This is a genomic window from Chitinophaga eiseniae, assembly GCF_012641265.1.
Taxonomy (GTDB): Bacteria; Bacteroidota; Bacteroidia; order Chitinophagales; family Chitinophagaceae; genus Chitinophaga; species Chitinophaga eiseniae_A.
In genome coordinates this window covers 115,344-230,686 of sequence record NZ_JABAHZ010000006.1, presented here as the reverse complement: position 1 = coordinate 230,686, position 115,343 = coordinate 115,344, and the positions used below count along the sequence as shown (strand labels likewise).

At 47.5% G+C, this 115,343-nt stretch carries 85 protein-coding genes (2 of these 85 cut by a window edge); 46 read left to right on the top strand and 39 right to left on the bottom strand.

Features of this window, described 5'->3' with window-relative positions; genetic code table 11:
• Window positions 1-1,454: the 3' portion of an aconitate hydratase AcnA gene (acnA, locus tag HGH91_RS23080; RefSeq protein ID WP_168741158.1), read on the top strand. Its footprint begins 1,273 nt before the window's first position; the window shows 1,454 of its 2,727 coding nt (coding positions 1,274-2,727); its start codon lies beyond the left edge, outside the window; the stop codon is at window positions 1,452-1,454.
• A gap of 43 nt (window positions 1,455-1,497) precedes the next feature.
• Here acnA and HGH91_RS23075 read toward each other — a convergent pair whose 3' ends face one another.
• The 4 genes from HGH91_RS23075 to HGH91_RS23060 all read right to left on the bottom strand — a co-directional run bounded on the left by HGH91_RS23075 (window position 1,498) and on the right by HGH91_RS23060 (window position 8,922).
• Window positions 1,498-3,744 carry a cation:proton antiporter gene (locus HGH91_RS23075; protein ID WP_168741157.1) on the bottom strand — a complete coding sequence of 749 codons (2,247 nt, stop codon included), beginning with the start codon at window positions 3,742-3,744 and terminating at the stop codon, window positions 1,498-1,500.
• A gap of 210 nt (window positions 3,745-3,954) precedes the next feature.
• The gene (locus HGH91_RS23070) at window positions 3,955-4,317 is read right to left on the bottom strand and encodes a hypothetical protein (RefSeq protein WP_168741156.1); all 363 of its coding nucleotides are present in this window, start codon (window positions 4,315-4,317) and stop codon (window positions 3,955-3,957) included.
• 676 nt (window positions 4,318-4,993) lie between these two features.
• Window positions 4,994-5,773, bottom strand: a complete 780-nt coding sequence (locus HGH91_RS23065; protein ID WP_168741155.1) for a response regulator — start codon at window positions 5,771-5,773, stop codon at window positions 4,994-4,996.
• Window positions 5,755-8,922, bottom strand: a complete 3,168-nt coding sequence (locus HGH91_RS23060) for a two-component regulator propeller domain-containing protein (RefSeq protein ID WP_168741154.1) — start codon at window positions 8,920-8,922, stop codon at window positions 5,755-5,757. The genes HGH91_RS23065 and HGH91_RS23060 overlap by 19 nt, the downstream gene beginning before the upstream one ends.
• Before the next feature lie 183 nt (window positions 8,923-9,105).
• Here HGH91_RS23060 and HGH91_RS23055 point away from each other — a divergent pair, with 183 nt between their 5' ends.
• The 6 genes from HGH91_RS23055 (at window position 9,106) to HGH91_RS23030 (ending at window position 19,966) form a co-directional block, all read left to right on the top strand.
• The gene (locus HGH91_RS23055) at window positions 9,106-10,128 is read left to right on the top strand and encodes a family 43 glycosylhydrolase (protein ID WP_168741153.1); all 1,023 of its coding nucleotides are present in this window, start codon (window positions 9,106-9,108) and stop codon (window positions 10,126-10,128) included.
• A 19-nt stretch (window positions 10,129-10,147) separates the two neighbouring features.
• Entirely contained in the window at window positions 10,148-11,992 is a 1,845-nt protein-coding gene (locus tag HGH91_RS23050) for a glycoside hydrolase family 2 protein (protein ID WP_168741152.1), read from the top strand.
• Between the two features lie 2 nt (window positions 11,993-11,994).
• A complete protein-coding gene (locus HGH91_RS23045; RefSeq protein WP_247651823.1) occupies window positions 11,995-14,049 on the top strand; it encodes a beta-L-arabinofuranosidase domain-containing protein in 2,055 nt (684 codons plus the stop codon).
• 73 nt (window positions 14,050-14,122) lie between these two features.
• Window positions 14,123-17,281 (top strand): SusC/RagA family TonB-linked outer membrane protein, encoded by a 3,159-nt coding sequence (locus tag HGH91_RS23040; RefSeq protein WP_168741151.1) that lies wholly within the window; start codon window positions 14,123-14,125, stop codon window positions 17,279-17,281.
• Between the two features lie 19 nt (window positions 17,282-17,300).
• Window positions 17,301-19,253, top strand: a complete 1,953-nt coding sequence (locus HGH91_RS23035) for a RagB/SusD family nutrient uptake outer membrane protein (RefSeq protein ID WP_168741150.1) — start codon at window positions 17,301-17,303, stop codon at window positions 19,251-19,253.
• Between the two features lie 11 nt (window positions 19,254-19,264).
• Window positions 19,265-19,966: a DUF3823 domain-containing protein gene (locus HGH91_RS23030; RefSeq protein WP_168741149.1), complete on the top strand. Its 702-nt coding sequence runs from the start codon at window positions 19,265-19,267 to the stop codon at window positions 19,964-19,966.
• Between the two features lie 101 nt (window positions 19,967-20,067).
• Here HGH91_RS23030 and HGH91_RS23025 read toward each other — a convergent pair whose 3' ends face one another.
• Window positions 20,068-20,946 carry a LysR substrate-binding domain-containing protein gene (locus HGH91_RS23025; RefSeq protein ID WP_168741148.1) on the bottom strand — a complete coding sequence of 293 codons (879 nt, stop codon included), beginning with the start codon at window positions 20,944-20,946 and terminating at the stop codon, window positions 20,068-20,070.
• Between the two features lie 87 nt (window positions 20,947-21,033).
• On the opposite strand from HGH91_RS23025, the gene HGH91_RS23020 reads away from it, so the two are divergent.
• Together HGH91_RS23020 and HGH91_RS23015 are read left to right on the top strand one after the other, a co-directional pair.
• Window positions 21,034-21,420: a cupin domain-containing protein gene (locus HGH91_RS23020; protein WP_168741147.1), complete on the top strand. Its 387-nt coding sequence runs from the start codon at window positions 21,034-21,036 to the stop codon at window positions 21,418-21,420.
• Between the two features lie 3 nt (window positions 21,421-21,423).
• Complete coding sequence (locus tag HGH91_RS23015; RefSeq protein ID WP_168741146.1) at window positions 21,424-21,810, top strand: tautomerase family protein; 387 nt, start codon at window positions 21,424-21,426, stop codon at window positions 21,808-21,810.
• 44 nt (window positions 21,811-21,854) lie between these two features.
• On the opposite strand, the gene HGH91_RS23010 is transcribed toward HGH91_RS23015, so the two are convergent.
• Window positions 21,855-22,379 (bottom strand): dihydrofolate reductase family protein, encoded by a 525-nt coding sequence (locus HGH91_RS23010; RefSeq protein WP_168741145.1) that lies wholly within the window; start codon window positions 22,377-22,379, stop codon window positions 21,855-21,857.
• Between the two features lie 186 nt (window positions 22,380-22,565).
• On the opposite strand from HGH91_RS23010, the gene HGH91_RS23005 reads away from it, so the two are divergent.
• Window positions 22,566-22,952 (top strand): hypothetical protein, encoded by a 387-nt coding sequence (locus HGH91_RS23005; RefSeq protein ID WP_168741144.1) that lies wholly within the window; start codon window positions 22,566-22,568, stop codon window positions 22,950-22,952.
• Window positions 22,953-23,015: 63 nt separating this feature from the next.
• Here HGH91_RS23005 and HGH91_RS23000 read toward each other — a convergent pair whose 3' ends face one another.
• The gene (locus tag HGH91_RS23000) at window positions 23,016-23,831 is read right to left on the bottom strand and encodes a helix-turn-helix domain-containing protein (RefSeq protein WP_168741143.1); all 816 of its coding nucleotides are present in this window, start codon (window positions 23,829-23,831) and stop codon (window positions 23,016-23,018) included.
• 77 nt (window positions 23,832-23,908) lie between these two features.
• Between HGH91_RS23000 and HGH91_RS22995 the strand changes: the two genes are divergently transcribed.
• The 3 genes from HGH91_RS22995 to rpiA all read left to right on the top strand — a co-directional run bounded on the left by HGH91_RS22995 (window position 23,909) and on the right by rpiA (window position 28,214).
• A complete protein-coding gene (locus HGH91_RS22995; protein WP_168741142.1) occupies window positions 23,909-24,835 on the top strand; it encodes a YihY/virulence factor BrkB family protein in 927 nt (308 codons plus the stop codon).
• A gap of 99 nt (window positions 24,836-24,934) precedes the next feature.
• Window positions 24,935-27,397 (top strand): glycosyl hydrolase family 95 catalytic domain-containing protein, encoded by a 2,463-nt coding sequence (locus HGH91_RS22990; RefSeq protein WP_168741141.1) that lies wholly within the window; start codon window positions 24,935-24,937, stop codon window positions 27,395-27,397.
• Window positions 27,398-27,512: 115 nt separating this feature from the next.
• The gene (gene rpiA / locus HGH91_RS22985) at window positions 27,513-28,214 is read left to right on the top strand and encodes a ribose 5-phosphate isomerase A (RefSeq protein WP_168741140.1); all 702 of its coding nucleotides are present in this window, start codon (window positions 27,513-27,515) and stop codon (window positions 28,212-28,214) included.
• On the opposite strand, the gene HGH91_RS22980 is transcribed toward rpiA, so the two are convergent.
• Window positions 28,202-30,892, bottom strand: a complete 2,691-nt coding sequence (locus HGH91_RS22980) for an alpha-L-rhamnosidase (protein WP_247651822.1) — start codon at window positions 30,890-30,892, stop codon at window positions 28,202-28,204. The genes rpiA and HGH91_RS22980 overlap by 13 nt on opposite strands.
• A gap of 113 nt (window positions 30,893-31,005) precedes the next feature.
• On the opposite strand from HGH91_RS22980, the gene HGH91_RS22975 reads away from it, so the two are divergent.
• The 4 genes from HGH91_RS22975 (at window position 31,006) to HGH91_RS22960 (ending at window position 33,939) form a co-directional block, all read left to right on the top strand.
• Entirely contained in the window at window positions 31,006-31,548 is a 543-nt protein-coding gene (locus HGH91_RS22975; protein ID WP_211092396.1) for a TetR/AcrR family transcriptional regulator, read from the top strand.
• Between the two features lie 95 nt (window positions 31,549-31,643).
• Entirely contained in the window at window positions 31,644-32,069 is a 426-nt protein-coding gene (locus HGH91_RS22970) for a nuclear transport factor 2 family protein (RefSeq protein ID WP_168741139.1), read from the top strand.
• 43 nt (window positions 32,070-32,112) lie between these two features.
• Complete coding sequence (locus HGH91_RS22965; protein ID WP_168741138.1) at window positions 32,113-33,015, top strand: helix-turn-helix domain-containing protein; 903 nt, start codon at window positions 32,113-32,115, stop codon at window positions 33,013-33,015.
• An 84-nt stretch (window positions 33,016-33,099) separates the two neighbouring features.
• Window positions 33,100-33,939 carry an oxidoreductase gene (locus HGH91_RS22960; protein WP_168741137.1) on the top strand — a complete coding sequence of 280 codons (840 nt, stop codon included), beginning with the start codon at window positions 33,100-33,102 and terminating at the stop codon, window positions 33,937-33,939.
• A gap of 89 nt (window positions 33,940-34,028) precedes the next feature.
• Here the strand turns inward: HGH91_RS22960 and HGH91_RS22955 are convergent, their stop codons facing one another.
• The gene (locus HGH91_RS22955; RefSeq protein ID WP_168741136.1) at window positions 34,029-36,101 is read right to left on the bottom strand and encodes a DNA topoisomerase 3; all 2,073 of its coding nucleotides are present in this window, start codon (window positions 36,099-36,101) and stop codon (window positions 34,029-34,031) included.
• Window positions 36,102-36,244: 143 nt separating this feature from the next.
• Between HGH91_RS22955 and HGH91_RS22950 the strand changes: the two genes are divergently transcribed.
• A complete protein-coding gene (locus HGH91_RS22950) occupies window positions 36,245-38,443 on the top strand; it encodes a S41 family peptidase (protein ID WP_168741135.1) in 2,199 nt (732 codons plus the stop codon).
• A gap of 1 nt (window position 38,444) precedes the next feature.
• Here HGH91_RS22950 and HGH91_RS22945 read toward each other — a convergent pair whose 3' ends face one another.
• Window positions 38,445-42,236 (bottom strand): hypothetical protein, encoded by a 3,792-nt coding sequence (locus HGH91_RS22945; RefSeq protein ID WP_168741134.1) that lies wholly within the window; start codon window positions 42,234-42,236, stop codon window positions 38,445-38,447.
• A gap of 58 nt (window positions 42,237-42,294) precedes the next feature.
• Window positions 42,295-42,978, bottom strand: coding sequence for a VIT1/CCC1 transporter family protein (locus HGH91_RS22940; RefSeq protein WP_168741133.1), 684 nt, complete (start codon window positions 42,976-42,978; stop codon window positions 42,295-42,297).
• A 94-nt stretch (window positions 42,979-43,072) separates the two neighbouring features.
• Here HGH91_RS22940 and HGH91_RS22935 point away from each other — a divergent pair, with 94 nt between their 5' ends.
• The gene (locus HGH91_RS22935) at window positions 43,073-43,948 is read left to right on the top strand and encodes a carbohydrate kinase family protein (protein WP_168741132.1); all 876 of its coding nucleotides are present in this window, start codon (window positions 43,073-43,075) and stop codon (window positions 43,946-43,948) included.
• A 41-nt stretch (window positions 43,949-43,989) separates the two neighbouring features.
• Here HGH91_RS22935 and HGH91_RS22930 read toward each other — a convergent pair whose 3' ends face one another.
• Window positions 43,990-44,559: a DUF1579 domain-containing protein gene (locus tag HGH91_RS22930; RefSeq protein WP_168741131.1), complete on the bottom strand. Its 570-nt coding sequence runs from the start codon at window positions 44,557-44,559 to the stop codon at window positions 43,990-43,992.
• A gap of 151 nt (window positions 44,560-44,710) precedes the next feature.
• Here HGH91_RS22930 and HGH91_RS22925 point away from each other — a divergent pair, with 151 nt between their 5' ends.
• The 4 genes from HGH91_RS22925 (at window position 44,711) to HGH91_RS22910 (ending at window position 51,872) form a co-directional block, all read left to right on the top strand.
• Window positions 44,711-47,056: a GAF domain-containing protein gene (locus HGH91_RS22925; RefSeq protein ID WP_168741130.1), complete on the top strand. Its 2,346-nt coding sequence runs from the start codon at window positions 44,711-44,713 to the stop codon at window positions 47,054-47,056.
• Window positions 47,057-47,061: 5 nt separating this feature from the next.
• Window positions 47,062-48,480 carry a phytoene desaturase family protein gene (locus HGH91_RS22920; RefSeq protein ID WP_168741129.1) on the top strand — a complete coding sequence of 473 codons (1,419 nt, stop codon included), beginning with the start codon at window positions 47,062-47,064 and terminating at the stop codon, window positions 48,478-48,480.
• Between the two features lie 84 nt (window positions 48,481-48,564).
• Window positions 48,565-50,223, top strand: coding sequence for a hypothetical protein (locus HGH91_RS22915; protein ID WP_168741128.1), 1,659 nt, complete (start codon window positions 48,565-48,567; stop codon window positions 50,221-50,223).
• A 29-nt stretch (window positions 50,224-50,252) separates the two neighbouring features.
• Window positions 50,253-51,872 carry a hypothetical protein gene (locus HGH91_RS22910; protein ID WP_168741127.1) on the top strand — a complete coding sequence of 540 codons (1,620 nt, stop codon included), beginning with the start codon at window positions 50,253-50,255 and terminating at the stop codon, window positions 51,870-51,872.
• Window position 51,873: 1 nt separating this feature from the next.
• Here HGH91_RS22910 and HGH91_RS22905 read toward each other — a convergent pair whose 3' ends face one another.
• The 4 genes from HGH91_RS22905 to HGH91_RS22890 all read right to left on the bottom strand — a co-directional run bounded on the left by HGH91_RS22905 (window position 51,874) and on the right by HGH91_RS22890 (window position 56,457).
• Window positions 51,874-54,369, bottom strand: coding sequence for an Hsp70 family protein (locus tag HGH91_RS22905; protein WP_168741126.1), 2,496 nt, complete (start codon window positions 54,367-54,369; stop codon window positions 51,874-51,876).
• Window positions 54,370-54,372: 3 nt separating this feature from the next.
• The gene (locus HGH91_RS22900) at window positions 54,373-54,696 is read right to left on the bottom strand and encodes a hypothetical protein (protein ID WP_168741125.1); all 324 of its coding nucleotides are present in this window, start codon (window positions 54,694-54,696) and stop codon (window positions 54,373-54,375) included.
• A gap of 83 nt (window positions 54,697-54,779) precedes the next feature.
• Window positions 54,780-55,826 (bottom strand): nucleotidyl transferase AbiEii/AbiGii toxin family protein, encoded by a 1,047-nt coding sequence (locus tag HGH91_RS22895; RefSeq protein ID WP_168741124.1) that lies wholly within the window; start codon window positions 55,824-55,826, stop codon window positions 54,780-54,782.
• Complete coding sequence (locus tag HGH91_RS22890; RefSeq protein WP_168741123.1) at window positions 55,735-56,457, bottom strand: DUF6088 family protein; 723 nt, start codon at window positions 56,455-56,457, stop codon at window positions 55,735-55,737. Before HGH91_RS22890 ends, HGH91_RS22895 begins: the two co-directional genes overlap by 92 nt.
• Before the next feature lie 165 nt (window positions 56,458-56,622).
• Here HGH91_RS22890 and HGH91_RS22885 point away from each other — a divergent pair, with 165 nt between their 5' ends.
• The 3 genes from HGH91_RS22885 (at window position 56,623) to HGH91_RS22875 (ending at window position 59,546) form a co-directional block, all read left to right on the top strand.
• Window positions 56,623-57,075, top strand: coding sequence for a DUF1801 domain-containing protein (locus HGH91_RS22885; protein ID WP_168741122.1), 453 nt, complete (start codon window positions 56,623-56,625; stop codon window positions 57,073-57,075).
• Between the two features lie 226 nt (window positions 57,076-57,301).
• Window positions 57,302-58,162 carry a sugar phosphate isomerase/epimerase family protein gene (locus HGH91_RS22880; protein ID WP_168741121.1) on the top strand — a complete coding sequence of 287 codons (861 nt, stop codon included), beginning with the start codon at window positions 57,302-57,304 and terminating at the stop codon, window positions 58,160-58,162.
• Between the two features lie 19 nt (window positions 58,163-58,181).
• A complete protein-coding gene (locus HGH91_RS22875; RefSeq protein WP_168741120.1) occupies window positions 58,182-59,546 on the top strand; it encodes a Gfo/Idh/MocA family protein in 1,365 nt (454 codons plus the stop codon).
• Here the strand turns inward: HGH91_RS22875 and HGH91_RS22870 are convergent.
• Window positions 59,543-60,325 carry an ABC transporter permease gene (locus tag HGH91_RS22870; protein WP_168741119.1) on the bottom strand — a complete coding sequence of 261 codons (783 nt, stop codon included), beginning with the start codon at window positions 60,323-60,325 and terminating at the stop codon, window positions 59,543-59,545. The two genes, HGH91_RS22875 and HGH91_RS22870, sit on opposite strands and share 4 nt — an antisense overlap.
• 158 nt (window positions 60,326-60,483) lie before the next feature.
• Between HGH91_RS22870 and HGH91_RS22865 the strand changes: the two genes are divergently transcribed.
• The 4 genes from HGH91_RS22865 (at window position 60,484) to HGH91_RS22850 (ending at window position 64,565) form a co-directional block, all read left to right on the top strand.
• Window positions 60,484-61,530 carry a sensor histidine kinase gene (locus HGH91_RS22865; RefSeq protein ID WP_168741118.1) on the top strand — a complete coding sequence of 349 codons (1,047 nt, stop codon included), beginning with the start codon at window positions 60,484-60,486 and terminating at the stop codon, window positions 61,528-61,530.
• A gap of 1 nt (window position 61,531) precedes the next feature.
• Complete coding sequence (locus HGH91_RS22860) at window positions 61,532-62,245, top strand: LytR/AlgR family response regulator transcription factor (protein ID WP_168741117.1); 714 nt, start codon at window positions 61,532-61,534, stop codon at window positions 62,243-62,245.
• A 100-nt stretch (window positions 62,246-62,345) separates the two neighbouring features.
• Window positions 62,346-63,059 (top strand): ABC transporter ATP-binding protein, encoded by a 714-nt coding sequence (locus HGH91_RS22855; protein WP_168741116.1) that lies wholly within the window; start codon window positions 62,346-62,348, stop codon window positions 63,057-63,059.
• A gap of 63 nt (window positions 63,060-63,122) precedes the next feature.
• Window positions 63,123-64,565: an arylsulfatase gene (locus HGH91_RS22850; RefSeq protein WP_247651821.1), complete on the top strand. Its 1,443-nt coding sequence runs from the start codon at window positions 63,123-63,125 to the stop codon at window positions 64,563-64,565.
• Here HGH91_RS22850 and HGH91_RS22845 read toward each other — a convergent pair.
• Entirely contained in the window at window positions 64,562-65,548 is a 987-nt protein-coding gene (locus HGH91_RS22845) for an aldo/keto reductase (RefSeq protein ID WP_168741115.1), read from the bottom strand. The two genes, HGH91_RS22850 and HGH91_RS22845, sit on opposite strands and share 4 nt — an antisense overlap.
• Window positions 65,549-65,709: 161 nt before the next feature.
• Here HGH91_RS22845 and HGH91_RS22840 point away from each other — a divergent pair, with 161 nt between their 5' ends.
• The 3 genes from HGH91_RS22840 (at window position 65,710) to HGH91_RS22830 (ending at window position 67,774) form a co-directional block, all read left to right on the top strand.
• On the top strand, window positions 65,710-66,621 hold the full coding sequence (locus HGH91_RS22840; protein ID WP_168741114.1) for a helix-turn-helix domain-containing protein: 912 nt from the start codon (window positions 65,710-65,712) through the stop codon (window positions 66,619-66,621).
• A 57-nt stretch (window positions 66,622-66,678) separates the two neighbouring features.
• Window positions 66,679-67,107, top strand: a complete 429-nt coding sequence (locus HGH91_RS22835; protein ID WP_168741113.1) for an SRPBCC domain-containing protein — start codon at window positions 66,679-66,681, stop codon at window positions 67,105-67,107.
• A 100-nt stretch (window positions 67,108-67,207) separates the two neighbouring features.
• Window positions 67,208-67,774, top strand: coding sequence for a YceI family protein (locus HGH91_RS22830; protein WP_168741112.1), 567 nt, complete (start codon window positions 67,208-67,210; stop codon window positions 67,772-67,774).
• A 42-nt stretch (window positions 67,775-67,816) separates the two neighbouring features.
• Here the strand turns inward: HGH91_RS22830 and HGH91_RS22825 are convergent, their stop codons facing one another.
• Entirely contained in the window at window positions 67,817-68,254 is a 438-nt protein-coding gene (locus tag HGH91_RS22825; protein WP_168741111.1) for a GNAT family N-acetyltransferase, read from the bottom strand.
• A 12-nt stretch (window positions 68,255-68,266) separates the two neighbouring features.
• Complete coding sequence (locus HGH91_RS22820; protein WP_247651820.1) at window positions 68,267-68,710, bottom strand: carboxymuconolactone decarboxylase family protein; 444 nt, start codon at window positions 68,708-68,710, stop codon at window positions 68,267-68,269.
• 76 nt (window positions 68,711-68,786) lie between these two features.
• On the opposite strand from HGH91_RS22820, the gene HGH91_RS22815 reads away from it, so the two are divergent.
• Window positions 68,787-70,262, top strand: coding sequence for a PLP-dependent aminotransferase family protein (locus tag HGH91_RS22815; RefSeq protein ID WP_168741110.1), 1,476 nt, complete (start codon window positions 68,787-68,789; stop codon window positions 70,260-70,262).
• A 6-nt stretch (window positions 70,263-70,268) separates the two neighbouring features.
• On the opposite strand, the gene HGH91_RS22810 is transcribed toward HGH91_RS22815, so the two are convergent.
• On the bottom strand, window positions 70,269-72,884 hold the full coding sequence (locus HGH91_RS22810) for a putative LPS assembly protein LptD (RefSeq protein WP_168741109.1): 2,616 nt from the start codon (window positions 72,882-72,884) through the stop codon (window positions 70,269-70,271).
• A gap of 268 nt (window positions 72,885-73,152) precedes the next feature.
• On the opposite strand from HGH91_RS22810, the gene HGH91_RS22805 reads away from it, so the two are divergent.
• From HGH91_RS22805 to HGH91_RS22760, 10 genes are all read left to right on the top strand, one after another.
• Complete coding sequence (locus HGH91_RS22805; RefSeq protein ID WP_168741108.1) at window positions 73,153-73,734, top strand: RNA polymerase sigma factor; 582 nt, start codon at window positions 73,153-73,155, stop codon at window positions 73,732-73,734.
• A gap of 471 nt (window positions 73,735-74,205) precedes the next feature.
• Window positions 74,206-76,974: a TonB-dependent receptor gene (locus HGH91_RS22800; RefSeq protein WP_168741107.1), complete on the top strand. Its 2,769-nt coding sequence runs from the start codon at window positions 74,206-74,208 to the stop codon at window positions 76,972-76,974.
• 40 nt (window positions 76,975-77,014) lie between these two features.
• Window positions 77,015-78,550 carry a hypothetical protein gene (locus HGH91_RS22795; RefSeq protein WP_168741106.1) on the top strand — a complete coding sequence of 512 codons (1,536 nt, stop codon included), beginning with the start codon at window positions 77,015-77,017 and terminating at the stop codon, window positions 78,548-78,550.
• A 65-nt stretch (window positions 78,551-78,615) separates the two neighbouring features.
• Window positions 78,616-79,599 carry a hypothetical protein gene (locus HGH91_RS22790; protein WP_168741105.1) on the top strand — a complete coding sequence of 328 codons (984 nt, stop codon included), beginning with the start codon at window positions 78,616-78,618 and terminating at the stop codon, window positions 79,597-79,599.
• 93 nt (window positions 79,600-79,692) lie between these two features.
• On the top strand, window positions 79,693-80,505 hold the full coding sequence (locus HGH91_RS22785) for a helix-turn-helix domain-containing protein (RefSeq protein WP_168741104.1): 813 nt from the start codon (window positions 79,693-79,695) through the stop codon (window positions 80,503-80,505).
• 264 nt (window positions 80,506-80,769) lie between these two features.
• A complete protein-coding gene (locus HGH91_RS22780; protein WP_168741103.1) occupies window positions 80,770-81,471 on the top strand; it encodes a hypothetical protein in 702 nt (233 codons plus the stop codon).
• Window positions 81,468-82,469, top strand: coding sequence for a c-type cytochrome (locus HGH91_RS22775; protein ID WP_247651819.1), 1,002 nt, complete (start codon window positions 81,468-81,470; stop codon window positions 82,467-82,469). Before HGH91_RS22780 ends, HGH91_RS22775 begins: the two co-directional genes overlap by 4 nt.
• 35 nt (window positions 82,470-82,504) lie before the next feature.
• Complete coding sequence (locus HGH91_RS22770; RefSeq protein ID WP_168741102.1) at window positions 82,505-82,912, top strand: DsrE family protein; 408 nt, start codon at window positions 82,505-82,507, stop codon at window positions 82,910-82,912.
• Between the two features lie 160 nt (window positions 82,913-83,072).
• Window positions 83,073-85,451 carry an ABC transporter permease gene (locus tag HGH91_RS22765; RefSeq protein ID WP_168741101.1) on the top strand — a complete coding sequence of 793 codons (2,379 nt, stop codon included), beginning with the start codon at window positions 83,073-83,075 and terminating at the stop codon, window positions 85,449-85,451.
• A 227-nt stretch (window positions 85,452-85,678) separates the two neighbouring features.
• Window positions 85,679-88,144 carry a glycosyl hydrolase family 95 catalytic domain-containing protein gene (locus HGH91_RS22760; protein ID WP_168741100.1) on the top strand — a complete coding sequence of 822 codons (2,466 nt, stop codon included), beginning with the start codon at window positions 85,679-85,681 and terminating at the stop codon, window positions 88,142-88,144.
• 67 nt (window positions 88,145-88,211) lie between these two features.
• Here the strand turns inward: HGH91_RS22760 and HGH91_RS22755 are convergent, their stop codons facing one another.
• The 3 genes from HGH91_RS22755 to HGH91_RS22745 are packed head-to-tail and all read right to left on the bottom strand — an operon-like array spanning window position 88,212 to window position 90,471.
• Window positions 88,212-88,598, bottom strand: a complete 387-nt coding sequence (locus HGH91_RS22755; RefSeq protein ID WP_145673050.1) for a DUF3037 domain-containing protein — start codon at window positions 88,596-88,598, stop codon at window positions 88,212-88,214.
• On the bottom strand, window positions 88,576-89,376 hold the full coding sequence (locus tag HGH91_RS22750) for a HipA family kinase (protein WP_168741099.1): 801 nt from the start codon (window positions 89,374-89,376) through the stop codon (window positions 88,576-88,578). Before HGH91_RS22750 ends, HGH91_RS22755 begins: the two co-directional genes overlap by 23 nt.
• A 45-nt stretch (window positions 89,377-89,421) precedes the next feature.
• Window positions 89,422-90,471 carry a winged helix DNA-binding domain-containing protein gene (locus HGH91_RS22745; protein ID WP_168741098.1) on the bottom strand — a complete coding sequence of 350 codons (1,050 nt, stop codon included), beginning with the start codon at window positions 90,469-90,471 and terminating at the stop codon, window positions 89,422-89,424.
• 151 nt (window positions 90,472-90,622) lie between these two features.
• Between HGH91_RS22745 and HGH91_RS22740 the strand changes: the two genes are divergently transcribed.
• Entirely contained in the window at window positions 90,623-91,582 is a 960-nt protein-coding gene (locus HGH91_RS22740; RefSeq protein ID WP_168741097.1) for a hypothetical protein, read from the top strand.
• A 7-nt stretch (window positions 91,583-91,589) separates the two neighbouring features.
• Here the strand turns inward: HGH91_RS22740 and HGH91_RS22735 are convergent, their stop codons facing one another.
• From HGH91_RS22735 to HGH91_RS22700, 8 genes are all read right to left on the bottom strand, one after another.
• Window positions 91,590-91,964, bottom strand: coding sequence for a winged helix-turn-helix transcriptional regulator (locus HGH91_RS22735; RefSeq protein WP_168741096.1), 375 nt, complete (start codon window positions 91,962-91,964; stop codon window positions 91,590-91,592).
• 239 nt (window positions 91,965-92,203) lie between these two features.
• On the bottom strand, window positions 92,204-93,043 hold the full coding sequence (locus HGH91_RS22730) for a hypothetical protein (RefSeq protein WP_168741095.1): 840 nt from the start codon (window positions 93,041-93,043) through the stop codon (window positions 92,204-92,206).
• Between the two features lie 111 nt (window positions 93,044-93,154).
• The gene (locus tag HGH91_RS22725) at window positions 93,155-94,984 is read right to left on the bottom strand and encodes a cytochrome-c peroxidase (protein WP_211092395.1); all 1,830 of its coding nucleotides are present in this window, start codon (window positions 94,982-94,984) and stop codon (window positions 93,155-93,157) included.
• A 1-nt stretch (window position 94,985) separates the two neighbouring features.
• Window positions 94,986-96,560: a purple acid phosphatase family protein gene (locus HGH91_RS22720; RefSeq protein WP_247651818.1), complete on the bottom strand. Its 1,575-nt coding sequence runs from the start codon at window positions 96,558-96,560 to the stop codon at window positions 94,986-94,988.
• Window positions 96,561-96,571: 11 nt separating this feature from the next.
• Window positions 96,572-97,651: a phytase gene (locus HGH91_RS22715; protein WP_168741094.1), complete on the bottom strand. Its 1,080-nt coding sequence runs from the start codon at window positions 97,649-97,651 to the stop codon at window positions 96,572-96,574.
• A 17-nt stretch (window positions 97,652-97,668) separates the two neighbouring features.
• Entirely contained in the window at window positions 97,669-98,934 is a 1,266-nt protein-coding gene (locus tag HGH91_RS22710; RefSeq protein ID WP_168741093.1) for a right-handed parallel beta-helix repeat-containing protein, read from the bottom strand.
• Between the two features lie 22 nt (window positions 98,935-98,956).
• A complete protein-coding gene (locus tag HGH91_RS22705; RefSeq protein WP_168741092.1) occupies window positions 98,957-101,707 on the bottom strand; it encodes a TonB-dependent receptor in 2,751 nt (916 codons plus the stop codon).
• A 237-nt stretch (window positions 101,708-101,944) separates the two neighbouring features.
• Window positions 101,945-103,522 (bottom strand): tetratricopeptide repeat protein, encoded by a 1,578-nt coding sequence (locus tag HGH91_RS22700; RefSeq protein WP_168741091.1) that lies wholly within the window; start codon window positions 103,520-103,522, stop codon window positions 101,945-101,947.
• Between the two features lie 175 nt (window positions 103,523-103,697).
• Between HGH91_RS22700 and HGH91_RS22695 the strand changes: the two genes are divergently transcribed.
• Complete coding sequence (locus HGH91_RS22695) at window positions 103,698-104,468, top strand: DUF1080 domain-containing protein (protein ID WP_168741090.1); 771 nt, start codon at window positions 103,698-103,700, stop codon at window positions 104,466-104,468.
• A gap of 122 nt (window positions 104,469-104,590) precedes the next feature.
• On the opposite strand, the gene HGH91_RS22690 is transcribed toward HGH91_RS22695, so the two are convergent.
• The 7 genes from HGH91_RS22690 to HGH91_RS22660 form a co-directional block, all read right to left on the bottom strand.
• Window positions 104,591-105,886, bottom strand: a complete 1,296-nt coding sequence (locus HGH91_RS22690; protein WP_168741089.1) for an acetylxylan esterase — start codon at window positions 105,884-105,886, stop codon at window positions 104,591-104,593.
• 202 nt (window positions 105,887-106,088) lie between these two features.
• Window positions 106,089-106,991 (bottom strand): polysaccharide pyruvyl transferase family protein, encoded by a 903-nt coding sequence (locus HGH91_RS22685; RefSeq protein WP_168741088.1) that lies wholly within the window; start codon window positions 106,989-106,991, stop codon window positions 106,089-106,091.
• Window positions 106,992-107,089: 98 nt separating this feature from the next.
• The gene (locus tag HGH91_RS22680; RefSeq protein ID WP_168741087.1) at window positions 107,090-108,439 is read right to left on the bottom strand and encodes an HlyD family secretion protein; all 1,350 of its coding nucleotides are present in this window, start codon (window positions 108,437-108,439) and stop codon (window positions 107,090-107,092) included.
• 10 nt (window positions 108,440-108,449) lie between these two features.
• Window positions 108,450-110,633 (bottom strand): peptidase domain-containing ABC transporter, encoded by a 2,184-nt coding sequence (locus HGH91_RS22675; RefSeq protein WP_168741086.1) that lies wholly within the window; start codon window positions 110,631-110,633, stop codon window positions 108,450-108,452.
• Between the two features lie 50 nt (window positions 110,634-110,683).
• Window positions 110,684-112,009 (bottom strand): hypothetical protein, encoded by a 1,326-nt coding sequence (locus tag HGH91_RS31125; protein ID WP_211092394.1) that lies wholly within the window; start codon window positions 112,007-112,009, stop codon window positions 110,684-110,686.
• 54 nt (window positions 112,010-112,063) lie between these two features.
• Window positions 112,064-113,542 (bottom strand): TlpA family protein disulfide reductase, encoded by a 1,479-nt coding sequence (locus HGH91_RS22665; protein WP_168741085.1) that lies wholly within the window; start codon window positions 113,540-113,542, stop codon window positions 112,064-112,066.
• Window positions 113,543-114,014: 472 nt separating this feature from the next.
• On the bottom strand, window positions 114,015-115,343 hold the 3' portion of the coding sequence (locus HGH91_RS22660) for a vitamin K epoxide reductase family protein (RefSeq protein ID WP_211092393.1). 282 nt of this gene lie beyond the right edge of the window; the window shows 1,329 of its 1,611 coding nt (coding positions 283-1,611); its start codon lies off the right edge, out of view — the gene reads right to left on this strand; the stop codon is at window positions 114,015-114,017.

The window sequence follows — 115,343 nt, the reverse complement described above, 5'->3', positions numbered from 1 at the left end:
TACGTATTAAGCTGAAAAACGAGGAATACGTGTTAAGCGATGGCGCCATCACGATTGCCGCTATTACCAGTTGCACCAACACTTCCAACCCCAGCGTAATGATAGGTGCAGGCCTGGTGGCGCGGAAGGCGATCAGCCGGGGATTGTATGTAAAGCCCTGGGTAAAGACCAGCCTGGCGCCGGGATCGAGGGTGGTGACCGAATACCTGAAGCGTTCCGGTTTGCTGGCCGAACTGGAAGCGCTGCGTTTTCATATTGTCGGATATGGCTGTACTTCGTGTATAGGTAACAGTGGTCCGCTGCCGCCGCACGTTGCAGAAGCGGTAGACAAGGGCAACCTCGTGGTAGCCTCCGTATTATCGGGCAACCGGAACTTTGAAGCCCGGGTACATCCGCAGGTAAAGATGAATTTCCTGGCTTCGCCTTTACTGGTAGTGGCTTACGCCATTGCCGGCCGTATAGATGTGGATATGCTGACGGCCCCACTGGGCTACGATCCTAATGGGGAGCCTGTATACCTGCGGGATATCTGGCCTACCCAGGAAGAAATTAATGACGCCGTAGCTGCCGCCGTGAAAAGGGAAGATTTTGAGGACGTATACCGGGTTATTTTTGATGGCGATGAGCAATGGCGTGGGTTGCTGGCGCCTTCGGGAAAGGATTATCACTGGAGCCAGGACTCTACCTATATCCGGGAAGCGCCTTTCTTTAATGGATTGCCGGCACAACCAGCTGCACCGGAAGATATCAATGGCGCCCGCGTTTTACTGAAATTGGGCGATTCGGTGACTACGGATCACATTTCTCCTGCAGGATCATTTAAACCAGATACGCCCGCCGGTAAATACCTGTTGGACCGGGGTATTGATCCCCGTTTGTTTAATTCTTATGGTTCCCGTCGCGGTAACCATGAAGTAATGATTCGTGGCACCTTTGCCAACGTGCGTATAAAAAACGAATTATCGCCTAAAGAAGGTGGCTTTACCACTATCATACCTACCGGGACGGTGTTGCCTGTTTATGAGGCAGCTATGCAATACGCCGCCAACAAAATACCGCTCATCATATTGGCTGGAAAGGAATATGGTAGCGGTTCTTCCCGCGACTGGGCCGCCAAGGGAACTAACCTGCTGGGTGTAAAAGCGGTGATCGCAGAAAGTTATGAACGTATTCACCGCAGTAACCTTGTAGGAATGGGGGTGCTGCCGTTGCAATACCTGGAGAATGAAAACGCTGCTACGTTGAAATTGTCTGGTACAGAGTTGTTCAGTATCCATGGCATTGCCGATGGGCTTACACCGGGAGAAGAGTTAACGGTAACGGCTACCCCGGCATCGGGCGACCCGGTTACATTTAAAGTAAAATGTAAATTGAACTCAGCGATAGAAATCGAATACTATCGCCATGGCGGTATCCTGCAATACGTGTTAAGAGCGTTTTTACAAAAGGCATAAACAAAAAGGTGACGGGTATTCACCCGTCACCTTTTTGTTGTTATCATTTATCCTTACTCGTGGAAAACTCCAGGATTTTTTTCCGGTTACCTACCAGCCACACCACATCTTCCCATTCAAATACGGTTTCAGAGGCAGGGTTCAGGATTTTTTCCCCACCACGGGCAATGCCTACCACCAGGGCTTTTGTTTTTTCCCGGATGCCCGAATTGCGGATGGTCTGGCCTTTGAGGCCATTGTGTTCATCTACCACGAGGCTGGTTAAACCGATATTTTCATCGGCTACATCATCGCTTCTTTCTATGTTAAGGGTATTTACCACCCGGTTAAATTCTTCCAGCTGGGCTTCTGTACCGATGGCGGTAATAACATCATGTGGATAAAGTTTTTCATCGCGGGTAGGGGCGTAAATGGTGACATTCCCTCTTTTGATGGCGCCTACGTTGATACCATATTTTTCCCGCAGCTGCAGGTCTATCAATGGTTTGTCTACCAATTCCGACCAGGGATCAATTTCAATTTCTGATACCTGGGCATCCCAGGGCAGCAGGTCGGCGGCAGCTGTTTTTTTAGCCGCAGCATCTGCATTTTCCCGGGCGTTGAGGTTGGCCAGGAAACGTTTTTCTATGCGGCTATAATATTTCTGTAATTGGGAGCGCAGCACCAGTAGTACGCAGGCCAGTACAATACCAATGCCTAAGAGTGCCTGCCAGAACGGGAAATATTGATTTACCAGGAAACCTACCAGCAATACGGCTACGGTATTACGTACCACTTCCACCACTACCAGCGGGCCATGATTATATTTAGAGTCGAGCCATAGTGCCTTGTACGAGATACTGGATATTTTTTGCACCATCAGCGCCCAGATAAAAGGCGACATCATGGCAATGCCAATGATCACGCATACCAGTCGCGCCCAGAAAGTATTGTGCAGGTACTTCAGCACAAACGGGCCAATATAATAAGTGTTGAGCAGGATAATGGCCAGCATGATAACACTGTTGAGTACGATCACTCTCACATAACTGCGCAATACAATCCGCCAGTCGCTTTCGGCCTGTAAGGTTTGTGAACTGGCACTGTACCGGTTCAGCGCATCCAGCCAGCGGGAGGGGATGATCTTCTCCAGCCAGTTATACAGTGGCAGGGAAAACTTGATCATATAAGGGGTGGTAAAGGTAGTAACCGCAGATACGCCCACGGCTACGGGAAACAGGAACTCGCTGGTTACGCCGAGGCTCAGCCCCAGCGTGGCGATGATAAAGGCAAATTCCCCCACCTGTGCCATACTCATACCTACCTGTACCGCCTGTTTCAGCGGTTGGCCGGATAACAGGGCGCCCAGCGTGGTGCTCAGGAACTTCCCGGTTAATGTTAATAACGTGATCCATAGCACCGGCCACCGGTATTCCACGATCATTTCCGGGTTGATGAGCATCCCTACCGATACAAAAAAGATAGCACCAAATAAATCTTTTACCGGCTGTATCAGGTGTTCAACTTTTTCGGACGACGTAGTTTCGGCAATAATAGAACCCATGATAAATGCGCCCAATTCTGCTGAAAATCCCACTTTGGTGGCCAGGATCACCATGCCGAGGCAAAGGGCAATGCTGAGTATCAGCAATGTTTCGCCATTCATATAGCGTTCCATCTTTTTCAGGAAGGTAGGCAACAGGAAGATGCCAGCCAGGAACCAGATGGCCAGGAAGAACATGAGTTTACCGATGGTGAAAAGCATTTCAGTGCCTTCAAACTGCCGGCTTACCGCCATGGTAGACAGTAACACCATCATGAGGATCACCACAATATCTTCTATTACCAGTACGCCAAATACGATTTTGGTAAAGGATTTTTTCTTGATACCCAGTTCTTCAAAAGCACGTATAATGATGGTAGTAGAAGAACTGGCCAGCAATCCTCCCAGGAAAAGGCTGTCCATAAATCCCCAGCCCATGAGTTGACCGGTAAAGTACCCGGCCACGGTAATACAGGCTATTTCTACAAATGCGGTGATGGTGGCGGTGCCTCCTACCCGCATCAGCTTTTTGAAACTGAATTCCAGTCCCAGGGAAAACAGGAGAAAAATAACGCCTATCTCCGACCAGGTTTTTATTCCCGCGGCATCTCCGATGGTAGGGAATAAATGAAAGTTCGGTCCTACTATGAATCCCGCGATAATATACCCTAGCACCATCGGCTGTTTTAGCCTTCTGAATAATAAAGTAATAACTCCCGCCGCTCCTAAAATTAATGCCAGGTCAATGATCAATGATGGTAGATGCATACAGTAAAAATCGATTTAAGGTTCGTGTATTGTACGTTTATGGCGATGAGAAATCAGCGCACATATGTGTCAGATGCCAGTTTCCGGATCTTTGAATGATTGCTAATATATCGTTTTTCCTGCGGGGAAGCAAGACAAAGTTTTGGTAACAAACGGCAACAGTGGTAGAAAAGCAATGGGGCGTATGGTTTTAGGAGCAGGCATTACAGACTATCGGGAATACTGCAACAGCACTTCGTCGAGGGCTTTGTTGGCAGCGGGAACCTTGACAGTCTTGATAAAGTCGATGCCAAATATTGCTTCCAGGCGCACAATTGTTTGCAAGGTCATGTTTTGATCGCCTCGCAGAATTTTATACATTTCTTCTTCCGGAAGGTCCATCTGCCTTGCCATATCGGCAGGTGTAAGTTTTAGCCTCGACATCACATGTATAACCGTCATGATGATGTCCCCGGATTTTACCAGCCAGTCTTTATTGGCCTCCTCAAATGCCACCCTGGCAAAAAAAATCCTGGATTCTTCGCCATCATCACCGGCCGTCAGTTCATCCAATTTTTTTCTTAGTTCATTCATAACATTGTGTTTAAATCTTCAGGAAATAAAATATTCTTTGATAGGAGGAATGTCCTCGAGCTTTCCAATTTCAATAATTCTTCCCGTAGGTGTGGCGCATTCATGTTGTGTGTCAACTTGATACTGCCACCAGTAATTATAAAACAATTCCGATCTATCCGTAATGCATATAATCTCAACCACCTCCTTCTTAACTTAGCTTTGCTTTTTTGAAGTGAAATTAACCGGTACTCGCTGTCAAACAAAGGCTGAAAGATATGTTGCAAGTCCCGTGTGCTGTCCCGGCAATAGACCGACAGCGTTCGTTCAAACAGCCTGGCATCACTGATGGTTATATTGATCGCATCTTCAATAGTGATGTTTCCCCAAAAGCCGCTTTCAAGATCAGCGATATTGTGCTCGAAAAAGGCAGACAGTGCATATCTGTTTCGCCAAAAATTCATTGTGCAGTTATACTCACTACAGGATGAGTTTAAATAATGCATCGAATACAATCCATCGGAATCACCATTGGTGATGGGAATAAAGATAGGTTTAATCTCCATAAAAATCGAAAAGGTTAACTGTTAATAATGCAGGTAACAATTTGATTTTATGGGAATGGAAATCGCTGCAACAGGTTTATAGATACAGCTTTCAGCAAATGTACTGAAATTTTTCGCGTGAAAAAATTTCGTTACTGTCCTTTTTCAGATTGTATTTGTGCTACATAGCGGGAAGGTAGTATACCGAATTGTTTTTGAAAGTTCTTACCAAAATTTGTCAGCGACGCAAAGCCGCATAGCTCCGCTACTTCGTTGATTTTGTAAGCGCCGGTAGATAATAATGACGCAGCCTTTTTGAGTCTCGCAATATTAATCAGCTCATGCGGGGTGAGATCTGAGATGGCTTTTATTTTTCGGTAAAAGGTAGGGCGACTCATATTCATCAGGTCTGCCAGTTGTTCTACATCGAGGTGGGTATCGGTGAGATGTTGATTAATCTGGTCATTCAGCTTCTCCAGGAATTGTTCGTCGGCGCTGTTATACGCCATGCTTCTCAGGTGTACCAGCGGCGTGCTGGCATAGTAGGCTTTTATTTTATGCCGGTTGCTCAGCAAACTGGCTATCTGTGCCTGTAGAAATTCTGGTGAAAAAGGTTTTTCTATATAGGCATCGGCGCCCAATTCCAACCCTTCTATTTTTGATTGCATGGTGTTGCGGGCGGTGAGCAGTATCACCGGGATATGGCTCGACTCTACCCGCGATTTAATAATACTGCACAATTCAAAACCATCCATTACCGGCATCATTACATCGCTGATCACCAGCTGTACCGGCTGTTCCTGTAATAGTTCCAGGGCAGCGGCGCCATTCAGGGCAGTCGCTATTTTATATTTATCTTCCAGGTCATCGACAATGAAGGACAGTATTTCTTCATTATCATCAACCAGTAATATCAACGGTTTGTTTTCCATGTGCTCAAATTAAATTCTATCTCCTGGTGGATAGGTAAGGTAAGGGAAAAAATGTTGAGCCCCGCTTCTGTAGGCAGCAGTTCCAGGCTGCCTTTATGCAGAAGAGCGAGTGACTTCGATAATGATAATCCAAGCCCGGTGCCGGATTGCGCCTCCGTGGCCTGAGCCCGGAAAAACGGCTCGAATATTTTTTCTCTCATCTCCGGAGGAATAATATACCCATCATTCTTTACCAGGATGGTAAAGGTAGTATCTGTTGGGCTTACTGGCAACAGGTGTATGGATGCGCGGGTAGCGGCATATTTGATGGCGTTGTTCAACAGGTTGCCCAGTATTTTCTGTAATGCCTCTGCATCTACATAAGCAAAGAAATGGAGCGATGATAATTCTATTTTAAAACGGATATTCTTTTGCTCCGCCGCCGGCGTAAAACGCAGATGATTTTCCTTCAGCAGTTCAGAGATATCGGTATGTACGAAATTGAGACTGAAACCATTGATCTCTGTTTTACGGAAATCCAGCAACTGGTTGGTGAGGTCGAGCAATCGGTCGGTATTGCGCTCCATGATCCGCAGGTTTTTCTGGATAGGTGGCACCTCTTCCGACTTACGGATCACCTTTTCCATAGGTCCTTTGATAAGGGTGAGTGGCGTACGTATTTCATGCGCCAGGTGGGTAAAGAATTCTATTTTTGCCTGGTATATTTCCTTCTCTTTTTCATGTTCCAGTAACTCCATTTGCCGCTTTTGCTTTTGCAACGCACGCTGATGGTACCAGGAAATGATGGCGTATATCATAGCGCCCAATAATAACAGGTAGGCGGCATAGGCCCAGTAGCTGGCCCAGAAGGGGGGCAGTATTTTTATAAATAATACCCGCGGCGATACACTCCATTTGCCGCTGCTGTTGGCTGCTTTTACCATGAAATGGTAATTGCCCGGAGCCAATCGTGTAAAATACACTTTGCGGTTGGTCGCCAGCAAGGTCCAGTCTTTATCCAGCCCTTCCATCTTATAGGCATAGGCCGTCATTTCAGGAGAGGTATAGCTGAGCGCCGCAAAGTCGATGCTGAACGATGATTGGTCATGCGACAATACAATAGTATCGGTATAGGCAATCGATTTTTTTAATACATCGCCTACCCGCGCTTCTTTGTTATACACCTGGAAGCCGGTAATATATACGGGTGGCTGGAAATTGTTGCGCAGGAAGTGATCTGGATTAAACCGGATCATACCTTTTACACTGCCAAAGTACATATTGCCGCTACTATCCTGGTAGGCAGAGTTGTAATTAAACTGATCATTCAATAACCCGTTAGCTTGTGTAAATACCACCGCGCTTGCGGTTTTAGGAGAAAAACAAGCCAGTCCTTTTGAAGTGGTTACCCACAGATGCCCGCTTTTATCTTCCAGCATACCAAACATCATGTTACTGAGAAATCCATGACGGGTGGAGTAGGTGGTAAACTGCCCGCTTTCGGGATGGAAGAGATCGAGGCCATCGTCTGTATCCAGCCATAGCCGCTGTTGGCTGTCTTCAAAGATCCGGTTTACGCGGTTATTGCTCAAACTCCGGCTGTTAGCCGGATCATGCAGGTAAAGGCCTTTTTTACCGGTATGCCGGTTGTAATAATACAGTCCATCTCTGACCGTGCCCAGCCAAATGGTGCCGGCATGATCTTCAAAGATGGATACATAAAACAAATAATCGGGTACCTCTGGCACGGCATCTATATCGTCACGCTGACGGTTGTACTGATATAGGCCACGCGTGGTGGCAATGAGTATTTGCCCATCGCGGGTTTGTAACATGGAATGAATGAAGTTGCTGTGCAACTGGTGGGGACCCGGACCGGCGGCATAATGCCGGATGAATTTTCCGCTGCGGATATCCATCATATCCAGTCCATGTTCGAAAGTACCTATCCAGAGGGAGTCGCCCGTAACCAGTAAACCATGAATGTTGGTATGTGACAAGCCCACAGCAGGAGGTGGTACGGGTTTGATATTGACAAAGTCGCCGGTAGCCGGCGTAAATTTATTGAGCCCTCCATCTTCGGTACCTATCCACAAATGGCCGTATTGATCATTGTGAATTTCCCTGACGGCATTGCCTCCGAGCGACGCCTCGCCGGTTTTAGGAAAGAATTTTTCGAAGGAAGTGTATTGATGCGGAAAATAGTTAACCCCGCCAAAGTAAGTCCCCGCCCATATACCGCCTTCTTTATCTTTACACAAACTATACACGGCGTTGTCTGATACGGAGTAAGGATCATTGTATCGCTTTCTCAGGTTCACTACTTTATTACCAGGAAGATGGTAAACATAAATACCAGATTCGGTAGCTACCCAATACTCTCCGGGCTGGCGGCAAATGATGTCCCTCGCATATATTTCAGTTTTTTCGGGAGAAATAATAAAGAAGTCCTGGTAAGTATGCGTGCGGGTGTCAAAGAGTTTAATGCCCTGTGTAGTAGTACATATCCACAAGGAATCTTTCCCGATGGCGGCAATTTTGGAAATCCAGTTGCTGTTCACGGCAGGGGAGTGGGCAAATACATCGAAGGTGTTGAAGCTTTTTTTGCCCGGTTCATATAAGGCTACTTTGCCATCGATACTGCTTACCCATAACTGGTCATCGCTGTTAATGCAGATGGAAGAAATATTAAATGGCGCTGGTATAGGATATAAACTATCGGTGGCTGACCAATAGCGGAACAGGCGCCCGGAGGAAGTAATCCATATGTTTCCCTGTTTGTCTTTTGTGATGGCATGTATATCACCAGTCGTTCTTTTATCCAGTTCCCGGAATTGTTCGGTACGTGGGTTATATACAAATACGCCCCGGTCGGAGCCTACATACAGCAACCCGTTATCGCCTTCAAAAAGGCTGAGGATGAAGTTAGCGCCCAGTCCCCCGGGCTTTTCGGTGCGCTGGAATACGCGGAATGTATAGCCATCGAAGCGGTTGAGCCCGTACATGGTGCCAAACCACATAAAGCCTTGCTTATCTTGTAACGTACAGATCACGGCATTGTGTGACAGGCCGTTTTCTACCTGGTAATGCACAAAGCTTTCGGCCTGTCCGTATGTTTTGGTGACCGCCAGCAATAGTAGAAAAAAGATATAGCGATAGCCTTTAGGCATGTATATTTAAGTAACTGGTGAGGCTTAAAACTATAGTTTTTTCCGTTAAAAGCTAAAATGATACAAAAGAGATAAAAATTGAGATAAACAGACGCCCGGAAAAACCAGGGAAATGCTTTCTTTGAGGAAGTGTTTAAGCGTGATTTTTACACTTAAATAACGCAGTTGCTAAATGTCCATGTTATGAAAGTCTGCCAGCTACTTTCCCTGCTATGTTTATTATTGATCACCGCTGTTTGCAGGGCTGCCGCAGCTGATACCACCGGGGTATTCACCAACCCGCTGTTGGGTAGCGGTCCCGATCCCTGGGTGATACAGCATAAGGGATATTATTATTACCTGCATACCACGGGGCATAACCTGGTGATCCGTAAAACCGCGCGGATGTCTGAACTGGGCAAAGCCCCGGAAGTGGTAGTATGGACGCCACTCCGAAAAGGGCCGAATGTGCGGGATGTATGGGCACCGGAACTGCACCGGCTCGATAATAAATGGTATTTGTATTATACCGCGGGATCTTCAGACAGTATCCATCCCCAGCACACCTTTGTATTGGAGAATGCGGCGGAAGATCCTACCACCGGCACCTGGACTGACCGGGGACAAATAAAAGATACTGCCGCCGACTATTTTGCGATAGACGGGACGGTGTTTACGTATCAGCGCCAGCGTTATTTTATCTGGAGCGGACATAATGGTAAAGACAACGTACAGCGACTCTATATTGCCCGTATGTCCAATCCCTGGACCCTGGTATCGCCCCGGGTGGAAATAGCCGCGCCTCAATATGCCTGGGAGCAGAACGGGGTGAATGAAGGACCGGAAATATTAAAGAATAACAGGGGAGAGGTATTCCTGGTATTTTCTGCCTGTGGGTGTTGGACAGAAAATTATACATTGGGTATCATGACCCTGAAAAAAAATGCAGATCCTTTACAACCCGGCAACTGGACCAAATCGCCTGAACCCGTGCTGAAAAGCAAACCGGAAAATGGTGCTTTCGCACCAGGGCACAACGGCTTTTTTAAATCAGTGGACGGGCGCGAAGACTGGATTATCTATCATGCCAATTCAAAAGCGGGACAAGGCTGCGGAGGCGCGCGTAATCCGCGTATACAACAGATTACCTGGCGACCCGATGGACGCCCGGATTTTGGAGAGCCGGTGAAAATAAATACACCTGTAAAAAGACCTTCCGGAGAATAAAATCACTATAAGTATACATATGAAAAAGACGTACCTATTTTTTGCGCTGGCCTTAGGATGGGGTTGGAACACCGCCAACGCACAGCAGGAATGGAAAATGGTGGCTGGTAAAATTGCCACGCCCTGGAGTGAACAGGTATCACCTGCCGCTACTTTGCCGGAATATCCACGTCCACAGCTGGTAAGAGGCAACTGGAAAAACCTGAATGGCCTGTGGAATTATGCTATTCAACCAAAAGGAAAGGAAAAACCTGCTGCATGGGATGGAAAGATACTGGTGCCTTTCGCCGTGGAATCGGCTTTGTCAGGCGTAGGCCGCAACGTAGGTAAAGACAATGAACTCTGGTACAATACCTCGCTTACCTTACCCGGCGTCATGCAGGGAAAGAAGATATTACTGCATTTTGGAGCCTCCGACTGGCGTACTACCGTATATGTAAACGGACGGGAAGCCGGTCAGCACGAGGGAGGCTTTGATCCGTTTACACTGGATATTACCGCCTTGGTTAAAAAAGGCAAACAAGACATTGTAGTGCGGGTATGGGACCCCACCAATGACGGTCCGCAGCCAAGAGGTAAGCAAGTAGTAAAACCAGAAGGCATCTGGTATACGCCTGTAACCGGTATCTGGCAAACCGTATGGGTAGAAGCCGTAGCAGATACTTATATTGCCGGTACCCGCCAAACACCGGATATTGATCAGCAAACGCTCACGGTAACGCCCAATGTGGCCAATGCAAAAGCCGGTGATATAATAACAGTGGCCGCTTTCGACGGCGCCAATAAAGTTGCCGAGCAAGTGATCAACGGCGACAATGCCGTACTGAAGATTGCGTCGCCCAAACTGTGGTCACCGGAATCGCCTTTCCTGTATGATCTCAAACTAACGGTAACGCGTAAAGGAAAAGTAATAGACGAAGTGAAGAGTTATTTCGCGATGCGCAAATCCTCTATTGGTAAAGATGCCAATGGCATCCAGCGCATGTTACTGAATAACCGCTTTGTATTCCAGTTTGGTCCGCTGGACCAGGGCTGGTGGCCCGACGGCTTATATACCGCGCCTACAGATGGAGCCCTGAAATACGATATCGTGCAAACAAAAGCCATGGGCTTTAACATGATCCGTAAACATATCAAAGTAGAACCGGCCCGCTGGTATTATTACTGCGATCTGTTAGGTATGCTGGTATGGCAGGATATGCCCAGCGGCGACCTGGGTAATGGCTGGGAGCCGCGTCCCGGCATCGTCGACCGCGCCACCGATCAGCATCGCTCACCCGAATCGGAAGGCTACTACCGGAAAGAATGGAATGCTATTATCGACCATTTATACAACTACCCGTCTATCGTAGTATGGACGCCATTCAACGAAGCATGGGGCCAGTTTAAAACGATGGATATTGCCCAGTGGACTATGCAGAAAGATCCTTCCCGCCTGGTGAATACCGCCAGCGGTGGTAACTTTTACCCCGTAGGGCCTATCATCGACCTGCATAACTACCCTGAGCCAGCCATGCCGGATCCGGCTGTTTATGGCGACAAGCGCGCTATTGTGCTGGGAGAATTCGGGGGACTGGGATTGCCGGTAGATGGGCACGTATGGCAACAAAAAGATAACTGGGGTTATCAGAGCTTTAAGAATGCCAACGATCTGTTTAAACGTTACAGCGGATTTACTGATCGCCTGGAAACATTGATCAAACAAGGACTATCGGCCGCTGTATATACACAGACCACCGATGTGGAAGTAGAGATCAACGGTTTAATGACCTACGACCGTAAAGTACAGAAGGTGCCGGTAGAACAACTGAAACAAGTACATCAGAAATTATATAACCCAGCACTGGTAACCTTAAAACCCTGACGATGGAACAACGAAAGAAGTTTGGTTTATTGATTCTTTCTGTTTTTGCTGTGGGAATAAGACCTGCGGATGCGATGCATCCGCAGGTTACCAGTGCAGACACCTCGTCGTTTGTAGTGCCTGTGTACCAGCCATTGCCACTGGGCGCTATCAGGCCCCAGGGATGGTTGCGGCATCAGCTGCAAATCATGCGCGACGGCAGTACTGGCCACCTCGATGAAGTATACAATAAAGTAAAACAGGATAATGGCTGGCTCGGCGGAAAAGGGGATGGATGGGAAGAAACACCTTACTGGCTCGATGGCGCCGTGCCCCTGGCTTACCTGCTGGACGACAAGGCCCTGCAACAGAAAGTAAAAAGATATATCGACTGGACCCTGCAGCACCAGCGGCCTTCCGGGTATTTTGGCCCGGTTACCAATGCAGAGCGGTCTGGCAGTGTAACCATCAACGTGAGTAACGCCGATCAGGGCGAAGACTGGTGGCCGAAGATGGTGATGCTAAAGGTATTGCAACAATATTATACGGCGACAAATGATACCCGCGTTTTATCTTTTATGACGCGGTACTTTAATTACCAGCTACAGGCATTGAAAAAATGCCCGTTGGGTAAATGGACAGAATGGGCTACTTCCCGGGGATCGGAGAATGTGATGATGGCACAATGGCTATACGGGATCACTAAAGACAAGCAACTGCTGGAACTGGCCAACCTGCTGCAATCGCAGGCGTTTGCCTGGAGCGACTGGCTGGGCAACCGCAGCTGGGTAATAGACGCCGCCGCCCAACAGAACGACCAGCACTGGATGCGCCGGCACGGTGTAAATGTGGGAATGGGACTTAAAGTGCCCGCGCTGGATTATCAACGTACCGGCAACAAGAAATACCTGCAGGACCTGCACACCGGTTTCGCCGACCTGATGCACCTGCATGGACTGCCGATGGGCATTTTTTCTGCTGATGAAGATCTGCACGGTAACGCCCCTACGCAGGGAACTGAGCTATGCGCCATCGTAGAATCTATGTTCTCTCTGGAAGAAATTATCGGTATCACCGGCGATCCCGTTTATATGGACGCGCTGGAGCGAATGACCTTTAATGCCCTGCCTACGCAAACCACCGACGACTACAACAATAAGCAGTATTTCCAGATGGCCAACCAGGTGAATATCAAAAGGGGAGTATTTAATTTTTCCCTGCCGTTTGACCGGGAAATGAATAATGTGCTGGGGATGAGAAGCGGTTATACCTGCTGCCTCGCCAACATGCACCAGGGCTGGACGAAATTCGCTTCCCACCTGTGGTATAGCACCGCCGGCAATGGCCTGGCTGCACTCACTTACAGTCCCAATGAAGTAACCGCCAAAGTAGGAAAAACAAATACCGCGGTAACGATTAAAGAAATAACCGCTTACCCGTTTGATGAGCAGGTGCGTTTTGACCTGGCAATGTCACAGGCAGTAGCATTCCCTTTACAACTGCGCATCCCCGCCTGGTGTGAAGAAGCGGTAGTGATGATCAACGGTGAGAAAATACGCAGTGAAAAAGGCGGCCAGGTAATTACCCTGGAGCGCAACTGGCGCAATGGCGACCAGGTAACCCTGCAACTACCTATGCAGCTGCGCACTTCCAATTGGGGTCGTAATTCACGCGCCGTGGAAAGAGGTCCTATCGTATATGCGTTAAAGGTAGGAGAACGCTGGGAAAAAGGACATGATGATGCAGAAGGTGATTATTTCAGTGTCTATCCTACCGGTGACTGGAACTACGGACTTCCGGAAAAAATTATTCAATCACCCGCACAATACCTGAAAATAACGCAGGTGCAACCGGTAACTGACCAGTTTGTCTGGAACCTGGAGCATGCCCCTGTAACGATTACCGCTACCGGGAAAAAGATCCCGGAATGGAAGCTGGTAGATGATGTAGCGCCACAACCCGTAACAGATAGAAATGGTATTTATAAAGGCCGTGTAAACGAGCAGGAAGAAACCATCAGCCTGGTACCGTATGGATGTACCAAGGTAAGAATCGTAGCATTTCCCGTTGTAAAGTAATTATTTGAAAGATCAACCAAAACTGACAGTTATGAAAAACTGATAGTCCAATAAACCACACAAAAATAATGTTATGAAAAAGCGATTACGTATCCGCATCCCAATGCGGAATGTAATACTGGCCGGGCTATGCCCGTTACTGTCGGTATTACTGCTCTTCTGCGCCCTTATGGGCCACGCTGCTCCGGCAGATATCATTGTTTCCGGTAAAGTAACAGATGACAAGGGCATGGCCCTGGTCGGCGTTACAGTAAGCGTGAAAGGCACGTCCAAAGGCACTTCCACCGATGCTAATGGCGCTTTCAGCCTGTCGGTGCCCGACAAAAATGCGATACTGGTATTTTCCTACGTAGGTTACGTCAAACAGGAAATGTCCGCAGGCGACAAAAATGTACAGCATGTAAAACTGGAAACAGATAGTAAAGGATTAGGAGAAGTGATTGTGGTGGGATATGGTACCCAGAAAAAAGAATCGGTGACAGGCGCCATTTCCGGCGTTACCAGCAAAGACCTGGAACGGGTACATGCTTCCACCGTGAGCGCTACACTGGCAGGTAAAATACCCGGCGTGAGTTTTCGTATGCCCGACGGCCGCCCCGGCGCCAGCGCCAATATCCAGGTGCGTAACTTTGGGAATGTATTATATGTGATTGACGGTATCCAGAAGGATGCCGGTCAGTTTAACAACATCTCCCCCAATGACATTGAAAGTATTTCTGTGCTGAAAGACGCTTCTGCGGCTATCTACGGGGTGAGAGCAGCTAATGGGGTGGTAGTGGTCACCACTAAAAGAGGAAAGGCCGGCAGCAACACCATTAACGTAGACGCCTACACGGGATGGCAAAACTGGTCGCGTTTCCCAAAAACAGTAAACGCTTATGAGTGGATGCTGGCCAAGGCCGACGCAGAAATGAATGCAGAAAATCCGCATACCGACATCACCCAGGCTGAACTGGATAAGTGGAAAGCCGGCACAGAAAAAGGTTACCGCAGCTTCGACTGGTATGATTTCATCATCAAGAAAAATGCGCCCCAATATTCTGTAAATGTAAATGCCACCGGGGGAACGGAAAATATTAACTACTATTTGTCCGTTACCCGCCTGGATCAGAAATCGGTGCTGGGAAGAGAGTTCGACTTCAACCGTACCAACATACAAAGTAATGTGGATGCCAAGGTAGCCAAGCGGATCAAAGTTGGCGTGCAGATCAATGGACGCATTGAAGAAAGAGACAATCCCGGCGTACCTGGCGGTGATGACTATTGGGCGCCGCGTTTCGCCTTATTCCGCAACCGCCCTACAGAGCGGCCTTACGCCAACGACAACCCGCTTTACCCGAATGATATAGGTCATAATACAGAGAACTGGGCCGTGCAAACCAAAGCCATCTCCGGCTACTGGACAGAAGACTGGCGGGTGTTGCAAACCAACTTCAACGCGTCTTATGAAACACCTATTAAAGGACTTACGCTGAAAGGTATGTACTCGTACTACTTTGCAGATAAGCTGATGAACGGACACGAATATACGTACGATACCTATACGTATCAGCCGCAAACAGATACCTACCTGCGCACGGGCGGAAGCTCCAACCCGTGGCGGGAGAGAGGAACACACAAAGTATTGGAAAACGTAGTGCAGGGACAAATTAACTATAACAATACTTTCGGCAGGCACGCCATCGGTGCTACCGTTGTGTCTGAACGCATCAAGCGCCGGGAGCTGGATGTATGGGTACATGCAGTACCGAAGAGCAACCTGTTGCCATTGCTGCAGTTTTCCGATATGGACACCTATAACGACAAAGACTGGAGCGAAGCCCGTGTGGGTTATATAGGCCGCTTCAACTACGCATTCAGCGATAAGTATTTCCTGGAACTCGCCGGCCGTTATGACGGTTCCTGGAAGTTTTCGCCGGATAAAAGATGGGGTTTCTTTCCTTCTGTTTCTGCCGGATGGCGGCTAACAGAGGAGCCCTTCTTCAAACGCTGGATGGGTGGCAGTTCCGTACTGACAGAATTGAAACTCCGCGCTTCCTATGGTGAACTGGGTGATGATGATATTGGCATAGGCGCGTATGACTATATGCCGGGTTATACCTACGGTACTTCTACCGTTATACTGGATGGTACCGTGATCAGGGGTTCCCGCGATAAAGGGGTGCCTAATAACCGCCTGTCGTGGTTTGTAAGTAAGATTGCGGATATAGGTATAGACTACCAGCTGTGGAATGGTAAAGTATATGGCTCGATCGACTGGTTTAACCGTAAGCGTTCCGGGCTGCGTGGCCGCAAGTACGATGTGCTGGTGCCCAGCGAAATTGGCTACAACCTGCCGGATGAAAACGTAAACAGCGATGCCCAGAAAGGAGGCGAGTTTTCCATTGCCTACACCTCTAATATCAGGAAAGTAAATTTTGTAGTAGGTGGTAACGTGTCTTATTCCAGGAGCCGTTTCCTGGAGTCTTATAAGCCCGTGTGGGGCAACTCATGGGATCATTACCGGAATTCCCAGGAAAACAGGTGGAGTAATATTTACTGGGGATATGAGGCCATCGGGCAGTTTCAGTCGCCGGAACAGATCAGTAAGTACCCCGTTAACATAGATGGCCAGGGAAATAAAACCCTGTTGCCCGGCGATATTATTTACAAAGACGTGAATGGCGATAATGTGATCGACGACCGGGATATGCGCCCCATTGGTTATCAAACCACTGGCAACCCTACGGTTAACTTTGGCTTTAACCTGGGCGTAAGATGGAACGGTTTCGACTTTGCAGCCGATTTCTCCGGTGGCGCTATGTATTCCTACAACCAGAACTGGGAAATGCGCTGGCCCTTCCAGAATGGTGGTAACCTGCTCCGTCAGTTCTACGACGATCGCTGGCACCGCGAAGATCCTTTTGATGTGAACAGTAAATGGATCCCCGGGAAGAACCCTCCATTGCGTTTTAACCGCGGCGACCACAGCAACTACAACAAGCCGTCTACCTTCTGGTTGCACAATGTGCGTTATGTGAGATTAAGAACACTGGAGCTGGGATACACGCTGCCACAGAACTTACTGGACAGGGTAAAAATCAAGAAGACCAGGGTGTATGTGAATACCTATAACCTGTTTTCAATAGACAACGTGAAATCCCTGGGTATAGAGCCTGAGATTGCAGATGAAAACGGGTTACAGTATCCGCAGAATAAGTTGATCAACGTGGGCCTGAACCTTACTTTCTAAGTAATAAATAAAATGAGTTATGAAAAAGAGTTTGCTATATATAGGACTGGTCGTACTCGTATTAAATGCAGGGTGCAATAAGGATAAAGAATTCCTGAACGTACCGCCCACAGATGTGTTGCAGGACGAGCAGTTGTGGAATGATGAAGGGTTGATATTGTCGGTGCTGGCTGATTTATACGATCGTTACCCCGATCGTCAGACCGATTATAATAATTCTCCTATCCCATCCATGGTAACCCAAACTATTGATAACTGGGCGGAGTTTGCCCGTTTTGATGAAGCCTTCGCCTCTGAAAATGGCCAGTACTGGCGGCATGGAGCCAGTCAGTATGATTATGTGTTTCCAGGTATGATGGTAAAGGACCGTGGTGAGATTACTTACTGGGATTATGCTTACATCCGCGAGCTGAATACTTTTATTGCCAAATGCGCTACTTCCGTAAAGCTGAAGCAGGACGTAAAAGACCGCTTCGTTGCAGAAGCGCGGTACCTGAGAGCGGTGGTGTATTTCGAAGAGGTGAAAAGGCTGGGTGGCGTACCATTGATCCTGGAACCATTACAGTATGATTATAAGGGAGATCCTGCCTACCTGCAGCATGCCAGGGCAAAGGAGTCTGATATTTATGATTTTGTACTTAGTGAGATGGATACCGTGAGGAAATATGTTCCTTCCAGCCCGATCAGCAAAACGAGGGTAACAGTGGGTCTGGCGCTGGCTACCAAAACCAGGGCAGCCCTGTATGCTGCCTCCATTGCAAAGTATGGCGCTACCACACCGGAAGTGTCGCTGCCCGGCGGCGAGGTTGGTATTCCTGCTGCCAAAGCCAATGCCTACTATGCTATTGCACTGAAAACAGCCCAGGAGCTGATCAACAGTGGTAGCTATTCGCTGTACAAGAAAAACAGCGATAACCTGACACAGAACTTTATCAGTCTGTTTATAGACAAAGGTGCTAACCCGGAAGTAATTTTTGCGAAAGACTACAAGCTGCAAAGCGGCAGGGTACAGGGATGGACGTTGTGGAGCCAGCCCCGTTCCAATGCCGAGGAGCAGCAGGGTGGGCGCCTCAATCCTTCGCTCAACCTGGTGCAGTCGTTCGAACTGCTGGATAATACCTTCGCACCATTGCCCATCAATGCTCCCGGCGGTGGCTATAGGTACTACAGCGATCCGCAGGACTTGTTTGCCAATAGGGATCCGCGTTTAGCCGCTACCGTTATACTGCCCGGGTCATCATTTAAAGACAAACCGGTAGATATCTGGGCAGGATACATCCGTAATAACGGCAGCATCGTAACCGGGGATAACTTCGGCGCAAAAGGTAAACTGGAGCCTAACGGACCAGATGTGCAGGTAGTAGGATATGACGGCCCGGTAAACAACCTGGAGTTCAGCGCCCAATCTGGTTTTATTGTCAGGAAGTATATGGATCCTACTGTAGGTTCGGGTCGTATTGGTACCCAGAGCGAGGTATGGTGGATCCGTTACCGGTATGCAGAAGTATTGCTGAATGCCGCAGAAGCCGCATTTGAACTGGGGCAGGCAGACGTTGCCGCCGGTTATATCAACCAGGTGAGGGAACGGGCTGGATTTACTATCCCGCTTACACCCGGCGATATTACCTTTGGCCGCATTGTACATGAAAGGAAAGTAGAGCTGGCCTTTGAAGGGCATGAGTTCTGGGATATGAAACGCTGGCGCCTGGCCCATAAAGTATGGAATGGGGAAAGCGTACCACTTACTACCAACACCGGCGATCCGGAAGCTATAAGTACCCGCGTATTTGCGTTATGGCCATATAAAGTGTATGATCCGGGAGGCCCGAATAATGGGAAGTATATCTTTAAACAAGTACTGCCCGGGGCGGTTACTTCCGCTCATAAATTCCGGATGGGAAATTACTATAGCTCCATTGGGGATGATATTCGTAGTAATAATCCTAAGATAGTAAAGAATCCTAACCAATAAAACAAATGAAGATGAAGATAATAGTTAGAAGCATACTGTTTGTTGCGTTAGTGGCAGGTATCGCTTCCTGTAAGAAAGATAACTACCCGGCGCCCTCCAGCACTTTCAGCGGGAAATTGGTATACCAGGGGGAACCCGTGAATGTAAGTTACAACGACGTGTATTTTGAACTGTGGGAGCCCGGGTGGGGAAAAAGTACGGCAATAAATGTGAATGTAAGCCAGGATGGCAGTTTTTCGACCTTACTGTTTAATGCCAGTTATAAACTGATTATCCCTGCTTCGCAGGGGCCATTCCGCTCCCTACCCGATAAAGGAACAGGCACAGATACCATGCTGCTGAATGTTTCCGGCAGTATAAAGCAGGACATAGAAGTAATGCCTTACTATATGATCCGCACGCCAAAATTCACCAATACCGGGCGCTCGCTGACCGCCACCTTCCGCATCGATAAAATTATTACCGATGCCAACGCGAGGAATGTGGAAAAAGTGGCGCTTTATGTTTGTAAGAACCAGTTTGTGGATGGACGTAACAGTATCAAGACCGTGGAGAAACCAGGATCGGCTATTACAGACCCGGCTAGCGTAAGCTTGCAGCTGGATATACCAGATGTGGTGCCTGCACAGAAGTCTGTATTCGCCCGTATCGGGTTAAAAGTAGCGGGGGTAGAAGATATGATTTTCTCCCGTGTGCAGGAAGTAGTGTTGTAAAGCTAAAAGCAGAAAGCGTAAAGCAAAAAGCTATTGTAGCGAATGACCAATGCGATTTTTTAATTATTCGCAAATATCATTCGCTACAATAGCTTTTTGCTTTACGCTTTTAGCTTTATGCCTGCTGCAATTGTTTCATGCAGGATCTCTATCAGTTTCTTCACCGCTTTTGAAGGCGATTTTTTGTAAGTGAGCATAAATACTTCCACATCCGGTAGGGAAGGCAGGCCGGAAGCGCCGTTGAGTACTGTGCATCCCGCCGGAAGCCCCATGGCCGTGCGGATGGTAATGCCCAGTCCTGCCTGTGCAGCCGCCCACATACCAGCCAGGCTGCCGCTGGTGAGTGCAGGTCGCCAGGAGCGGTTTATTTTTTCGAGGGCATTGAGCCCTATTTTGCGGAAGAGACAGGGCGCTTCAAATAAGAGCAAGGGAAGAGGATCTTGCCGGGTAACAGCGATATGTTGGTGGCTGCCAATCCATCGGACAGGCAGTGAACCAATGGGAATGGCGTTTTCCGGTGTTGTTTTTCCGAAGGAAATAATCACATCCAGCTTTCCACTTTCCAGTTGCTGGGCCAGGGGAGCCTGCCGGTCAATGGTCACTTCAATTTCCATATGAGGATGTACGGCTGCAAAGCGCGCCAGTACAGTAGGTAATCCACTCTCTGCAAAGTCGGCCGGTATGCCTAGCCGTACTTTTCCGGCAATCTGTGTAGCACTGAGGGCGGCCACGGCCTGTTGATTGATATCGAGCAGCTGCCTGGCATAGCCGAGCAGCAGGTCGCCGCTGGCGGTTAATTGCCAGCCCCGGCCCTGTTTAATAAACAGCTGGTGCCCGGTTGTTTCTTCCAGTCGCTGCATTTGCAGACTTACGGCCGATTGGGAGCGGGCTACCTGGTCGGCTGCCCTGGCAAAGCTATTTAGGTCAACTGCCAGCACAAACGTGCGCAACAGATCCAGGTCCAGCAGGTCGGTAATCATAGTTTAATTTTATTAAAGTATCTGGTTAAATGTTTCAATATTGCAAATGTATGAAAGCTGCTTAAGTTTGTAATGAAATCATTTCCCATGAAAAAATTACTATTCGCCATGGCCGTATTATCAGCAGGAGACGCCGCCGCGCAAACTGCCCCGGTACGTAAGCAGCTATTGCAGCAGGACTTGCCCGCTTTCAGCGTAGAAGAAGTAAAGATGGACCAGATCACCCTCGCCCCGGGGCAGGGCGCTCCCGTGCACCATCATCCGGGGGAAGTATACGGCTATATTGTATCGGGCGAAATCATCTACCAGCCTGCTGGAGCGGCAGCCGTCCTGTTACATGCCGGCGATGCCTTCCGCGAAGTAGCCGGACAAGAGATTACACAATTTAAAAATGCACATGCCGATCAACCGGCTTCTTTTGTAGCTGTTTACCTGTTGAAAAAAGGTCAGCCTCCTATCATCATTAAAAAATAAATTATGCCTTTCGTACAGATCTATGTGGGAGCCCATCTCTCCCCGGCTAATAAAAAAGATATTTCCATTGCCATACACCAAAGCCTCATGGCGCATTTCCTCATCCCGGAAAAAGATTATTTCCAGGTGATTCATGTGATGCAACCGGAGGATTTGTTGTATCCCGATAGTTATTTTGATGTGCCCCATTCAAACAACCTCATTTATATACGCATTACAGCCCGTTCAGGCAGAACCGTGGAAATGAAACAGGCACTGTATAAAAGTATCGCCAGCCGTATTGCTGCTACTACGCCGGTGAGCGAAAATGATGTGGTGATTATATTAGTGGAGAACGAATTGCCCGATTGGTCATTTGGACAGGGAGTGGCACAGATGGTGGGAAGATAATGGTATACGCTGTGAGGATGCCCGTATCCTCACAGCGTATACGGCTATTTTTTGTAATGTAGTTCCAACACGCCGCTGCTGTATGGTTTGGCTTCCGTGAACTGGAAAACCTTTTCCATCGGAATACCTCCGAAAGCAGGAATGCCATCGCCCAATACAATAGGAATAACATGCAGGATCATTTCATCAATAAGATTTTCCGCCAGCAGTGCCCCATTCAACTGTCCGCCGCCTGCCAGCCATATGTCCTTACCCGTTCCCTCTTTTAACTCCCGTACAAAGTCGATGATATTTTCGCTGACAAATGTTACATAAGGTGCCGTAGTCAGGCTACGATCTCTCGTAAAAACATAGTTGGTTTTTTCTGTGTAAGGAAAATCTCCCATGGCCAAAATATCTTTATAGGTAGTATGACCAAGCAGCGTGGTGTCGATCGTCGCAAAGAAATCTGCATAACCATAATCAGTACCTTCCGGATTAGGGAACCCTAACAACCAGTCAATTTTTCCTGCTTTATCGGCCACAAATCCATCCAGGCTCATCGCCGTGTAAACTTTTACTTGTTTCATCTTTTTTATACAAAGGTGGGGATAAGCGATGGCTTAAAATTGTACAAAATTTCCCATTGTCGAAGCCGAAAAATCACATTGATAAATGATCATATAAAATAATAGTGTAATAAAAAATATCTGTTGAAATTCAAGCGGGGCGTTTGTTTAGATGGTAATTTCGACCCACTAAATTTTCTGAAATATATGGAAACACAAGCTTTACTGGAGATTTTGGGAAAATTTGATGTAGTTAATGAAAGTTTACTATTTATAGGTAAATCTCTCGAGGGAGTTAACAAGCGACTTGACACTATTGAGGTACGCCTGGATGTGATTGAAGAAAGGTTGGATGTGATTGACAAACGGTTGGACGTTATTGATGCACGCCTGGATGCCGTCGATGTTCGCCTAGATGCCATGGATAAGCGTTTCGACGCTATAGATATCCGGATCGATACGATGGAAGAAAAGTTTGAACGCCGGTTTGATCTGGTGGATGCCCGCCTGGAATCAATAGCCTACGACATCGAAAAAATTGCGGAGTGGGTGCCATTCAGAACACCGCCGTTAAACTTTATCGGCAAAAGCTGATGATGATTGTTTGTCTGATCCCGGTCGAATGGTAAATAACCCTGCTGTTTACAGCGGGGTTTTTTATGAGAGGAAAATGGTATTGGGCATCTTATCGTGTACTTGTTGCTGCTTCACCGCCTTCCGGAACGCAGAAGGTGTAATGCCTGCAAATGTTTTAAACACCCGGATAAAATGTGCCTGGTCATAAAATCCATTGTCGTAGGCAATATCCGTCAGCGGCCTGTTGGGATGTGCGGCTATCTGTGCTACCGCGGTATTTACCAGCCCGAGGTGCGTATACTTTTTGGGAGCCATTCCCAATATGGTGTTACAGGTGTGGATATATTTTTTGGAAGAAATCAGTTTATCTGAAATGTTGGATTTAATATGCCCTTTTTGCAACGTGAATGGCGTTTGCAGGGCCATCACTTCTTCGGGAATTAATTGAGGTCGCGCCATTTTAAGCAGGAATTTTTCCATGATCAGCAGCTTGTCTGCCGGTGTTAGCGCGGTGTCCAGTTCCTGCAACAACGTATGCGCCGATGCGCCCCAGATATCTGGTAAGGAGAGCGGGCGCTCCTGCAGTGTGGCGGCCGACAAGCCACATAAGCGGTACAGTCCAAAAGGTTTCAACATGATGCCCAGGGCCTTATATTTTCCCTGCGCCTGCGTGGTGATGGGACCTGGCAATACAGCCGATGCCATGCCCTGTTGGTCATAATGCAGTTGTTGCTGTGGACTGGTTACGGCAAAATGATCTCCGAAATTGATGATCAGTTCCTGGTGTAGAAAAGGGATGGTATAGCAATGCAGTTTAATGGCCGGCGCCTCATGATACCATAAGTAGTCTATGGCTTCTATGAGTTCATTTTGCGGTATATGTATGTATGCATCCATCGGGACAAAGATACGATTTGTCGATCGCATGGCGGGGGTAGGAAATTAATCAGTAAATTGGGCCTTAATTGCCTGGCATGGAAACCGTTACAAAGGAAAGGATACTACCCCGCTGGCAGCTGTTGCTGTTGTCTTTCAAGGATGCTTATCAATTGCTCCAGGCAAATGATCCGTTGAGGATGGCGGGCGCAACAGCCTTTTTTACCACCTTTGCCTTGCCTGCTATTCTTATTATCATTATACAATTACTGCGGGTGATATTCCGGATCCAGCATCCGGGGAAACGATTGATGGCGCAGCTGGAAGGCATGTTTGGCGTGGAAACAACAGAAGCCATCCTGCAAACGCTGCGGGCATTCCGGAGCATTGCGCAAAACTGGATCATTGCTATAGCAGGATTTCTTTTTTTACTCTTTGTCGCCACCACGTTGTTTAAAATAATAAAGGGCTCCCTCAATGAGCTGTGGCGGGTACGCCCTTCGCAGAAAGTAGGCTTTGGCCGCATGATGTTATCCCGCCTGAAAGGGGCGCTGGTGATTGTTTTTGCAGGCATCCTGTTTATCATCGACCTGGTAGCGGAAACTGCCAGAACCTTCCTGGGGAAGTATATTGATGAATATATACCGGCATTGGGTGTTTACTACAATAGTGCCCTGAACTATGTGATATCGGTGCTCGTGGTGATGATCTGGTTTTTCCTGGTATTTTATTTCCTGCCCGATGGCCGTCCGCGTTGGAGAGTAGGTCTCACCGGCGCTTTTGTAACGAGCATTTTATTCAACATAGGCAAAGCCGTGTTGAAAGTGATGCTCACGTATAGCAGTATCAATAGCATTTACGGCGCTTCCGCCTCGATGGTGCTGTTGTTGCTGTTTATGTTTTATTCTTCCCTGATATTTTATTACGGCGCGTGTTTTACGGATGCCTGGGGCTCCCGTACTGCACGTCCCGTAGTGCCCCTGCATTACGCCAACCGGTATGCGCTGACGGATGCCGCTGATTAACGCCGCGCAACTGGCATAAAAGCTATACAGAATTCGCAATTATTAAGCGGGAATTCGCAATCTTTTTGATGGCTGGTTTTTTTATATATTTTGTAAGACATGAACTGCAAGATATATTCCACATTACAGGCAGCCTTGTTGTTGGGCGCACTCACGTTATCTGCACAATCCGATATTACCATTCGTTTCGATGAACCTGCCCGCCATTTTACGGCCTCTTCTCCTTTGGGAAATGGACGTATGGGAGCCATGGTATTTGGTAATACCAATAGGGAGAGAATTGTACTCAATGAAATTTCTATGTGGTCCGGTGGCGTACAGGACGCCGACAGCAAAGAAGCAGGTCAGTACCTGCACCAGATCCAGCAGTTGCTGCTGGAAGGAAAAAATATTGAAGCACAGAAAATGCTGCAGCAATATTTTATCTGTGCCGGTCCCGGCTCAGGTAGCGGCAATGGCGCCAATGTGAAGTTTGGTTGTTATCAGACCCTGGGCGATTTATTTATCCAGTGGAAAGATACCCTATCTGCAGTGAGTGATTATCAACGTACGCTGAAACTGGACAGTGCTATGAATACCCTTACCTGGAAAAAGGCCGGGGTCACTTATAAAGAAGAAGTGTTGGTATCTGCGCCGCAACAGGTTATCGCTATCCGGCTGGTAGCCGATAAACCCGGCAGCTTGTCTTTCAGCACGGGCTTATATCGCCGGGAGCGGGCCAGCATACGCCTGGTAAATGGTGCACTGGAAATGACCGGTACCCTGAATGGCGGCAACGATGACCCCGGTGTACAATATGCGGCCGTGCTGAAAGTAATTTCCAAGGGCGGTACCCGTACCCAAACCAATGAGCAGGTAACGATCAACGGCGCCAATGAATGTATCCTGCTGGTGGCCGCACATACAAATATGAACTGGCCCCACGTAGAAAAACCGGGACCAGCGCCGCTTCCGGCTACCGTGAAGGATATCGCCAAAGCGGCTACGGTGGCCTGGCCTGCGTTGCTGCAATCGCATGTAAAAGACTATACTACGTTGTTTAACCGTTGCCAGGTAGCATTTACGGATAATAGTAACAACGAGGTAAAAGACCTGTCGACCGTTGCCCGTTTACAACGGCTGCAACAGGGACAAAAAGACGCCTCCCTGATGTCGCTGTATTTCAATTTTGGCCGCTACCTGTTAATCAGCTCTTCCCGCAAAGGTGGGATGCCTGCCAATTTACAGGGCTTGTGGGCGGAAGAATACCAGACTCCCTGGAATGGAGATTACCACCTCGATATCAACGTAGAAATGAACTATTGGCCGGCAGAGGTAACGAATCTGTCGGATTGCCACCAGCCGCTGTTTACGTTAACGAAACAGATGGCCGACTATGGTCGCCGTACGGCACGCCGCTATTACAATGCCAACGGCTGGGTAGCACATGTAATTGCTAACCCCTGGGGCTATACGTCGCCGGGCGAGGGTGCGGGTTGGGGATCTACGGCCAACGGAGGCGCCTGGGTGGCTACCCATCTCTGGAAACATTACCAGTACACGAACGACAAACAGTTCCTGAAAGAAGTATACCCGATACTGAAAGGTGTAGGGGAATTTTATAAAGATGTGCTCATCACAGAGCCTTCCCATCAATGGCTGGTAACAGCGCCTTCCAATTCTCCCGAAAATACCTATGTGCTGCCGGATGGCCGCACCGGTGAAACCTGTATGGGACCTACCATGGACATGCAGATTTGCCGCGATGTGCTGGGAGCCGCTGTAGCAGCGGCCCGCATCCTGCAAACAGATAAAGCCTGGGCCGACAGCCTGCAACACATCGTGTCACGCCTGGCGCCGAACCAGGTCAGTCCCACTACCGGAGGTGTACAGGAATGGCTGCAGGACTATAAGGAGGCCGACCCGCACCACCGCCACGTATCCCCATTATACGGCCTGTATCCTTACGATGAAATTACGCCCTGGGATACGCCGGAAATGGCAGCAGCGGCAAAACGAACATTGCAAACAAGGGGCGATGCCGGCACCGGTTGGTCCCGCGCCTGGAAAGTTGCTTTCTGGGCCCGCCTCGGCGATGGTAACCATGCCTATAAAATGCTGAAAGAGCTGTGGGCGCCTGCCGCTGCCGGTAGCGAAATAAAAATGAATTCCGGCGCAGGCACTTATGCCAACCTGTTTTGTGCACACCCGCCTTTCCAGATAGATGGTAACTTTGGCGCCACTGCAGGTATCGCAGAAATGCTGCTGCAAAGTCATGGCGTGAATAACATTATCCGCTTCCTGCCAGCACTGCCATCAGATGAACAGTTTGCCGCCGGGAAAGTGAAAGGCCTGAAAGCCGTGAACGGTTTTGTGGTAGATTTTACCTGGCAGCATCAACAGGTACAAACGGTTAATGTGCTCTCCGGTACGGGCGCACCCTGCCGGTTACTACTGCCGGCATCAGCAGTGGTAAAGGATCGTAACGGGGCAGTAGTGCCTCACCAGTATAAAAACGGCGTGCTTTATTTTAACACGACAAAAGGAATGACCTACGGGATTAGCATAAAGCAGAAAGCATAAAGTGAAAAGCAAAAAGCTATTTTCGCGATTCAACGTATCGATTTTCTTATATTCGCTTTAGTCATTCGCTAAAATAGCTTTTTGCGTTATGCTTTAAGCCTTCAGCTTTAAAAATATGGAAGACCTGAAACAAGTGGCTGCCAGGGCAGCATTAGATTTTATAAAACCCGGACAGGTAATAGGTATAGGTGCGGGTAGTACCATGGCGCACCTGGTAAATTACCTGAAAGAAGACGCCACCCGCTGGAAGCATATTACTACGGTTACTTCTTCTTTTAATACCCGGCAGCTCCTGCTGGAAAATGGTTTTGTGGTAAAGCCCATCAGTGAGGTATCCAAACTGGATATTTATTTTGATGGCTGCGATCAGTTTGACCAGCATCTCAACGCGTTGAAAAGTGGTGGCGGTATACATACCCATGAAAAGCTGCTGGCAGCCATGGCAGATAAGTTTATCCTGGTAGGAGATGGCAGCAAATATGTAGCCCAGCTGTATACTACGTTCCCGGTGGTGATAGAATTGATACCGGAATCCCTGCCTTTTGTGATGCAGCGGATCCGTGATTTGTTTTCATTGGCCAATCCGGTGCTTCGCCTTAGCAATAAAAAAGATGGGGCAGTGATTTCTGAAAATGGCAATTTGCTCATCGATATCTGGTTCCGTTCTTTCCCGCCATTAGACAGTCTGAACCAGCGGTTAAAAGATATTCCGGGTATACTCGAAACATCCCTTTTTTACCAGATGGCACAGGTGGCCATCATAGCGGGAAAGAACGGGGTGGAAATTATCCGCAGGGATCCCACCTACTTAATCTGAAACTCCCAGGTGCCTGCATTTACCTGGTAGCGCGCTCCTTTAGTGGTAGCTATTGTACTTACCAGTTTGTTTTGCTGATATATTTTTTGTTGGGGAGAGAGATGAAAAAATAAGTCGCCATGGCTGTTGGCAGGTATGGTAACGGTATAGCTAATTACGCTGCCGTTTCTTTTCCAGGCGGAAACAATGCGGCCGTAGGGACTTTCATGGCTGGCTTCAAAATGATCCAGTCCATCTACGAACTGCGGCGATAGCAGGATGTTCCTGAATCCGGGTGCTGTTTCGTCTGGTTTAATGCCGGCAATGCCTTTATACAACCAGGCGCCAATTTCTCCAAACATAATATGGTTGCGCGACAGGTCGGAAGCTGCGTGTATATCCCAGTTTTCGTACAGGGTGGTAGCGCCGTTCATGATCCACCATCCCCAGGAAGGGAAGGTGCGTTGCGCCGCCAGCTTGTAAGCCACATCGGCATAGCCGTTTTCGCTGAGTGCATTCAGGATGCTTTTGGTGCCCAGCAGGCCCACATCGAGGTGAAAGTGGTCGTCGGCTACGCGTTGCGCCAATTGCGCGGCCACCTTGCTTTTTATGGCATCAGGCACCAGTCCCCAATAAAGCGCTGCGCTTTGTTCCGTTTGTACGCCATCGCCGTAAATGCCGGTATCGGTATGCAGGTATTTGGCGTTAAAAGCAGATTTTATTTTATCTGCCAATGCCTGGTAGCGGGTATAGTCGGCTGTTTTACCAAAGAGTTTGGCTGCCTTGGCGAGTATCAGTGCATCGGCGTAGTAGTAGGCGGTAGAAGTGAATTCCACCGGTGTTTTTGACTTTACAGGCACCCAGTCGCCCAATCCCCAGGTGGTGAGGCCGGAGGGACTGATATCGGTGATATGGTCTACATAACGGCGTATCGATTCATAGGAGGCCGATAGCAGCGTAGTATCGCCGTAAAAAAGATAGATATTCCAGGGAATGATAGCGATGGTGCTGGTCCAGTCCGGGCCGTTGCCCCATTCGTAACCCCAGCCGCCGGTGGGAATGATAGAAGGCAGTATGCCATTGGGTTGTTGTTCATCCCGGTGGTCGGCCAGCCATTTTTCGTAGATGGTAATGCCGTCGAAGTTATAGAGACCGGTTTCTATGGCAATTTGTGCATCGCCGGTCCATCCATTTTTTTCCCGTTGGGGGCAGTCGGTCGGATAGCCGAATAAGTTGGAAAGATAGGCGTTGTTGGTGGCCCACCACAGTTTATTGACCATGGTATCGCTGCTGTTTACCTGGCCTGCCGGTGGCACATCGCTGTGCATAAAGTAGCCGGTAAGGTTTTCTTTGGTCAGTTTTACCGGCTGACTGCTGGTCACTTCCACGTACTGAAATCCTTTGTAGTTGAAATGTGGCATAAAGGTTTCTTCGCCTTTACCATTCAGCGTATAGATATCTGTTTGAAAAGGATCGGTATTATCCGTGGGGCGGTAATGAACAACGATATTGGAGAGATCAACGAATCCATTTTTATCCAGCTGTTCGCCGTGTTTTAGTTTGAGTACCGTGCCCGGTGCGCCGCTTACGCGTATCTTACTCACGCCGGCAATATTTCTGCCCAGGTCAAACACCCAGGTGCTGTCGTTCAATTGCTGCATACTGGCAGCCGGAATCTCCTCTACGTTGGTAATGGGATAGAGTTGCTGCGACACGATGTTTTTGGAAGGCGCTGCCCGGAAGATCACGTCGTGCCATTGCTGGTCGTTGAATAACGGCGTGGTCCATCCCGGCTGTTCCAGGCGGGCGTCGTAGTGTTCGGCGGTGTAAATGCTGTTGAATACGATGGGGCCGGTGGCTGTTTTCCAGTCCTTGCCCGTGGATATAGTGGCGGTGCTGCCATCGGTATATATAATGCGCAGGTCCATACAGAAAGTAGGCCTGCCGCGCCAGGGGGCTTCGTGGAAGTTCCATACGGCGGTGGACTGGTGGTTATACCATCCATTACCCAGGGTTACGCCGATGGCGTTTTGTCCGGGTTGCAGGAGGGACGTAACATCGTAAGTAACGTAGAGCGTGCGGCGGTCGAAGCGGGTGTACATAGGATCGAGGCGGTGATTGCCGGCCTTTTGCCCGTTGATATACAATTCGTATAATCCTGCTACGGCGATGTACGCGCGGGCCGATTGAATCGGTTTTCCGGCTGTAAAAACTTTCCGGAAGTTGGGTGCCGGCTTAGTATGTACATTATCGCCATCGCTGATCCAGGCGCCTTTCCAGTTGCGGCTGCTGATCATGCCGGTTTCAAACCAGGAGCGGGTGGCGGGCGATTGCTTTCCGTCTTTGTCCCACACTGCCACGCTCCAGTAGTAGCGGGTAAATGGTTGCAGGGCAGGTCCGGCGTAAGCTGTTAGTATATCGGCCTTATTCATTTTGCCGGATGTCCAGATAGGATGTGTATCGAGCGCAGCGGAGTCGGTGCTCACTTTTACCAGGTAAGCGGTTTGTCGCGCTGCAGCGCGATTATCGGCCAGTTGCCACGATAGGCGGGGATGTGCGGCATCTATACCGAGCGGTGTAAACAGGTGTTCGCATTGCAACCGGGTAGCGGTGCAAGGTGGCTGCGGGTTGGCGGCTGCCATCAAAAAAGATAGTACAGCGATAAGTAATAATGATGAGTGCCTGAATGTGGAATGCATGTGTTGTGATAATTTGAGACATCTGATATGAGACAAGATAATATATGATGCTCTTTTTTTGGAAATTTTATGAAAGATAGATCGATCTGTCTGTTTTTTTATATCTTTGTGATATGAATAAGAAGATAAGCGATCCAAAGCAGCGTTTATTGGAAACAGCCAGCGGGTTGTTTTACCGGCAGGGCTATCATGCCACGGGCATTAACCAGGTGATAGCAGAGGCGGGAGTAGCCAGGGCCAGTTTATACCTGCACTACGAATCGAAAGAATCATTGTTGCTGGCTTTCCTGCAGCAGCGGCATACCGACTGGATGGAGGGGTTGAAAACATTCACCGGAAAAGCATCTAAGCCCCGGGAAAGGATCCTGGCAGCATTCGATTACCTGCAGGACAATAATGAGCGGGAGGATTTCAGGGGTTGTGCCTTCCTGAATATATTATCAGAAACCACCGACCAGGATACCGCCATACTACGCGTTATCCAGGATCATAAGAAAGATGTGCGTGCCTTCCTGGCCGATATTCTTACCAAAGAAAAGCAGCTGGTACAGGATCATGTGTACCTGTTGTTCGAATCCGCTATCGTGGAAAGTCAGCTATACCGGAACCAGTGGCCGGTACAGGAAGCGAAGAAAGTGGTGGGCGGGTTGTTGTAAGTCTCTATAGAGAAAAGATGCGCAGCATCTTTTTTTAAACTATATAAATAGACAGATCGATCTATCTGTATTTAATCACAAAAAAAATATACATCATGGAAAAGAGATTTCCTTTGCCTCCGTTCACGCAGGAAACCGCATTGCAGAAAGTACAAATGGCGGAAGATGCCTGGAACAGTAAAGACCCACAACGGGTATCACTGGCCTATTCGGTGGATACTGAATGGCGTAACCGCGATCAGTTTATCCGCGGCCGGGAAGAAGTAGTACAATTCCTTTCTAAGAAATGGGAACGGGAGCTGGACTACCGCCTGAAAAAGCAACTCTGGAGTTTTACCGATAACCGCATCGCGGTATGCTTTGAGTACGAATGGCATAACCAGGCCGGGCACTGGTTCCGGTCGTATGGCAACGAATTATGGGAGTTTGACGAAAACGGCCTGATGCAGCGTAGGCTGGCTGCTATTAATGATGTAGCGATTAACAGCAATGAGCGTCGCCTGGCTGAAAAAGAAAGCTGATGCCCCCATGCTCCCGGGTGTTTGAATTTTGTAACTTCGTGGTATGAATAAAACAGAAACCTTACAGGAATTTTACCAGCACAAATTCAATGCGGTGCCCGACCGCCTGCAACAGGACCTCGGTCACTTCAACGTATTCCGGCTGGAAGACTGTATCGTAAACGGAGATATCACGATCAAATATAGTCGCCGCGATTTTTACAAAGTCAGCCTGATACGTGGACATAACCTGTATCATTATGCCGATAAAACGATAGAAGTGAAAGGCAGCGCCCTGGTGTTTTGCAACCCGCAGGTGCCTTATGCCTGGGAGTCGCTGTCGGGTGATAACAGTGGTTATTTCTGCATATTTAAGGAGTCTTTTTTTACCGGCGCCATGAGAGGCAATATTCATGAGTTACCGATGATGGCGCCCGGGGGCATTCCTTCCTACCTGTTAAACAACGAGCAGGATAATGAAGTGGCGCAGTTGTTTGAAAAAATGCTGGGGGAAATTAATAGCGACTATGTATTAAAATACGACCTGCTGCGAAATTACCTTACAGAGATCATGCACTATGCCTTGAAAATGCAGCCATCTGAATTTGTGTACCAGCATACCGATGCCAAGACCCGTATCACCTCCGTGTTTACGGAGTTACTGGAAAGGCAGTTTCCTATCGAATCGCCGGGGCAACGCTTTGTGATGAGATCGGCCAACGACTTTGCGAAACAGCTGGCTGTTCATGTTAATCACCTGAACCGGGCTATACGTGATACCACGGGTAAAACCACTACCGCGCATATAGCGGAGCGGCTCGCCAGCGAAGCTAAGGCCCTGCTGAAGCATACCGACTGGAACATATCGGAAATCAGCTATGCCCTGGGATTTGAGGAACCTTCGCACTTCAACAACTTCTTCAAGAAACATACCCAGCTCACCCCGGGTGCTTTTAGGGATGTTTGAATTTTGCAATGATTGGTTTGAACCGCGTAACAACGGGTACCTGTTCCTGTTCTAGCTTTGTGTCATCAAAAAACACACAAGATTATGAACAACACTTCCGTTTGGTTCGTTACCGGCGCCTCTAAAGGATTAGGTCGCTCATTCGTACAACAATTACTCAGTCAGGGATATAAAGTAGCGGCAACTTCCCGCAGCATCGGCGATCTTCGCACCATATCTGCTGATCCCAATTTCCTCCCGCTGTCGGTGGACCTGAAAAGCGAAAGCAGCATACAACAGGCTGTAGATGCCACTATCCAACAATTTGGACGTATAGATGTACTGGTGAATAATGCCGGTTACGGACAAGTAGGTAGCGTAGAAGAATTGTCTGATGCAGAGGTCCGCGCCAGCTTCGATGTCAATGTATTTGGACTGCTCAATGTTACCCGTGCAGTACTGCCGCATATGAGAGCGCAGCAATCCGGTCATATCTTCAACATTTCCTCTATCGCCGGCTTTACAGGCGCCTTCCCCGGTTTCGGTATCTATTGCGCTACCAAGTTTGCTGTAGATGGATTGTCTGAATCACTGTCCACAGAAGTAAAACCTTTTGGTATCCAGGTAACGATCGTATCACCCGGATATTTCAGAACCGACTTCCTTGCTTCCAGCTCACTGGGCGTACCTGCTCAACCACTGGCTGCTTATGAAAACGTGCGCGCCACCCAGGATGCACACCAGCACCAGATTAATGGCAATCAGCCCGGCGACCCTGAAAAAGCAGTCGCCGCAGTCATTAAGATAGCTGGCAATACCCAGGCGCCCCTGCACCTGTTCCTTGGTGAAGATGCCTACAATATGGCTTTCCAGAAGATGGAGGTAATTACTGCCGACCTGGAACAGTGGAAAGAAGTGACGGTCGCTACCGCGATTGAAGCGTAAGAAATAGATTCACGTAAAGGAGCAAAGAAACGAAGCAGCAAAGACATTACATCTCTGCTGCTTCGTTTCTTTGCTCCTTTGCGTGAGCCTTACTCACCTTTTTTAACCGTAAAATCTTCTCCCAACACCAGTTTTCCGCTTTTCCCTTTCGTTACCAGGTCGGCAATTTGTTTATCGCTGAGTTTTTTATCGATAGGAGCAAAAGGAATTTTGAAGCCACATTCCCTGAAATTCGTACAGCCGTAGGCGGTATTCCCTTTTTTCAGCAAATGTGTTTTACATTTTGGGCAGGTTAGTTCTTCTACCGCCACCACCTTCTTTGGTTTCGGTTCTTTTTTGGGTTTCTCTTTTTCTTCCGGTACGGGTGGCGGATCTGGCGCCACGGTAATGAATTTGTAACTGGCAGTTTTTACTTCTTTGGTAAGGTCTACCACCATCTGTATTAATTCATCTTTAAAGGTATCCATGGCATATTCGCCTTTTTCGATCAGGCGGAGCTTGCGTTCCCATTGGCCGGTGAGTTCCGCGCTTTTCAGCAGCTCTGTTTGTATGGTATCGATGAGGTCTATGCCGGTTTGCGTGGCATAAATGTTTTTCTTCTTCTTTTCTATATATTTCCTGCGGAACAGTGTTTCGATAATGTTGGCGCGGGTGGAAGGACGTCCGATGCCATTGTCTTTCAGCAGTTCACGCATTTCCTCGTCATCTACCTGTTTACCGGCTGTTTCCATGGCCCGGAGCAAAGTGGCTTCTGTAAAGGCTTTAGGCGGTGTTGTTTTTCCCTGGTGTATCCTGGGCGTATGAGGTCCGCTTTCGCCTACTTCGAAGTGTGGCAGTATTTTTTCTTCTTCTTCGCCTTCTTTTTTCTCTTTTACATCGTTGGCATACACTTCTTTCCAGCCGGGTTCCAGGATTTGCTTACCGGTTACTTTAAACGGAACCTGGCCTACTTTACCGAGTACGGTGGTATTGGATATTTTACATTCGGGGTAGAAGGCTGCAATGAAGCGCCGCGCTACCAGGTCATAAATCCTTTTCTCTTCGAGGGGAAGTCCGCCGGGATGCATACCGGTAGGAATAATGGCATGGTGGTCGGTTACTTTTTTATCATCGAAAACTGTTTTCAGCTTGGGGATAGGATTAGCCAACAGCGGCGCGGTAAGCGCGGCATAAGGTGTCATATCTGCCAGTATCCCCGCTATTTTTGGATGCAGGTCTTCCGAGAGGTAAGTGGTATCTACCCTGGGGTAGGTGGTCAGCTTTTTCTCGTAAAGGTTCTGGATATATTTGAGCGTATCATCTGCGGTATATCCCAGTTTTTTGTTGGCTTCTACCTGCAGGGCCGTGAGGTCGAACAAGCGGGGATTGCCTTCCTTGCCATCTTTCTTTTCGAAGGAGGTTACTTCAAAAGGATGTTCTTTCAGGTAGGACAGCCCTTTGGTGGCTTTATCCAGCGTTTTGAGGCGATCGATGGCGGCGGTAAATTCTGTTTCCCGGTAGATGGTTTTCAGCTCCCAGTAGTCCTCCGATACGAAAGCATTGATTTCTTTCTGCCGTTGTACAATCATGGCCAGGGTAGGGGTTTGTACGCGGCCTATCGACAGCACCACTTTGCCCTGGGCAAATTTTTTGGTAAACAGGCGGGTAGCATTCATGCCCAGCAGCCAGTCGCCTATGGCTCTGGCACTGCCGGCTGCATACAGGTTATCGTATTGATCGGCCATTTTCAGGTGCAGGAATCCATCGCGGATCGCCTCTACCGTCAACGAAGAAATCCACAGCCGCTTGATAGGAGCCGTACATTTTGCTTTCAATAATACCCAACGCTGTATCAGTTCGCCCTCCTGGCCGGCATCCCCACAGTTAATCACTTCTTCGCATTGCTGTACCAGGGTTTCTATCACCTTAAACTGCTTCTGTACCCCGGTGTTTTCAATCAGCTTAATACCAAAGCTGGGTGGTATCATCGGAAGGTCTTCCAGTCGCCAGAACTTCCACTGTTCATAGTAATCATGTGGTTCCTTGAGGGTACAGAAATGGCCGAATGTCCAGGTAACCTGGTAGCCATTACCTTCATAGTAGCCATCTTTGCGTTGTTTTGCCCCGATCACTTCTGCAATATCCCTTGCCACACTTGGTTTTTCAGCAATACAAACTTTCATAATCGATTAAAATTGGGTAACAAATGTCGGATAAAATACTCGTTCGTGCAGCTAAATTCATCATGTTATAATTTCAGCTATACACATACAATAATACCAACTAATTTAAGGTTAATATTCACATTTGCATATACCCTTTTTATATGAAGACCGGTTTTCTGTTATTGTTTACGATGTTACCCCTGTTGGGTACCGCGCAATCCAAACTCACTTTTGATGGCAGCTTTGAACAGGCAAATGCCGGCACCGGCCTGCCTGACGGCTGGATGAAATGGGGTACGCACTATCAGCAATACCTTGATACGCAGGTGGTGCACAGTGGCCGCCGGTCTCTGTGCTTAACTCCAGGGGGCGCGAAAGGCACCAATGATTTCGGCAGCAGTGCCATTGCTATTCCCGTTGCTTTTTCGGGAGAGAAGATTACGCTGACGGGTTACCTGAAGCTGGAAAACGTGGAAAGCGGGGTAGCAGGCCTAATTATGCGCATTGATGATAAAGACAATAAGGTCCAGGAGTTTAATAACATGCAGCAGGATAAAATCCATGGTACCGCCGACTGGAAGCAATACAGCATCACATTACCCTTGCCCAGGGATGCGAAGACCCTGTATGTAGGCGCCCTCACCAATGGTACCGGGAAGGTGTGGGCGGATGACCTGGAAATAACGGTAGATGGCAAGCCGCTGTCGAAAGCGCCGCCGCGCAACGTTTACAAGGCCGATAGCGATACCGCCTTCGATGGAGGTTCGGGTATTGATATCCCTGCTCTCACGCCCTTGCAGGCCAGGCACCTGGAAGTGTTAGGCAAAGTATGGGGTTTTCTTAAATATTATCATCCGGCCATTGGAAACGGGGATTATAACTGGGATTATGAATTGTTCAGGATATTACCGGCGGTATTGCAGGCAGGTACGGAGGCAGCCAGGAATGGGGTATTACTGAGTTGGGTCAACAAATTGGGGCCAGCAGCGTTGCGGAAGGAAAAGAAGGTGGATGACAGCAAACTTAAAATGTTGCCGGACCTGGACTGGATCCGTGATGAAAAAACACTCGGCAGAGATTTATCTGTTGTCCTGGAAAACGTAGCTGATATGCGCCGGGAAGATGAGCAGTATTATGTACAGTTGTATCCTACTGGTAACCCACAATTCCTTCATGAAAACAGCTACAGCAATATGTTGTATCCCGACGCCGGTTTCCGGCTGCTGGCTTTATTCCGCTACTGGAATATGGTGCAATATTATTTCCCGTATAAATACCTGGTCACAGAGGGCTGGCAGCCGCAGCTGGCGAAATTTATCCCGCTGTTTGTGCAGGCGAAGGATGTTGCCGCTTATCAAACTGCGTTGCAGGAATTGATAGCATCGATACATGATTCTCATGCTTCTCTCTATGGGCCTAATCTTTACATCCGTAACCGGATGAAGTCAAAGACACTACCGGTGAGGATTAAGTTTGTGGAAGAAAAAGCAATGGTCATGAAAACCACCGATCCGAACCTGGCGCTGCGCAAAGGAGATGTGATTACCGCTATTAACCAGGAAGCAGTAGCTGATATCGTAAAACGGCTATTGCCCACCACTTCTGCCTCCAACTATCCTACACAACTGAGCAGGATAGAAAATTACCTGTTGCTAACGAAAGACAGCATACTAACGATTACGTATGAACGAAATGGGGAACAGTACACGGCTGCCCTGCCTACGGTACCGGGCGCTGATAATTATGTGCGAGGCGATCAGCCGGCTACTTCCTGGCATATGATAGGCAATGATATCGGCTATGTATACCCGGGACTGTTCAAAAATACCCAAATGGATAGCGTGAAACAAGCCTTTGCGAATACCCGGGGAATGGTGATCGACCTGCGTTGTTATCCCTCAGATGATATGCTGGGATCACTCGCCTTGTATGTGTTGCCGGAAAGGCAAACATTTGTCAAATTTACCACCGCCAGTACTACCTCGCCGGGGTTATTTACTGTGACGTATCCCATGAGTGCCGGTGGAAAGAATAAAGACCCTTATAAGGGAAAAGTAGTGATCCTGGTGAATGAAACTACCCAAAGCAACGCAGAGTTTGTGACCATGGCCCTGCGCCTGGCGCCCCGGGCCACGGTGATGGGCAGCACCACTGCCGGCGCCGACGGAAATGTATCCTACCTCGCGCTCCCCGGGGGCCTCAATTCCCTGTTTACCGGTATCGGCGTTTATTATCCTAATGGAGAAGAAACCCAGCGGGTGGGCATCAAGCCGGATATCATTGTTATACCAACGGTGAAGGGTATACGGGAAAACCGGGATGAGGTATTGGAAAAGGCATTGTCTCTTATCCGGGAATAAGCTAACGGGTGAACGTTTTCGGTAAAGAAAATTTCTTAGCTACTTTATTATATCGTTTCAGGTACTTCCGGTCCTTCTTCACGCCCACGGCGGTAACGATGCCGGAAGTTTCTGCTTTTACCCAATAGTTGAATACAAACTTCTCCCGGTCGCGTATAAAAAACATCCGGGTGGGCCGGTGATTGGCATTTCTCAGCAACAGGTTCGCGAGCGTGGTTTTCAGGTTGTCCATAAAACCGGCGCGGGTAGTATCTTTCTTATTCAGTACCTGTATCTGCAGGCCATGATAGAAGAAATGCATATCACCCAGGGTGGCATATTTATTCCCCGTCCAGCGGGAGTAAATGCTATCAGCATATCCCCGCTTTACTTTCACCGCGGCCATGGGAATAGCTACTGCATTGAATCTTTCCAGGTCCATAGGGGCCAGGTAGCTCTGTGCCACAAACCCTGACAGTGAGTCGCTGTACGATTCCTGGTAAGAAAAATGATGAATGGGACTGCCCAGCAGCTGGCCCCGGGCAATGATATGCAGGCTGTCGCCGCCGGTATGTACGTTGCCAAAATGAGTAATCAGGGCATTGATACCCGTAATAGGTACGGCTGACCATTGTTGGGTGGCTTTGGAAGATTCTTTCACCGTCACCGCCGATTCCCGCAATTCAATGGAATCTACCTGCAAACGAAATGGAATGGTGTTGATCAACTGTGTGGGCATATACTTTTCAATGCCGTGTTCGAACGGTATCCGTTTATCCCTTTGCGTGGTTAACTGCGCATGATCGGCGAGGATATGCCGTATTATTAAGGTAGTATCCCCGGCTTGTTCCCGGAGCTGTAATCCCCCGAGATGCAGCGCTTCGCCGGCTACGGTGATATAGTCGCGTTGCCATTTGGCAATGCGGAAAGTTTCTTCGGCGCTTAGGTTCGGCATTACCTGGAAACGATAGAGTGTGAGGCCGTGATGATCCGGATCCATGGCGAAACTATCCACCCTGGCATGCAGCTGTTTATTTTTGTAGTACAGGGCGCCCTGGTCGATACGGGTATTATGCAGTAACGATGCCCAGGGTATTTTGTCGGGCTGCCGGAAAACAAAGGCAGGATCGTTAAATATTCCTGATAAATGATCGAGTTGTAATGCTAATGTGTCGGCATGATGTAGGGCCAGGGAAACATCCTGCCAGCGCATATCTACGCCGGATGTAACAGATAGCTGATGCGTGGCATTTTCGTGTATACTGCCCTGGTGGAGTTGCGCCGACAATTGAGGGATACGGGCATCCATGTTTTTGTTGTGAAACTGCAACCGGGAAAAATCCATGTCCATATGATCGTAGTGCCACCGGTTGCGGTTACCGCTATGCAGCTGCACCCTGCTGCCCCGGATGTTTACATGGGTTTGCAGCTGGCTGCTGTCTTTGTCTTTCACGGTCATGTACGCTATGCGGGCATCCTGTACATCCAGCTGTTTGATTTCCGTCATTAAAGGAATAGATCCGTTATTTTTTTTAACAGCTTTTCCCTGGCGATAGATGCTTACCTCGGGTTGGTGAACGCTGAGCGAGTTGATGGACAGCTCTTTCAACTCCGTGCTGTGTATATCTGCGGCAATATCCAGGGAAGGAATTTTTATTTTAGTATATCCGTTGTCGTTATATAAAATCGCGCTGGCATCGGTAACAGTGGCCTGACTGCGGTTTATTGATACCTGGGCAATATCCAGAGCGGTAGCGCCGTCGTGGTGGCTGATATGGTGAAATTGCCCGGCTGCGGATCCCCAGGTAATGAAGCGTTGCAGGGTACGCAGGTTCCGGAAGGCAATATTACTGGCGTCGAAACTGCTGTGAGAATTCCTGAATTGCAGCTGACGGATATCGAGCTGGCCGATCCGTATCACCGGCAGATTTTTATGGGATACTGCAGCGTGGCTAGTTTTTGGCGGTAATTGTATTTGCAGGGTACCCAGGCGTATCAGGCCTACTTGGATATCTTTTGACTGCTGGAAAACGTCCCAGTCAAATACCTCCCAATAAAGCTCCCGGGCCGTAAGGCAGGCGCCATTTTCCAGCGTGGCTACCAGCTGGCTGGCTTTGTTGTGACGGTGGGTACCATCGAAGGTGTAGTTGTTCACCGCGATGTTTGTTTTCCCGGCGATGGCGCTTATTTCGCGTATATGGAGGTTGGGCATGGAATGTTTAATATCTACCAGGGAGTCGCTGAGGAAAAAATTATGCAGCAATACATCGGTAGTAATATTTTTCAGCTGTAGTTTCACCGGTAGTTGGCCTGTAGCGGTGAAGCTGGCATTGCCATCCTGGATATGGAAGGTATCCACCATAATTACCTCACTCAGGTTGTGCAGCGTTTGATAGAAGGCCGGCATTTTAATACTGCCGCCGTTGGCTACTGCTATCCGCTTGCTGCCCCGCTTTTCCTTAGTGAGGAAGCTGATACGGGGCTGAAATAACAGGGCATTATCTGCTTTCAAATGTTTTTTTAGCAGATCTTCCAGGCTTACATCATTCAGTCGCAGGGAGGGCGCCGTAAAAGTAAGGCCCTTTCCAGAGTGGTTTTGCGGGGTAGGCCCATATTCTACATTGTTAAAAATAACGTCATTGTGCTGCAGTATAAATTCATCTACGCTAAGCTGAAACAGGCTGTCGAGCGAATAAAACTTAATCTTATTCAGGCTGAGGGCGATACTGTCGGTGGTGATGCCGGGCACCGTATCATGGGCAATAGTGAGGTTGTATATGTTCAGGTTAGTACTGCGGGTGGTGCCGGTGGATACATGGCCGGTCAGGAGCAACGCGCCGTCTTTTACGGCGATATACCGGAAGTTTATTTTTTTGAACAGGGTATTGGGGAGACTGTCTAATGCCCGCTTTTTATCGTGGTTGCTGGTTTTCAGGCCGGGGAGCTTTAATACCGGCCGTATACATACAAGGGTATCGATCAGCAGTTCCTGGCGCATATAAATAGCAGGCAGGTGGCGGGCATTGAAATAAAATTTGTCGGCCTGCAGGGACATGCCTCCGCTGGTGGCGGTAGGATTACTGACAATGGTACAGGAATCCAGCTCAAATACCTGTTTCTTTCCCGAAAAATGCAGCCGTTTGAAACTGACGGTATTCCTGCCATCCGGCAAAATCCAGTATTGGTTATCGAATGAAAACTCCACATCATCTGAACCCAGGATATGATTATCTGAGTTGGTAACCTTGGTAAAGTTGACAATAGAAAAGTTAAAATGGTTGATATGCAGTGGCGCCGGACCATTTACCCGGCTGTATACCAGCGATCCTTCTTGTACATGTACTATTCGCGCATTTACATATTCCAGCGTTTGTTCCAGGTGTTGCACAATAGACGACAACTGAAAAGTATCCTGCCTGGGCCCTCTCGGCATATGTTCATGCATCGTCAGGTGTGGGCTGATAACGGAGAGACTGTCGACCAGCAGCTTTTTATGGAAGATCAGCGCCCTCCAGGATTGTATGGAGAGATACAGCCGGGGGATGCTGGCATTGTAATGGGCATTTACATGAAGGGTATCTCTGCAGATGAGCTTTGCATTGTGTACCACAATGTTTCTCTTCAACAGGGAGAAGTCGATATCTTCTGCATCAAATTTATAGGTGTTGCCAGACTCTTTGTTAACAATGTATTGAATAACGTTTACAAATTTATGGGTCACCAGGTAATACAGGATACCGCCAATGACTACCCGGAGGAGGAATAGTACCAGCAGTATTTTAAGCCATTTATATAGTTTGGGAGACAGTTTCATGAATTTGTATCGCCGGTTACCCATTGCTAACAGGGAAGTATATCCGAATGTTTAATGATCAGGCCACGAGCCTGGCAATGCCAAAAGCGGCGGCGGCGGCCAGTATGCCGATCATGGTTACTTTCAGCGCGCCTGCAATGGGTGGCTGCCCGGTTACCTTACTTTTGAAGTAGCCAAATACAAACAGGCAGATAACTGTGAGGATGGTGGATCCTATCAGTCCGCGTTGGGGCGTATCCGTAATCAGGTAGGCCGACAAGGGAAGCAGGCCGCCCACGAAATACGAGGCGCCAATGGTGAGGGCGCTCTTACGGGCTCTGTTGGGATCGGGTGCTTCCAATCCCAATTCGAACTTCATCATAAAATTCACCCATTTTGTTTTGTCTTTCGCCAGTTCAGTCGCCACCAGGTGTTGTGCTTCCGGACTTAGTCCGTATTCGGCAAATATTTCCTTTACTTCATCCATTTCTTTTGCCGGTACTGTTTCCACCTCGTTGTATTCCCGTTTTAATTCGCTGTCGTAGTGTTCCAGTTCTGTTTTCCCGGCCAGGTATCCACCCAGTCCCATGGCAATACAGCCGGCTACTATTTCGGCAATACCGGCGGTGAGGATGATGCCATTGCTGCTCACGGCACCGCTAAGACCGGCTGCCAGGGCGAAAGGTACTGTCAGGCCATCGCTCATGCCTATTACCATGTCTGTGATGAAATCCGAGCTTTTTAAATGTTGTTCCTGGTGCATACGCTAGTGATTTAGGGTGGGATTGCGGATATAAATATAAGGGCTTTATCGTATTTTGTTTACCTTAAGTAAGCGCTACTTAAAACGAATAGTTATGTCAAACGCGATTGTATGTTTTGGAGAGATGTTATGGGATATTCTTCCGGAGAAGGAGTTGCCGGGTGGGGCGGTGATGAATGTGGCCTACCACCTGCAACGTTTAGGCGAAACCGTTTCCCTCGTGTCGCGGGTAGGTAAAGATGCCAGGGGACAGGGATTGCTGGATATGCTGCAGGGATATGGACTCGATACACAGTATGTACAACTGGATGAAAAGCAGGAAACCGGTAAGGTATATGCCGATATGAGCAACCCCCATGAGGTGCATTATGATATCGTATACCCGGCGGCGTGGGATTTTATTCAATGGGAACCGTCGTTGGCGGCATTGTTGCACCGGCCGGATACCCGTTACCTGGTGTTTGGTAGCCTTTGTTCCCGCGACGTAGTATCGCGCCATACACTGGAACAGGCGTTGAAAGAAGCGGTAGTCAAGGTGCTCGACATTAACCTGCGGGAGCCGCATTATACCCGGGCGCATGTAGAATGGTTATTAGAGGAGTGCCACGTATTGAAGTTGAATATTACAGAGCTGGAGCTGATCAGCAGCTGGTATCATCCCTATGAAGACAAGGAACAGGCGGTGCGGTTATTGTCGGCGCGGTTTAACATCCATACCATTGTAGTAACGATGGGGGAAGATGGCGCCTTATTATGGATGGATAATACGGCTTATGTAGAACCGGGGATACCGGTAAAGGTGGTAGATACGATTGGCAGTGGCGATGCTTTCCTGGCGGGGTTTCTGCACAGTGTGATCCGCAAACGGCCGGCGCGGGAATGCCTGGTGTTTGCCAATGCGCTGGGTGCGCTGGTGGCCTCTTTTGCAGGAGGTAGCCCTGATTATGATCCCGGTACCATATTGCCATAAATACCAGCGGCCCCGCGGGGCCGCTGGTGCTAACAGGATAGTTATTTACGGGTAAAGATGATTTCCATTTCTTTCATTTCGTTACCGTCGGTTATGCGGTACATTTCCATGGTGTGATGGTCTTGGTCCTGCCACTTTTCCACCTGGCGGAGCTTCACATGCTTGCCGGTGATGGGGTCGTCCATTTCCCCTGTTAATTCAAGGGCTTTAAGGTCGTCGTTCCATTTGCCTTCCATGTTCATGATACCAGTGCCCATATTATCGATCCAGGTACTGACATACATCTTTCGCGCATTGTCGTAACCCATAAGGCCCAGGCCTTCGAAGGGCATGCCCATCATATTGCCGGTGTATTTGCTTTGGCAAAACCTGCCGCCCATAATCATTTTGTTGACACAACTGCCGGATGATTTTTGGGGAGGGTCGCCGGGTTTTTCCCAGAAGCTGGCTTCGGTGGTCCATTCACCATCAGCCAGGGCCATGTGCTGGTGTTGGGGGCCGGGTGTCATGTAAGCCATCCATGCTTTCATCATGGCGGCAGAGTCTTGCTGCGCAAAGGCATTGGAAGCCATTAACAGGCATAAGGCTGCTAAAAAGTAAATTGTTTTCATGATGTACGATGGTTTAGAGGTTGTTGAAATCGGGGTATAGAATTACAGGAAAACAAGATAAGTTATTTGTGGTTCATAGCCATGGTATGCGTGTTGCACCTTGCAATTATCAGGGATTCCCTACCTTTGGAAACGAAAGAATGATCCCATTATGCAAACCATCATACTGGATGTGTCCGCAAGCAAGGCGCAACCGTTGACGATCGATGCTGCCATCTCCTTTGAACCGTTTGTTGCCTATCTTAAAAAGAGGGTAGCAGAAGAACATACTGTAAAGGCAATGGTATACCAGGAAACCCTGCAACAGTTGCTATCTTCAGATGTCAGTCAACGGGACATTCCCCTGACGGAAATTATCCGGTATGGCCCTTTACTGGAATATATCTACGCCTGCCTGTCGCCCGCCATGAGAGGGGAACAGGACCTGGTATGGGGGCTTAGCTTTCCCTTTCAGCCCATCACATTTTATGGCACCGACCTGATGTATGAATTGATGGATAGCAAAGGCCATGATCATCAATATGAAGTAGAGCGTTCCCCGGCCGAGTATCATATGGAAAGGCTACGGCAGGTATATGTTTTCATCTTACAGCGACTCTATAATTTCCAGGCGCCTGTAAGAACAGATCTATACCACGCCGGCATTAACAAGGCAACCGGTTTGCTGCAATACTATGCCGTACATATCAACACCGATTTTATGACGGTAACAGCCAAAGAGCCATTGCCGGAGATCGATTTTGTACAGTTGTATACCAGCATGAGCGAAGGAGGCGGGTTTGAAGTACTGCAACAGCTGCTGCCACTGGACATGTTCCGTTTTCGTGGTTTCTGCGTTATTACCGTTACCGATATTACCGCACAAAAGGCCGTGGAAAACATCCGCCAGGTGAGACTTTCCCGGACTACGCTGACGGGGGAGAAAAGCTATCAGCAGGTGATACAATCGTTGAAGTCATTGTTGCGCAACAGCAAAATTGAATTTGACCTGTTTCCCTTCCTGCGGGTAAATGATGAACCGGTATTTGGTTTTGAGAAGGGTGGCACCGGTATTTTATTCCAGGTATGGGGCGAAGACCGGCTGCCTGCGGAAGAATTCCGCCGCCAGGTAAAAGGGTTTTCAGCGAAACCTGTCTTCTATTTCTCTTCCGATATTTTCCTGGAAACCCGCAAAGAATATGCCTTCCTGGAACATTTCCGTAAGCTGGGCGTAAAGTCGCTGGCACTGATGCCCTTGTATCACGTGCATGAACTGGTAGGGGTACTGGCAGTGCATACCTGGGGAGAAGAAACTTTTGGAGACAGGACCCTCGCGTTGCTGGAACCCGCCATAGCGGCTTTAGCGCAGCTGTTGCAGGTTTATATAGATGAATTTAACCTGGAGATAGAAAAGGTGATCAAGGAAAAATTTACCTCTATACAGCCTGCCGTGCAATGGAAGTTTAATGAAGCCGCCTGGCAATACCTCTACCAAATAAAAAGAAACCAGCCGGCGGTTATTCAGCCCATCCTGTTTAAAGAAGTATACCCGCTCTATGGCGCTATTGACATACGTAACTCAACAGTGGAACGGAATAAGGCCATTATTGCCGACCTGGATGGGCATTTGAGCCTGCTGGCCTCCACCCTCGATACTTTACGCCGCCAGCATGAGGATGATCTCCTCAAGGAAATGATTTTTCACTGCCTGCAATGGCAGCAGGCGTTGCTACAGCAGCAGCTGAGTCCCTCCGATGAAAATGAGTTGAACCGTTTCCTGGAAATCACCGCGGTGGAATACCTGCAGCATGTGGCGGGGCAGTATCCGCAGCAGCGGGAAAACATTGATGTGTGCATACACAACCTCAGCAGCGATAGCAACAAAGACGCGCTGGAAAAATCTATGCGCATGATCAATCAGACGGTAAACGGATATTTTGAGTCGGAGAAATCCAGGCTCCAGGAATCTTATCCCTGCTATTTTGAAAAATTCAGAACGGACGGGGTGGAGTATGATATTTATATTGGTCAGGCGATTGCACCAAATCGTCCATTCAGTCACCTGCACCTCAAGCATATCCGCCTATGGCAGCTTTCGTCTATGGTAGCGGTGGCCCGGCTTACGCATAAGCTGCTCACGCAAATGCCCAAATCTTTGTATACCACCCAACTGATCTTTGTACATGCGCACCCCATCGATATTGGCTTCCGGGCAGATGAGCGGAAATTTGATGTAGAGGGCGCGTACAACATCCGTTACCAGATGATCAAGAAGCGGATCGATAAAGTGCATATCCGGAATACAGAAGAACGGTTAACCCAACCGGGAAAGATTGCGTTGATTTATTCTGATCCCAAAGACCTGGAAGATTATCTTCCGTTTGTCCGTTACCTCCAGGAATCGGGCGAGCTGAAGAAGGAGCTGGAAGAGCTGGAACTGGAAGAATTACAGGGATTGAACGGGTTAAAAGCTATCCGGGCGGAGGTTGTATTTCCGGAGACTATCAATCAAGCGTAGCATGTATGGAGAAGAAAGATTACGATGCCATTGTAGTAGGTTCCGGGCCTAATGGCCTGTGTGCCGCCATCAGGCTGCAACAGCAGGGGCTGTCGGTATTGCTGCTGGAATCGCGGGATACTATCGGCGGTGGTATGCGTACCCAGGAGCTTACCTTACCGGGTTTTTTACATGATGTATGTGCGGCGGTACATCCTATGGCGTTGGGCTCTCCCTACCTGTCGCAGTTGCCGCTGGCAAAATACGGACTGGAATTTATTCATTCGCCGTTGGCGATGGCACATCCATTTGATGATGGCACGGCGGCTTTTTTGTCGCGCTCCCTGGAGGAAACAGCCGATGCGCTGGGGACCGACGGCGCCGCTTATCGTAGCCTGATAGCGCCGGTGGCGGCGCATTGGGAAGAGATAGCAGGAGATAGCCTGGGTCCATTTTCCTTTCCCAATCATCCCCTGGTTATGGCCCGGTTTGGGGTACACGCCCTGCGCTCTGCGGCTGCCATTGCCAGGCGATTTGTTACACCGGCGGCTAAAGGGCTATGGGCCGGTATCGCCGGCCATAGCATTCAACCGCTTACGAACCTCACTACAGCAGCGGTAGGTATGGTACTCGCAGCAGCGGGGCATCGTCATGGATGGCCCATTCCCAAGGGCGGTTCGCGGGCTATCGGCAATGCACTCCTGCATCATTTCGAATCGCTGGGTGGCGAAATTCAAACAGGCGTCCACGTTAGTTCGCTGGCGCAGCTGCCCTCGCATCATGCGGTACTGTTTGACCTCACGCCTAAGCAATTATTGCAGATTGCAGGCGACCGGTTTACACCGCATTACCGGCAGCAGCTGCAACGCTATCGTTATGGCCCCGGGGCATTTAAAGTGGACTGGGCGCTGAGCGGACCAATCCCATTTACGGCGGAAGCCTGCCGGAAAGCGGTGACCGTACACCTGGGTGGCACCTATGCCGAAATAGCCTTGTCGGAACAACGGGCTTACCAGGGGAAGTACAATGAAGCGCCTTTTGTATTGCTGGCACAACAAAGCTTGTTTGATCAGCGGGCCCCTGCCGGTCAGCATACCGCATGGGGATATTGTCATGTACCCAACGGATCCACTACTGATATGACAGCCGCAATAGAAAAACAGGTGGAACGGTTTGCCCCGGGTTTCCGTGATTTAATACTGGCGCGACATACTTTTACAGCGCAACAGCTGGAAAGCTATAATCCCAACTATGTAGGCGGCGATATCAATGGCGGTATCCTGGATATACGGCAACTATATACCCGGCCGGCCCTGCGATGGTCGCCCTATCGTACGTCTGCCAACGGGATTTATATCTGTTCTTCCGCTACGCCGCCCGGTGGTGGTGTGCATGGCATGTGTGGATATCATGCAGCCAATACCGTATTAAAAGACCTTTTTTAGCCCGTTACGTATAGCCGTTGGAGATAGTCACAAGTCTCTTTTTTTTCTTCTTCAGCCGCATTATTTTTTGTAACTTAGAGAGGTATGAAATACCTGAATCCCATTACCTGGCTGGAGAAAATGAACGGGGCGCCCCTCGATATGTCAGATAATGCAGCGGTGACACTTCTCCGGAAAAAAATGCTGGCAGAACTGGCGTTATCAGAAGGACAGGTATTACAGGTAGCAGGCGAATGGCTGAATAAGAACGACTTGCTGCAGCTCTTCGACCGTGTACAATCTCCTACCCAATTTAATTATTATCAACAGATTAAAGCGGACCCGGTGTTAACTAACTTCCTGGAAACGGGCAGTATCACAGGACTATTCACCGATAAGCCCTTTTATAAAGACGAGGCATTCCTGGCATTTATAGCACCCTTTTATGGACCCTTGTTCACCACTGCTGTGTTGGACGGCATTAAACAGCGGGAGGTGGTTACCCTGCAATATTTGTTTGCCAATCCCTTGCTCCTGGATGCGGAGTATATGAAAAACAGTTTCGATAGCATTTTCCACCTGCTGCGGGAACAGTATCAGCAAGTAGAACAGGCTAAGACAAACCTTGAGAAAAACAACCGGTATAACTGGAAGTCAATATTACCTTATCTCGACCATACCCAGGTACAGTTGCTAAATGCCTTGCCTGGCAACTTCCAGGAGTTCAGGAGCGATTATGGTATCCTGATGATCAATTTTGCGTTATTGCTTAATAGCCTTAACAGGAGCACGGCAGCAGCGGAGATGCTGCATGAAGTGAGTTCGCTGAAAACCATTGCCTACGTGCAGGAACAGCTGGCCATGTACCTGCCACAGGTGGAAGAAAAGGCAGGCAAGAGCGTCACCTGGGGATTTATACTGGATTCCTGGCTGGGCCGCAAATTGGGGCAGATAGGTAAACCGATGGAATGGGGCATTAAGATTGGCGTCCTGGTATTGATCGTATTGATTTTTGTGTTGGGCGCCCTATTTGAAAAGCCACGTAAATTACCTCCTGATATTGCCTCTTTTGAGCAAAGCAGCGATTTTGACGGCAGTCGTACGTATCACACCATGAAATATGTAGTGGCCGCATTAGAAAGGGAAGCCCGGAAAGCCAAACTGCCCCTCGAAGAACGGATGACAGACAGTATTCAAACAGGAGACGATCCTTATGGGCCTGCATTTATGGATGTAGTGAGGAGGCAAGGCAACGAGGGAGCCGCCTTTGTATTGCCAGCGTTTGACCATAATCTTACCCAGCTGCCGGAAGACAGTGACATGGCCTACCAGGATCCGCAACACCGGCAAAGTGTGTGCGTATTCAACCGGGTTAGCCTGTCGGGTATAGTGGCCCTGGTGCAAACACCCGATTCATTTTATTCGCGATACATTGCAGAAGGCGACAGTGTTTTCCTGCCCCTGCCTTTATCGCTCAGCAGAATTTATTTTTACGTAGGCACCGGCTGGGACCCGCAGCGGACAGTCAGGAAAGGAATGGGAGAAGTACCGGATTACCACCTGAAAGGCAGCTTTGTTTTATCGTTGTATAACTCTTCCACATTTTTGCGCCGTTCCTGCTTACAATTTAACCTGGATACCACGTACTGGAAAACTTCCAACCGCTATATCCCCATAGAGGTGCGGCTGTTCCAGGGACAGCGTTTGCAGCTAAAGCAATTGTCGGATAATTCCAACGGCACAGAGATGTATGAGGGCGAATGATAGCTGTTTTTTTACTATTTTACTTCCCGATGAAATACCTTAACCCGATTGCCTTCCTGGAGAAAATGAATGGGGCGCCTGTTGCGATCACGGATGCCGCTGCGTTATCCCTTCTCCGGAAAAAAATGATGGCAGAAATTGAGCTGTCAGACAGCAAGGCGATTAATATCCGCGGACAACTATTTACTAAAAATGACCTGCTGGTATTTTTTGATGGACTGCAGGATTCCCGGGAATTAAGCTGGCATCAACAGATAGCGGCAGATCAGCATTTATCGCAATTCCTGGAAACAGGCGTGCCAACCGGGGCATTTAAAACCTATAGCGACCAGGACTTCCTGGCTTTTATAGCACCTTATTACGAACCGTTGTTTACCGCGGCAGTGATGGATAGCCTGAAGCAGCGGAAGGGGATGGTTACGCAGCAACTATTTGCGAATCCGTTATTGTTGGACGGGCCGGCTCAAACTACCTGCTACCGGCAAATACATCGTTGCCTGAAAGTAGAAGAAGAAAAGCTGGGAATTGTGATTGAAAAGTTACGGGCAAAACAAACGCTTCCCCGCAAGCAATTTGAACAATTTGCCGACCCTGGTTGGATACAACAGCTGAACAGCCTGCCGGCGGAGTTCCAGGTGTTCAGAAGTGATTACGGTATCAGTTTGATCAACCTGGCATTATCGATTTATGACACATATTTTAAGCAGGGTATTGCCGTATTGAACTCGCTGGCGCAGCTACAAACCAGCGACTACGTACAGGAGCGGGGTGGGGTACGTAAAAAGGAGCTGCTGGTATGGAAAAAGCAACATCCGGCTCTCGGGAATGGAAAGGGAATCAGGTATTTATATTCCCGGCTACAGGGGAAGGCAGGAGGTGTATTTATCATGCTGGTAGTACCTCTGGCTATAATCATGATTTTTAATGCTGTTCTTTCCGACAGAAGCCGTAAGGGCAAGGGTACTGATGAAAAAAGCTACCTGGCGAATAGCCGTACGGCGCTGCATATGAATTATATGTTATCGCAGTTATCGGGCGCCATCACGGGAAAGTTGGTTGGAGGAACAGTAACCGGTAAACAGGTAGCACCTAAAACAGGAGATGACGTATACGGCTCGGATTTTATGGCAGGTATACGGCTAATGCCATACGCTCCGGGGATTGTTGGTACGGAAGAGCGTTCTGAGTTGCAGGATTCTCTGGATGCCAATACCAGGGCGGCGGACTGGGGATTTGCACAACATTTACATCTTTCCAATAAAACACCGGTATCAGTGATTGCATTGGTGCAGGCACGGGATTCGTTTTATTCCTGTTTTATATCGCCGCAGGATAGCGTTGTACTGATCTTGCCCGCGGTATCTCGGGTGTTTTTTTATGCCGGTACACAATGGAGTAGTTCGATGCGGGCCGACAAGCCATTGGGCGATAGCATGACCTACCGGGTGAAAGGCTTTTTTACACAAGACTATCACCAGGCTAACGAATTGCTTTTGCAGGCCAATCTAACCATTGTATTGGATGCACAGGAATGGCGTAGTTCCGGCCGGGACAAACTGGCGGTAGAAATCCTGGACGAAAGCAACCGGTTAGTCCTGAACCTGCCGGGACCCACCGCTTCGGGAATCACCCTGTACCTGGGAGATTAAGTTAGCTGATGCCGGTACCTTTTAGCTGATCATCAGCTTTGCGGGTGTCGGGCATCAGGTTGTACAGTTGATTAACGGCTACTTTCAGTTCATCATAATTTTTCCTTTCCAGCGCTTTTTCACCGATTTCTTTAAAACGGGCCGCTGATTGCGGGTCCGTAAAGGAATCGGTGGCTATATTGGCGTAATAGTAATAAGCGCTGATCCAGGTTTCAGGCTTATGCCGCCTGATTTCCCAGCTGAGCTCATTCAGTTCATCTATTTTAGCTTTGATGGTATAGTAGCTGCGGGAGGACAGGAAGCTGCTTTCATCGGCGATTATTTTTTCAAAACGTTGCTGGCGGTTGCTGTCATTTTCTTCCCGGATGTAGTGCTGGCAATTTTCTTTTTGCTGGAAATAGCGGGAAGTAATGTCCAGTATTTGTTGATCTTTCCCGGTGCTATCCAGCTGTTGCGACAGCTTACGTTTCTTTTCTTCCAGCTGGTATTTTTCATCCGTGATATCATCTGCGCTGAGTATTTCCAGGCGCTGGCTGATATAATCCAGTTCCTGCTGAATGTCCTGTATGGTGGCAGCCAGCTCATATTGTTCGCTGGCGTTGAATGATTTTAGTTTGGCGGCGGCTTGCTGCCTCAGTTGGCGGATATCGTTGAGTAGCTTACCTGTATTAATTTTCCTTACAAGTGGATTAAAGACCTCTGAAAACTCCTGTTCGTTCATGAGCAGCACCGCCTTCACGGAAAGGTCTCTGCTTTCGCTGATTTGCAGGGTGATCTCTATATCAGACCCCTTTACCAGGTCGGTGATAAGATCGGTGTTTTTTATTTCAATCATGCCCAGTGGTACGCAGCTGCCGGGGATGGCATAGCGGCTGCCTTCCAGCACATTGATCAGCAGGCTGTCTTCGCCAGTGCGGAGAATAGTTTTCGTTATTTCTTTTACAATGGTTTTCCGCAGGGGAAGGATCGCATTTTTTTCGAAGATGAGTTCCAGTTTAGTGGTATTGTTTTCCGGGTCATCTATTTCTATACAGATATCGTTGGGTAGTGGTTGTCCGTGTATATTGAATTTCCCCTGTGTGATTTCAATAATGGGAGTAGGCAGTGGTATTTCATTGTGCCGGGCATCAAATACCAGGATGTTGAAAACGTTGTTGCTGTTAGGGGCCAGGAGCAGCATTTCGGAAATACGTTCCTGTAGTGCTTTGATGCCGCTGTCGTAACCGCCGTCGGCACGTACAATGCGGTAACTCAGTCCGTTGACCGGGCCGGTTACGACTGCTGTAAAGTACTCTTCCTGGTCAGCGGTATTTTTTTGGTAGGCCGTGCGGAAATGTATGTCGGGTGTGCCTTCCGCAACAGGCTTCTTTTCAGGCGATTTTGAGGCCGATATGGTACGGGTGCCTGCATACCATGCTGCGCCTGTTGCAACGGCCGTAGTAGGGTCTACACTGCAATTAACAGGTATTCCCAGTTGGGCCGCTACCTGTTGCTTTACCAATGGGATATAAGTACTGCCTCCGATCATCACCACTTCTTCCAGGTTGGCCGCGCTCAGCTGGTTGCGTTCCAGTATTTTCCGGACCAGGTCGATAGAGTATTGTACCCGGTTGTAGATCACCCGTTCAAACTGTTCGCGGGTAATGGTCAGGTATACTTCTTCCTCGCCGCCGTCGGTGTCGAGGGAGAATTCCATTTCTGCCGAAGGGCTGTTGGTCAGCTGTATTTTTACTTCTTCTGCCTTTTTCAGGAGAATGTGATACAAGGTGTTATATTTTCCACGGGCGCTGCGCAGCTCGGTGAGCAGGTCGGGTAAATTGTATTGCTGCTGGAGTTGTGGTACTACCAGTTGTTCAATCACTGCGATGTCGAAGTCAACGCCGCCCAGGTAGTTATCTCCCTCATGGTCTATGACCTTCATTTCTCCGGCTACAATTTTTACCAGGGCTACATCAAAGGTGCCGCCACCGAGGTCGTATACCAGCCATTGTCCCTGCAGGCTGCCGGCGTTGGCTTGCTTATTGGCAAACGCCAGGCTGGCGGCAATAGGTTCCTGTAGCAGCAGTACCTCACTAAAACCGGCGTCGTTGCCGGCTTTTTTGGTAGCGTTGGACTGGATGGTATCAAAAGAGGCAGGGATGGTGATGACTACTGCTTCCGGTTTTTCGCCGGTATAAATGAAGTTCTTGAGTTCGCGCAGCACGATGGCAGATAGTTCCACCGGCGTTTTAAAATCGCCTGTATTGGGGATAAAGAAAGATTCAGCAGTACCCATTTTCCGTTTGAAGGAAGAGAATACATTTTCAGGATCTTTTTCAATGAGTTCCCTGGCCTTATCGCCTACAATGATGCGATCTTTCCGGAAGGCCACCACGCTGGGTAATGTTTCCTTTTGTCCAAAGGGATTTTTGAAGATCTCTACCGTTCCCTGCTGAAATTTTCCGATCAGCGAGTTGGTTGTTCCCAGGTCTATGCCGAAATTAATTTGATTGTTCATCGTTTATTTTGCTGCGGCGATTACCACCCCTTTTTGTAAAATGGATTTATGACCATCGGCAGTATAATATACCACCGGTTTAATAACGTTAACGATTTCCATGTTGTCTGACAGGTCGCCCGTAATACTGGCTTCATAATCCACCCTGGTTTCGTGATAGGGCTCGCCCAGTGGATTCAGGATAGTATAGCCTGCTTCTTCAAAGTGCTGTTTAATACGGTCGATATTACGTTGCAGGGATGCCAGCTCTGGTTTGGCAGCTGTTTTTTTATCCAGCTCAAATACCTGGTTAATGATCCTGATGTGAAAGGTGAATAGTGGGTCCATACGCCGGTTGATAGTGCAGGCAAATATAGTTGATAATTTAATTTGTTTGAGGGGAGAGAGGGAGAAACTATTATACCCTTATGTTAAAGCTTCGTCCCAGGGATTTGTAAATACCGAAATCGGTTATTGATATGTTGCAACCTGGATATCAGTACTTCAAAATTATGATACTTTTGAGTGAGCATTCCTCCTGTTTCCATCGCTTTATAATCTTGCGCATACCTTCTATGCGTAATCGGCGGAGGTACAAAATTGACGAGCGAAGGGTGAAGCGTATCATAATCTATTCCCTTTAGCCGTATCCAATGACGGCGATGTTCCAGTAATGTTTTATAGAAAGAGGGATCAGCCAGCACTAAATCTGTAATACCCTGGTCGTCCATTTTACAGATATCATAGAGGTGTCGGGAGCCGCGCTCCAGTTTGAGATTCTCAGCTGCTGGTTTCAAATGATTCGCAAATTTCTCGTGTAACAAAAAAGCCTTTTCCAGGAATGTTTTTTTTGGATGCGCTGTCCGGATTAACGCGAGCGTTTCCTCATAAGCTTTGTGAGGAAGGTGTTCCCATAACAAAGACTGTATGGGCCGCTTCACATGAGGTTCGGATAGGGAGCGAATACTAAATTCGATTTTCACTTCATCTCTTAGGTAGGCATTTACCGGCAAAAGAGAACGATATTGCAGGTACAGTGTTTGTGGATCTTTATCTGGCCTTTCCGCTGGTACTTTTTCAGTAACAAGTGCAAACTGTTTTGGCTTTACCTGCATAGCTAGCAGTGTACGCTCGAGGTCATCTCTCAATATGGTGCTGGTAAAAATGCAGCCCTGTTTTTTTAGCTTTTTTACATAACTACGCGTTGGAGAAGATACATAAGCCTGGCCAAATGCTTCAGGAGCCAAGGCAATATCAATATCTTCAGAGAATCGATTGATAAGCTGATAGCCTTTACTCAAAGAGGTGCCCCCTTTGAAGGTAAAGTAAGGAGCGTAAGTTGACTGAAAAAGCGCCTTTAAGATTAACGTTACCCACCAGTCTTTTTCAATTGCTTTCTTTGCGTAGGAACTTTTTATTTCTGCCTGAAGAAGAGACCTCCTTCGCTGGTCGTCTGTCAGGTTGATCCATCCTGTCATCTGTAGTCATGAGGTTAACAATAAAACCGTATATACGTGCAGGTGCAAGTTTCAGATCTTCCTGGAGGATAGATTTTTTTTCTTTTAGTAAGATATCCTTAATTTTTATCAGGGTATTTTTTCCTAACGCCTCTATTCCCGTTTCCATCAAACTCAGTATCACCAATGAACTCAGCGTACCTTTTAAAGCCAACTTTCTGGGGCTCGTATGTTTGAATTCAATAAGAGTTTTGCCTATTTTTATCTGCCGGTCTTCACCATTTGTGAGGTAAATCCTTCTGACAGGTACTTGTGTGGTAAGTCCCAACAGGTGTAGCGCTTGTGCTCCAGTAGGTATAATGCGAATGCGCGATTTTTTGGCAACAACTTTCGCTACTATTTCCGGATCTGGCATTAATTCTCCAAATAGCGGATCAATTTTAGGTTTATAATAAATGCCGTGCGACAACCGCTGCATTTTGCCTTTGCGAACCGCGCGCGACAAAGCCATGTTGATCGCCGTAGCAGTACCCAGCCCTCTAAAATCGACAGGGAAAATCAAGACCCCTTTTTTTACCTGGTCAATCTTAGTTTCAATTTTTTTCTGAATACTTTCCATAGGTACAAAAATATAGAAAATATCTTTTAACATGTTATAAAATATGGATGAAATTATAACAAAATATTAATTAATATAAATTCATAAAATATTTATTAATAATTAGTTAACTAAAATAAGAGAAAATTCAATGATCTCTGCCAGAGATCCCGGAAGAATGGCTATTTTGCCAGTATTTCGGATAGAAAAAATTGCATCATGCCAGGCAACATCAACACCCCGCAAGCATATATCGCCCAATTGGAGCCAGCACGCCAGGTGCCGTTTCTCCGTATCTGGCATATCTTACAACAATATATTCCCAAAGGTTTCCAGGAGCAGTTGTCCTATGGTATGCCTGGTTTCGTAGTGCCGCATACGTTATACCCGGCGGGCTATCATGCTGACCCAAAACTACCGCTTCCTTTTGCGAGCCTGGCAGCGCAAAAGAATTATATCTCCCTTTATTATATGGGATTCATGGATGAAACAGTGCTGGAATGGTTTGCGCAGCAATGGGAACAAATGACCGGTAAACAGCCGGATATCGGGAAGTGTTGTTTGCGTTTCAAAAAAACAACACCGGTACCGGATGCATTGCTGGCACAGCTGGCAGCGAAGCTTACGCCGGAACAGTGGATAGGGGTTTATGAGAAAGGGTTGGGTAGATAGGGATTATTTAGATTATTTTTTTGGGCCAATAAATCCTATATTTGTGGCAACACAGTCTGCCACCCCTCTGCTTGCAAGGGCAAATCTGGCAGGCTATTTTTTTAAGTCTTACTGGATCTTTCAACGAAATAGTGATCATAATCCATCCCTCCTTTTTATTTTGTTTTTCGGGAATTACATATTATCTTAAAGCATTCCGATTTCCACTTTTAATCCATCCATCGTTATGAAAATAAGGCTGCTTCTGCTCTTTTTCCTGTTTTTAAACCCGTTTTTGCAATCGAATGCACAAACGCTTCCGGCCATCGGTATCTGCTCGTCCTTTACGAACGACAGCATGGCTGCTGCCAACGGTTTTACCTTCCTGGAAGAAACCGTCCGCAAGATACTTTCTCCTGCCCTGAGCGAGGGCCAGTTCAACGAACAGCTGCAGTCCATTCGTCGCAGCCGCTGCAAGATTGAAAGTTGTAATGTATTCATCCCGGGGAATATCCGGCTTACCGGCGATTCTGTTGATGAACGTAAAGTATTGGAGTATGTGGATGCTGTCATGCGCCGGGCAAAAATAGCGGGGATAAAACTCATTGTATTGGGAAGCGGTGAGGCCCGCAAAATACCAGATGGCGCCGACCGCAAAAAGGTAGTGCAGCAATTTGTAGGATTATGCCGCAAAATGGCCATCATTGCCGCAAAATATGAAGTGGTAATTGCCATGGAAAACCTGAATACGGCTGAAACTAATTTTGTTAACACGGTAGCCGAGGGCAACGATATTGTACGCGCGATCGCTCATCCTAACTTCCGGCTCACGGCCGACATCTACCATATGCTGCGGGAACACGAATCGCCGGAGAGCATTGAAAAAGCAAAGGGCATACTGGTGCACTGTCATATTGCAGAACGGGAGAGGAGAACCCCGCCGGGACTTGCAGGCGACGATTTCCGTCCTTACCTGGCTGCCCTGCATAAGATTGGCTTCAACGGGCATATCATGATGGAATGCCGCTGGGAAGACCCTGGCAGGCAGTACAAGCCTGCCTACGAATATTTACATCAGCAACTCACCGAAGCCTGGACTACCAAGTAAAAACTGAAATCTATCTCATATGTCTGCATCAAAAAAAACAAGGCGGGAATTCCTGCAACAATCCTTACTGGCCGGTGCCGGTATTACCCTCAGCGCCATGGGCATGCCTGCCAGCAGCTACGCCCGCATTATAGGCGCCAACGATCGTGTTAACGTAGGCCTGGTCGGATTTTCTGACAGGGCCCGGCAGGCGCTGCTGCCCTCTTTTTTCAACAACAACAAAGAACTCAACTTCGACCTCATCGCGGTATCGGATATCTGGAACCGGCGCCGGGAAGAAGGAAAGGCTTTCCTGGAGCATAAAACGGGGCATAGCGTACAGGCCTGTGTGAATAACGATGAACTATACAATATCAAAGGACTGGACGCCGTATTCATTGCCTCGGCCGATTTTCAGCACGCCTATCATACCATTGAAGCAGTAAAGAATAAATGTGATGTATATAGCGAGAAGCCATTTGCTGAAACCATGGAAGAAGCACGTAATGCGCTGAAAGCAGTAAAAGAATCCGGCCGCATTATGCAGGTGGGCACCCAGCGCCGCAGTGGTCCCAGCTATCACGCCGCCGCCGACTTCATCCAGCAGGGTAAGTTTGGCCCTATCACCATGGTGGAAATGACCTGGAATGTAAATCAGCCGGGTCGCTGGCGCCGCCCGGAACTGGTAAAATCGATCCGGGAGTCAGACACCGACTGGAAACGCTTCCTGGCTGGCCGTCCGCATGATACCTGGGATCCCCGCAAATACCTCGAATTCCGCCTCTTCTGGCCCTATTCTTCCGGTATCTTTGGTCAGTGGATGACCCACCAGATCGACACCGTGCACTGGTTCAGCGGCCTGAAACACCCCCGCAGCGCAGTCGCCAACGGTGGCATCTACATGTGGAAAGATGGACGCAAAAACGCTGATACCCTCACCGCAGTTTTCGACTATGGTCCGGAAAATGATCCCGGCAACGGCTTCCAGGTAATGTACAGCAGCCGTTTCCACAACTCTGCCGGCGGTACGAAAGAAATTTATTATTCCAACGGTGGCACCATCGATATGTCAACCAACAAGATCAGCCCTACCGGTGGACTCACTGAAAAAGAAGCGCAGGAAATGGGGCTGCACGCCAATCTGCTGCCTAACGTTACGCTGAGCAATGAAGACGCTGCCACTAACAGTGCCAACACCGGCGGCGATTCGCTCACCAATGCTCATGTACGAAACTGGATGTCGTGTGTACGTGAACGTAAGCAACCCAATGCACCCATTGAAGCGGCTTACTCGCATTCTATTGCCCTGATCATGGGCAACGCAGCCTATCGCACCGGCATGAAAGCTACCTTCGATGAAGCTACCCAGGAGGTAATGGTAGGCGGAAAAGTATTTACACTCTAAACTTTACGGCCCCTCCGGGCATGTAACATACATCCTCCCGGCAGCAACAGCGCTACGCCGCACAAGGCAATGATAAAGGCGGTTGCTGTCGGGTAATAAAAATGCCTGGTAGGAATACCTACGGCAAACAGTATACGGGGATATACATACGGATCGTAAGGCGCCAGGCCTAATAAACGAACTACTGATCCTGCCGCCAATACCGCCAGCCCTATCATCACCGGGATCATATAGTTCCTGAAATGCATACTCAGCCAATATTGCAGCGCACATAAGGCCAGCGTACCTATATATACCCGTCCGCAACGCACTAACATGATTTCCCAGGGAATGTTCTGCACATACAATGGATACGCAGGAATCACCGCATGTAATACCAGCCCCTCCGCTACAACAAACACGATGAACAACAGGAAATAAATAAACAGGTAATACTGGGCTACTACAAACTTGCTCAGGTAAATATCTGTATAGCTACGAGGCAAGCTGTACAACTGTTTCCAGGCATGGTGCCGCGTTTCTATAGCTGCCAGGAAGGCAAACAGCAACAGGCAGTATACCGGTATCATGGCCATAGACGCCGTGTCGAGGTTCATCATAAACAATAAATCCCACGGCCCTCTTTTCATCATCGGGATAAAGGTTTCCGGATGTTCTTCCATGCCCACAAAGTGCAGTATAGGTAACAAACCAGCCACCAGCAGCGTTAACCAGGCAATATGACTCCGGCGGCATTTCAACCATTCCGCCGTAATATGCGATAAAAGGGTGCGATTCATATTATTGTTTTAAATTCATCAACGAAACTCAGCGGAATACAGCCCTTTGCAAAATGAATTCAATCAATTACCCTCTTTTTTCCGTTAACAGGTTGGTCAGCAGCTTTATCAGTTGATGGTATAAAATAGTGAGCCGGTATAAGAAAACCGGGTGTTGGTTGAAAATAGAAGCTGTATGTAAGGGAGATGCTTACTTTTATTGCATGAACAAGCGGGTACTGATAACTTTGCATATTGCTTTCTGGCTATTGGTGGCTGTTGTTGCAGCGCTCGCCCCGGCGCTTGCCAGGAATAACGGACAATTTTTATCGTACTGGATGGTGGCCTTTTTATTTTACCTGACTAACTTCTACGCCAACCTTTGTATCATTTTCCCCCGCTGGATGAAAACGCGGCAACTATGGCCTATGCTGCTCTCCTGGCTGGGATTGATGATCATCGACACCCCCATCATTATTTTCATTAATAGCTTATTCGGCGTATACCAGGCAGGCGATTACTGGTATAAAACGGTAAAGTTCTTTTTTCATAGTGGATGGATACTTAGTATGCTCCTTCCCGTTAGTATCGGTTACCAGTTTGCGCTCGACTGGTTCCGGAATGACCGGCTCCGGCGGCAGCTGGAAAACCAGCAACTGAAAACAGAACTGGCTTTCCTCAAATCCCAGATCAACCCCCATTTCTTTTTCAATACGCTCAACAGCATTTATATACTCGCCTACCAGCAATCCGATAAAACAGCCGATGCCGTGATGCGCCTGTCGGATATGATGCAGTATATGCTGTATGAAAGTAATGGTGAGCAGGTGCCGCTTCATAAGGAAGTAGCCTATATTGAGCAGCTGATTGCCTTGCAGCAACTACGCATGCTTTCCCCGGATAATTTGCAACTGCTGGTGGAAGGGGATATGACAGACATCACAATAGCTCCCCTGCTGCTGATCCCTTTTGTGGAAAACGTATTTAAACATGCCGCCCTGAATGAGCCCAATGAAAAAGTATCATTGCAACTACAGGTATCCGACCGGCATTTAACCTTTCATTGCCGCAATAAGATCAACCAGGATCATAAAGACAGCGTGGGAGGTATTGGTTTATCCAATGTGAAACGAAGGCTGGGACTATTATATCCCGGTAAACATACCCTGGATATCGCCACAACGCCTACACACTATATGGTAACACTAGTATTGACAACTCACTGATATGCACGTACTAAAATGTATGATTGTTGACGATGAGCCGCTGCCTTTGCAATTGCTGGCCGACTACGTGAAGAAGACCCCTTTCCTGGAGCTGGTGGGTACTTACAATAACCCATTGGACGCCCTGAATGCGGTACAGCAACAGCAGGTAGACCTGGTATTCCTGGATATCCAGATGCCCGAACTGACTGGCATTGCGTTTACCGAACTGGTAGGCGATAAATGCAGTGTCATTTTCACTACCGCATATCGGAACTTTGCATTGGAAGGCTATGAGTTGAATGTGGTAGACTATCTGCTCAAACCTATTGCATTTGATCGCTTCCTAAAGGCTGCCGGTAAAGCCCTGCAGCTGGTTAGTCCCGCTCCGGCCATAGCTGCAGCTGCTATCCCGGCAACGCCTGTATTATTCGTTAAATCAGATTACAAACTGGTAAAGATCGCTGTGCCGGATATCCTGTACATAGAAGGGCTTAAAGAATATATTGCGATTCATACAATGACCGGCAAGATAGTAACCCTGCAAAATATCAAGAAAATGGAAACTGTGCTGCCAGCAGCGCAATTTGCAAGGGTGCACCGTTCCTTTATTGTAGCGCTCAATAAAATAGATGCCATAGAACGCAATATGATCCACATAAAGAACGATGTGATCCCGATAGGGGAGTTGTATAAAGCGGCATTTATGAAACAAATTAGTGGGAGCAGTTTGTAAAAGATCCTGTCTGTATAAACAATCGCCCATCTGGTTGAATACCTTTGCTACACATCGGGTATAATCGGCAGCTTTACGATCACAAAAAATGCCTGGTCACATGTCTGCCCTCATTGCTGAAATTAAACACCTGCATCATACTTTTGGCCGGCACAAAGTGCTGGAAGATCTTAACCTGCAAATTCCCGCTGGTAGCGTATATGGGATACTCGGTCCCAACGGGGCGGGTAAAACTACTACCTTGTTTCTCTTACTGGGACTGCTCCGGCTGCAGGCCGGCCATATCCGGATCTTCGGTAAAGATATTACCCCCCACCGGGTGTCTATCCTGCAACAGGTAGGATCCCTGATTGAGCAACCTTCCCTGTATGGGCATTTGACGGGCATAGAAAACCTCGACATCTTCCGGCTCTGTTATCACTGCCACAAGGGAAGAATGAGGGAAGTACTGCAACAGGTGGAGTTGACGGAAGCCGCGCATCAGTCAGTAAAGACTTATTCACTGGGCATGAAGCAACGGTTAGCCATTGCCATCGCCCTGCTGCCGGATCCTGCCTTGCTGATCCTGGATGAACCTACGAATGGACTGGACCCCGGCGGCATCATCGCCATGCGCAGCCTCGTGAAAACATTAAATGAGGAGCAGGGTAAAACCATCATTTTATCCAGCCACCTGCTGGGAGAAGTAGAGAAAATGGCCACCCAGGTGGCTATTATCCGGAAAGGCCGGTTGTTGTACGAAGGAGTTCCGCATACCGGGCAACAAAGCCTGGAAGAGCTATTTATACAGCTGACTGCCGCGCCCCTGTTGTGAAAAAACAAGAATACTTTGTATTTTGACGGAGTGACAGCTATTGACACATAAGCAGCGAGAACTATGAACATGAAATTTATCCGCAGGTGGGCGCCGGCAGCAGGACTGACGTTGTTAACCGCTTCCACGGCGCTGGCACAGCTAAAGCCGGCTGCTACTCCCAATATCGTATTTATACTGGCCGATGATTTGGGCTATGGTGATCTGAGCGCCTATGGGCAGCAAAAATTCAGTACGCCACATATCGATCAGCTGGCGAAGCAGGGTATGCGGTTCACCCAATTTTATGCTGGTACATCCGTATGTGCGCCTTCCCGCGCCTCACTGATTACCGGCCTGCACACCGGGCATACCTATATCCGCGGTAATAAGGAGGTACAGCCCGAAGGACAACAACCTATAGCCGATACCGTTGTAACGGTGATGGAAGTATTGAAGAAGGCAGGATATGCCACCGGTATTTTCGGCAAATGGGGACTGGGTCCGGTAGGTTCTTCCGGCGATCCGTTGAAACATGGAACAGACCGGTTTTATGGCTACAACTGCCAGCGGGAATCTCACCGTTATTTTCCTACCCACCTCTGGGATAATGAGCAGAAAGTAGTACTGGAAGAAAATGGGCAACTGGCACAAATGAAAACCTATGCTCCCGACCTGATACAGGCACAGGCACTTCGCTTCCTGGAAGATCATCAACATCAGCCGTTTTTCCTGTATCTCACCTATACGTTACCACATGCAGAACTACAAGTGCCGGATGACAGTCTTTTCCGTCATTTTAAGGGGAGATATGCTGAAAAGCCCTATAAAGGCAACGATTATGGCCCCGGGGCTACGGTGCCCGGCTATGCCTCCCAGCAGTATCCGCATGCTACCTTTGCTACCATGGTTACCCGCCTGGACAATTATGTGGGACAGGTAATGGAGCGGTTAAGAGCATTGGGACTGGATAAAAACACCCTGGTTATTTTCACCAGCGATAATGGTCCGCATACGGAAGGAGGCGCCGATCCTGCTTTCTTTAACAGTGCAGGCGGTTTGAGAGGCGTAAAGCGCGATTTGTATGAAGGAGGTATCCGGGAGCCTTTTATTGCCCGCTGGCCGGGTAAAATAAAAGCCGGTAGCATCAATAGTTTCCAGGGGGCTTTCTGGGATATCCTGCCTACACTGGCCCAGGTGGCCAATGCGCCAGCAGTACCGGCCACGGATGGAGTGTCTTTATTGCCTGCGCTTACCGGTGGCAGGGGGCAGCAACAACACAACTATCTTTATTGGGAGTTTCATGAAGACGGCGGCCGGCAGGCCGTTCGCCAGGGTAAATGGAAGGCGGTACGCCAAAAGGCACAACAGCATCCCGATGGTCCGGTGGAGCTATACGACTTATCTGAAGACCCTGCGGAAACAAATAACATAGCCGCCCGTTACCCCGGTATTACGGCGAAAATGGCGGCTATTATGAAAGAGGCGCATGTAGAAACGGCCTTATATCCTTTCTGGCGCCCTTAGCTTTTATCCACCAGCCGATTCATTTGTTCAGAGTAGCGGTCGCCGGTATTAGGATATTTCCGGAGCAGCGCTTCCAGGTTTTCCAGGTCGGCGGCCGTTAACTGTACATCTACCGCGCCGGCATTGTCGAGCAGGTATTTTCTCCGCTTAGTACCTGGAATAGGGATAATATTATCACCCTGCGCCAGTACCCAGGCGATGGCTAATTGTGCTGCTGTACAGTTTTTGCCGGCGGCCAGCTCTGCGAACCCTGCTGCCAGGTTACGGTTATTTTCGGCGTATTCCTCCTGGTAACGGGGCAGCAATTTCCTGAAATCATCATCTGCCAGTTTACTCACATCCAGGTCGGCGCTTACCAGGCCACGGGCCAGGGGGCTGAAGGGGACGAAGGTAATGCCCAGCTCTTTACAGGCAGGGAGTATGTCTTTTTCCACACCTCTTGTGAGGAGGGAATATTCACTTTGTAAGGCACTGATAGGATGTATCGCATACGCTTTGCGCAGGGTGTTGGCAGAGGCTTCCGATAGTCCCAGGTAACGTACCTTTCCTTCTTTTACCAGCTCGGCCATAGCGCCTACCATCTCTTCCACAGGTACATTAGGGTCAATACGATGGGCATAGTACAAATCGATAACATCGGTTTGCAGGCGCTTTAAGCTGGCTTCCACGGCTTTTCTCATATAGGCGGGCGAACCGTTAAATCCACTCACGCCTGTGTTGGCATCGTATCCAAATCCAAACTTGGTAGCAATGAAAACTTTATTCCGATTGGGTTTTAGGACCTTTGCAATGAGTTCTTCATTTGCTCCTTCGCCGTACACATCGGCCGTATCCCAGAAATTGATGCCAATTTCAATGGCTTTTTCCAGGGTGGCAATCGACTCTGCATCATCGGGCACGCCGTACGCATGGCTCATACCCATACAGCCCAATCCAATGGCAGATAGCTGTACATCCGTAGTTCCTAATGTTCTGTACTTCATAAGATGTTTTTCCTTTATGAATAATGATCTGATATAGCAAAAATAAACAAGTATGAGGGGATGGAATTGTAAAACCAACAGTAATACTTGTAGTTTTCAAAGAAGATATCTCTCCCGGGTCTTTTTTAAAGGTAGGTATTATTCGTAATTTTATCTCACTTATGACGGCACCGCAAAATCAACGACAGCTCACCACACCCAATGGTATCACTACCATTACAGACTGGCTTTGTGACGAAATCAGGCTGACCCATACCATCAGCCATTTCGATAAGCCCGGCGGGTTTGATGCCAGCAACGACCGGGATGTGGTACGGCTTCACTTCGGGCTGAAAGGCGATTACGCATTTGCTTACCGGCAGCTCAACCGTTCTTTCGACCTGGTGGGCGGCCACCACAATATCATGTACTCCAATGGGCTGGACATGACGGTGATGCCGAAAGCTTCTACCATTGAAACGTTTGGTATTGATTTTCCCCGGGAACTGTTTATCTCCTTTACCCAAAACGGCAATGACCATCTGCAGCGCTTTTGCGAACAGGTATTGGCCGGCAACAGTGTATTGCTGTCGGAAAGCTGGGGCGGCATTGATGCGGGTATACAACAGGTAATTGGACAAATACTGAATTGCCGTTATACAGATCAGCTAAAGAAATTATTCCTGTTATCGAAAAGTATTGAATTGCTGGTACTGTCTGCGGAAGCCTATAACTACGGGATAGATAAGAAGAATGGTATCATTAAAAATAAAACGGATAAAGAGAAGATCATCGCGGTACGCGACCTGATCAACGAACGCCTGAGCAATCCGCCGGGATTGAGCGAAATTGCACAGTTGGTAGGGCTGAATGAATACAAACTAAAGCGGGGCTTCAAGGAAACGTTCAACACTACGGTGTTTGAATACCTTACGGGGCAACGTTTGCAGCTAGCCAATCAATATCTCCTCGATACCCAAAAAACATCCGCTGAAATAGCCTATGAGCTGGGATATGCCAGCCCCCAGCATTTCAATAATGCATTCAAGAAAAGATTTGGCGTTACTCCCAATTCGATTAGAATTAATCCGTAAAATGCAATCCTTCAAATCCAGGACCTCCTAATATTGTAGTAACAAAAACACAGTATTATGGATAAGCAATTGAAATTATCGGAATCTATCCACATTCATGCACCTGCTTCCCGTGTGTGGGAAGCCATTACCAATAAGGCGTTGATTAAGGAATACTTTTTCGGAACAGATGTGAACAGCAACTGGCAAACCGGCAGCCCCGTTACCTGGTCGGGTGAATGGGATGGAAAAAGCTATGAAGAAAAAGGCGTAGTGCTGGAGGTAGAAAAAGGGAAAAAATTGTCGTACAGTTACCTGAGCACCGGGAAAGAAGATATACCGGATAATTACGCCGTTATTGTATACGAGCTTGCGGCCAATGGCCACGACGATACCCGGTTCACTGTTTCCCAGGCAAACTTCGAAAACCAGGAAACCTGTGATCATTCCCGGGAAAACTGGAAGAATATACTGGCGGGATTGAAGTCCGTTGCGGAAAGAAAATAAAGCACAGCTTATTTTGCGGGCCGGTTTCTTTAACTTATTGCAAAGGGAACCGGCTATGTTGCGATTTGGCAATACCAGGGTAATTGGTCAACTTTGTAGTATGAAAACGCCCGCATTTATTTCCCGCTTCCTGTTATCCGGCCTGTTACTACTGGGCAGCACGCACCTTTTGGCGCAACACTATGTACCGGTAGATGAAGGATCTAAGGTGAAATTTACCATTGTAAATCACCTTATTTTCAGCAGTACGGTAACGGGGTATTTTACCGGCTTAAAGGGTAACATACATTTTGACCCGGATAAGCTGAAGGAAACAGTCATAGAGGCAACGGTAGCTGTGAATACCATTAATACGGGCATCGGAAAACGTGACCGCGACCTGATGGCAGAAAAATATTTTAATACCGCAAAGTTCCCGGTAATGAAACTGGTAGCTACTTCCGTTACTGCGGCAGGGAAACCTAACACCTACCAGTTTACCGGCGCCTTAACCATTAAAGGAATTACCAAAACCATCAGCTTCCCATTTACCACCAATATGACGGCCGGCGGCTGCCAGTTTAATGGCCAGTTTGTGATTAACCGTAAAGATTTCCAGGTAGGCCCGGATAACGCCATTGATGATAAGCTGACGGTTATATTAAACGTACAGGCAAAAAAACAATAACCGTTCCGGTACCTGCCCGTAGATACCGGTAACGGTTATACGCTAAGCCAATTTCTGTGTAAAGTGATGGGCAGAGATATGAAATCCCTGGCGATGATACAAGCGATGCGCCGGAAACAGCCCGTGACCGGAATCGAGTTGTACAGCCTGTAACCCTTCCTTTTTAGCCAGCTCCTTTACATGATCCAGCAGTTTTGCTGCATAGCCCCGCCCCTGGTAAGCAGGCAGACAGGCCAGATCATCTATATAAATTGTTTTACCGCTGAATAATTTATGCATGTGACGGAAGCCTGCAAAGGCCACTACTTTGGACGCATCTTCCGGGTCGGTGACATAAATAATGCGGTAGTCTTCCTGTTGCATATCGCGCAACTGTGCCAGCAAATTTTCTTTCTGCAGGTGTGGACGCAGGAATAAAATCACGTCACTGCAGGCCAATAACTCGGCGTCTGTCTGGGCAGTTTTTATGTTTGGTATCATCGTGCTTTTATTTTATTGACCCGGTACCCGGTGTGTGGAAATGCCAATACGGTTCCAGGCGTTGATGACATTGATAGCCATGATCAGCTCAGAAGTACCTTTTAAACCAAATTCCTTTAACGCTTGCTGGTAGGTGGTTTCCGTAAGTCCTTCGCGACTGATAAACGTGATTTCCTCCGTCATCGCCAGGATAATTCTTTCCGCCGGGGTGAACTGGGGCGATTCCTTCCAGGCACTGAGCAGGTATAAGCGCTGTTCAGTTTCACCGGCTTTACGGGCATCCTGTGTATGTTGATTAATGCAAAAGGCGCAGCCATTCAGTTGGGACGCCCTTACACGGATCATTTCCTGGTGAAGAGGGGATATGCCGGTACCAGACAGGTATTTTTCTAATCCCAGCATAGCGGTGTACGCAGCGGGATCTATCTCTTTCATTAAAAAACGTTCTTTCATCATCGTTAAAATTATAGTGTAAAATTAGCGATGACTGGAGTATCTTAGTAGTCCACATAACAATCGACAGGTAGTCCAGATGCTTCCATTTAAAACGCTCATTCAAACAGATAAATCGCTGAAATTGCCGGTGTACCAGCAAATTGCCAACCGGCTGATAGGTCTGATACAGGAAGGTATCCTGAAGCCGGGATCGTTTCTACCCGGCAGCCGGGTGCTGGCGTTACAGCTGGACCTGCACCGCAAAACGGTGATTGCGGCGTATGAAGAGCTGATCAGCCAGGACTGGCTGGAGCCGGTGCCCCGTAAAGGTATGATGGTGGCTACCAACTTGCCGGTGATCCGGCCCCGTAGCTTCCGCAAGGTATTGCAGCCCTATGGCGAAGCCACCGCTTTCTCCTTTCATATGCCACCGGCAGCACCGGTGATGGCGCCTTATCCCGATGCCAGCATGCCGCTGGTGATCAACGATGGCTTCCCTGATGTACGCCTGGCCCCTCTGACCGACTGGGTACGGGAATGCCGTTCGGTGATAGAAAGCACCCGCTATCACAAGTTGCTGATGTACGGCGAGGCTGCGGGCACCACTGCCTTACGGAAAGAAATGGTGAAGTACCTCAGTAATACCCGTGGCCTTAATATCACCGTTGATCATGTGATGATTACCCGTGGCGCGCAGATGGCTATTTACCTGGCAGCCGCCATGATCATTAAGCCCGGTGACTATGTGATTGTAGGTAGTCCGAATTATTTCTTCGCTGACCTGTGCTTTGAGCAGCTGGGTGCACGTTTGTTGCGAGTGCCGGTAGATGAAGAAGGAATTGATGCAGATGCCATTGAAACATTGTGCAGTCAGAAGAAGATCCGGATGTTGTACCTGATCACGCATCACCATCACCCTACCACGGTAACGTTGAGTGCCGCCCGCAGGATGAAGCTGCTGGAGATTATCCGTAAATATAAACTGCCGGTGATTGAAGACGATTACGATTATGACTTCCATTACAGCTCGGCGCCCATATTACCGCTGGCCAGCGCCGATCATGGCGGCAACGTCATTTATATCGGTTCTTTTACCAAGTCGCTGGGCTTATCCATACGTATTGGCTTTATGATAGCCCCGGCCAGTTTTATCGCCGCTTCGGCGGAGTTGCGCCGGCTTATGGACCTGCGGGGCGATAACCTGGCAGAGCAGGCACTGGCCAACCTGCTGGCCGATGGCACGATTGCCAGGCATCTGAAAAAGTCGAATAAAATATACCGGGAGCGGCGCGACCTGCTCTGCGAATTACTGCAGCAACGATTAGGGAAGACAGTCACTTTTACACCGCCTGCCGGCGGAATGGCCATCTGGTTGCGCTTCTCTCCCAAAATATCCTTAATTAAACTGGCGGAAAAAGCCCGTAGCAAAGGCCTACGCATGTCGTCGGGAGAGCAGTATCACTATGGAGGCAAATCCGTTAACGGGCTGCGTTTTGGCTTTGCCTCCCTTAATAACAAGGAGCTGCGGGCGGCGGTGGCCATCCTGGAAAGTATTTTGGATACGGCGTCCTAAGACCGGCTACTGGTCATAAAATTGCCGGCTCCTATTGAGCCGCAGGTCTTTCAGGATGCTTGCCTTAGTGGCAATGGTGAAGCTGAACTGGCGGAAGGTGCCAAATGGGATGAGGTTGATGGATAAATTAAAATCGTGCAGGTCGCGCGAGATATACATGTTCGTATAAGCAATCTGCATATTGGTAAAGTCGAAGCCGCTGTTGAGACCTATCTTCCATTTGGGCGTGAGACTAAAATCGCCGTTGAAACTAACATATTGGGTAATTCTCTTCACCACCCCTCCGGAATCCGGAATAATCGTGTTCGTATAGGCGAGGCTATAGGAGAGATCTATGCGCCAGGGGATGTCAAAATCCACGTACTCGCCAGGATTAGCGCGTACCATGGCCAATTGCCGCTGTTGCGCGGCATAGGCGGCGTCTTTGCCTTGCGCATTTTGGATAGAGTCCATCGTTTGCGTTTTGGCGGTCCCTTTTTTGTCCTTCGACTGGAAAGAGGTGCTCAGGGAGATGCTGGCGTTGGTTAAACGGCCCAGGCTGATCTTGCCCTGCTGCCAGATGAGTTTGTCGACCCGGCGGCCGCGGGCATCAGTCTGATAAGGATCCAGGTTACCGCTGGCGGAGATATTCAGTTTGTCGAACAGGTTGGTACGGGCGTAAATAGCGAAAGTCGACAGCTTAAAGGAGTCGGCTACCAGGTTATAGTTGCCGGTGATACCGAAACCATCGAGTAATTTAATTTTCTTTTCGTGGTTGCCTGTGGTGTCTTTCCGGGAAAATACCTTCATCTCCAGGTTATTGTCCAATCCGAAGTTGATACCGCCAAAGGTTCCGGGACTCGGTACGCCTATGATGGCCCCATCGAAATCTGACATCGGGGTTTTATCTCCCTGTTTATTATACTGTACCTGGCGGTAATAGCTGCTGGACAAATCCGGCCGGTACATGGCGCTCAGCGTAGGACGCATCACATGGCGGATAGCCCTTACTTTGGAATGTTTGTTAAACGTGTACATGCCATATAAGGCGGTCGACAACGACATGCTGGCGCTTACATCGCGCGCGGTAAAGAAGCCGGCCTGGTAAGTGGTATCCAGGGCGCCCTTGTCGCCCGTGCCCAGGTTAGGTTTGTTGGGATTCCAGTTACGGATAAATTTCTTGGTATACCAGTATTCTGAATAGTTAATCCCCGGCGATAAAGTGAATGTTTTAAGTACGGGGATGGAAAAAGAGATAGGCACGCTATGTTGCATACCGGTTTGCATGGCATCGAGCATGGCCTGTTTACCAAACAGTGAGTCCTTGAAGTTGGCCTGGTTACGCAGTACCCCATTATAGGAAATCCCTATCTTCTCATACCACTTAGGCTTGCCTACCATTTCTTTCGGCTGAAAAGGATAGATGGTATTCACGGTGAAAGTCGCATCCGGGAAGGAAATCGACACATCACGGGTGCTCAGGTTCTGCGAATGGTTCAATCCCATCGTGAGGTTATAAGGCTTGCCTATCCAGCTTTTGGAGAAAGTGATAGAAGATCCGATGTTATTGTTTACACGGGTATTATAGTCGTATACGTTATACCGGTTATAGGAGGAGGTTCCAAAGTTAACGGCGGCGCCAAAGTTAACGCCGGGGCGGGCTTTGCTGTCCATACTATGATTCCAGGTAACCCGGAAGTCTTTGGAGGTGCTGAATTCCGACTTTACGGCCGGATCGCCGAAGCGGGTGTTGGCGAAGCTGAGGTTCAGTCCACCGTTGTATTTGTACCTTTTCCGGTAGGTGGGACTGGCCGTCAGGCTCCAGCTGCCATAGGAATATACGTCTCCCCGCATGGTAAGATCGAAATGTTCTCCCAGGCCGAGATAGTAGCCGCCATTTTCCAGTCCGATTCCTTTCTGCTGGTTCACCACGTACTGTGGAGGCAGGATACCGGAGCGCTGTCCCTGTGTAATCGGGAAAATAGCGAAGGGGATAAAGAGGGGAGTGGGAATCCCCTCAATTTCCAGGTTGGCCGGGCCGGAGACCACCAGTTTATCGGGGATGATTTTTATTTTCCGGGCACGGAATTGAAAGTGCGGCGTATCGAGATCGCAGGTGGTAAAGGTATTTTTAAAGCCGAAGATGGTATTATCCGTCATGTGCTTGGCCTGCTGGCTGCCCACGTAAGCTTCTCCATATTTAGAGCGGGTATGGTAAATTTTGGCTTTGCGGGTACCGATGTTAAACTGGATGGTATCGGATTCGAAGCTCTGTCCGTTGTCGGTCATAACGGGAAGGCCTATGGGTTTCCCGGCGGTGTCTTTCCATTTGGTGGCTTCTACCAAACCGGTTTGCTGGTCTACCAGCATGCGTTCGGCTGTGATGCTGGTATTTTTGTATTTCGTGTCGGTGTTGCCATACAGGAGCATGCGTTTGTCGGGTACCAGCATCACGATAGAGTCTTTTGCCTTATAATGTATGGGTGCGTCTATGCTATCTTTCGATGCCCGGGGCAGGGTATCAGGCGGCAGGGTATCTGCGGTGGTCATTGGCAAACGTGCCATAATGGTGTTGGGCCTGCCTGCTGCGATAAGCAGGAAGACAATCAGGAACCCTGAAAGAAGCTGGCAAATAAATCTCATGTATGTTATTGGATGGCGTCCGTGGCGCGAAAATAGTACCGGAATAGCTGAGTTTGTCTTGATACGCACTTACCAAAAGGATAGTAATAAGGGATTTCGGGGCAAGCAAGGGGTGAAAGCGGTGATGGTAGCGGGGGTATTGTAGTTGGTAAAGAAAAGTTAACTTTTTTTGGGGATCGTTAGGGATATGCGGGAGCCGGTTGTATACTTCATTTTGCCGGCAATGATTTTTGGCGTATCTTGGTTGTCCTCAATTAACTCCAACGTTATGCATGATAACGAATTATGGTACTCTTATAAAGAAGGGGATGTAAAAGCGTTAGAAGGATTGTACGAACAATATTATACCCCGCTCTCCAATTATGGATTCAGATTTACTCCCGACAATGTTTGTGTAGAAGAGAGCCTGCAGGACCTTTTCCGCAAGCTTTGGCAGAACCGGGAAGGAATTACCAGTCCCCTGGTGGTAAAGCAGTACCTGTATCAATCGTTCCGCCGTATCCTGTTGCGCCGCCTGGAAGTGCCTTGCCGGCATGAGGACGAATTTGCCGGAGAGCATATACCCTTCCATGTAGAGGTAACCGGAGAACATCCTTTGGTGGGGAAGGAGCGCATGGCGATGCTACGGAGTAAGATCAGCACTTTAATGGGTATCCTGAGTAACCGGCAGCGGGAAGCAGCCTTCCTGAAGTACTATGAGGGCCTGTCGTACGAGCAGATTGCGGAGATCATGCACATGAATATCACCGGTACCTGTAAGCTGATTTATCATGCCCTGGAGCGTTTACGGGAAAAAGTAGGAGATTTTACCCTGTTGGTGTTACTATATATCCTGAAGAAAAAAGACTGAGCGGTGTGGCCTGTTGAGCCGTAAAAGGAAGCAAGCGCTTTTGGGGAACGGGCAATGGGAGTGTATTGGTGGTCTTTTTTGGGGAACGTACCGGAATGTAACGGCGCTTGCTTCCGGGTACAAATGTCCATCTAATATTATTCGTTATCAAGGGGATAAGTGCGTAAGTTTTTAAATACGTATTTATACCTTTTTTTATGCTGTTGGGCATCCGAGAGGGAAGTAACAGTAAATGCTACCTACAACAAAATATTCCCAACACTTGATTAGTTTCCAGTACAGAATCTCTCCAGAATGATTACAGATTATCTGCTAATACGGTTATCTTGCCTTTTGCCACACCGTTTTCTACGCTGTTCCAGAGTACCGGTTATTAACTAATTATTACCTTATAATTACCTTTCCATTAATATCATTATCGTCCCTGTCATCTGAAAAGAATTCAAATTTCCTTTGCAGAAATTCTACCGGATGATAAGAACGATACTCATCTCCATTTTACTTTTTTGCAGTATATCAACCGTCTTCAGCCAGCAGGCTGATATTACCCTGAAAGGAAGCATCCTGGATGCGCAAACCAAAGAACAGTTACCAGGGGCCACTATTCGTATCGCAGCGCTGAAACGTGCCGGTGGCGCCAGGCTGGATGGTACGTTTAGCATAGATAAGTTACCTGCGGGCACTTATCATTTGCAGGTGTCTTATGTGGGATACAAGACGCTGGATACCACCATACATCTTACTTCTAATGTATTCATCGGGCTGCTATTGAACAGCAATGCAAGAGACCTGAAAACAGTTAATATCAATACCAAACGCAATGCAGAATCATCGCAGGCTGCGAAGAAAGCAGAGATGCTGGCGGGTAATGTGATGAACATTGTTTCAGCCAAAGCTATACAACTATCGCCTGATATTACTATTGCCAACGTATTACAGCGCGTATCTGGTGTATCATTAGAGAGAAGCAGCAGTGGAGATGGCCGCTATGCGATTATCCGGGGGATGGATCAGCGGTATAACTACACCCTGATCAATGGTGTAAAGATACCCAGCCCTGATAACAAGAACAGGTATGTGCCGCTGGATATTTTCCCGGCCGACCTGGTGGAAAGGGTAGAAGTAAACAAAACACTCACGCCGGATATGGAAGGCGACGCCATTGGTGGTACGGTGAATATGGTGATGAAGAATGCGCCTGACCGACTATACCTTAATGGTAGCCTGTCTACAGGTTATAGCCAAACACTGTTGGAACGCCCATTCGATTATTTTCCGACCGGCGCTATCAACAAACAGTCGCCCTATGAAATGCATGGCCCTAATTACCAGGCGCAGCCAGATGATTTTACACGCGACAACCTAAATTATACGAAGAAGTATTTTACGCCCAATGCTATTGGTAGCTTATCGGTGGGTAACCGGTTTTTTAATAATAAGCTGGGTATTATGCTGGGCGCATCTTATCAGCACACGTATAAAGGTTATCACAGCATTTTTAACCCGGGTGAATATACCGACAGGGATAATGCCGATGGTTACCTGTTTATCAAGCATGCTTACCAACGTGATTATTCTACTGCCATTACGCGGACAGGATTGAATGCCAAAGTAGATTACCGCTTTAATGAAAACAATAAAATCAGTTTATATTCTTTCACGGCTATACTCGAAGAAGCACAGGCACGAATAGGCCGTGATACATTGCCATATACCCCTCGTACAGGCCCTGGTACCGGACAGGTGTGGTATAAGTTCCGTTCCAAATATCAGCATCAATCGATCAACAGTACTACCCTGCAAGGGGAACATTGGTTATTATCACAGCATTTGCAGTTAAACTGGTCTGGTGTATATGCCAAAGCTGCCAATCGCATACCTGATCTGACTGAATATGGCTATGATGGCGGATTTTACGCTGATGGCACGCAGAAAGATCCTTACCTGCACCCTAATATTGTACAGCGTTACAACCGTACCTGGTGGAAAAATAATGACCGCGATTATGCCGGTTATGCCAATGCCGCTTACTATGCTACTATTGCAGATCTGCCATTTAAATTTTCATTGGGCGGTATGTATCGCGCCAAACACCGGGATAATTTCTACCAGAATTATAACATGGATAATGTGGCCGATGGTTCCGGCTTGCAGCAATGGGTAGATATCTATCATTTTAAGTGGGGTGTGATTAATCCTGCCGGTTCCCCAGCGGAGGCAAACAATTACCGCGCTGATGAAAATGTAGCCGCTGGATATGGTATGGTGAAGGTTACCATACGGAAACTGGAAGCGATTGTAGGGGTGCGCGCAGAGAATACAGATCAGCAGTTTGATACTGATGTACCTCCCACCCAGGCTGGAAAAACGGGATCCATTAATTATACCGATGTGTTGCCCAGCGTGCATTTGAAATACCTGCTCAATAGCCGGACCAACCTGCGTTTGTCTTATTTCAGTTCCATTAGCCGCCCGGGTTATTTTGAGATTGTGCCTTACAACTTTACCGGCGACGAATGGGATGAAAGAGGTAATCCAATGCTGAAGCATACTACCGCCAATAACTTTGATTTCCGTTACGAATTCTTTCCTAAGCCAGATGAACAGCTGTTGATCGGCGCCTTTTACAAGAATATCCAAAACCCGATTGAGTACGGGTTTTCACAAACCGGTGTACAAAGTCAATTGGTATATCAGCCAAGTAACTTCGGCGATGCCACCAACTTTGGTTTTGAACTGGTATACGAAAAATATATCCGCAACTTCGGTATCCGTGGAAATTATACATATACCAACTCCTCTATCGAAACATCTAAGCTGAAAACGTTTAACCGTATTTACGTCGATCCGGCGCCATTGGAAAAACGGCCACTACAGGGGCAATCAGCGCATATAGCCAACGTATCCTTGTTGTACAAGAACCCTGTACTGGGGCTCGATATGCAGCTGGCATGGCAGTTCACCGGTAAACGTATTGTATTGGTATCTCCTTATTATGGCATGGACTATTGGCAAAAAGATATGAACCTGTTTGATATCTCTGCAGAAAAGAAACTGGATAAGCACTTTGTAGTATTTGCCAAAATACAGAACCTGTTGAATACACCTTACCAGGTGTATATCAAATCCGTGGCGGATAATCAGGCATTGATCCCTTTTCAGCAAAAAGGTAGCGAAACACTCGCGCAGAAAGATGTATACGGTCAGAACTATCAACTCGGCGTACGATTTGTCCTTTAATATAATTCAATAACATCTTTTAAATTTTCAAGCGAAAACTATGAAAAAGATCTTCTTTAAAAGTGGTCTGATTGCCCTGACAGCGCTCTCCATCATCTCTTGTAAAAAGAGTAGTGAGCATGTAGAAATTTCCAAGCCACTGGTAATCGTTGGACAAACCATCAGTGATACCACGTTGCCAAAGCTGGATGCCAATGGTAATGCAATTCCATTGAAAGGTACAATGCTGGCTGGTAAAACCTATCATATCATGTCTGATGTAACCATTAACGAAGGCGACACCCTTTACCTGCAGCCAGGTGTGAAGGTATTGATTCATGGTGATGGTAAAAGCCCGCAAACCAGCCCCGCGTTTCTGGTAAACGGTACACTGGTAAGTGATGGTACTAAGGATGCACAAAACTGGTTTACCGTATATGAAACTGCCACTGTAAAGAAATCAGATGCTACGTATAAAGATGATGCTGCCAACGACCCTGCTTTCAAAGGCTACTGGGGTGGTTTCCAGTGCGGTGCCAATGCTCAATTGCTGTTGCTCCGCTGGACGCACGTAGAATATACTGGCGGTGCCTGGGGGGCTAATGCTGCTGATTATGGCGCTACTCCCGGTGATGCCCGTTTTACTATTTTCATGAATAGTAAAGGCAGCACGCTCGGCAGCCTGATTGTAGAAGATTCCTGGTTCTACGGCGCTAAAGATGATGGTATCCGTCCAAATAACGTATACATGAGCCTGATGCGTAACACCTTCACCAAAATGGGTGCCACCGGTGGCGAATCCGTTAACATTAAAGACGGTGTAATTGGTGATATGGCGTATAACTTTACTTATGGTATTGCTACCAATGGTCTGAAAACTTCAGGGTCTACCGGTAAAAGCTGTATGGTAAACATCTACAACAATACCGTAGTAAACTGTGGTTTCAGACAAACCAAAGCAACGCGCAATGGTTCTATCAATACTGAAACCAACGCTGGTGGTTATATCTTCAACAATATTATCGTTAACTGTAAAGCAGGTTTGAGAATATCTTTCCACTCAGAAAAAGGTAAGCCCAGCGATACCCTCAATACCCTGTACAACAATAACCTGACCGCTATTGGCAGAGGTTATCCAATGGGAGGCGCTCAACAATACATGGTATTTATTGAAGCTAACCAGTTTACCCTGAAGCAGAGCAACGACCTGAATGGTTACACCAATGGGCCTATCGCTGCCGACGGTACCAACGCAGGTACCAATAATCCGAATGATTCGCTGAAGTACGATCCCCAGTTTATTAACTATGATATGGCGGCTATGAGCTTAGGCACTAATTACCGTATCTACCAGATTCCTGCGGGCGCCGACTTCCACCTGAAATCCAGTTCTCCAGCCATTGGCGCCGGCGTATACGCTGGCGGTACCGGCAAAAACGCTATCCCGGTGAAGCCAAGTGCTCCGCTGCTGACTCAATACGGGATTCCGATGAAAGTAGTAAAAGCCGGTGGCACTTTTGGTGCTAACATTACAGGCCCCAATAAAGACCTGGGTGCATTCCCGACAGATAACACCGGTAATCAACATACCTATTAATTCCTATACCTGGCACAGGAAAAAGGACGTCTTTGTACGTCCTTTTTCGTTTTAATTTTGAAAAGATGAACTGCGTTTACACCTGCCTGTTACTATCCGGGATGGCGGCCTTAACAGCGGCTTGCGGTAAGGATAGCAACACGGTAACTAACCCACCCAAAGATACCACTGCAGTAGTAGTGGATACTGTGAAAACCGCCAACTATGATCTGGCATTCCTTAGTCCCTGTACCCTGTTTATAACCACGCCACAGGTAGTGGTGACGGAGCGCCAGGACTACGAGGAATTGTCGGGCGTAGCAGCCAGTCATGTGTACCCGGGATTGTTGTACGTACATGAAGACAGTGGTAATTCCAATGAAGTATACATAACCGACAGCAAAGGCGCTAATAAGGGCACCCTGGTACTGGATGGCATCGTTAACCGCGACTGGGAAGATATTGCTACCGGACCGGGGCCGGAAAAAGGAAAGCAATATATCTATGTAGCTGAAATCGGGGATAATGATGCCGCCTACCACAGTGTATATGTATACCGTTTCCCCGAACCGGATTTATCCGCTGCTAATGCCAATACGGTTATCCACATTACCGCCGTGGATAAAATAGAGCTGGTATACCCGCATGGCGCTGTGAATGCCGAAACCCTGCTGCTGGACCCGCTGAACAACGATTTATATATTGCTACCAAGGAAGTGGGTACCAGTACTTTATATGTAGCCCGCTATCCACAATCTACCACTGCTAAAACTACGCTGGTGGCGCTGGATAAACTACCTTTTGATCATCTTACAGCCGGTGATATCTCAGCAGATGGTACAGAAATCCTCCTGCGTAATACCGGGCAGATCTGGTATTGGAAGCGACAACCTGGTGAAGCCATCTGGGCCGCCTTGCTGCGCAAGCCCCAGGATGCGCCTTATGCCCGCAACGAAAGACAGGGAGAAGGCATTGGCTTTGCCGCTGATGGCAGCGGTTATATTACCGATTCAGAAATTAAGAAGTACCCGGGCGAAAAGGTAGCCTTGTCGTTTTATAAAAGAAAATAAATATACGGAAGTGCCGGGTAGCTTATTTGCCTGAAAACGAGTAAAGCTGGAGAAATTTCAGGACCTTTGGGGCGTACTTCAAAAAGCCAGTGTATGTTCAAGGTGCAATCTTTTCAACCCCATAGGTTGCTACAGGACTACATCGTTTCTTACCTGGTACTGGAGAGCGATTTCCAGGAAACAGGTTTTCGGGAAATGGTGGTGCTGCCTCATGTGATGCAAAGTCTCACATTCAACATAGGTACGCCCCAGGCGGTATATGATATCACTCACCAGGAATACCCTGCCGCCAGCAGTATTACAGGCCCCAACCATGATGTATGCGAACTGCGTATTATGTCCGGTTTTAAGCAGTTGGTAACCAACCTGAAGCCCGGCGCCTGGTATAAATTGTTCAGGATATCTTCCCAGCCATTCTGTAATAAAAGCGGCGATTTATCGGTAATACTCGGGCCACAGGTGGCAGAGATGAGCACCCGGCTAAAAGCAGGTGTAAATGAAGAGCAACAGGTGCGTATACTGGAAGCTTTTTTACTGCAGCAGTTGTGGAGGGAAAAGAAGTATGCCAGGAATATAGATGAGGCCATCCGGCTGATCTTTGCGGCAGATGGTAATATCTCCATCCGGCAGTTGGAGGCCGGTGTGTTTATGACGAAGCGTACACTGGAAAGAAATTTCCTGGAACAAACCGGGCTTCATCTTAAAATGTTTTGCCGGGTAGTGCGCTTCCGTAAAACCATTGAGTACATTGAGCGGGAGCGGTTTCCTCAGTGGAGCCTGTTGGCACAGAAGTTTGGTTACAGTGATCAAACACATTTTATCAACGAGTTCAGATACTTTACGCATTGTTTACCTCATGAATACCCCGGTTTTCGCAGTGACCTGGAGCAGGCAATGGGATTATAAAAATGTCACTTTTTTCCGATTACCCCCTTCCTAATTTTGGTACTTTTATGCCACTTATACTTCTCATGTTAACGTGGTGAATCGATGTATATCAACCTGTTTCCACATTAACGAGGTCGAAAACACATCGCTGATATTTTTGACCAATCCCTGAAAAGCTACCGGTTTCTAATTAAATGTACTGGCCTGATCACAATGGGCACAGCGGTAGCTGCTTGTGCCATGAGCAAATCTGTTCTTTCTGTTCATCTAAACTTCCAACGTATGAACGACAATGAAAATGGAGCCACCAACCGTCGGGATTTTCTCGGCAAAATCATTGCGGGCGCCACTATCCTGGGTATACCGGCCATGGTTCCTTTTGACCTGCACGCGGCCATGCCCCAGGAGCATATGAAAATGACCACTAACACCGCCGATGCCTGGATGAATAAAATCAAGGGCAAACACCGGATGGTGATGGACGTAGTACGCCCCAACGAAATATTTCCGTTTGCCTGGCCCCGGGTATTTTTATTAACCAATAGTGCCACCGGTACGCCGGAAAAAGATTGCGGGGTAGTGGTGGTATTGCGGCATGCCAGTATTCCCTACGCCATGAAAAGTGAGCTGTGGGAAAAATACCATTTTGGTGAGATGTTCAAAGCGGATGACCCGCTCACCAAGGCAGCTTCCACCAGGAACCCGTTTTGGGAACCTAAGGCCGGCGACTTCAGCGTACCTGGTATAGGTAACGTAGCCATTGGTATTAATGAATTACAGGCCAGTGGTGTGATGTTCTGTGTATGTAATATGGCGATGACGGTATATAGTGCAGTAGCTGCACAACAAATGTCCCTCGATCCTGCTGTTGTGAAAAAGGAATGGATGGATGGCGTTTTACCAGGTATCCAGGTAGTGCCTTCCGGCGTTTGGGCGGTAGGCCGGGCTCAGGAAAAGAAATGTGCTTATTGCTATGGAGGATGAAACGTATGCCATTGCAAACCAGGCCGATGCTTCATGCGCTGGAAATTGTGTTGTTTGCCGGACTGCTGTTTATGGTGATCAAACATTTTTTTTACGGAAGCAATAGGCCACGCGAAAAACAACGGGCGGGCACGATAGTGTGGATAGCCCCGGATACTGCTACCATTCCCCCTACAGCAGACGGTGATCTGATCCGGTATGGGCGGGAGCTTATTGTGCATACTGCTGTTTACCTGGGGCCTAATGGTTCCGTGGCCAGTATCAGCAATGGCATGAATTGCCAGAACTGCCACCTGCGCGCGGGTACCCAGCCCTGGGGCAATAACTATGGCAGTACTGCCAGCACCTACCCCAAGTACAGAGCGAGGAGTGGCGGCATGGAATCTGTTGAAAAAAGGGTGAACGACTGCTTTATCCGGAGCCTGAACGGCCAGGCACTGGATTCCGGCAGCCGGGAGTTAAAAGCAATTGTTGCCTACATACACTGGCTGGGAAAGGATATTCCTAAAGGACACCGGCCGCCGGGAAGTGGTATAAACGAGATACCCTACCTGGCAAGAAGTGCAGATACCGCTGCCGGCCGACAGGTGTTTCAACAGAAATGCCAGCGTTGTCATGGTATTAATGGCGGTGGCATGATGAGGCCCGACAACGCTGAATTCCTGTATCCCCCGTTGTGGGGAGCAAAGAGCTATAATACCGGAGCAGGAATTTACCGCCTGTCGAGGTTTGCCGGGTATGTAAAATATAATATGCCTTTCGGGACAGATTATAGCAACATACAACTCAGCGATGAAGAGGCCTGGGATGTAGCGGCGTTTGTGAATTCGCAGCCACGCCCGGTGAAAGCGTTTCCCGCGGACTGGCCGGATATAGGCTCTAAGCCGCCCGATCATCCCTTTGGCCCCTTCACCGATACTTTTCCGGTATCACAACATAAATACGGTCCCTTTAATCCTATTGTACTGGCACACCAGGGGCAATCACGCAAGAAATAGTATCAGGGTTTATTCTTCACCGAAAAAATATGATCATGAAAAAACTGTTGTTAATAGTAGCACTTTCATTTGGAAGTATATTGTTATACGCACAAAGCGACTACAAAATAATATTTGATATTACCAGTAAGAATATGGATGATCAAAATGCTGTGGTACGCCAGGCTAGCAGTATCATGAAAGCCAATCCCGATGCACAATTGGAAGTGGCGGTATATGGAGAAGCATTGGATATGGTATTGAAAGATAAATCTAAAATTGCACCCGGCCTTACAGACCTAATCAATAAAAAAGTGGCGGTGAAAGTTTGTGGCATGACCATGAAAAGAAATAATAAAGATGCATCTCAACTAATACCCGGTGTGGAAATGGTACCGGATGCCATTTATGAAATTCTCACCCGGCAAAGACAGGGTTGGGGGTATATAAAAGTGGCGCAGTAACCTGTCCGGAACTGAACAGGAAAAGTGTTGAAACCGAACAAATTGTAAATTTTGGTAATTTCATAGTGCCTGATCTTGAAATACCTGTGTGCTGGCATTGTGTTAGCGCAGTATAAACAGGTTTTGCGTGAAGGTTCACTGTTAAATTATCCTGTTGTCAATGCTAAAAAACTATCTGAAAATTGCCTGGCGCAATCTCTGGAGAAATAAGATCTTTTCCCTGATCAATGTACTGGGCTTAACGGTGGGACTTACCGCCTGTTTCTTTATTTTCCTGTATGTACATTTTGAATTGAGTTACGATCAGTTTCATGCGAAAAAGGATCGCATCTACCGGGTAACCTGCGATGTGAAAACGCCCAGCGAAACTATCAAAGGTGGTATTACTCCCTGGCCATTTGCGCCCAACATGCAGCGCGACTTCCCCGAAATAGATGCATTTACCAGGGTGAGTAACGCTAACCTGCTGGTGAAAAAAGGAAATATCAGCTTCCAGGAGGACCAGGCGCTGTTTGCAGATTCCTCGCTGTTCCGCGTATTTGATTTTAAGCTGTTGAAGGGAGATCCCAACACCGCGCTCCGCGATGTAAACAGCATTGTGTTGAGCGAAACCGCTGCCAAAAAATATTTTGGAAATGCCGATCCCATGGGTGAAACCGTGTTACTCACCGGCGACCTGATACCCTCCACCGTGACCGGCGTAATGGCCGATATGCCGGAAAATACCCAGCTAAAGGTAAATATGCTGGTGTCGATGTCGACCCTAACGAAACTTAATGCCGGGTTAGATAAAGCCTGGGGAAATTTCGGCGCCACCACTTTTCTGTTACTGAAGCCCAATACCAGCGCTGATGCGCTCGTCGCCAAGTTCCCGGATTTTATCGAACGACATAACGGTGACGAGCGGCGGAAAAGCAAGATGTTTTACACCGTGGCCCTGCAACCATTAACGGACATATACCTGAATACCACCTATGGTGCATATGTAAATGGCAGCAGGAACAATGTATATATCTTTACTGTGATCGCTTTGTTCATTCTCTTTATCGCCGCTATTAATTTTGTTAATCTCACTACCGCCCGGTCGGTAGAACGGGCCAAAGAAATTGGCATCCGTAAAGTAGTAGGGGCTACGCGGCAGGAGTTGCTCCGGCAATTTATTGGAGAATGCCTGTTGTTATGCCTGATGGCATTTGTGCTTACACTGGTACTGTTTTCCGCCTTGTTGCCTGCCTTCAATTTGCTGGCTGGCAAAACGATCAGCCACGGGCTCATCGCAGAACCTGTTTATATTGTGATCCTCTTGCTGGCAGCTATCCTGATTGGGCTGCTGGCGGGTATTTACCCGGCATTGGTGTTATCTTCCTTTAAGCCGATCCTGGTATTGAAGGGTCGTTTTTCTACCAGTTCCAAAGGTACCTTACTGCGCAAAGGGCTGGTGGTAACGCAGTTTGCGATTTCTATTACCCTCATTATCGGTACTATCATTGTGTACCTGCAAATGCGTTATATGCATAACAAGGACCTGGGCTTCAGTAAAGAGCAGGTGTTGGTAATTGATACCCATGGCGACCCGGCAAGAGATGCATTTAAGAATGCTATCAGTGCCCTGCCCGGGGTAACGCATACAACGATGTCGTCTGGTATTCCCGGTGGCAACACGGAAGGCGCCTATACTGAAATACAAAATAAGCAGGGCGAAATGCAGGTGGCTAACCTGGACTTATATTTTGTAGATTATGATTTCATTCCCCAATATAAGATTAAGCTGGTAGCGGGCAGGGGATTCTCCAGGGATTTTGGAACAGATACTACGCATGCGATGGTGGTGAATGAAACGGCCGTTAAGCTGCTGGGTTACTCCAAACCAACGGACGCGGTAGGCCGGTCTTTCCGGCAATGGGGCCGGGAAGGCACCATTATAGGGGTGGTAAAGGATTTTCATTTCCGCTCTTTACAGGAAAACATCAAACCACTGACCATGCGTATTGAACCAGGCGGCTGCGAAGTGCTTTCTATCGTAGTAGCACCCGGTGATCTGCGCGGTACATTGGCAGGTATTGAAAGTAATTGGAAGACATTGATACCCAACCGGCCTTTCAGCTACTATTTCCTGGACAAGTTTTTTGACCGGCAATATCGTACCGAGGAAAGGTTTGGCAAGCTGTTCTTCAATTTTGCCCTGCTGGCCATCCTTATTTCCTGCCTGGGATTACTAGGACTGGCTTCTTACAGCGCTTTACAACGCACCCGTGAAATCGGTATCCGTAAAGTAATGGGCGCCTCGGTAACGGATATCGTAAACCTGTTGTCGAAAGATTTTCTGAAACTGGTGTTCCTGTCGTTTTTAATAGCCACGCCGCTCGCCTGGTATAGTATGCATAAATGGCTGGAGATATTCGCTTACCGGATCAGTATTGCCTGGTGGGTATTTTTGGTATCCGGTGTGATTGCACTCGTGATTGCCATTGCCACCATCAGCTACCAGGCCATCAAGGCCGCGCTGGCAGACCCGGTGAAGAGTATGCGGGCAGAGTAAGTTTTCTCGCCAAGGCGCAAAGCAGCAAAGATTGAAGCGAATTTTAAGCCCGCAAAGCGAGAAGATTATGTAACATAACAATTACTACGTAATCTTCTCGCTTTGCGGGCTTAAAATTCGCTTTATTCTTCTCTTTAAATTCTTTGCTGCTTTGCGCCTTGGCGAGAAAATTATTGTATCTTATCCGCCAGGATAACCGGGGAGGTTATTATTTAACTATGATATCCATGTTAAGAAAAACAAAGAAAAGTATATCCGTTTGCGTCATCCTGTTGATGACTGCTGCCCCTGCCTGGGCGCAGGAACAGGCATTGAAGCTGTGGTACAGCCAGCCGGCTGGCGCTATATGGGAAGCGGCATTGCCGGTGGGCAATGGCCGTTTGGGGGCGATGGTGTATGGCAATCCGGCGGAGGAACTGATACGGCTAAACGAAAACACCGTGTGGAGCGGTAGTCCTAACCGCAACGAAAATCATCATGCGCTGGCCGCTCTGCCCGAAGTCAGGAAGCTGATATTTGAAGGAAAGATGAAGGATGCGGCTGACCTGGCGGCTAAGACGATGCAATCGGAACGGATTAACGGAATGTGTTACCAGCCGGTAGGCGATCTCCAACTGCATTTCCCTGCACATGAACAATACCAGGGGTATTACCGGGAGCTGAACCTGGAAAAGGCTGTGGCTACCACTGCGTATACAGTTAATGGCATAAAGTATACCCGGCGGGTGTTTGCGTCTATCCCCGACCAGGTAATGGTAGTGCGGCTTACCGCGGAAGAGCCCCGCAGTATTACCTTTTCGGCTGCGCTGCATAGCCCGCAGCAATCGCGTGTAGCCGTAAACGGTAGCGACGAGCTGGTGTTGTCGGGCGTGAGCGGCGATAAGGAGGGTGTGCCTGGTAAAGTGAAGTTTCAGTCGCTCGTTAAATTCAAAGTGAATGGCGGTACGGTGTCAACCGCGGGCGATTCTATCCAGATCAGCCGGGCCGATGATGTCACCATTTATATTTCCATTGCGACCAACTTTATCAACTATGCCGATCTGAGTGCCGATGAAGGCAAACGCGCGGTCGCTTACCTGGATAAAGTAGGGAAGAAAGGCTATGAGGAAGTGCTGAAAGATCATATTGCTGCTTACCAGCATTATTTCAACCGGGTACAGTTATACCTGGGCAACAGCGATGCAGAGCGGTATCCTACAGATGTGCGGTTAAAGAACTTTGCTGCGGGTTATGATCCGCAGCTGGTGGTACTCTATTTCCAGTTTGGCAGGTATTTGCTGATTGCGTCCTCGCAGCCCGGCGGGCAGCCGGCTAACCTGCAGGGGATCTGGAACCCGTTGATGAACCCACCCTGGGGCAGCAAGTATACCATCAACATTAACACGGAAATGAACTATTGGCCTGCCGAAATCACCAACCTCACTGAAATGCATGAACCGCTGGTGCAGATGGTAAAAGATCTGTCTGTTACCGGCCGGGAAACGGCTAAGGTGATGTACGGCGCCGGTGGATGGGTAACCCATCACAATACAGACCTGTGGCGTATTACCGGGCCGGTAGATCCTATTTATTATGGCATGTGGCCTATGGGAGGCGCCTGGTTAAGCCGCCACCTGTGGGAAAAATATATGTTCAGTGGCGATAAGCAATACCTGCAATCAGTATACCCTGCTTTGAAAGGGGCGGCGGCTTTTTACCTGGATTTCCTGGTAGAAGAGCCCACGCATCATTGGCTGGTGGTAGCGCCGTCCATATCGCCGGAGAATAACCCGAAAGCTTATCCCGGTGTATCTATGACGGCGGGGGCTACGATGGATAACCAGCTGGTATTTGACCTTTTGTCTAACACCATTCACGCAGCAGAGGTATTGCATACCGACGCAGCGTTGGTGGAAAAAATGAAGGCGGTACGTAAAAAGCTGCCACCTATGCAGGTAGGGCAGTATGGCCAGCTGCAGGAGTGGTTGCAAGACCTGGACAATCCTGAAGACAAGCACCGGCATGTATCTCATTTGTTTGGGTTGTATCCTGCCAACCAGGTAGCTCCGGAAAGTGCACCGGCGTTATTCAATGCGGCCCGCACGTCGTTGATACAGCGGGGAGATGTATCTACCGGCTGGTCGATGGGCTGGAAAGTAAATCTCTGGGCGCGTTTGCGGGATGGTAACCATGCCTGGAAACTGATCAAAGACCAGCTCACACCGGCCGGAGTAAGCAACGGAGGGGGAACCTATCCCAACTTGTTTGACGCCCATCCGCCTTTCCAGATTGATGGTAATTTCGGATGTACTGCCGGCATTTCCGAAATGTTGCTGCAAAGCCAGGCTGGTTGTGTGCATTTGTTGCCTGCTTTGCCCGATGAGTGGAAAAGCGGCCGCGTAGCAGGCTTACGGGCAAGGGGAGGTTTTGAAATTAAGGAAATGGTATGGGAAGATGGAAAGCTGGCAAAGGTGACTATCTTGTCGACCCTGGGTGGGAACTGTCGTTTACGCGTACCCAATGCTTTGGCGACAAAAGGGTTGTTGCAGCCTGCTACCGGAACGCAAACGAATCCTTTCTACCAGGTGGACGCCATTGCGCCACCGCTGGTTCATGGGAAAGTGGATACGGCGGCTACCACTGCGCTGCCCACTACGATACAGTATGACTTGATGACGGAAGCAGGGAAAACGTATACCTTTACCAGACCGTAGTTTGCTGTCATATATTGAAAACGGGGCTGACCAACATTGTTGGTCAGCCCCGTTTTGTTAAGTGACTTTACAATACCAGTTGCTCATGCAGGCGTTGCAACGTATCGGCGGCGCTGCCGCTGCAAAAGCCGGGGTGTACACGGGAAGTTTGTACCACGCTGCTGCGCATGGCGGTGAGCCAGCGGAAGCGGCTGGGCATATCCAGTTTGCCGATGGGACCTCCGGCTTCGCTGCCCTTGCTGATTTCCACGAAAGCTTCCAGGTAAGGGCGAATGGTGTTGATATCTGTGTGGGGAGCAAGTGCCCGCAATTTTTCTTCGTTCAGGGTGAACATTGCCCCCAGAAATTTTTGTGGCCTGGAATAAAGGATGACGCCAACATTCAAAAATTCTTCCCGCTCTACGCTTGGTACAATGCGTATCACGGCATATTCATATAAGTGTTGTTCTTGCATGTTGTGCTTCTTTTACAAAAATTTCGGAGTGGCGGATGCGTGCCGTTAAAAATTCAAAGTATACGTCCCGGCGTTCTTCGGGCGATTCCGTATGTTGATCGCTGATGAGCCATTCATCAGGGATGATGTCGACAATACCACGTATACGCTCAGGCGTTAGTAGCAGCCGGAAGGCTGCATCTACAGTATCCAGTTCGCTGGCCTGTGGCAGCAATACATGGTCCTTTACCTGCACAAAGGGCCGGAGGGCCTGTTCCTGCCAGTTTTGCCAGGAGTGGTGAAAGTAAAGGGAAGCGCCATGATCTATCAGCCATAGTTCGTTGCGCCACATGAGCATATTGGTGTTGCGTGGGGTGCGGTCTACGTTGGTGAGCAGGCAGTCGAGCCACACAATTTGCGAAGCAAGCATGGCGGGTACGGTGTTCACCGTAGGATCGTAGGTAGTAGCCCCGGAAAGGTAGTGCAGGGCCAGGTTGAGGCCTACGCTTTTTTTGAGCAGGTCCTGGATTTCCTCATCCGGTTCGGTGCGGCCGAAGGCGGCATCCAGGTTGGCAAATACGATTTCAGGTACTTTCAGTCCCAGGGTCCGGGCTATTTCACCACCTATCAGTTCTGCGATTAATGCTTTCACGCCTTGTCCGGCGCCTCTGAATTTCAGCGCATACAGGAAACCGTCATCCGCTTCGGCAATGGCCGGAAGGGAGCCGCCTTCACGCAGGGGCGTTACATAGCGGGTGACATTAACGGTCCTTAGCTGAAGTTGTATATCTTCTATCATCTAATGTGGGTTGTCGTTACTTAAATCAGCGTATTCGCGGCCAAATTAACCAAATTTGTCCGCTTTGCCCATAAACGACCGGTAAGCGGCAATGGCGCGGGGCAATGCCCGCAATGGTCCGGCAGGCAATTGGGTATCGATTTCCAGGTGGTGATGGGAAATTTTACGGCTCCAGGTGCCGGCAATCTGTCCTTTGTTCACTACGGTAGGTTTATAGATACCATAGCCGGTAGCAGTAATAAGGGAGGCTGGCAATACATCGCTGCGGTCTTTATACGCCACAGTATACTCGTCGTAGGCCGGCAACAGCAAAGGACCGGTGGCCATTGTTTTCATGGGCATAGCGGCATCGAACCAATAGGCCTGCCCGTTGGCGATGAACGCGGTAAGCAGGTCTTTATTCTCCTCTAATCCCATTTTGATATCCTGCATACGCAATCCGCTCCACCATTGAAAGTCGTTGACGGTAGCAGGGCCCCGGCTACGGAAATACCGCAGCGTGAGCCGGGTAATGGCTTCCTCACGGGAGATGGCAGCAACGGGAGCGGCCCTGTCGTCCAGCAGGGCGTAGGTAAATTGTTTGCCCTGCCGGGGACCACTGCATATAATGCCTTCCAGCTCTGCATGCATGAGGTGAAATCCCAGGCGGATATCATCCGTATCGATACGGGCTTTGTGCAGTAATGGTACCAGTGCGGTGCGGGCAAGGGATTGGCCGGCCAGCGCCTTACCCAGTACCTGGCTGCTGCGGTGCAGGTCTTTATCCGTGATGCCGAGGCGGGCATGCAGGTTTTTATTGAACGCTTTGATGCGCGGAGCTGTCAGGGATAATATCCAGCGGATATCTTCCGGAGATACAAAATGCCAGGTGGGCCGCAGGATATGGGTGCGCAGGATTGTGCCTTCCTGTAGGGCCGCTTCTATAGAGGCATCGGTGCTTCCTTTTACGCGCATGCCAATGGCCCATTTGGCGCCGGCATAATCCTGGGCCTGCATGCAGCCCATCCACCGTACCAGGTCGGCAGCCTGGGTAAAGGTGGGCTGGATAAGTTGTTGCTGCCGCAACCGGAGTAATGCTATCTGCTGACTGTTCATATACCGAAATTATCCGCCAGGGGTGACAACCGTATGTCAGTTGGCCTGTGCCCTGCGGGAAAAATTTTCCGGATACTGTGCTGGTATGGCAGGGGGAGTAGTACCTTTGCCTCCGCCGTAATAATAACGGCGCCGAAAATAATCTCTATTGATGATGAAACGTTTGTTTGTTATTGTATTTCTCCAGCTGGGCGTGCTGAGCGCCAGCCTGGGGCAATCGGTCAGTGAAGACCTCAAAAAGAAAAATGTAAGTGATACCATCTTACAAAACCGCAACCTGGTATTGCCGGGCACCTTCGACGGCCAGAAGGCTTTGCTGCAGCTGTTTCCCGGACAGCATTACAAACGCAGTACCGGCAATGGCAAGTTTGATGAGCTGATCAACTGGGAATGTAAAACCTGCAAGGGCAAGCCTTACCTGAATATCTATGATGAAGGCAGCGATGTATTTCCTTTTCCGGACGGTGTGGCTACCCGACTGATGAATGTGATGGATTTCAAGGATTCTTCCGGGATGCAGTATAAAGTCATGAGCTTTAATCACTCTGAGTTTGATCCGGAAGGTTTCCAGGTATCGCGGTTTACCGGCGGCATATTGGGACTGGCAAAATTTGTATTAACCGACGGAGGCTGGAAGCTGCGGATGTATCAGCCGGTGATAGGCGCCTATGGCGCATTTTCCCAGTGCCCTACGCCTAAACCGTTGCTGATAGGCAACGACCAGTATGCATTTCTCCTTAAAAATCTGAATGGCGGTGCGGGTGGTCCTTTTGATGGCGACTATTACCTCATCGGTGGTATCAATGGTGGTTATCAGCAGATCATGGCTGCATATGGCGTAGAGCGTACCGAAGTAAGCGCTGAAGAAAATATGTCTGCCTGGACAAGTACCTACACGGTACCCGCCAGTGATAAAAAGTATTTCCGCGATATCGTGATTACGCTGAAAGGCACCGCCACGGCCGATGATACAGACCGGCTGCCGGAAGAAGTAAAAGCATTGCTGAAAGGGAAAAAGAAGATCCGTTTTACCGCAGAAGAGCGGTATGCATATAAAGGCAGCAAGGGGTATGAATTACAAAGCCCCGTGAAAGCTGCCTTGCTTCCGTGATATTTGTTTACGGGGCGGCGGTTTCCACCAGTCGTCCCGTAATTTTTTTACGGTGCATCGTTCCCCATTCAGACAACGCATTGAGTACGTTGCCCAGGGTAAAACTATATGACGTTAACTCATACTCCACCACATGTTTGATATCGGCATGTGCTACGCGGTGAATAAAACCATTTAGCTCCATTTCTTTCAGCTCGTTCGACAATACTTTGGCAGAAATGCCAATAACCAGGCGTTGCAGGTCGTTGAAACGCTTTTTACCGTCCATTAATGCGCCGATAATCTGTAGCTTCCATTTACCCCCGATGGCATACAGTGCGTCGCCTATGGCGTTCAGTTGGCCCTTGCAATGTTCCGGGCTGGGACAATTATTTTGATCCACTTGATACTGTTTTGCTAACCTACAGGTTAGGTTGAATGTTTAGTTACCAAAGGTAAGTAGTTTTGATCTACTAAAACAAGATTAAAAAATGGCAAAAATACTCGTGACCGGCGCCAGGGCAGGGAACCAGCGTCGATGAAAAGCTATGTGGCAAAGGCATTTAGCTTATAAAACAGAAAGGCGGGTAGACACCCGCCTTATGCCAACTTCATGTGTTTTTACGATGAAAATCTGAGTTATTAAAAGGAAACATTTAAATATGCCATAGTAATTTCTTTTTGTTGCCGTTTGGTTTCGGGCCTGTCGAGATACGTGCCATACCAGGAAGCGGCAGTATAAGTAATTTTCTGATCGCATTCCAGCAGCTTGTCTGCCAGTTCCAGCAATCCTTTCTGCAGGTTAGCCACGCCGGGTTTTAATAGCGGGTTGTTGATGTTGTCGCCCCATCCGAGGGCCTCCAGCCGGGCATCATAGCGGGCAAGGCCGCTGAGATATTCTTTTTTAAACTGCAACCATAACTGCCGGTCTTTTTCCAGCATAGCGGTGGCCGCTTTCATATGTTCGTTAAAGTATTGATTGCTTACCGCTTTCTCCTTCATGGGATCGGGATCAGTATATTCTCCGCTGGTAATCAGCGGAAGCGCTTTCAGGGCAGTATCTTCCCGCACATCGATGGCTTTGTGTACACTTATGTCCTGGTTGCGTAATTGCTTGTAATATTTCATTTCCAGGCTTTGCTGCCAGGCAGCCATTTCTGAAGCGAGGCTGTTGATATTTTCTATTTCTTTACCCATTTGTGCAGCCTGTCTGTTATTGGTTGGTTTGCCGCTGGCATCTATCCTCGCCACCAGGGCCGACAGCTGGTGGTGTCCTTTGGCATATACGTCTTGCAGGGGGATAACGGTGGTAACAGGATCGTCCTGGCGGTGCGCCAGTTTCCAGGCAGCCTCCAGCGATGCTGGCGGCTCTACCAGCTGCAGAGCAATAACAGGATGTAATTTTATTTTCAGGGCAGATTGGGCCAGCAGCGCCGGAGCGGTGAGGCAACAGCAGCACAGCGCGATTATTAATTTTCTCATGTCGCGATAATTTTGCTTGGGGAAAACATGTCTTTCTTCCGATAAAACTGTTGAGCAAAATTATCGCTATGAATGAGTGAAGGTATCAGTATAAATCGGGGCTCGTAAAATTCAGTAGTTGTACGTAGTTGCCGGGCGATCGGACAACGCCTTCAGGAAGGCGATGATATCTTTCATTTCGCCGGTACTGAGTCCCAGTTTAGCCGCTGTTAACGTTTGATAAGGATCTTTCATTCCCAGCCCGTTGCCGCCGCCGGCGTTGTAAAAGTCCATCACTTCTTCCAGGGAACCGAAGGCGCCATTGTGCATGTAAGGAGCGGTCATGGCAGCATTGCGGACAGTAGGCGTTTTAAAAGCGCGTTGATAAAATTCTATGGGAAAATATTCGAACCGGCCGGCATCTTTGTCGGGCTGCGGGTGGCGCAGACTACCGTTACCCGGCATGCCCAGGTTTTCGAATTCTGTCATTTGGTAGAACGGTGGCGTGAGGCCATTGAATAAAGGTGCAAAGTGGCAGGTAGCGCACTGGCCTTTTCCCATAAACAGGTTAAACCCGTTTACCTGGGCAGGCATCATCGCTTTTTTATCACCGGCCAGGTAGGCATCGAATGCGCTGGTTTGGGGCGACAAGGTAAAGAGATAAGCGGCAATGGCGGACGACAGGTGCGTCATACTGATCGCGGGAGTACTGTCGCCGGGGAAAGCTGCCGCAAAGGCCTGGCGGTAGGCGCTGCTGTCGTTCAGCCGGGCGAGGATGACGTCAGGGTGCCCGTTCATTTCTTCGGGATTGGCAATTACCGTTTGTATTTGTTTGGATAATGTATTAGCGCGGCCATCCCAGAACTGGGCATATTGAAATGCCGCATAATAGAGGCTGGGCGCATTTCTGCGGACATGATTTTTTTCGTCGGTTGCGAGGCTGGTCCGCAGCCCATCGCTGAAATATTTATCGGGTTGGTGACAGGTGGCGCAATTGCGTTGCCCATTGCCAGAAAGAGCTTTGTCGTAAAAGAGTTGCCGTCCTAACTTTACCTGCAACGCGCCGGTATCCGTACCTCCCGGGAAAGCAGCTGCACGCAGGGCATCTTTACTGAATAAATTTTTTGCGTTGTAGTTCAGCGCACTCCGGGTATGCTGATCCAGTTGCAGGTAACGTATTAGATTGCCTACGCTCTCCTGTAGCGGTAAAGCGCAGGTAGTGAGAAATTCCATGCGGTTAAAGCGGTCGAAATCTGTATGCAATTCCAGGTAGCTGATACACTGCACGAGGTAGCGGCTTACCACCTGTGTTTCGGGAGAGCTGGTACTGAGCCAGGGCTGCAGCACTGCCTGGATCGTACGCATCGATTGTGCAGTTTCGGCGATACCGCTTTTGAGTTCTGGAGCATCATAGCCGGTAATGCCATTAGCGTATAGGCGTACCAGTTCTATCCGCAGGCTTTCCATAATGTCTTTATCGGTAGCCTTAAACTGGTACAGGAGTGCGGGGATATCTGCGGCAGAAGAGCTGACCAGGTTAGCCTGATCCAGTAATGCCTGTTTGTGGATATAGGGATTTTTATCGAACAGTAATACCGCCATTTGCTGTAGTCCGACGGGAGGTTGATATTCCATGTAGGGCTCATCTATTTCCGTTTTTGCGGGGCGGTTATACACCATAGAAGAGCTGAAGAAAAAATAATCGAGGAAGTATTCAATGTGTTTATAGGCCAGCCGGCATTTTTTCAGGGCAGCTTTAGCGTGTTCAATGCTGGCGGGTTTGCCGGGAGTGATAGCCTGCATGGCTGTTTCCATTTCCCGGGAGGCGGCCGCAAAATTGGTGGCATCCTCCCGGAAAATAGTAATAGTATTGATTACACCTGTATCGGCAGGCGTTTGCTTAAATCCCCATGCCGAAAAGATGGCCAGTAAGGTAAATACCGGCCATATGATCCATTTCATTTTACTTAGACACATGAACGGTAAACGTATCTTTTACTACGTTGAATGCATCGGTCACCGTGTATTTGGTGGTAGCGGCGGTAGGCGTTACGGTAATACTTCTGCCGGTTTCGCTGCTATTGTTCCATTTATAGTTGCCGATAAACGAGGCGGTGAGTAGGGCCGATTGTCCTTTCTTAATGGTGATATCGCTGTGTTTATTCACATTTTTCATGATGGTAAACTGGTCGCGGATCGTGCCGTCGGCACAAACCCATTTCAGGTCGAGGCGGTTGTCCTGCACTTCCAGTACGGAAACCCCACCGTGGTCAGCGTCTGAAAAATACATGGCCTTATGTGGGAAGGTAGTTTGTTTACCTCCCAGTTTCCCGGCAGAACCACTTACCACGTATACGGTGCCGTTATTACGGGCACTGTCTTTCACGTAAGGCGTCGCATTGCTGCCGCCGTCGTAACGTCCGGAAGAGTTGCTGACATTGTGTTTGGCTGGGTCGAAGGTGTTGGCCATACCATAGTGGCCTTGTATGAGCCGGGATCTTTCATAGTCGTGACTATGACCATTCAGCACCAGGTCTACACCATTCCGTTCCAGTACCTGGATGAAGTTCTGACGGATGTGGATCAGTTCATCTTCTTCATCGGAGTTGTGCGAACCCATGGTATAGGGAGGATGATGCCAGTAGGCTACTACCCAGGCTTTGTTTTTATTGGCGGCCAGGTCTTCCTTTATCCAGCGTACCTGTGGTCCCAGGGTGTCATACAGGCGGTAGGCGCTGTCTTCTTTACCGTAGCTGTCGAGCGACAGGAAGTGAATATTACCAATATCGAAGGAGTAGAACGAGGAGGTGTGAGAAGGTACGCCACCGGATTCTCCTTCTGACGGCATGGTGAAGTTCTGGTAATAAGTAGTCTGGTGTGTTTCCTGTGCGTATTTGGCACTCAGGTCGGTATCATGATAGTCATGGTTGCCGGGAGCAGGAAACAGTGGGTATTTCTTCAACAGGTCGTCTTTATACACATTGAAGAATTTGGTCTGATATTCTGCATCGGTACCATCGGGATAGGCGTTGTCGCCGAGTAATATCCAGGCATTGAGGTGGTTGCTGCCCAGGTATTTCACCAGTTGTTCTTTTACCTGGCGCTGGTTAATGGAATTGTCGCCGCAATCGCCCAATGCGGCAATGCGGTACAGCCCTGTTTTACCGGGTTCTGGCAGCGTCACAAAAGAATTGTCGGCATTGCCTTGTAACACATCTTTCAAGCTCCCAATGCTATAGTAATAGCGGGTGCCGGGTTGCAGGTTGGTAAGCTTTACTTTATGTTCGGTGCTGAGGGCCAGGTCGTCTGTCTGCTGATCCAGTTTATCGGGTGTGGTGCCGTACTTTACCCGGCTGCGGGCGGAAGCATCGGTACGCCAACGAATAACGATACTGTTGCTGCTGGCGGCTTGCAGATAAGGACCGCGCAGCAGTGCCGGCGCAATGACGGCTTTCACTTTTTGTACAGGAGCTTCCTGTGCCTGTATACTGGTAAAACCGGTAACCAGCAACAGGCTGGCGATGATCATGGATTTCATATAATAGGAGACTATTTTTTTGTTGGCACTACTTCCAGTTGTTTCCCGGCAATATCTTCCCAGCGGTAGTAATGAAAGGTTTTGTCATCGCTCATCACGACAAACATTCCATGTTGGAACGTTTCATTCAGCGGAATGCTTACTATATCCGACCCGTCGCTGTGACTGGCACTCACTTTTACCACTTTCAACAGCCGGTGGGAGGTCCCTTCGCGGTTGAAGATATGGAATTTATTGGCTCCCTGGTCCGATACCAGGATATATCCTTTGGTGGGGGAAGTTTTGTAGATAGCAATACCTTCATGATCTTCCGTAAAACCAGTGGTGCCAAATACCGACAACTCTTCATTTCCCTTTTCAGGGTCGGCATAATATTGCCTTACACCGTACTGTTCATCGGAGTAGTAAACGTACCCGGCTTCATTGTCTACGGCTATAGCCTCAATTTCTTTCTTGCCGCTGTAACGGCCAAATTTACGTACCAGGGTTGCCGTTAATTTTCCGTTACCATTGTCTGATAAGCGATATTGCCATAAATAGCCTCCTTCCAGCGGCCCGGTTTTACGGCCGGCAATGGCGTATTGCTCGCCGGTTTTGCTGGTGTAAATGGCAATGCCCATACCGTCGCGGTATTGATGGCCTGTTTCGCCTTCAAAGATAGGAATGCCGCCATTGTCGATGGGGTCCATGTCGGGGAGTGAAAAGAAGCGGAGTTTATGGGTAATCCTTTCCGTAGTAACGGCGTAGTCTATACGTTTTCCGTTGAGCAGTAAGCCATAGCCAATGTCTACGTTGTTGGGCCGCTGGAGATGTGGTACTATCTTTTTGATCTTTCCCTGCAAATCAAATACGTAGAGGGCTCCTTCGGCCGATTTATCAGTGCCTATCACCAGGCTCTGTGCGGGATTGGCCGGATTTACCCAGATAGCCGGGTCGTCGGAATCGAATTGTACGGGTTCGGTGATTACCGCCGGTTGAATGGTGGTGGTATCCGTGTATTCGTTTACGTGAGTACCGGCTGGAGTAGCGCAGGCAGAAAAACACAGCAGTCCGCAGACTGCTGTGTTGAATAATATAAAATGTTTACGCATGTTGAAAAGGTGAATCGTTAGTTTTTGGTGCCAAGGGCACCGATAGTAGAGGAAGGAGCGGGCGATAAATACAGTTTACCGTTTAATACAAGTCCGTCGGGGAAATTGCGGGTAAAGGCAGTAGTGCCGGCGCCAATAGCAGGGGAACCTGCTTGTACATGGAAATCCCAGCTCTCGTTCAGATCCGGGTTATTCATCGCTGTGTTCAACGGGTAGTTCACGAATTTAGGATCATGGTCGCCCACGGTGGTGCTGATCAGGTCATTTTTTCCGCCTACTACATCTTTGCTGGGTTGGAACTGGGTAACAGTAGCCTGGTCAAAGCCATAGTAAAGGTTGTTACTGAAAGCGGAGCGTTGATCTTCCGGACCTTTGGTATCTCTCTTTATACCAAAACGTGCGTTGGCAAACAGGTTATTGTACAACTCTGCGTACACGGTAGCTTCCAGCCATACCGAACCGCCTTTTACCGTAGGCCTTCTCCAGCCGGTATTGAGAATGGTGTTGTTATATGCGATCACATGCGCCTGTGGGCTGCGATTGCCGGAGTTAGACAGCTTCAGGGCGTTGGTATTGGTAGCATAAAAGAAGTTAAACCCAACATCGGCCAGGCAGCCGGATTTAATATTGATGCCTTCTCCGCCTACGAGGCCGGTGCTGTAAAACTTATTGTTGGCGAAGATGATCTTACCACCTTCGATATAGGTACAGTCGTCCTGGAAGTGGCGGAAAGTACTGTTGGTAACTACCAGTTTACCGTTTACATTACTGAACCAGAGGGCAGGCAGGTTTTCCCCGCTTTTCGCCTTATACAGGCCTTGTTTCACGGAAGTAGATGACTCGGTGGTAGTGGCGCCACCATATTCTACAACGGTATTGTCGAGCAGGAGTTCCTTGCAGCTCTGGGCAGCCAGGATGCCGCCCCATTGCTTACCGAATTTGCGGCTGTCGGTGCGCAGGTTTTCTTCAATGGTAAATCTTACAGGGAATTCTTTAGTTCCCATGGAATAGAGATTACCCTTTACAATTACTTCCGGCTTGGCGAGGGTATCCATGATTACCAGCACGCCTTCTTCTATCACGAGCGATTTACCTTCCGGGATAATGATATCGCCGGAGATGCGTTTGGTGCTGCCTTTTTCCCAGATGCCATATACTTCCCCGGCCACCGTACCTGCGCCGGCCACTTCTTTGGTAAGGTCTACATCGCTGTTCGCTTTTTTGCAGGCGCCGCCGAGTATGGCGATCAGTAACGCGCTGCCAATGATTTGTTTGTAGTTCATGACGACGAATATTTTAAATGAGTTATAATTTGTAGCGTACGCCTAACAGGTAAGTTTGCTTGTAGTATTCTTTCCTGATCAGTGTTTCGTTGGCTTTGCCCTGGCCGGGTAATTCGGCATTTTCCGGGTTGACGCCTTTGATAAATATTTCAGCTGGTGTATTCAGCAGGTTACCGGCTTTAGCGAAGATGCTGAAGTGGTTGCGGAATCTCTTTTCCACAGAAATATCCATCTGTATAAATCCTTTCTGCCAGAGATCATTGTCTACGAACTGGGAAACGGTCACGATGCGGGGACCGGTGTATCCTCCGGCCAACTGTGCATCCCAGCCATGTTGTGTGTCTTTATACAGCAGGGAGAGGTTGGCGATGTGCTCTGACTGACCATATAATGGCCTGGTTTGATCTACTGCAATTGTTTCCAGGTCGCCTTTTTCATCCCTGATCCGGGCGCTTTTGCTGGTGGTAATGCTGGAATGGGTATAGGTATAATTGGCTTTGATGCCTATGTTACTGAAGAATTTGATATAGTCAACTTCCAGTCCATAGTTACGGGCGGTACCGAAGTTGCCGGCAGTGTAGTACTGGTCTTGCGGACGGGTGCTATCTGCTACAATCGTATTTTCGATAGGATCTTTTATCTGTTTATAGAAGATGCCTACGAGCAGCTGGTCGGAATGATTAGGGAATAATTCGTAACGCAGATCGAAGTTATTGGCTGTGGCGCGCTTCAGATCTGGGTTACCGCGTTCGGTGTAGTCTTCCTGTACAACGCTGCCGGGCACAATTTCAAAGAAGCCGGGGCGGTTCAGGGAGCGGAAATAGGACCCGCGGAGGTTCTGATGTTCCGTTAGTTCATATTTCAGGTTCAGGCTAGGCAACACATCGGTGTATACCTGGTTACCTGTCGGGCGTTTCTCACCCAATGAAAACAGCATGCTATACCCCTGGTTGGTATGTTCTACGCGTACGCCACCTGTTACTTCCAGGTCGGCGGCTTTGAATTTGAACATACCGTATCCGGCGCTGGTTTTTTCAGATGCATCGTAGGTGAGGGCATTCGCCACGGCGCCTCTGGGATTTTGTACATCCCAGGAAATGCCTGTATAGCTGAAGAAGTCTTTATTGTACAGGGCGCTGGGGGTAGATGGATAAAATACGTAGTTGTTAAAGAAGCTGCTTCTTTGTTTATCGCGGTATAATCCACCTGCAGAGAAATCTACTTTGGTACCGGCAATTTTGGCGGTGTAGGTCAGATCCAGGTAACCCGCGATATCGTTGTCGGTATTACGTTCCCAGCGGCGGTTACTTTCAGTGGCGGTGGTCATGGTATCGCGGTTGTTGTTGCGGATACCATTCAGGCTGATGGTGGTATTATCGGGCACCTCATTTTTAGCAGACGAAAAAACAGCTGACCATTGCAATTTTAATTTGCCGAATTTATGATCACCATGCAGGGTAGAGTTATAGATCTGCTGATTGATCTTCCTGGAGCGGTTTTGATAGCTGAGCTGCGCATTTCCGGTACTTGGGTCGTAATCAGACGAAAAGTTGGTTGTAATACCTTCACGGGTTTGAAAATTGAGGAGGTGCATGTACGCATTGTATAAGGACAGCTTATGGCGCTCGTTGAAAACATAGTCTAGTTTTCCATGAAATCCGCTACGCTGTTGTTGTTCGCTGTACTGGCGTTTCCGCATGTCGGTGATGACTTCTGTTTTTTCGGTAGCCACCGTTTTGCTCGAGTAGAAAGTGTTGCTTGTACCACGGAAGGTATTCTGATAGCTACCCGCGAGGATAACGCCCAGCTTATTATCCAGGAAGCGCTGGCCGATAGATAAGCCGGCTACCAGGTTAGGGGCAAAGTTTTTGTTTTTGTAGTTGAGCGTACCGGTAGCAAAATCGGCGGGAGTGGCGTTATAGTTTTTGCCATGTGCTTCGTAAGGCGATTTGCTGCGCATGCCACCGGCATCGAAGCTGGTAAAGCCTTTGTCTAATACCATCTGGCTATAACCGGTAGCCACATTGGCATTTACCGAAAACCTGCCTGGGGCGTCTTTCATGACCATATTTACCACACCGCCTACGGCATCACCTTCCATATTGGGGGTCAGTGACTTGTATACTTCGAGGCGGTCCAGCAGTTCGGAAGGGAAGAGGTCCAGGGGTACGTAGCGGTATTTATTATCGGGGCTGGGAATCTTTATACCGTTGATCAGCGTATAGTTATAACGTTTATCCATACCCCGGAGAATGGCATATTGGCCGTCGCCGTTGCTGCTGCGTTCCAGCGATACGCCGGATACCCGTTGGATGACGTTGGCCACGGTGAGGTCGGGCGATACCTCAATGGCTGCGCCAGACACGACGTTCATCACCTGCATGGATTTCTGTTCCAGTTTGCGGGCGGTTTTTTCGGAAGAAGCTTTGCTGTTGGCGGCTACTACTACTTCGCTCAGGCTTTTGCTATTGCGTTCACTGAGGTACACGGTGATGTGTGGATTATCTTTATCCACTACCGTTACTGTTTGTTTTAATGTTTTGTAGGTAAGGTGGGAAATGACAAGGACAAACTGGCCGGGATTTACTTTCTTAAATTCGAAAGAGCCGTCAAGACCGGTTACAGTAGCGAGGGTGGTTTGCTCCAGTACAACGGTAACGCCTACCAGCGGTTCTCCTGTTTTCTGATCGTATACATGCCCTTTGATGCTGGCTGCGTTGGCAGCGGTAATGCTCAGCAACAGGCATAGTAACGTTTGTAAAATTGTTTTCATTTTTGATGAATTTGATACGATTCGAGTTAGTGACGAATGGTATCGCAAATGTGCCGGGCTGCGGAAAAAAATGCAAGAAAGCAGCGTAAGCAAAACGTAAACAGCGTTAACAGGCCCGTAAACAAAGCGTAATCAGCGTATACAAATGGATTGTAAGTGGTTGATAATTAATTGTTTGTTTGTAACAAGAACCGCCATTACCAATATGTTACGTGAATATTACCGGAATGTTAAGCCTCAGAGCGTTTGCACAAAAGTGCTGAGGGTATCTCCTTCCGGTATGTTTAATTTTTTCCGGAGACGATACCTGGCCACGCGCAAACTATCGGGAGAAATACCGAGAATGGTAGCCATATCTTTTGAGTCCATATTCATTTTATGGAGGGCGAGTAATTTAATATCGTTGTTGGTAAGGTCGCTGTACAGTGCATTGAGTTTATCGAAAAACACCTGGTGCACCTGTTCGAAGATGCCGGTAAAATCTTTCCATTGTTTTTCGTGATTCACGTTCTGGTTGATTTTAAGTACCAGTTGCTGCAGTTGTTTTTTCTGGTCGCGTTTATCTTCCTGCACCATTCCCGACAGGGTATTGCGTAATTCATCGAGGAACTGGTTGCGTTGGATGACATCGAGGGTGTGGGTAGCCAGTTGTTTGCTTTTTAGTTCGAGCTGGTCTTTCTGGATGCGGTTTAGCTCCGCATTTCTTTCCGATACGGCCTGGGCCTGGCTGATCTTCAGCTTCTGGCGCGAGATGGTGAGCAGGCAAAGGAGGATGAGTAGTATCACCACGATGCCTACGGAGATATAAATGATGCGGTTGATATGATGACTGTTTTCCAGCTGCATAATTTCATCATTTTTTTTATTGGTATCGTAAATGATCTGGAGGAAGTTCATCTGCTGGTTGTTTTCGGCAGAATAAATTTCCAGCAGGCATTTTCGGCTCCACTCCATATAATAATAGGCGCTGTCGTGCTGACCCATCAGGTTAAACGCTTTGGCGATGTCTTTACAGGCGGCGGCTTCCTGGTATTTGTTGTTGGTATGGCGGGCAATGGCCAGGGCTTCTTTTGAGTAGGGCATGCTTTGTTTATAGGCGCCCGTTTTTCTTAATATATCGCCGATATTGTTGATCACTTCTATGCCGGCCAAATGTTCGTGGTGCAGATCATATAGTTGCAGGGCGGTGCGGAAGCAGGCGAGTGCGGTATCATATTTAGCCAGATCTTCCTGTATGGTGCCCAGGTTTTCGTATATGCCTGCCATGCCGAGAGTGTCTTTGGCGTTTTGGTATTGGGTTAGTGCCAGTTGCTGGAAGTACCGGGCGCTATCGTATTGCGATTGCTTTTCGTAGTAGTGACCAATATAGCCATAAGTAGCTGCCATACCAGTTTTATCATTGGTTTGGCGGTACAGCTGCAGGGCCTTGTCGTAGTGGGCTTTGGCAGCTTTTTTATTGATATTCCGGTAGTACAGTTCCCCCATATCGTTTAGTACGGCGGCTTCCTGGCTTTTGTGCTGTTGTGTACCGAAGATGGTAGCGGCTTGCTGGTAGTATTCGAGCGATTTGGCGTAGTGGCCGAGGGTGAAGCAGATTTTTCCCATTTGTTGCAGGCATTTGCCGGCGGTGAGTTCATCGCCGTTGGCTATGGCCATTTCCTGCGCCTTCCGCAGTGCGAGAAAGGCCGAGTCGGGCGATTGCCGGCCTGGTTTGGCGGTTAGTGTGATGGGCCCCTCAACAGGCTCGCCGGCAGCACGGGTGAATAGTGGAAGCAAGAGCAAGTACAGTGTCAGGAAAGGAAGAAACCTTTTCATTTTAACGGTAAATAAGCATCAACAATCCGCAAAGAATGTTTTTTTGTGTTAACTGTATGTTACCAAATCGATGGCCGCCGGTATAAAAGTGCTTGCGTCAGTATACTATTTTATATATTATTGTGACACTGGTTATTATTTTGACCCAGGTATTCATTCCAGTTAAAAATTGATTATGAAAAGAAAATTCTTATTTACGATGCTGCTGGCAGGTGGTTTTTGCGCGGCTCAGGCTCAGGAAAAAGCAAAGCCAGAGGATACAGAAGTATATACGCCCGTTCCGCCAGAAGTAAAACCCGGCAAATGCGGTGCAGCGCCTTCCGATGCGGTAATTTTATTTGACGGTAAAAACCTGGAACAATGGGTAATGGCCGACGACCGGAGCAAACCCGCCGAATGGACGGTAGGTTCCGGTATCCTGACCGTCAATAAACATGTAGGTAATATCGAAACCAAAAAGAGCTTTACTAACTACCAGTTACATATCGAGTGGAGAGTGCCTTCTGATATTACCGGTTCCGGTCAGGCCCGCGGTAACAGCGGGGTATTCCTGGCTTCCCTGGGTAAAGGCGATGCGGGTTATGAATTACAGGTGCTCGACTCTTATAAGAATAAAACCTATACGAATGGTCAGGCCGGTAGTATCTACAAACAATTTGTTCCCCTGGCTAATCCTACCCTGGCGCCGGGAGACTGGAATGTGTATGACGTGATCTGGACTGCTCCTGTTTTTGCGGCAGATGGTTCGCTGACCAGTCCTGCCCGGGTAACCGTTTTATTCAACGGTGTACTGGTACAGAACAATGTAGAAGTAAAAGGACCTACCCAATACATTGGCGCTCCGGCTTACCGCCAGGCACATGGGGCCTGCCCGATTAAGCTGCAGGCACATGGTGATAAGAGCGAGCCGCTGAGCTTCCGCAATATCTGGGTAAGAGAGTTGTAATTTTTCTCGCGAAGGCGCAAAGCAGCAAAGATTGAAGCGAATTTTAAGCCCGCAAAGCGTGAAGATTATGTAATGTAAAAATTACTACGTAATCTTCACGCTTTGCGGGCTTAAAATTCGCTTCAATCTTTGCTGCTTTGCTTCTTTGCTCCTTTGCGAGGGAAGAACCGCTCTGCAAAGGCAATATATTGTTGCCAGTCGTATATCGTTACATCGTGTTTCCCTGCCCGCACATGATATCTTACCCAGTCTCCCACCGGTTGATGCACCGCGGGATACTGATCGCTGCCGATCGCCTTTTCTCCGAATAATTTGTACACTACGCCGGCATGCCAGGCGCTTAAAAATTCACCTTTTGGATCAGACCATTGGTCGCCTTCTGCGCTGGCCACGTATAAAGGTCGTGGCGCTATCAATGCCAGCAGCATATGCTGATCTACCGGCATATCGTTAATGTGGGTGCTGTATTGTTTGTATTGGCTGTTAAACCAGTGGGGAAAGTGGTCGTTGATAATCGGCATAGTTTCGCCGTACCAGCGCCGGGCCAGTGCGGCTCCGCCTTCACCCGACTCGTTGGATATCACGATGGCAAACCGGGGATCGGCTGCGCCGGCCCAGAGAGCGGTCTTGCCCAGGCGGGAATGTCCGTTCAAACATACCTGTCTGGCATTTACCCGGGGATCTGTTTGGAGGTAATCCATCACCCTGGATAGTGCCCAGGCCCAGGCGCCGATGGCGCTCCATTCTTCCGGCGCTGTTTTCAGCGCGGTGCGTAGTTTAGTGCGGAATCCCTGTTTCCATCCTTCGGGGTAATCTTCTTCCACATCGCCATAGAAGAAGGTGACCAGGCCAAAACCATGCGCCAACAGGGTGTCTACCTGCCATCGCTCTGCCTGGCTCCCGCGGGAGGCTACTGTAACATGATTATTGACTACGCCGGAACCATTGATGGTATATTTCTCTGTAATTGGTATCGCAGGATCATTGGAAACACATTGGTTACCAAAGAAGTTCATACCCAGGAATACCGGCGCCGGGCGGGGAGTACGGGGCAGGTACATCAGGAGGTGAATCACGGCTGAAGTATCATTGTTAAAATAGATATCCACCAGTTTGCGGATAGCCGTGCCATTCAAGGCATGCTCATCGGTGGACATCACTTTTGAACGCATACTAACAGGGGTCCGGGGGAATTTACCATATACATTTTCCTCGAAAAGATGGAAAACGTAGGGACGTTGGGTATGCTGCCACTGTGCGGCGGTATGTACTTCTTTGCCATCGGGCATTTTCAGCACATCCGGCAGGGTATAGGGCGGCACTTTCGATTCGTCGGTATTGGACTGATGGAAGTCCTGGGCGCCGGCAGCAAGAAATGGAAACAGCAGCAATAAAAAACTGGTATGACGTAAAGACATGATAGTTACGTATATGGGTTCAGAAAAACGTGGAATATGTGTATACCAAGATAGGTAAATTAGTGAGAAAATTTGACAGGATAGTATTCCAATATTCAAATTGAATCTTTACTTTTAGTCTTGCTACGTTATGTAATACTATTCCACTTTATCCGGTTTCATGGAGCATGTAAACGCTGAAAAACATTTGCTTTTTTATATCTCAAACAATTATTTTAGTCGGATAATACTGATTTAAAATACCAATTCTTGCGTTAAGCCTTTCTTCAAATTCTGTAATTAAAGATTTCTTTTCCGCTTCAAAATTAACGGGTTCTACCTTCCAATCTACTTCAGACCATAGCCGCTTAATATCATTAATAAACGTTTCCTTCTCCGTATTAAAGTCATTTGGATAAGAATTAATCTTTACGCCAATATCAGATAACAAAGAGAGCCTATAATCATTAGGATCTCCCAGAAATATAACCGGAATACCCATAGCAGCTGCGGGTAAAGCACAATGCAATCTGGTTGTAACAATTAAATTAGCCGAATCTCTATATAAGGCGAGAAGCTTTTGCGCCTGCTCAAACTTATCTTTTTCAGGAACGTTTGGAGAAATCCTATGAGAGACGTGGATTGCATTATCTTCAATAAAAGCGGGTAGCGGAATGGGCACATCCACCAAAATGTTCCATCCGTTTGTTGGCCTTTTTTTTCTCTTTGGAAGAGTTAATGATAGACATTTACTATAAAATGAATCAACTCCAATCTCGCCGAGGCATTTTTGTGTAAAGCTGTCACGGCAACCAATGGGGGAATGAGTTCTCAGGTAGTTTATACAGTTAGGTGTTGACATTTTGTCCCAACAAGAATTGGTCACATGGAACCCCCAAAAAAAAGGAAAAACTGTATCGGAAGGTGGAAAATACTGAGGACTGTGAGTAAACCAGCCATTCATTACAACTACATATTTTGCAGGATCTAAAATCTGACCTAATTTATCTCTATTAAAGCGCTTTTTCACTAGAGGTATTAACCTTTCCATACATATAGACTGGATGTGGTCACCCAAATTATTTAACCCCTCATATGAAAAGCCAGCAAATCTAATATTTTCCATTAGTTAACAAAGTATTTTTCGGTTATCAATAAATTTCTCTAATATATCTACAACATCCGCTTTCAATCTCTCAAGACATGTCCGGTTAGCCTTATATTCTATTTGACCGTAACATCTTTTATCATGCTAAAATATAGCCGTTTTAATAACCGCATATTCTCAGTAATAATTAAGGCATCGGCTTTCAATCCATTCTTATATGGAATATAATAGTGGTTATTTGTAAATAGCCCTCGATCCAGATAAACTGTGGCTAAAAAACCACTATCCGTTGGGATATTTGAAATGTAACCTAATGTGCCCTCAACGATCCCTACTTCATTATAAGGATAAGCATCAAATCTTAACTGAACATTTTGACCAACTTTTACTTTTCCGAAATTATTTTGGGAAAGATATGTCCTAACGCTGTATTTAGTATCCTCAGGGATTATATAGCCAATAATATCCCCTGAAACAACAGACTGATTCTCCTGCAATGGAACTACAAAAGAAATTATTCCGGAAACTGGTGAACTAATAATATATTTTCTGCTCCAATCACATACTGCGCTTTGAAAAGAATGAAGTGCCTGAAAAAAAAATATCTGCTGTTGAGATAGGTCATGGTTAATTTGTATTAATTCCTTACGCTTTTCTCGTTGAAGTGCATCATTCTGTATCAAGCTAGCCTGTAAATCAGGAATGACCGCTTCTTGGTTTACATACTCTCTTTTTTGAACTCTAAATTGCTCTAACGAAAGCACCTTTTGTTTCATTAGGCTCTCATTCATTACAAAAGATTCGCCTGCCAGTTTAACACTTTCTCTGACTAAGCTTTCCTTATACTCAATTCTATGCTTCAATTCGTCCAGGGAACCTATATCTTTTTCTATTAAGCCCAACATAGTTAGATAAAATCCATTAACCTTGTAGTCGCAAAATTTCTGATAGGATACCATGAAATCTCTATAGCGATCCTGAAGTTCTCCCAGCCTATCAAATTTTGTATTAAAGGCCCATGACAATTTTGAGAATGCTCCTTCATTTACCCACCTTTCAGTGCTGTCCAATAATACTGATAGCTTTATTACTTCCTCGTGATTGGCTGTGCTTTCCAGCCAGGCAATTGTACCATTCTTTTCGACTTTATGATTATTAACAACCAACAGCTTAACTAACCTGGCATTCTGTCTAGGAATTATCTCCTTTGGACCATTTTCTGCCCAAAGAACTCCCCTTGATTTAACTATATTGGGGTACTCAATAAACCACGAAGCAGCAAAGCATAGCAATAGTACAATGATGCAAATTAATAAACCCCATCTTTCGAACACTCCCAAGTTCTCAGAAATTATATCGGAGGCACCATCAGATATTTTAAAACGCTCATCGTCATAAATATCGTTATTTAAAACCAAAGCCGGCTGCATTATCTCTTCTTTTGTAGCTGCATTGTTTTCTACCATAGAATAGGATTTATCTATTTATCATTTCCATTTGATTTCTCACCAATTCATTATATTTTCCTCCAAGTTCTATAAGTTCACCATGTGTTCCTTCTTCGACAATTTCTCCGTTATGTAATACAATAATTTTATCGGCATCTCTAATCGTACTTAACCTATGGGCAATGACAATGACTGTTTTGTCCAGGAAAAAATCGTTTAAATTGTTAATAATAGCCTTCTCGTTATTGGAATCAAGTGAGTTAGTAGCCTCATCAAAGAATAAGTACTGAGGGTTTTTATAAATTGCCCTGGCTATCAGTATCCGCTGCTTCTGCCCCTGACTAATACCAACCCCTCCAATGCCCAAAGGAGTATTAAATCCTTTTGGCAAAGAATCTATAAACTCCCGGATATTTGCCATGTTGCAGCTATATGTTAGTCTTTTGTGATTAACAACTGAATTCCCAACGGCTATATTATTCAAAATTGTATCGTTGAAAATAAAACCATCTTGTAATACAGTTCCGCATTGACTACGCCAATAAGAATGACTTATATTCTTCAGCTTGCTCTCTCCCACACGCAGATCTCCTTCATAACTATCATAGACCTTGAGCAATAGTTTCAGGAGTGTGGTTTTGCCACTACCGCTAGATCCTACAATAGCCGTAATCTTCCCTTCGGGGATATGCAAGGAAATATTATTTAGAACAAGTTCATTTCCCGCACCAGGATACTTAAATGATAGATTATCAAATTGAATATCTTTACACTTCGGTAAAACTTTAATCAAGGATTTTTCGATAGATTCCTCGTCCTGTATTCTATATACGTCATTAAGCCGTTCTAAGCTGATCTTTGCATCTTGAAGAGCCTGTACGAAAGAAATAATCTCCTGAACTGGACCATTCATCTGTCCGATAATATATTGTATTGCCAACATTGCCCCAAACGTCAATTGACCATTGATTACCATGTTGGCAACAAGAAAGGTAATACATATTTCTTTGCTTTGGTTTATAAAAAGGGCCCCTGCAGTTTGCCATTGACTATAATTCAACGATCTGAAATTCAATTTAAAAAGTTTAGCCTGTATATCTTCCCATTCCCAACGTTTAGTTTTTTCTGCATTATTTAAACGTATCTCCTGCATACCTTGAATCAATTGTAATGTGGCATTATTTTCCTTAGCAGCGATTCTAAAGGTTGCGTAATTTATTTTCCGGCGAATTTTTTGAAAGAAATAAATCCAAAGGAAATAGAAAATTGTTCCCGTTAAGAATATTAGAAATAGTTGTGTACTATAGAAAACTAAAATTATAGCGCTCAGAAAGAAGTTTAATACTGAAAAAACAGATCCTATTGCCGGACCTGTGAAAAATGATTGAATTTGTCTATTATCACTAAGCCGTTGAATAATATCTCCGGTTAATTGCGAATCAAAGTAGGAGATTGGCAACCTGGTGAGCTTGACCCAAAAATCGGAAAGTAAAGAAATGTTTAATACATTCGATATTCTCAGCTGGATTCTATTTCTAATAAATGATATAATTGTAGCGCTAAAAGTTAATGTGAGCTGTGCAATTAAAACGATGGTTACATACTGTAGATTGCGCGTATTAATGCCAGTATCTACCAATGACTGCGCGAAAAATGGAAAGATAAGCTGCAAAATGGAAGATATAAGTAGCGTAACTAATACCTGGGCAATTCTCTTTTTATGTTTAGATAGATGTGTAACAGCAATACTCCAATTCCGCTTAACTTCAATCTCATCTGTGTGGTCATAGAATGCCTGGGTTGGTTCCAAAATCAATACGGTGCCAACACCGGCTTCTACGTTTTTTACGCACCATGATTCCTTGAAGGTTGATGTGTTATAGGTAATTATACCTTTATTAGGGTCTGCAATCTTTGCCTTCTTTTCATTTAGCTCTATCAATACAACGAAATGGTTGTTATTCCAATGCAAAATAGCAGGCAAAGGAACAAGCATTAGTTTCTTAAAGTCAATCTGTAAAGCTCTAGTTCTAAATCCCATCATTTCAGCAGTTTCGCTTAATCCGAACATAGAAACGCCTTGGGTCGTAAATCCCGCATTTGCTCTAATTGTTGCGGAGTTAAAATGTTTACCATAGTATTTGGCTACCATTCTTAAACACGCCGCTCCACAATCCATTGAGTTCAATTGTCGATAAAAAGTAAAGGACATTGCACAGCTTTTCAATATGTGAGGTTTATAATTGCAGGAAGGTGATTTATTTATTCATCCATACAATACTTGTTATGTGCTAGCCTTATACGTTGCAGTTTCGATTCACTTTTTTCAAAAAGATTTAATACAACGTCACTGCCCAGATTGTGAAGGTCTGTAACATCTGAGTATCCAAACTCTTTTTGGGTAGAAATAAATGGAAAAATAACTGCTTTGTTAGAAGTAATTTCAGATAGTATTATATCGGCTCTAACGGACTCGTCATATTCCTCATTTAAGATCGTTGAAAAAAACCTTTTATAGATAATTATAAATTGCGTTGACAGGCACTCTGCACCCCAGAATCGACTTGGGGAAATTGGTATCGGATGATGAATTCCGCCGGACCCTCCAGATAGATAATCTGCACCCTGACTATATGCTTCAAAAATGTTTTTAAACAAAAAATCCTTTGAATACTGAGTCGTAAACTGATGATCATCTTCACATATAACAATTATCTCATCCTCATTTTCAATTGCAAGATGGATAATCTTCTGAATAGTTCGCCATAATCCTACTGCTCCAATAGGATGCTTTATAGCATTTATAATCTTTACATCAAATTCTGGTTTCCCTTTAAACTCATTTATAATAGAGGCTCTTCTATCCGTCCTTTCTGATAAGTTAATTATGTATGTCGGTATAGATGTATTCTCAAATGAAATGTTGCAACGCTTTGCTGGATTTTTATGGAAAAACTCAGCTACTGATTTCAACGTAATTACAGCGTTACTACTGTCCTGAAATAGCGTGGAAATGTAATTTGGGGTGTTGTTTGCTAAAGTAACATCAGAATATCCAAAATCCTTCTGAATCGATACGAATGGAAATATAAAAAATTTCTGTGAAGCCAACATTGATAACTTGAAGTCAGTTGTTTCATTGCTATAAAAAACACTGTCTAAAATTTTGTCGAATAATTTTCTGAATATTACAATGAACTGGTTTCCATTATAGGCATCAATCCAATAGAGATTCTCTCTAACAGGCAGTGCCCCATTGAACCAACTCACGCCGCCGCACAATAAATCTGCGTTTAACGCATATGCAGCGAGGATTGATTCGTTAAGGAGCTTATAATTGTAATTTGGGGTAAACTCGTGGTCGTCCTCACAAATAAGCACAAATTCATGTTGATTTTCTTTCGCGATTGATAATATTGAAGTTATAGTCCTCCAAAAACCATATGAGCCTATTTTATGCTCATAAGCTTCAATAACCCTGACATCAAATTCTTTCTTATCTTTGAATTGATTCAAAACATGCTCTTTACGATCAGGTCGTCTAGCGAGGTTAACAATATAAGTCGGTATGCTATTTCCCTTATTCATAAAAATCAATTTATTTGCAATAAATTTCAAGAATAATTTTTACGCATTCTATGCCTAGCGGCCACTTATCGCTTCTGCCTCAAACACTTTCTTCAGTTCTGCAAACTGTGCATTATTGGGCCTTGGCGCATCATAACTTGCAACTGTATGTTCTTTTGACAAAACAATATAGCGAGGTAGATATTTAACGCCTAAGTACTTAATGAATTTAGATGAGAATTCATTAACAATTATGAATTGGTTTTCGATAATTCCATCCATCTCAGAAGCCTTTTTCCAATCGGGTGCCTGTGATCCTTTATCAAGCGAGAGGTAGATATTTTGTATGTCTTCTTTTTTGAAATAGGCTTTGGCCGCCGCTGAATTTTTAATGTCAATTCGGCAGGCACTACACCAACTTGCCCATAAATCAATATAGAGGGGCTTATTCGTATACAAATTTAATAGCTGTTTCATAGATATTGTATCACCATTGTAGGATACCAGTATAGTATTCAATGCTATAGAATCAGGGATAGCCCGACCAACTTTTGAGATATTCCGGTTGCACCTCTCTAGGTACTTTATATAATTAGTATCACTTATATAGCGATTTGCATCATCAAAATGTGCTGATAAAAAAATTAGGCAATTTTCATTCTGCGTCTTTGATAGTATTCCAAAAAAATTGCATAGGAGATATTCCCTGGTTGGGCCATTAAATCTTTTAATGATGTTCTTGTAGACGTTAAAGTAATTTTCTTCTATATTATTATTATTATTATATCCAAAGATATATTTAGATGCTAACGCATCCATTGCATTTTCCGAAAATTGAGAAATTTTTGCAGTCGTAAATATTCTATCTGATTGCAGAAAATAAGAGTCTGGGACATGCTTGTAAAGAGATTTGTCTTTTCGAAAAGGAGAATATAAAAGCGACGCGTATCTGAATCCAATATCTTGTAGCATATACTCATAATAGCTTTTAGAAAAGTCGTCATGCTCAAGTTTAAAATTCCGAAGCAGCTGGATCTCATTTTTGTACCAATCGTCAATCAAAAGCTTGAAAGAGTCTGGCGACTGCTGTGCAGTATATATTAATTTCCTGTTCAAGATGAAATTTCTATTCTCGTAAAGTTCTCCGTAATTGTAGTTGCTCGAACGTTGTCCATTAAATACCACTTCCGGCCTCGAAGATGAACTTTTCCTGATAAGAAACGATATCTTATCTCCGGGGGTGACATATATTTTTATGCTTCTACCAATAATATTAAAGTTCAATAAAGCAGGTGATTGAAGCAGAAATTGTGATTCAAATTTTTGATGATTACCACGTATAGTTAGATCAAAAATAGGATTAAAGAAGTCATCCCATAAATATGTTTGTCTTTGCAGCCTTACAAACGTAATTTTTTCATATTCTGAAATTCCGACAATGCTGACGTACCCCTCAGGATTACCTGGAAAGCAGGCAATTGCCCGGAACGTTGCAAACAAGTATATAAAAAGAATGGAGAAATTTCTTAAACAATACATTATTGAAATGTTCATATTACGTTTATCAGGGTTTCTTTTTACAGAATTTGGCCATCTATGTTTACATAGATGGCCGAAAATAGATGATTAGCTGGTAGCGCAGGAACAACCGAATACCTCACTCGAGCCGCATGTCTCCTCTATTGTACTTTTATCACAATTGGCAATTAAGGTCGTGTCACTACCATTACAATGTACCCAACAAGATCCGCTTCCACCTAAAATACTTTTTAGTTGTCTTTTGGTAAGGATTTCATTTGCTCCGATCTCCAGAGCGTGGAATTCCAGTTTTTTCATGTTGTTAGAATTAAATTTGATAAATTTTCACAGCATCAGCCTTGTGAATTTAGGCCTAAAGGGAACGTTGATAGCGCGCGTTCACCAATTGATCCCATTTAGAAGATTTGTTAATTATAACAGTTATGTTTTCTAGTATCGTCGTAGCATAACCCCATAAAGTATTGGGCCAGCGGTATTTCATCATATATCACTGCAGTAGCGCTTTCAAGTCGGATATTCTATAGATGTCGGGTAGGCGTTGTCCATTTACAAATAGCGTTGGTGTATAAGTAATATCGTTTTCATTACACCAATTCCACATCGAGATAATTTTTGAATCTTGGGTTAATAGCTCTGGGCCAACAGGAAACTTCGCTGCAAACTTCTGGTAATCTTTAGTGTCAGAAAGATACCAGGCGTCTAAAGCACGTTTTATGATATCTTCATTATTACTATCGGCAATTGCCATTAAATGTCTGACAGGTTCTCTCTTTCTGTCATTATCGCTAACACTGGCCGTAAAAATAATTTGAATCTGAACATCCTCGATGCTTGACAATAATTCATCCAAGGCTTTATGTGCGTTTGAGCAAGGGTCACAATATGGATTACAAACCTTAATAACCTTGTTTAACGCATCATCGTTTCCTATCGTTATACCAATATTTTTTGGATTCTGTACTACTTTTTCTTTAGACAACAGTGCATTAAAAATTTGCTTTGATCTTTTTAGCCTTTCCAAATCATTCCTATGTCGTGCTGCCTCTTTGGCTTCTTCAAAAAGTGGCATCGCTATACTGGAAATGAAATATACTAGTATATAGACAAAAGATATCGAGAGGTAACTTATAAACGGAACGGAAAGCAAGTCATTCAAATTAGGACGACCCTCATTTAGGAGAAGCACAAGTTGACTTGCTAAAATACCTTGGATCACCAAACATAACGTACACCATCTTTTTACTATAAGCCACTGGAAAACCAATGAATAAACGACATACATGGAAGCCAGGACGACAAACCAGTACAGGATTATTCGCGTACCCGGATTAAATGCCCCACATAGAATAATAGTCAGAAGTCCCCCACCAAAATATGAAAACCCAACTATGCTCCATTTAATACCAAATATTCTTGACCCTTTGGAATTCAATACAGTACTACAACTCATACTTGAATTCAAATTGCACATTTTTTGCAATAGCGGGCTATGGCGGCCTAATTCTAACCACAAAATGGAGATCGAGACACAACACCCTAAAGCAGTTAGCGTAGAAAAGAGGATACCTGGCACTCTAGGCATCCCGCTTATCGGCCCATTTGGTAGAAAATTGGTCAGACTAAACACGATCAACATCAGGGCTAATGGTAAAAGCCAACGAATAAGCTTATTTCGTGATTCCCTTAGTCTTAATTCATATCCAACTTCACCTGATTCAGCGTTACTGTTAACCATCAATGCCACTCCGGACCATTTAGCAGTAAAATCTTCCCTCGAAATATTCGCCCAGCTACGATTTTCATAATCATAAAGGGA

What these genes read in the sequence shown, in the direction of transcription:
- HGH91_RS23060 (WP_168741154.1), bottom strand. Translation starts at nt 8,922, where the DNA reads ATGCCTAAAGGCTATCGCTATATCTTTTTTCTACTATTGCTGGCGGTC.
- HGH91_RS22845 (WP_168741115.1), bottom strand. Translation starts at nt 65,548, where the DNA reads ATGAAGTACAGAACATTAGGAACTACGGATGTACAGCTATCTGCCATT.
- HGH91_RS22915 (WP_168741128.1), top strand. Translation starts at nt 48,565, where the DNA reads ATGAAATACCTGAATCCCATTACCTGGCTGGAGAAAATGAACGGGGCG.
- HGH91_RS22955 (WP_168741136.1), bottom strand. Translation starts at nt 36,101, where the DNA reads ATGAAAGTTTGTATTGCTGAAAAACCAAGTGTGGCAAGGGATATTGCA.
- HGH91_RS22940 (WP_168741133.1), bottom strand. Translation starts at nt 42,978, where the DNA reads ATGCACCAGGAACAACATTTAAAAAGCTCGGATTTCATCACAGACATG.
- HGH91_RS22720 (WP_247651818.1), bottom strand. Translation starts at nt 96,560, where the DNA reads ATGAAATCCATGATCATCGCCAGCCTGTTGCTGGTTACCGGTTTTACC.
- HGH91_RS22690 (WP_168741089.1), bottom strand. Translation starts at nt 105,886, where the DNA reads ATGTCTTTACGTCATACCAGTTTTTTATTGCTGCTGTTTCCATTTCTT.
- HGH91_RS22975 (WP_211092396.1), top strand. Translation starts at nt 31,006, where the DNA reads ATGAATAAGAAGATAAGCGATCCAAAGCAGCGTTTATTGGAAACAGCC.
- HGH91_RS22765 (WP_168741101.1), top strand. Translation starts at nt 83,073, where the DNA reads ATGCTAAAAAACTATCTGAAAATTGCCTGGCGCAATCTCTGGAGAAAT.
- HGH91_RS22680 (WP_168741087.1), bottom strand. Translation starts at nt 108,439, where the DNA reads ATGGTAGAAAACAATGCAGCTACAAAAGAAGAGATAATGCAGCCGGCT.
- HGH91_RS22895 (WP_168741124.1), bottom strand. Translation starts at nt 55,826, where the DNA reads ATGACAGGATGGATCAACCTGACAGACGACCAGCGAAGGAGGTCTCTT.
- HGH91_RS22695 (WP_168741090.1), top strand. Translation starts at nt 103,698, where the DNA reads ATGAAAAGAAAATTCTTATTTACGATGCTGCTGGCAGGTGGTTTTTGC.
- HGH91_RS22705 (WP_168741092.1), bottom strand. Translation starts at nt 101,707, where the DNA reads ATGAAAACAATTTTACAAACGTTACTATGCCTGTTGCTGAGCATTACC.
- HGH91_RS22665 (WP_168741085.1), bottom strand. Translation starts at nt 113,542, where the DNA reads ATGAACATTTCAATAATGTATTGTTTAAGAAATTTCTCCATTCTTTTT.
- HGH91_RS22860 (WP_168741117.1), top strand. Translation starts at nt 61,532, where the DNA reads ATGCACGTACTAAAATGTATGATTGTTGACGATGAGCCGCTGCCTTTG.
- HGH91_RS22810 (WP_168741109.1), bottom strand. Translation starts at nt 72,884, where the DNA reads ATGAGATTTATTTGCCAGCTTCTTTCAGGGTTCCTGATTGTCTTCCTG.
- HGH91_RS23040 (WP_168741151.1), top strand. Translation starts at nt 14,123, where the DNA reads ATGAAAAAGCGATTACGTATCCGCATCCCAATGCGGAATGTAATACTG.
- HGH91_RS22795 (WP_168741106.1), top strand. Translation starts at nt 77,015, where the DNA reads ATGAAAAAGATCTTCTTTAAAAGTGGTCTGATTGCCCTGACAGCGCTC.
- HGH91_RS22785 (WP_168741104.1), top strand. Translation starts at nt 79,693, where the DNA reads ATGTTCAAGGTGCAATCTTTTCAACCCCATAGGTTGCTACAGGACTAC.
- HGH91_RS23030 (WP_168741149.1), top strand. Translation starts at nt 19,265, where the DNA reads ATGAAGATAATAGTTAGAAGCATACTGTTTGTTGCGTTAGTGGCAGGT.
- HGH91_RS22920 (WP_168741129.1), top strand. Translation starts at nt 47,062, where the DNA reads ATGGAGAAGAAAGATTACGATGCCATTGTAGTAGGTTCCGGGCCTAAT.
- HGH91_RS22740 (WP_168741097.1), top strand. Translation starts at nt 90,623, where the DNA reads ATGATGAAACGTTTGTTTGTTATTGTATTTCTCCAGCTGGGCGTGCTG.
- HGH91_RS23000 (WP_168741143.1), bottom strand. Translation starts at nt 23,831, where the DNA reads ATGGATGCATACATACATATACCGCAAAATGAACTCATAGAAGCCATA.
- HGH91_RS22850 (WP_247651821.1), top strand. Translation starts at nt 63,123, where the DNA reads ATGAACATGAAATTTATCCGCAGGTGGGCGCCGGCAGCAGGACTGACG.
- HGH91_RS23065 (WP_168741155.1), bottom strand. Translation starts at nt 5,773, where the DNA reads ATGGAAAACAAACCGTTGATATTACTGGTTGATGATAATGAAGAAATA.
- HGH91_RS22815 (WP_168741110.1), top strand. Translation starts at nt 68,787, where the DNA reads ATGCTTCCATTTAAAACGCTCATTCAAACAGATAAATCGCTGAAATTG.
- HGH91_RS22750 (WP_168741099.1), bottom strand. Translation starts at nt 89,376, where the DNA reads ATGATAGAAGATATACAACTTCAGCTAAGGACCGTTAATGTCACCCGC.
- HGH91_RS23005 (WP_168741144.1), top strand. Translation starts at nt 22,566, where the DNA reads ATGGAAACACAAGCTTTACTGGAGATTTTGGGAAAATTTGATGTAGTT.
- HGH91_RS22935 (WP_168741132.1), top strand. Translation starts at nt 43,073, where the DNA reads ATGTCAAACGCGATTGTATGTTTTGGAGAGATGTTATGGGATATTCTT.
- HGH91_RS23025 (WP_168741148.1), bottom strand. Translation starts at nt 20,946, where the DNA reads ATGATTACCGACCTGCTGGACCTGGATCTGTTGCGCACGTTTGTGCTG.
- HGH91_RS22800 (WP_168741107.1), top strand. Translation starts at nt 74,206, where the DNA reads ATGATAAGAACGATACTCATCTCCATTTTACTTTTTTGCAGTATATCA.
- HGH91_RS23015 (WP_168741146.1), top strand. Translation starts at nt 21,424, where the DNA reads ATGCCTTTCGTACAGATCTATGTGGGAGCCCATCTCTCCCCGGCTAAT.
- HGH91_RS22880 (WP_168741121.1), top strand. Translation starts at nt 57,302, where the DNA reads ATGAAAATAAGGCTGCTTCTGCTCTTTTTCCTGTTTTTAAACCCGTTT.
- HGH91_RS22870 (WP_168741119.1), bottom strand. Translation starts at nt 60,325, where the DNA reads ATGAATCGCACCCTTTTATCGCATATTACGGCGGAATGGTTGAAATGC.
- HGH91_RS22905 (WP_168741126.1), bottom strand. Translation starts at nt 54,369, where the DNA reads ATGAACAATCAAATTAATTTCGGCATAGACCTGGGAACAACCAACTCG.
- HGH91_RS22835 (WP_168741113.1), top strand. Translation starts at nt 66,679, where the DNA reads ATGGATAAGCAATTGAAATTATCGGAATCTATCCACATTCATGCACCT.
- HGH91_RS22760 (WP_168741100.1), top strand. Translation starts at nt 85,679, where the DNA reads ATGTTAAGAAAAACAAAGAAAAGTATATCCGTTTGCGTCATCCTGTTG.
- HGH91_RS22965 (WP_168741138.1), top strand. Translation starts at nt 32,113, where the DNA reads ATGAATAAAACAGAAACCTTACAGGAATTTTACCAGCACAAATTCAAT.
- HGH91_RS22970 (WP_168741139.1), top strand. Translation starts at nt 31,644, where the DNA reads ATGGAAAAGAGATTTCCTTTGCCTCCGTTCACGCAGGAAACCGCATTG.
- HGH91_RS22700 (WP_168741091.1), bottom strand. Translation starts at nt 103,522, where the DNA reads ATGAAAAGGTTTCTTCCTTTCCTGACACTGTACTTGCTCTTGCTTCCA.
- HGH91_RS23035 (WP_168741150.1), top strand. Translation starts at nt 17,301, where the DNA reads ATGAAAAAGAGTTTGCTATATATAGGACTGGTCGTACTCGTATTAAAT.
- HGH91_RS22755 (WP_145673050.1), bottom strand. Translation starts at nt 88,598, where the DNA reads ATGCAAGAACAACACTTATATGAATATGCCGTGATACGCATTGTACCA.
- HGH91_RS22945 (WP_168741134.1), bottom strand. Translation starts at nt 42,236, where the DNA reads ATGAAACTGTCTCCCAAACTATATAAATGGCTTAAAATACTGCTGGTA.
- HGH91_RS22780 (WP_168741103.1), top strand. Translation starts at nt 80,770, where the DNA reads ATGAACGACAATGAAAATGGAGCCACCAACCGTCGGGATTTTCTCGGC.
- HGH91_RS22840 (WP_168741114.1), top strand. Translation starts at nt 65,710, where the DNA reads ATGACGGCACCGCAAAATCAACGACAGCTCACCACACCCAATGGTATC.
- HGH91_RS22790 (WP_168741105.1), top strand. Translation starts at nt 78,616, where the DNA reads ATGAACTGCGTTTACACCTGCCTGTTACTATCCGGGATGGCGGCCTTA.
- HGH91_RS22805 (WP_168741108.1), top strand. Translation starts at nt 73,153, where the DNA reads ATGCATGATAACGAATTATGGTACTCTTATAAAGAAGGGGATGTAAAA.
- HGH91_RS22675 (WP_168741086.1), bottom strand. Translation starts at nt 110,633, where the DNA reads ATGTCCTTTACTTTTTATCGACAATTGAACTCAATGGATTGTGGAGCG.
- HGH91_RS23055 (WP_168741153.1), top strand. Translation starts at nt 9,106, where the DNA reads ATGAAAGTCTGCCAGCTACTTTCCCTGCTATGTTTATTATTGATCACC.
- HGH91_RS22775 (WP_247651819.1), top strand. Translation starts at nt 81,468, where the DNA reads ATGAAACGTATGCCATTGCAAACCAGGCCGATGCTTCATGCGCTGGAA.
- HGH91_RS22855 (WP_168741116.1), top strand. Translation starts at nt 62,346, where the DNA reads ATGTCTGCCCTCATTGCTGAAATTAAACACCTGCATCATACTTTTGGC.
- HGH91_RS23010 (WP_168741145.1), bottom strand. Translation starts at nt 22,379, where the DNA reads ATGAAACAAGTAAAAGTTTACACGGCGATGAGCCTGGATGGATTTGTG.
- HGH91_RS22925 (WP_168741130.1), top strand. Translation starts at nt 44,711, where the DNA reads ATGCAAACCATCATACTGGATGTGTCCGCAAGCAAGGCGCAACCGTTG.
- HGH91_RS22990 (WP_168741141.1), top strand. Translation starts at nt 24,935, where the DNA reads ATGAACTGCAAGATATATTCCACATTACAGGCAGCCTTGTTGTTGGGC.
- HGH91_RS22885 (WP_168741122.1), top strand. Translation starts at nt 56,623, where the DNA reads ATGCCAGGCAACATCAACACCCCGCAAGCATATATCGCCCAATTGGAG.
- HGH91_RS23075 (WP_168741157.1), bottom strand. Translation starts at nt 3,744, where the DNA reads ATGCATCTACCATCATTGATCATTGACCTGGCATTAATTTTAGGAGCG.
- HGH91_RS22910 (WP_168741127.1), top strand. Translation starts at nt 50,253, where the DNA reads ATGAAATACCTTAACCCGATTGCCTTCCTGGAGAAAATGAATGGGGCG.
- HGH91_RS22710 (WP_168741093.1), bottom strand. Translation starts at nt 98,934, where the DNA reads ATGAACTACAAACAAATCATTGGCAGCGCGTTACTGATCGCCATACTC.
- HGH91_RS22960 (WP_168741137.1), top strand. Translation starts at nt 33,100, where the DNA reads ATGAACAACACTTCCGTTTGGTTCGTTACCGGCGCCTCTAAAGGATTA.
- HGH91_RS22980 (WP_247651822.1), bottom strand. Translation starts at nt 30,892, where the DNA reads ATGCATTCCACATTCAGGCACTCATCATTATTACTTATCGCTGTACTA.
- HGH91_RS22725 (WP_211092395.1), bottom strand. Translation starts at nt 94,984, where the DNA reads ATGAAATGGATCATATGGCCGGTATTTACCTTACTGGCCATCTTTTCG.
- HGH91_RS22770 (WP_168741102.1), top strand. Translation starts at nt 82,505, where the DNA reads ATGAAAAAACTGTTGTTAATAGTAGCACTTTCATTTGGAAGTATATTG.
- HGH91_RS23045 (WP_247651823.1), top strand. Translation starts at nt 11,995, where the DNA reads ATGGAACAACGAAAGAAGTTTGGTTTATTGATTCTTTCTGTTTTTGCT.
- HGH91_RS22715 (WP_168741094.1), bottom strand. Translation starts at nt 97,651, where the DNA reads ATGCGTAAACATTTTATATTATTCAACACAGCAGTCTGCGGACTGCTG.
- HGH91_RS22830 (WP_168741112.1), top strand. Translation starts at nt 67,208, where the DNA reads ATGAAAACGCCCGCATTTATTTCCCGCTTCCTGTTATCCGGCCTGTTA.
- HGH91_RS23070 (WP_168741156.1), bottom strand. Translation starts at nt 4,317, where the DNA reads ATGAATGAACTAAGAAAAAAATTGGATGAACTGACGGCCGGTGATGAT.
- HGH91_RS22930 (WP_168741131.1), bottom strand. Translation starts at nt 44,559, where the DNA reads ATGAAAACAATTTACTTTTTAGCAGCCTTATGCCTGTTAATGGCTTCC.
- HGH91_RS22875 (WP_168741120.1), top strand. Translation starts at nt 58,182, where the DNA reads ATGTCTGCATCAAAAAAAACAAGGCGGGAATTCCTGCAACAATCCTTA.
- rpiA (WP_168741140.1), top strand. Translation starts at nt 27,513, where the DNA reads ATGGAAGACCTGAAACAAGTGGCTGCCAGGGCAGCATTAGATTTTATA.
- HGH91_RS22825 (WP_168741111.1), bottom strand. Translation starts at nt 68,254, where the DNA reads ATGATACCAAACATAAAAACTGCCCAGACAGACGCCGAGTTATTGGCC.
- HGH91_RS31125 (WP_211092394.1), bottom strand. Translation starts at nt 112,009, where the DNA reads ATGAATAAGGGAAATAGCATACCGACTTATATTGTTAACCTCGCTAGA.
- HGH91_RS23020 (WP_168741147.1), top strand. Translation starts at nt 21,034, where the DNA reads ATGAAAAAATTACTATTCGCCATGGCCGTATTATCAGCAGGAGACGCC.
- HGH91_RS22730 (WP_168741095.1), bottom strand. Translation starts at nt 93,043, where the DNA reads ATGAGAAAATTAATAATCGCGCTGTGCTGCTGTTGCCTCACCGCTCCG.
- HGH91_RS23050 (WP_168741152.1), top strand. Translation starts at nt 10,148, where the DNA reads ATGAAAAAGACGTACCTATTTTTTGCGCTGGCCTTAGGATGGGGTTGG.
- HGH91_RS22995 (WP_168741142.1), top strand. Translation starts at nt 23,909, where the DNA reads ATGGAAACCGTTACAAAGGAAAGGATACTACCCCGCTGGCAGCTGTTG.
- HGH91_RS22890 (WP_168741123.1), bottom strand. Translation starts at nt 56,457, where the DNA reads ATGTTAAAAGATATTTTCTATATTTTTGTACCTATGGAAAGTATTCAG.
- HGH91_RS22685 (WP_168741088.1), bottom strand. Translation starts at nt 106,991, where the DNA reads ATGGAAAATATTAGATTTGCTGGCTTTTCATATGAGGGGTTAAATAAT.
- HGH91_RS22900 (WP_168741125.1), bottom strand. Translation starts at nt 54,696, where the DNA reads ATGGACCCACTATTCACCTTTCACATCAGGATCATTAACCAGGTATTT.
- HGH91_RS22950 (WP_168741135.1), top strand. Translation starts at nt 36,245, where the DNA reads ATGAAGACCGGTTTTCTGTTATTGTTTACGATGTTACCCCTGTTGGGT.
- HGH91_RS22820 (WP_247651820.1), bottom strand. Translation starts at nt 68,710, where the DNA reads ATGATGAAAGAACGTTTTTTAATGAAAGAGATAGATCCCGCTGCGTAC.
- HGH91_RS22745 (WP_168741098.1), bottom strand. Translation starts at nt 90,471, where the DNA reads ATGAACAGTCAGCAGATAGCATTACTCCGGTTGCGGCAGCAACAACTT.